The organism is Bradyrhizobium sp. AUGA SZCCT0169 (genome assembly GCF_018130085.1).
Lineage (GTDB): Bacteria > Pseudomonadota > Alphaproteobacteria > Rhizobiales > Xanthobacteraceae > Bradyrhizobium.
Window position 1 is genome coordinate 1 of sequence record NZ_JAFCMC010000019.1, and the last position, 114,182, is coordinate 114,182.

Here is a 114,182-nt window from a genome sequence, read left to right on the forward strand (position 1 = left end):
CATTGCGCAGGGAAGGCCGGGTGTTCACCGCTGCCCTGTATGCTCGTGTGCACTTTGTTTTGTGCAAACCGCACACGGGACCGCGGGTGCAGCGCGCACCCGGTCCTCCCTGCGCCCTCTTGATGAGAGGGCAAGGAATTTCTGGCAGAGCTCGGGCGCATCGCGTCGCGGGAATGCGAAGCCACGTTTGGATGATGGTCGCACAACAAACACCGCCGTCGTCCCGGCCTTGAGCCGGGACCCATACGCCGCGGCCCATCGGTGAGAACGCAAGTGTCAAATACCTTCTGCAACAATGAGCATCACGCGGTATGGGTCCCGGCTCAAGGCCGGGACGACGAGCAGAGAGCGTGAGCGCTATGGTGGACTGGCGCCTCTACCCGAAGTGCATGGCCCCAGACCCGCGGCGTGAATTGACTTTGCGGCTAGACCGGCGGCAAATGTGTTCAACGAACAAATCCGAGGAAAACACCATGGTTGACGCGCTGATCATCGACGCCTGCAGGACGCCGCGAGGCATTGGCAAGGCCGGCAAGGGCGCGCTCGCGGGCATTCATCCCCAGCAACTCGGCGCCACCGTGCTGCGGGCGTTGGCCGATCGCACCGGGATTAACACCGCTGACGTCGACGACATCATCTGGGGCACCAGTTCCCAGCGCGGAGCGCAGAGCGGCGACCTCGGTCGGATGTCGGCGCTGGATGCCGGCTATGACGTGCGCGCCAGCGGCGTGACGCTGGACCGGTTCTGTGGTTCCGGCATCACCAGCGTCAACATGGCGGCCAACGCCATCATGGCGGGCTCCGAGGATCTCGTGATCGCCGGCGGCACCGAGATGATGTCCATGGAGGGCCGCCGCGGCGAGGGGCCGTTCATGATGGACAATGGCAATCTTCGACTGCGCGCCCGGCACCCGCAGTCGCATCAGGGCGTCTGCGCCGATGCGGTGGCGACGCTGGAGGGTATTTCGCGTCAGGACGTCGATGAACTTGGTCTGGAGAGCCAGAAGCGGGCGGCCGCCGCCATTAAGGGCGGTCATTTCGACAGGAGCCTCGTGCCGGTTTTCCGCGAGGACGGCACCCTTGCGCTGGATCACGAGGAATATCCGCGCCCGCAGACCACGCTCGAAGGCCTTGCGGGACTGAAGCCCGCCTTTACCGCGGTGGCGGATTATCCGCTCGACGACAAGGGCACGACCTATCGTAACCTCATTCTGGACATGTACCCCGATCTCGACATCAACTTCATGCACCACGCCGGCAATTCCTCCGGCGTCGTCGACGGCTCGGCGGCAATTCTGCTGGCTTCACCGAATTATGCCAAGGCGCATGGCTTGAAGCCGCGGGCGCGCGTGGTCGCGATGGCGAACATGGGAGACTCTCCGACCTTGATGTTGAATGCGCCGGTGCCGGCGGCGCGCAAGGTATTGGCCAAGGCAGGTCTCACGCTCGATGATATCGATCTGTTCGAAATCAACGAGGCGTTCGCCGTCGTCGCCGAAAAATTCATCCGCGATCTCAAGCTCGACCGCGACAAGGTCAACGTCAATGGTGGCTCAATCGCGCTCGGTCACCCCATCGGCGCGACCGGTTCGATCCTGATCGGCACCGTTCTCGACGAACTCGAGCGGCGCGACCTCAGGCGCGGCCTGGTGACGATGTGCGCTGCCGGTGGCATGGCGCCTGCGATCATTATCGAGCGGGTCTAAAGCGTTTTCGAGCGAAGTGGATACCGGTTCGCGTGAAGAAAACGCGTCAATAATAAACTAAGCGGCAGGAAAATGCAGCTCGAACGCGACGTCCTTGTCTGATGGCAACAGCCGGATCGATCCGCCGTGACTTGCCATCACGGCTTGGACGATCGCTAACCCCATTCCGGTGCCACCGGTGTCGCGGCGGGTGGTGAAGAACGCGTCGAAGATCTTCTCCTGGTTGGCTTCCGATATCGGATCGCCGTCGTTGCTCACCGTCATCTTGACCGTGGCGCCTTCATCGACCGCCGCCAGCCGCACAATCCCAGCGTTGTGACGAATGGCGTTGTCGGTCAGATGCGAAAGGACGATGAGTGCCTTCTCACTGGACATGCCGATCGAACGTTCGAGACAGCCGGTGGCGTCGATCGCACGGGTGGGAAAACGGCTCTTCAGCCCACTGATGACCTGGCTCAATTCGGCGTGCTCGTTCTGCGGCACGGTCTCCGCGCGCGCCAGTTCGCGCAGCCGCTGCGTCATCGCTTCCAGGCGCTCGGTGTCGCCCAGAATATTCGATACGAAATTCTTCTGCTCCATCCGAGTGAGATTGTCGGTCTCGCTCTGCAGCGAATCCAGCAAGAGTTCTGCGGCGCCCTTGATCGAGGTCAGCGGCGACTTCAGTTCGTGGGTGAGATGCGACGAGAAGGTCGCGATGTAATCCGACCGCCTGGACAATTGCTCGGCCATGTCGAGAAAGCTGTGCGACAGCTGGGCAAACTCGCGGGTGCCGTAATGCGCCAGCGGCCGAAAGGCGTCGCGGTCGCCGCGACTGATACGGGCGGCGCGCTCGACCAGTTCGCGCATCGGACGGGTGATGGTGCGGGAAAACACCAGGCCGATGATCACGGTGGCGAAGATGACGGCGAAGCCGGCAAGAATGAACTTGCCGCGCTCCTGATAGAGATGGTCGAAGATGTTGCTGGGCGTCCTCGACAAGTAGATCACACCGGCGACGCGGTTGTTGACGACCACGGGCATGGCCGAAAATACGTGAACGCCGACGCCGCGGCTGAACGAGTAGATTGGCGGCGGGGGCTTGTCGGGGACCCTGATCCGCAACGCGGCGCGATACTGTCCCTGCAACGCCGTCGCCACCTCTTCGATATGCGCCAGCGACTGGCCGACTTCGTTGCGGCCGGCGATCACGACGCCGCGGGGATCGAGAATCCGGAAACCCGCCAGCGTGACCTTCTGCGTTTCCAGGATGATCGGCATCAGCCGGGCCCCGATCTCGACGTAAGCCTGAGATGCGGGAGCACCGGCCGGCAGCGCGTCGGGCCGTCGCCGCAGCAGGTCGGCGCCGGCGGCAAGGTCGAGTGCCGGCCGGATTGGCGTCATCTTGTCGTCCGCAACGGGGCGCGCTTCGGGCGGGAGTTCAGCGCCCAGGACGGCCCCGGCATTGAGGCGGGCTTCCACCTCCCGCGCATAGACCGCGGCCAACACCCGGCTTTGGGCAATCAGCTCGGCCTGGGTCTGGTGAATAAGCTGGTTGTCATAGAGCCGAAAGAAGAACAGTCCGACCAGAGGCAAGGCGGCCACCGCGGCCAACGCGGCAAAAATGATCATTCCGACCGACGGCCGCCATTTCTCGCCGGCCCGTGATGTCATGCGTGCGGCTCACATCGGCCGAGCTTGAAGCCAACGCCGTGGATGGTCTCGATGACATTGTCGCAATTCACCGCGGCCAGCTTGGCGCGGATATTGCGAATATGGCTGTCGATGGTGCGGTCCGACACCTGGATATTGAGCTGATAGGCGGCATTCATGATCTGCTCGCGGCTGAAGACCACCGATGGCCTGGTCAGAAAAGCCCTGAGGATTCCGAATTCGATGGCGGTCAGGCGAAGCGGTGTACCGGCGAACGCCGCAACATGCTGTTCCGGATCAACCAGCAGCCCGCCCTGGGAAAGCGCCGCCGTTGCCTTGGTGTCCGACCCACGCTGCGAGGTGCGGCGCAGGATGACATTCACCCGCGCGACGAGTTCGCGTGGGCTGAAAGGCTTGGTGACGTAATCGTCGCCGCCGATCTCAAGACCCAGCACACGGTCGATCTCTTCGTCGCGTGCCGAAAGAAACAGAATTGGAACGTCCGATGACTTACGGATCTCCCGGCAGACATCCAATCCATCGAATTCCGGCATGCCGATATCGAGAATCATGAGGTCCGGCCTGTCGGCGGCGAAGCGGGTCAAAGCTTCCTTGCCGTCCCGCGCCTCGAACACGGTCATCCCGGCCTTCCGGAGCGCGACCCGGATGACTTCGCGAATATGCAGGTCGTCATCGACGATGAGGATACGGTGTGTCAAACGTCTCTCCGGACAAAGGTCGTCGTCAACTTGCGGTCGAACTCTTCTGGGCGTCCAGAGTACGCTGGAGCCGCCAGCTCCGAAAACCCCAGGCGCGCCAGGAAGCCAAATCGTTGCGATGCTGTTCTACAAGGTAGTTGCGGCGGAAAACAAGGTTTGGATCGAAGCTGCGGAGGGCAATCGCCCTGTCGATGGCGGGCAAGGCCTGAGGGCCGAGGTGAAACAGATAGTTGATGTCGACCGTGAGACCCTTGCCCGAGACCTCGCGGCTATGATCGACATTGTAATTAGCGATGATGGCAGGGAAATTGACCAGCGAACAGACATAGAGCGTTGCGGTCAAAGTGATGAGGTTCGCGCGGATCAGCCAATCGTTCGAACGATTGAGCCTGATGCGGGCAACGATGAGCAACAGTCCGAACGCGACAAGCAGCATCCAGATGAAGGCAGCCACACGCCACCAAGTCAGCAGGTAAGTCTGCACATAGAGATCGAGCCGGAGGATGGATGACGCAACCAGCAGGACGTTCTGTGTGACCCAGAGATAGACCAGCGGGCGGATCACCTTCGACTGCTCGGCCGGGCCGCCGGGTCTCATCGCGATGAGTACGAATCCCGCAGCCAGCAACGCCGTGAGAATCAGCGGATAGGCGCCCCGATGCGCATAGGCCGCATAGCTGATATCGGCCGGCAGCGTCGCGTTGCCCCAGAGAAAGAACACGTCCAGAGCGGTTTGAACTGCAAACAGCAAGTTGAACAGGATCAGCGAACGCAGGATGGTCGCCAAACCGAAGAAGTCGACGTCATGAACCGGCTTCTCCTGCTCCTCGGTTGCTGCCACGGTCAGATCGGCCGGCACCTCGGACTTGCGGCGCCACCGGACGTGGATAAAGGGCCAAACGAGCGACAAAGCAGCCGCCCAAAAAAATAGCCGTCCCAGGCTGATATAGGAGGTGGCGCTGCCGGGGTTCAGCAAGCTGATCCATTTCTCAAGCAGCGGATTGGCCGATACGAACAGCAATACGAAAACGCCCCCGAGAACCACCGGAATGAGCCACACGGTGAAACCCGCCGTCAGCGCCGGGAGATTGAACGCGCTGATGGCGTCGCGGATCAATCTGAATGGACCGACCAGATAAAGGTCGCAGAGCGCGGCGGCTTGCTCGCCGACACCGGTCAATTTGCGATTCGTCGCCAGCGAGAGGCCAATGCCAATCGCCAGGACAATGAAGAAGAGCGAAGCGGCATTGAATTCTTCGACGGCCGGGATGAGGCTGGCGAGCACAAGGAGGCCCGCAAGCAGAGCCTGCGCCTTGTTCAACCTGTTGAAATTGGCGAGCAGCGCGCCGCCGGTTAGCGCAATGGCGAAGATAACAGCGGATATTCCGGTTCGCTGACCGTAGAACAACCAGTCGGCCAACGCCGCGAGAGCCAGAGCAACGGCCGGCTTGATTGGGAAAGTATTTTCGCGAACAGAGCCTGCATGGGGTGCCGGCGTGGAGAATTCAGCCATCGTTGCGCTGCCTGTCTGGAGGGAAAAACTGCAGACCAGCGCCGTCGAGGGAGGCTCACAGAGCCAACAACCATCATTGGCTAGACGTGGGGGAATCGACATTCGAGGGTCGTCACCGGTTTGCAAGACGAGCTATGCGCGGCCGTTGTGCAAATGCCGGGAAGGCCGTCTGCAAGACTTCAGGATTCTTATGCAGTTTCCGTGCAGCCACGCTTATGCGCTCGCGCAGCAATAACAAGTTTGATACGGCGATGGTCTCGCCTTTAACACGCACACAGCATCGTCCTTCATGCAAATCATCAAAAGTATCGGCGTCGGCCTGGTCTGGTTCGCGGGGCTGGCTTTCATTTTCGTCGCGGCGAACAAGAACGATCCTTATCTGATTGCGCTGCGAGGTACGGGTAACATCGTTCTTGCCGTGGTGAGCATTGGCGTTCTCGCCTGCCTGATCCGCAGCGGTTACTGGCGCGGGCGTGGGATCGCGGGAAAACTGCTGGTCCTGCTGTGGTGCCTGCCGCCGCTGTCAATGCTGTGCGCGCAAGCTTCTTTCGAGTTGCGCAAACGAAACGTTCTGCAGACCGACGTCGCGCAGGCGCGTAGCCTCGGCCAGCATTTCATGGTGGGGTATTCATCATTCCCTGAGGTGGCTGCTTTGGCTGAGAAAGGCCTGATCGCCGGCATCTACATCACCAAGCACAATGTACGAAGAGCACCGGAGACGCTGAAATCCGAAATCTCGGCGCTTCAGGAAAAACGACGTGCCGCCGGTCTGCCGCCATTGATTGTCGCCGCCGACCAGGAAGGCGGCATCGTCTCGCATCTGTCGCCGCCCTTGACCAAATTGCCTGCGCTCTCGACGCTGGCGGGCCTTCCGCCGGATATTCGCGCCGAGAAAGCGAAGGCGTTCGGGCGAACTCATGGACAGGAACTGGCGGCGCTTGGCGTCAACCTCAATTTGGCGCCGGTGCTGGATTTGCGGCCCGACGCGAAGCGTAACCGGTTCGATTTCAACACGCTGATCGGCCAGCGCGCGATTTCAGACGACCCGGCCATCGTGGCCGACATCGCCAGGTCCTATGTGCATGGGCTTGAGGCCTTTGGCGTCGGCGCGACCGTGAAGCACTTTCCGGGACTGGGTCGGGTTCGCGCCGATACCCATCACTTCAGTGCCAGTCTCGACACACCTCTGGCGGAACTTGAAGCGTCCGACTGGCGGCCGTTTCGGGATGTGCTGGCGGACTCCAGGGCGCAGTTAATGATCGGGCATGTGACGCTGACCGCTGTTGATCCCGACCGCGCGGCGTCGCATTCCCGGCTTGTGGTTGACGGCATCGTTCGCAAGATGTGGAATTATCAGGGCGTCATTATGACTGACGATCTGGTGATGGGCGCGATCTATCAGAACAATGTCTGCACAGCGGTGGTGGAAGCGCTCAATGCCGGCGTCGATCTGCTGCTGGTCGCCTTCGACGGTACGCAGTTTTATCGGATCTTTGCCTGCGCCAAGGAGGCATCTTCCAAAGGAAAACTCGATTCGGTAACGCTGCGCGACAGCGAGGCACGGCTGAAGCGCACGTTCCCGCTGGATTGAGGGTATCACCCCGTTGGTCAATATCGCGAGCCAAATGCAGGTTTGTAGTCCTGCCGCCTGGACCACGACGCGTAATAGGCAACGCCCGCCATGATCGCGATTCCGGCGATGCTGACCAGGAAATGCATGGCGAGCGAATTCGGTCCCGTGATCAGGAAGAAATGCCCTGCAAAGGAAAGGAAGACACCGGCACAGAAGACAGGCAACCATTCTTCCCCGCACTTCACGATCGGCCGCAGGGCTGGCCGTTGAAATCCATGCCAGTCTCTCGGGACCGCGAGCGAGAAGAGGAATGCAAGAGTGAGGAAATGAAGTACCCTGTAAGGGGCCAGATTTTCCTTTTCATTTGGAAGGAAGAAATTGAGCACGGCGTCAGGGACGATTCCAGCCAACTGCGGCACGTTTCCCGTTGCTGTCACGATCAACGCGAACAAGAGATAGAGCAAAGCCAGTATGCGGAGAATCGAAAGATCCTGGAACGAACGAATCGCCCGCATCTGCCTCGCGCTGCCCAACGCGAACCATGCGCCGAGCACGAACAGCAACTGCCAGGAGAACGGATTGAAATACCAGTGCCCGTCTGGAAATGAGGATAGATTCCAGTCGAATTTGCGGGCGGCGAGGTAAAGGACGATCGACCCGGCTGCCGTCACGTTCGGCCGGCGCAACATTCCGAACAGTACGAACGGAAAGAACACCATCAAAACGATGAAGAGCTGCAGCACATCGAGGTTGAGCGGCTTGGCCTGGAGCAGCAGGCCGTAAATCAATGTCCGGATCGTGTGGCCGAGGATTCCGGCGACATTGAATTCGTGGATGATTTCGGGCGCCGCCGATTTCCTGGCGACGTATCCGATCAAGTCGATATAGATCACGAACAGGACGACATAGGCGGCGTATAACTGCCATACGCGCCTGAAAATGCGGGTAGCGGTGACCAGGAAACCGCGCTCCAGCATCATTTTTCCATAGAGGATCGCGGCGGTATAGCCGCCGACAAACACGAACAGGTCGGTTGCGCCGCTGAATCCGAAATTCCGCAGGGTCAACACGCTGACCGCGTTATGCGGAATGTGATCCAGAAATATGAACCAGGCAGCGATACCAAGCAGCAGACTGAGCCGGGGATCGCCGTCGCGTGCGGCAATCTCGACCTTCATTGACGGAAACATGGAGCGTAAGAACTTTGCAAGCCGGAGAAAATCGAATCGGTTATGTAGCGCAATTGCGTGCGCCGGCCGAGTAGACTTTGCGTGAAGAATATTTAAGGAAGCCGGCGGCGATCAAAGCCCGTTAATGATCACATTATTTTGACGACGGAATAGGGGCGCGCGAGTTCAGACGGTTTCATGTTTTCGCAGGTCGCGTTGGTGGTCGAATTGGTCGGCCTGCAGATCGACGCTTGCCGCGGCAATATCGGGAAGCGCGGCTTCGTTCAGAATGTCGGCGGTGATGTCCTCGACGGAGGAATCGACGATTTCATGGACGAAGCTGATGTTCCTGTATTCACCCGACGCAATCCGCGAGATGACCTCGCGCCGGGTAATTTCAGGATCGACAATGGCTTCACGGCCGCGACGGCCGTAATCGATCATCACGACGAAATACTGCATGCTTGGCAATCTGTCAGTCACCCTGGAACGGATGACTACAGTATTTCTGAAAAACGGAAAAGTCAAGCAAAAGTTCGGAAAAGCAGCAACCAAGGCGAATTTGGCCCTGTTCCCGAAGGCCGGTCGGCCGAATCACCTGACGGCCTTAACCTTCCGAATCGCTCCCTTTCTCCGGCATCCCGTCCGCTATTTTGCCTTCCCGGCCTTGCGTGTCTTCGCAGCTGCCTTATTGCGCAGGCGTTCGATCTGGCCCCGCGGCAGGGTGACGCAGATCTCGCCGATCCATTCGAGTTTCACGCCCGTGATCGGCTTGGCGTTGAAGCTCTTGAGATTGACCAGAGGTGAGGACTTTCCTCGCTCGATCGTCTTCAAATAGCGCTCGCCGGTCTTCAGGCGCACGACAGCCTCTTCGCCGTAGAAGCTCGACAGCGGATGGCGCTGCTCGCGGAAAACCACGATAACGTCGCCATTTTCGTACTTTGGCAGCATGGAATCGCCTGCAACTTCAAAGGCGATGGTCTCTTCGGCCATCGGGAAGGGCAGTTCGACCTCGCCGAGGCCTTCCGGCGGCACCTGTTCGTGTTCCGGCTCGATCGTTGCGCCGGCGCCGACCCGGCCCATGATCGGCACCGAATTCAGCCCGAGATACTCCGTGATCGGACCGATCTCGGATGCCTTGATCAGCCGTATCCCGGACAGGATTTCCGAGACTGCGCCCGCACGAACCCCCATGGCCTCCGCCAAGCCCCCCTTGCTCTTGCCTGTCCTCTCAAGTGCCCGTTCGATCATTTTGACGTCCAGCATGGTTCTTCCTTTCCCGAATTTCGGAAACACTAGCAGTTACGATAACCAGAAATCAAGCTTGACTTTTCGTTCGGAATATCGGAAATAGATGGAGGCGTCGGGGCGGCGTTCAAAGAAACAGGAAATTCGGTAATGGAACCAACAGACTGGGCGCCCGAGCACTCGGGCGCGCTGCGGGAGCTGTTTGCCCTGCATTTGTCCTTTGCCCGGATCGCGGCAGCTATCAACAGGAAATTCAACACAGCTTACTCGCGCAATGCGGTGCTGAGCCGTGCCAAGCGGATGGGGCTCGCCTGGAACCATCGGACCGAATCGTCCCCATGCGGGCAGCCGCGGTTAGACCGGCCGGGCGAAATTCACCTGGTAAAGTCGACATCGCCCAGGTTTCCATGGCCGGTGCCACCGTTTAGAGGGACGAAGCCGGTCGAACTGCGTTGTGTCGGGATCGATCCGCGTCATCTTTCCCTGATCGAACTGGAACGCGGCGATTGCCGCTACCCTTACGGCGGGGACGAAGAGGGCGAAGCCATCACCTTCTGCGGTCATCCACGCCGGCCTGGCTCGAGTTACTGCACACCGCATTTTCATTTGAGCCGCGGCCCCGGCACGCCATCGGAACGCACGGCGTGCACTGTCTTGCTCAAGCTGGTTGAGACGGCATGAACAGCAACGCCAGGTTCTTCCGGGCGCAATCCAAATCCCACCGTCCCTGTAAGGAGATCATCCGATATGCCGAGAGCCAAACGGAACAAACCGTATAACCCTGCACAGGTACATGACCGGAAATCCCGGGATTTGCCACGCAACGCCGAGGTCGCGACCGTCGAGGTCGACAATCCCCTGGCGCTGGAGCCGGGTGAGAAGATCGTTACCCTGCGCTCCATCCGCAACGATCCGCTTGCCCGTCTGCATTCGCATCGCCAGATCGACGAGGCGCAGTACCAGGGCGGGCGGGCCTTTCAGAGCGATTGGGAGAGAGCCGAACGCGGCCCGCGCGCCGTCGATCCGACCAGGGAGTACGTGGATGGTGGGCAGATGCGGGAGCCGATCACGGAGGGGCAGCGCAAGGCCGTGCTGCGGCTCAATCGCGCCGAGCGCGAGCTGGGGGCCGATGGTTCGGCGCTGGTGCATGACGTCCTGGTTCACGGCTTGACCATGGAGCAGGTCGGGCAGAGGCGGGGATTGCGGACGCAGCGCTGGAAAGACTATTTCGCACGCCGATTCTGCGAATGCCTCGACCGGCTGGCGCTGATCTATGGGTTCGCGACAGCCAATCCGGCAAAAACGCCCCCGCGATGAAGGTTATTCCAGCCCAGCGCGGCGGAAACCTTCCAAATAATGCTCCCGATCCGCCTCGAGCTTCCAGGGCAGCTGCGTCGCGATCCAGGCCAGCGAGATGTTGGGCTGGGTCCGCCGCAGCTCCTCGAGCGCAGCTTTGGCGACGTCGATCTTCCCGGCCATGCCGGCGGCCACCGTCAGCACGCGGTAGGCGCCGCTGAGATCGCCGCGCTGGCGGGTCGCTTCGCGCGCGAGCGAAATCGCCTCGCCATAGTTCCTGCCGACGAACTGGGCGTAGGCGGCGACGCCGTAATAGATCGCGGACGAGGGATCCCGCGGGCTCTGGCGGATGGCGCGTTGCGCGGCTGCATGGGAGTCCTGCCATCGCCCGCAATAGGACAGCGCCAATGCGTAGTATCCTTGTGCCAGCGAGAAGTTCGGGTTGAGCTGCAGCGCCAGCTCAAATTCGGCCAGCGCGTGGTCGAGGCGACGTGTGGAGAAATAGACGCTGGCGAGCGCGGTATGCGCCCACGCATCCTCGCTGTCGGCAGCGATGGCTGCGAGCGCGGCGCGCTCGGCGATGGGTGCGACGGTCGTGATGTCCGCCCAGCCCAGATGCACGCCGAACATGTGGTTGGTGGCGATCAAGGCCAGCGCCTGGCCGTAATTCGGATCGATCGCAATCGCCTGTTCCAGGAGCGTCTGAGCGGCGGCGCTGTCCGTGCGCGTCACGCGCCAATGATGCGACAGCGCCCGCATAACAAGGTCCCACGCATCCACGCTGTTTGGTGGTTTGCGCCGGCTGCGGAAGTTTTCGGCGGCATAGATCTGCGGCTCGATCGCCGCGACGATGGCGTCGGTGATCTCGTCCTGCACGGCGAATACGTCGACCAGATCGCGGTCGTAATGCTCTGCCCAGACGTGGCTGCCGGTCGCAGTGTCGTTCAGCTGCGCGGTGATGCGCACGCGATCGCCGCTCTTGCGCACGCTGCCTTCAAGGACGTAGCGCACCCCCAGTTCGGCAGCGACCTGCTTCAGGTGCACCGCCTTGCCCTTGTAGGAAAACGACGAGTTGCGGGCGATGACGAAGAACCAGCGCAATTTCGACAACGCGGTGATGATGTCTTCGCTGATCCCGTCAGAGAAGTATTCCTGTTCCTGGTCGCCGCTCATGTTGTCGAACGGCAATACGGCAATCGCCGGTCGATCCGGTAACGGCAATGGCGCGGGGGCCGGTTCGGCAGCCATTTTCGCTGGCTCGGTGGTCGGATGAACGCCATTCACATGCTCGTTCACGGCTCCAACGAAGCGAAGACCCTTTCGCGCAATTGTCCGGATCAGCCGTTGCTCCTTGCCGCAGTCGCCGATGGCATTTCGGGCGGCGTTGATGCGGCTGTCGAGCGTTGAGTCCGACACGGTCCGACCGCCCCAAACCAGCGCGATGAGATCGTTCCGGCTGACGACGTGATCGCGATGCTTCAACAGATGAACCAGCAGGTCGAACACTTGCGGCTGCATCGCAACCAGCTCGCCGTCGCGGCGCAACTCGCGAAGATTGGTGTCCAGAGCGTACTTGTCGAAGTCAAATTTCACGTGCGTTGTCGCATCCATTCTCAACAAACGATCAAGTCCATCTCATGGAGAGATCAAGCGTCAGGCAAAGTCTTGTCGGCGTGTTTCAGCCATTCTGCAAAAACCGAAGTCGCGATCCCATTGCTCTCCACGGAGTTCATGTCATGTCCGAAGCCCGAGCCATTGGCTCAGTCATGCCGACAAATCGAATGCTCAAGTTCACTGCATTTCTGTTCGGCGCTGTGGCCTATTTCACATTTCTCTTCACGATTTTGTATGCGGTCGGGTTCGTATCGGACCTGGTCGTGCCGAAGGCCATCGATACCGGCGCGAATTCGCCCGTTTTTGAAGCAATCACCGTCAATCTCGCCTTGCTGTCGCTGATTGCCATTCAACACGGCGTGATGGCGCATAAGGGCCTTAAACCATGGTGGACGCAGTTTATCCCGAAACCGTTCGAGCACAGCACCTATGTGCTGTTCGCCAGCCTGACGCTCCTACTGCTGTTCTGGCAATGGCGGCCGATTCCGGCCGTCGTCTGGCAGACCGAAGAGCCCGAAATGGCCGCAACGATGGCCATATTGTCATTTGTCGGCTGGGTGATCGTGTTCACCAGCACGGTCGTGAGCAATCATTTGTTCGGACTGCATCAGGTCACCAACCGCCTGACCGGTCGGCAGGTGCCGCCACCGACCCTCCCGACGCCGCTGCTCTACAATATCGCGCGGCATCCGATCTATCTCGGCTTCATCATCGCGTTCTGGGCGGCCCCCACCATGAGCGTCGGACATCTGTTGTTCGCGGCGGTGACCACGGCCTACATCTTCATCGGGATATTGCTCGATGAGCGACCTCGTCGACGTGCTTGACGAGGACTATCTTCATTACAAACAGCGGGTATCGATGCTGTTCCAGTGGCGCAAATTGATCCGATTGGACCCTTCAATTGTCTGTAAGGAGACAGAGGCTATGAAGCATACGGGAAATTGTTTCTGTGGTGCGGTCGAAGTGCAGGTGACGGGTTCGCCGGAGGGCATGGGGTACTGCCATTGCAGCTCGTGCCGGTCGTGGTCCGGCGGGCCGGTGAATGCCTTTACGCTGTGGAAGCCGGAAGCGGTGGAGATCACTTCGGGCAAGCAGCACGTCGCGACATTCGAGAAGACACCGATGAGCCAACGCAAATACTGCGCGAAGTGTGGCGGGCATCTGATGACGAACCATCCTACGCTAGGGCTCGTCGACGTCTTCGCCGCGACGCTCCCGACGCTCCGCTTTACGCCGGGCGTGCATATCAATTATGCCGAGACCGTGCTGCCGATGCGTGATGGCTTACCCAAGCTGAAGGACTTTCCCGCCGAGTTGGGTGGTTCCGGTCAAGCCGTTCCCGAATGAGAGAATGAGCTTTCCATAACGGGAACGACGTGGCGAACCGGGTTCGCCGTGCAATCGCCTTGAAGCGTCGCCGCTCGATCCCTGGGTAGACCCGGATCGGGCGGCGTTCGCTTTTGGAGAGAGCTATGTGAGAGGCAGGTCCCGCCCTGCAAATTCGGGGTTTGGCGTTACCTATGGGCTTCCGGTAAAAGGCCTTGAAGCGCCTTTCGCGGCGATGGCTATCCGTTCCGCAAGGCAAAATAAAACGAGGAAATGCCCGACATGACTGCCAGACCGCAATTGCCGGAGCGCACGCCGCGCGCCAAGGGCGAACCGACCGCCCTCGATGGTCTGCTGGTCGTCGATTTCACCCGTGTTGTTGCAGGGCCCGCCTGTACGCAAACGCTGGCCGACTTTGGCGCCGAGGTGATCAAGATCGAAAATCCGGATGGCGGCGACGATACGCGTCATTATGAACATGCGGAAATCGGCGGCGAGAGTGCGGCCTTCCTCAGTCTCAACCGCAACAAGCGCGGAATTGCGCTCGATTTCACCAATCCGGCGGCGCTGGAGGTCGCGCGCGAACTGATCGCGAAAGCGGACGTCGTGGTGGAGAATTTCTCTGGCGGCGTGATGAAGAAGTTCGGCCTCGACTATGCATCCGTCGTTTCGACCAATCCGCGACTGATCTATTGCTCGATCTCGGCCTATGGCCGCAAGGGAGAGCTCGCCCTGCGCCCCGGGTTCGATCCGATCACACAGGCCGAAAGCGGTTTTATGTCGCTGAATGGCTTTCCGGATGCTCAGCCGGTACGAACCGGCCCGCCGATCGTGGACATGGCGACGGGAATGTCGGCGTGCAACGCGATTTTGCTGGCTCTGATCGCGCGCGACCGGCTCGGCCGTGGCCAGCAGGTTGAGGTGGCGTTGATCGACACCGCGGTAGCGATGACCGGCTTTTATGGCATGGCGTACCTGATCAGCGGCGAGAACCCTGGTCGTTTCGGTAATTCACCGAACGGCTCACCGACGGTCGGCGTGTATCAGGCCGCCGACGGGCCGCTCTATATGGCCTGTGCCAACGACCGGCTGTACCGCCGCCTTGTGACCGAAGTGCTGGAACGGCCCGACCTCGTAACCGACCCTGAGTTCGCCCATCGGAAAAACCGAACGGCCAACAAGGAAAAGCTGCGCGCCATCATTGCCGGCGTTTTTGCCAGCGACCGGCTCGAGAACTGGATGGCGAAGATGAAAAAGGCGAACATACCGGTCGGCTACCTGCGCACCGTGGAGGAGGGCTTCAACGCGCCGGAAGTGCGCGACCGCGATCGCCTCAGCCACATCCCGCATCCGACCGCTGGTTCAGTGCCCAACATCGAAACGCCGCTCAATATGAGCCTCACGCCGACGATCGATCCCGTCGCTGCGCCGCTGCTCGGCGAGCACACCAAGGAAGTGCTGCGCAAGACGCTGGGATACGATGACCGCCGTATCGCTGATTTGGCCGAGGCGGGGGCTTTCGGAAAGACCGGTAACACCGGCTGATCGGCCGGCTTTCGTTTCCAATCGTGTCTCCGGTGCGGGGGCTGATCCATTCGGACCGGTCCCGGCACCGCACATTTTCCGCCGACGCTCTCGACGCGCTGAATCGGGCCGTTTCGGCCGTTCAGTTCGGCTTGCTGCGCAGGTTGTTTTTTGGCATAGTTGCAACCTGTTCAGGCTCCGCGCGATCGATTTCCAGGCGAGCCATGCGAAGTATCAGGGTCGCCGTCGTCAGGCCGAGCCGTTCGGCTTCTTGCGCAGCAGTATCTACTTTCTGGGCCAAGCCCTCACGTTTACCTGGATATGCCATTCCTGTTCCTCTTCTAAGGTGCGAGATGAAAAATCCCACTTATGTTGCAGAGCTGCAGAAGAAACTCGGAGCTCCATCGAGCGAAACGATCGAAAGCCTGCGACTGTTGAAGGCTTTCGTGAAACTTCCGTCCGGTCAGCGTTCCGAAATCATCGAGCTGGTCGAACGGGTGGCGGCGGACCCCTTGTCTAACGATCCCTCATTGTCGTGACCCCCATTGCATGCGCGCCTTGCTTCAATTATTCGCCGCCGGTGGACGGGTCGCGATCGCGTAGACGGCGCCGCCCTCCAGCGCTTCGGATTGGTGGAGCGTGCCGGCGGGCAGGTGGATGGTATCGCCGGCGCCGACGATGCGCTCGCCGCCATCCCACGTGAAATTCAGCCGGCCGCTAATGATCACGAGGATTTCATCTACCGGATGGGTGTGAAAGCGATGCACCTTGCCCGCGGCGTCATGCTGCAATTCGATGCTGCCTTGCTCGGGGAGCAGGTTCAGGATGACGGGATCGATAGCGAACTCGGTTTTCTGACTTGCAATGATTTGGGTCATGCCGCTTGCTCCTTGTCTTCGATTTGAGACGGTTTGCTCTGCGCGAGCTTGGCGAAGGGACAGCCTCCTCCGGATTCGTTATCGTCATGCAGGAAGTATTGCTGGTACTCGCGCCCGTCGGCCGCACCGTAACGGCCGAGATGCGGTGAAGGGCTTGCATTGTCGTAGGGAATGAGCCGCTTGCGTACTTCGGCAAACGCGGCGTTGGTGGCCTTTTCGCTACCGAGGATCTTCTCGAACACCCATCGTGGCTGGAAGGTGAGCATGAAGGCGCTCGACCGGCGACTTTGCCGCATCACGTGTGCCGGCGTCGTGCACACCACGAAAATTGGCTCTCCGGCGAATGAGAACTCCCACATTGGATGATCGATCTGTTCGGGGATCTCCGCCGGCCATGGACTCTTGTCGAGCCGCGCCAACTGGTCGAGCGTCAGCCACATCTTGCGGTAATAGGCGTCAAGCGTCTGCACCGGGCGAGGTCGGGTGAATACGATCAACGAAGTGTTGGGACCGTACGATCTGGACTCGGAGACGTATTGTGCGAGTTGGACCCCTAGGATCTCGACGTCGTAGGGATCGAGGAACAGATAGCGCAACTGGTTCTGCCGATGGCCGGTCACGCCGAAAACACACGGAAAAGGTCTCGCCTCGCTGCTCATCTGGGCTTCGAATTCGGAGAACATGACGCTTTGCCAACTGCTCACCGCATACTTCGAAGCGACTTCCTCTTTTCTCAAAAATAAACGCTCCATAACGCCCCCTCTACGTTCAATACGTCTAGCGAACTATCAATTTGGTCCTCATCAATAACGGCCCGGCGATACCCGGCAGCGACATGAGCAGCAGAATTCCGATAAGCATGCTGTAACCGGCGTCGCCGATCGCGGCAGCGCCTTGCATGCCGCCGCTGGCGGCAAGCGGACTGGCGGCAATCATGGCGAACCCGATGACGGGCTGTGCCGCGCCGGCGAAAATTCCCGCGGCCGTCGTGTTCACGGACGCGCCGACGCCGATCAGGTCGGAGGTGTATAGTTTCTTGGTGCATTTCAGCACCAGGGGTACCGTCCCGCCGGCGACAAGTCCGAGCGTCGTAAACACGAAGGTAACGTAGATCAGGCCGAACGCCTGTGCGATCGGCGGCAGCAGCATTGCAATCAGCACCATCCGCAGCACGCAGATGCGGATCAGTGCGGTGTCGAGCGCGGCTGCTGCGCGGTCAGCCATGTGACCGAGAAAGATCGAGCCGACCGCGTTGCCGATCATGAAGGCGAGCAGGGGAGTAGCGGCCGCCGTCGGCGAGATATTGAAGAAGTGCGCCACCATCGGAATGCCCCAGACGCCCGACAATGTCGTTACGACGGCGAAGTGGGAGGCAAAAGTCATGGCGCAGCCCCAGTTGGCGAGTTGAGTCAGAGATTGTCCGGCGGCCACAACGACGCCCTTCAACGTCTTGTTGCTGCGCGACACCGGATCAGGCTTCAGCACGACCTTGGCGAAGGCAAGGTTGGCCAATCCGACGGCGGCGATGAACAGGAAACACGCGCGCCAGCCGAAGCCGGATACCGCGGCCGCAAGCGGCGTCGTCGCGATGACCCCGCCGACGTAGCCGGATACTTGCGAGATGCCTGACATCACGCCGAACCGCTCGTCGCTGAAGCTCTGCGCCACGAGCTTCAACAGCGCCGTGAATACCAGCGCGTCGCCACAAGCGATGACGAGGCGCGCCGCAAAAACGTCGAGCATATTCGGCGCCAGCGCAAACGCAGCGCTCCCGAGCGAGGATGCCACCATACTGAACAGCACCACGCGCTTGACGCCGTAACGGTCGACCAGAAGACCCGCCGGAATCTGCATCAAGGTGTAGCCCCAGAAGTAGCTGGAGGCGAGCATCGCGACGCCGGCGGCGTCGGTGCTGAAGTCGTGCATGAGGTTCAGGCTGACCGATTGCGGCGACACGCGCTGCAGGAACGCGATGGCGTAGGCGATGGCCACCGCTGCCCAGGCCAGATAGGCGCGATCGGTGAACCGCGAGACCGGTGCGATGATGGCCTGTTGTCCGGGCATCGACATCATACCCTCGCGTATCCGACCGAGAACAGGGCATCGGCCGTATCGGGAATCACACGGGACATCGCGGCGTCGACCAGCGACGCCACGCCATGATAGTCCTGCCGGTGGTGCTTAATGTGGCCGTAGGCGCCCCGCATGATCATGCCGGGCAGTTCCAGCAGCTTGCCGGGGTACAGCGAGGAGCACATCTCAATGCAGGCCGCTTGCAATGCGGGGTCCTGCGTGTCCCCAAGCAGCGAGGGGGCAACCTTCTCGCAGATCTTGGCATTGGCGGCCCATACGATGGGATTTCGCGTCCGCCATCCATAGAGCACGCTGTCACCCTTCTCGGCGGCGCCTGAGCGCCTCAGAACTTCCGAGGTGAAAAAGCCGTAGAGCCCGAGGCCCTGATGGGCGGGGAGCACTTCGGTTCCACTGCGATAGATTGCAAGTCCACTGGAGATACTCAGCACGCGATAGACTGAAAACGCGGCCAGTCCTGAGCTGCTAAAAACCAGAATGAGGCTGAACTTGCTGTCGAACGGGGAGGCGTCCGCCGTCCAATGCGGCTCGCTGGCTTTCCAGTTGACGGCGATGATGCCGTTCATCGCGTCCATCAGCGGTTGGCGGTCGGAGGCTGCAACGCTTGATGCATCCGGGAAGCTGTAGACCGCGTAGTCTGTCCAGGGCGATTTGATCGCCTGATACCGGCTGCCCAGATTTCGCGTCATCGCCGAACTCCAGTTACGCCCCTGAGCTATACAGGCGAGCCTCGAATGGCTTAAAGGACAATATGCCCTCGAAATCTGCCAAACCCCGACGCCCCGCACCGCGTGAAACGCCATCCACGCGGCGTATCGCGATCGTCGCCTTTCCGGGCGTGACCCTGCTGGATATCTCCGGTCCGGCCCAGGTGTTCGCGGAGTTGGCGGCGATCGAGTTGCCTGGTCCGGGCTATTCCCTGTCCTATCTGTCAGCCTCGGGCGGGTTGGTGCCGACAGACGTCGGGATGATGGTGGATACCGCCGCGATCGACAGCGTCCGGCCGCATCAGGTCGATACGCTGGTGATCCCGGGCGGCCCCGGTATTTGGGATATCCGCGACGACGCCCGGCTGATGCAGTGGATTTCGCAGGCGCTGCCCAAGGCACGCCGGGTGGCATCGGTGTGTCTCGGGGCGTTCGCGCTGGCCTGGACCGGCGCGCTGGACGGAAAGCGCGCCGCAACCCATTGGCGCTATTGCCCGAGGCTGCAGGACAGCTTCCCCAACATCCGCGTCGAGCCGAACGCGATCTTCGTCAAGGACGGGCGGGTCTGGTCATCGGCTGGCGTCAGCGCCGGCATCGATCTGGCGCTCGCCATGATCGAGGAGGATTTCGGCCACACCACCGCGCTCGACGTTGCGCGAAGGCTGGTGGTGTTTCTCAAGCGGCCCGGCGGCCAGAGCCAATTCTCTACCGTGCTCGCGGCGCAGGCTTCCGACGTCGAAGGGCGGTTCAGCGCGTTGCACGCCTGGATCATCGAGAATATCGCAAGCGATCTCAGGGTCGAAACACTCGCCGCGAAGGCCGGCATGACGCCTCGGACTTTTGCTCGCACCTATGCCAGCCGCACCGGAATGACGCCGGCGAGCGGTGTCGAAGCGCTGCGGGTGGAAACCGCACGTCTGTTGCTGGAAAGCAGGCAGGTCGGAGGCGTGATCGAGGTCGCCAAACGCGCCGGCTTCGGCGATGACGAACGCATGCGCCGCGCGTTCCTGCGCCACCTCGGCGTATCGCCCACCGAATACAGGAGCCGTTTTTCGGGCGGTTGAGCGGCACCGCCGGGGCCCAGCGGCCACGAAGTTCCCCTGTGTTAGTCCCCAAAATGCGCCAAGCTCTGACGTTTTTGGCCACAATCCAAATCGACCGTGACGACATGAAAACGCTGGCCATCATTTCGATTCTTGCGCTGCTCACGGTTTCCGGCGCGGCCTATACCGACCAGCTTTTCACGGGCGATCAGCCGACGCGATGGGCGGATTGAACGCGCGTCACAAGCACCTTGGGGACGACCAGCATGCTTTCAATTGATCAATTCTTGCGATTCATCAGCGTGCCGGCCGTGATGGCGGCATTCCTGATTGCCTCCCAGGTCTCGGGCGCGGGAATTTTCCATTCCAAGCCGATGTACCTCGCCAGCGAATAGCAGCCTCCCGTTCCAGCACCGGATTAAGCCGTTCAAAGCGGTAGCTTTTCCCATTTGTCTGCGGCTAATGTGCCGCCAAAACGGGAGAGAAACAGCATGAATGATGGGACACCCATCCGGCCGGCGAGGAACGTCGAACTCGGTGCCAGCGGCGAAGAATTCCAGAATCTCCACGAATTCGTGCGCAAAGCCCGGGCCCGGCTGAACCAGAACGCCTGGGACTATATCGTCGGGGCCTCAGAGACCGAGACGACCATGCGCCGCAACCGCATGGCCCTCGATGAGATCGCATTCCGGCCGCGGGTCCTGCGCAATGTCGCCCAGGTCGACGCGTCGACCGAAGTATTTGGCCGCAAGTTACGCCTGCCGGTGATGATCGCGCCCGTCGGTGCGCTGGAGATTTTCGATCCCGATTCAGGTGCTGCGGTGGCGCGGGGAGCCGGGACGTTCGGCGCTGCCCATATGCTCAGTTCGGTCTCCGAGCCCGGGCTTGAGGCTACGGCAAAAGCAGCGCCCGATGCGCTGCGCATCTTTCAGCTTTACGTTCGCGGCGACGATGCCTTTGTCGAAGATACCGTCAGCCGCACGATCGAAAACGGCTATGCCGCGTTTTGCCTGACGGTCGACACCGCCCATTACAGCCGGCGCGAACGCGATATCGCCAAGCGCTATGTCCGCGAAAGCCGGATTCGCGCTACGGGCGGCGACTTCCAGAAGGGGCTGGAATGGCGGACCGTCAAGCTGATCAAGGACAAGTATAAAATTCCGCTCGTGCTGAAGGGTATAGCGACCGCGGAAGATGCCGCCATCGCGCTCGATCATGGGGTGGACTGGATCTATGTGTCGAACCATGGCGGACGCCAGCTCGACCATGGCCGCGGCTCGATGCATGTGCTGCCCGAGATCGTCGACGCCGTTGCCGGCCGCGCCAAGATCATGGTCGACGGCTCGTTCTGCCGCGGCACCGACATCGTGAAGGCGATCGCCTTGGGTGCCGATCTCGTCGGCATCGGCCGCCTGCAATGCTGGGCGCTCGCCGCCGCGGGAGAGTCCGGCATCGTTCGGATGCTGGAATTGCTGGAGGATGAAGTGATCCGGTGTCTCGGATTGCTCGGCGTCACCAGCCTTGCAGAGCTCGACAAATCCTATCTGCATGCGGCGATGCCGACCAACCTGCCGAGCGTGTTCAGCGCATTTCCGCTGCTGGATGTTGAACCCTATCGGTACTGAGCACGGTGCATTGTCAGGTGCGCACAAGAAGCTGCCGCGATGCAGACAAAATCTGATCGAAATGTGCCGATAGTCGAAAGGAGTGATGGACAATCCTTTCGCTGAATTCAGCCTCGAAAAAGCTATCGGCCTTCGTTGGACGCTGCGGGACATTCAGGCCCGTCGGCTGAAAATGTCGCCTGTCAGCGACGAGGATATGCACGTTCTGACCGAACTCGGCCTGATTGAGTTGCGAGACGAGGGGCCGGTGGTGACGGAGGCAGGGGCCGCTTTGCTGTAATCCGCTCTAGCGGGCCTTCAGGAAGCTCTCGCCGGAGTCGCACGGTGTGCATCGGTAAGTCAGTACATCATAATTTTGATCGCGTGGCTCGATCGTGGCCAGCCTCATTTGCGCGCCGCATTTGATGCAGGGCATCTCTATGCTGGTTTGAAAGCGCGTGCAGGTTGGTGTCGGCCGGAATGTTTGCAGCATTTGTTCCCCATGTCCCCGAGAGCGACGCAACGCCACAAACCGTCGAACTCGAGCCCCCGAATCACTATGCCACACTGTTGACATGATTGGAATCGGGTACGCTAGCCCGTATCGCTACGGGTCGGGGTAGGAAATAACTCCTTTGCGGAGGCGCATGGATAGCGCCCCCGAAAGGGCGGCGCCGGCCAATACGGCGCAGACGCCGCCCTGAACTATGCTAACCTCCCGGAGACGACATTGGAGAGGCGATCATGATTGAACCGAAACTCGAAGTTCCGGCCGAGCTGCGCGATCTGGCCGAAAAAACCATCGATCAGGCAGAAAAGGCGTTCGGCATGTTCTTCGATGCCGCCGGCAAGTCGATGACGTCGATGCCGGGGCCAGGGACGGAGATTTCGAAGCAGGCGCTATCGTTCACCGAACAGAACATGAAGGCAGCATTCGAGCACGCCCGAAAGCTGGTTCATGCGACCGACCTCCAGGAAGCGATGCGGATTCAGTCCGAATTCCTGCGAAGCCAGTTCACCAATGCTGGCGAGCATATGAGGCAGATCAGCGGTGGTGTCATGTCGGCCGCCAAGGACGCGACCAAAGGCAAGTTCTGAACGGCATCCGCTACCGCCGGCGCGCTATCGCGACTCCGAACAGGAACGCAACGAACAGACTCGCGAGGGGCGCTTCCCGGGTAATTGCGCTGACGGTGGATAGCGGCTTGCCGGGTTGCCGTGCCGTTGCGATCGCCTCGGCTAGACGATCGACCGCGGCCTGAAGCGCCGCAGACACATCCGTGATCGTGCGCGATACATCGGTCGCGGTGTCAATCGCGCGTTCGGCCATGTTGGGCTGCAACGGTGGAGGTGTCTCGATGCTCACTTGTCGACACTCACTTTAAACTTTGAAATCTGTTCAGCATGCTGGAAATGCGCGAGTAAACGATTTGTTCCGCCACGGTTCCGCAACAGAGCGGTCTGAGGCGGAACAATCGTCCGCCCCGGGGTTTGATTCTGACACAGCAATCAATCCGGAATTCTGAAATGGCGAACAATCATTCGAAGGAAAACCATACGACACGCCACGGCGGCGCACCTTTGGCGGTCGCGATTGCAGTCGCGTGTGTTGGCGGGTTCAGCATGTTGATCGCTGATTACGGCCCAAGGAATAAGCCCAAGGTGCAAACGGCCGCGGAGGCTCATTACAGCACCACAGGCGACGCCGCCCGGGCGGCCGGCGCAACGGTGATGCCGACCGAACCCAAACCGCAACTGGAGCCCGATGCGCCGGGGCCGAAGCCCGTGCAGCCGGCAAACCCCGTACGGTCCGGGGATAACTAGTCGGCAGGTTGATCCTCGCCGTGCGAAACCCTGAGGGCAGCGTCAATTCTCATGTGAACACGACGCTCGGCCATATGAATCAGCCGCGTCCTCGTCTTGCCGGCCACGGTCTGCCCGCCAATCTGAAATCGCCATTGCCAGACATCCGGCTCGCTGGTGGCCGTGACGCTGTATTCCACGTCCTTGTAAATCACGATCTGCCCCGTGCTGGGTCAATATCCTGAGGGACAATTCTTTGCCGCTGCAATCAATCCGGGAGATTACGGAAAATGGCCCGTGAACTGCATGCTTCCTATGCAGAATGGCGTGAAACACGAATGGCTCGATGCTGCCTTGCAGGGGCTGCGGCCCGTTCGCTCCAGAGGTACCGATAGCCGATCCCGTTGACGAACAGTCGTTCGGGCAGCTCTTGATGCGGCGATCCTGATGTCGCGTTTGACACGTCGGGCAAATCAGGGGCAGAAAATCATCATCGCGAAATCGGGCTCGTGACCGGCGCGTCAGCGTACGCTGACGAACGCGCCCCATACGGCAGCAAGCCCCGCTCCCACCAGGACGAGAAGCGGGTTGGCACAAAACGAACTGCCGTACTGACACATCGTGACGCCGAGCGAGCCGATCTCGTTATGGCTTGCCGCATAGAACAGGCCCGACAGGATCGCGAGCACGGTAGCGACGAAATACATCAACGGCCTCCTGCGATCTGATCGAGCGTTGGCTGGTGCCCTGCGCCCAATGCTCCCATTTGAATGTCGATGCACCGGATCAATTTTGCACTTGACGCGTCGGGCAAATCAGCGGCACACCGTCATCATCGCCGATATCGTAAAGCTCGCGCCGGTAAATCGGCGGCGGGCTTTTTCGTTTGCAGCGATGCTATCCGCGGGGAAGTTTCAAATTATCCAACCTGTTGCATCGCATTTTCGGTAATTTGTTGACGGTCCAAAAAACAATTGACACGTCGGGCAAATCACCGGCTGAATATCATCATCGCGAAAATCATGCAGAGCCCGGGCGGAGAAATCCGCCGCGGGCTTTTTTGTTGAAATTTTCCAATCGGACGGCGGCCGCTTGTCACGACGCCCCAACTCCCAACGCCCGTCGCCTGAGGCGTCGCGGGCGCGCCGTCGTCCGAACCATTGAGATCATCATCAGCCAGCACGCGCGAACGTGCCGGCGTGCGGCGTGGTGTAGAAGCCACGGCCGCAAGCGGCCCCTGTAGCAGGGATACGGTTCGCGCCCGAAATGATTGCACCCCAGCGATCATGCCGCACATTTTATTTCAGCGATAAGCCGATGACCGCGTATCGCTCGCGCTGATCGGCCTGATTGGAATCGCCGTGTGGGTCCCTTCATGAGCGCCGATGTCATCCAGTTCGTCCTGCACCTCAGGAGCGATCACGAGCAGACGGATTTTCCGACAGTCAAGAGGCTGGACTGGTCGTGTCGGACAAGCAGCCTGCACAGAATATCCTGAAATTTTCAGCGGAAGCTAATGAGAAAGCGCGCGAAAAGAACCGGGATAACCCCTAGCTCCTCTGTCGAGTGACTTTTACTCGATCACTGTCTGGTGCGTTGGGGGCCTGTCATGGCATTCGAATCTCGAACGCTTATCCCGCTAACTGTCGATCAAATTATAGTCAGAACGATCGTCTTGCTGGCCCTTTATGGAACGGTTCTCGTGTTCGGGTTCCTTCTATATTCTTCTTATCGCGACAGCAATGTCAGCAGGATCTCGGTTTCGAAGTTGTCGGATCTCGACGAGGAATTCGAGGTCGGCGTTTCGAGTCTTCGGGTGAAGAATCCAAAATTCCTCAAGGTGTGTTTCACCGGGGATTACGTTCATGCCCTGAAGGATGCGCAGCAGTGGTTTGCCGCCAAGGACACCGAATTCAAAGCCGCGCTTCGGGCCGCCGGCGGGCCGGCGGATGTGTTCAACGACGATGATCATTCATCCATCGTCCTGCTCACGCATGATTCTGCGCTCATCCTGCAACTGAGCTGGCGAGCGGGTTTGTCCGTCGCCAATTTCGGATGTGCAAGCGTCGATGGTGCGGATATCGAACTGAAGCGCTACGAGACCAATTCCAGCGTAAGCCTATTTCTTCCAGGTGCAACACCGAAGTCGCCGCGAGGACCGGGGCAACCGCGCGCCACATTGTGTACACAAAAACTGGAGCGATTTGTCGAGTCAATCGATGAATTGCTTGCGCAAACCATTCAGCAACGGTTCATTTGGGCTGCGATCAGGAGATACCTGCCTCGAACGGGGTGTCGCGCTGACGAAGTCATCTCGATCGCAAGGACGTCAAGATTCTTTACGCCGCTTTCCGAAAACTCGACGGCATACGGTATCACTTTTCAGAATTCCGACTGGACGATCTACTTCGAGCTAGACAAAAATACGGGGGAAACTACTTCGCCCTGGATTAGCTCGCGTCACCCTCCGTTTTCTTGACTAGAGATTCATTAACAGCGCAGCTGGAGAAATTGCGATCATGGCAGATCGAATCTATGTCACGTATACCCCGACCGGAGCTCCGGGAAGCTTTCACACGGCGATCCACTATGAGCGCACGAATCTATCCGGCGAGTTAATCAAGCACGTTGTTGTTGAAGCAACGCCGGAATTTGGAGAACTGGGTGGACTGGAAAAGGCGAGCAACGCCATTCGAGAGATATTTCGGACGGGAAGCGCCCCGTCAAGTTTCGGTAGAATGAATGCGATGGTTCGCGACCGGAGCGTGTGACAGAAAGAGAAGAGCGACGATCCAAGCGCTCCTTATGAAATAATTGCTGAGGGCGATGATCTCAGCGGTCATCTCGCACGAATGCAACTCTTTGCGCATGGCGTCAACCGCGCGGGGATCGCTTACCGTGGCCAGCGTCAGAACAGCAATTCGTTTGCTGCCTCCGCCTTGCGAGCTGGTGAGCTCCCACCCGCAACAGGTGTGGCGCGTGATCCGTTGGGTCCTGCGGGTGAACTTCTGGATTTCTTTACTCCAGGGTTGAACGAGCCGTTCGAAGCTCCGATTGGTCCTCGCTCAGCGCCTGTTGATGTTTCGGAGGGCAAGGGCAATATCTTAGGGGGCCGTCCTATTAGCTACCTCGAACGGATGATTGCTGATGAGCCGCCGAGCGACCGCTTCGGAAATTGGACCTCTTCGCCTGCCGGCATTACGCCGCGCAATCCGAACCTGCCCCTGCCGCAGGCTGACCCCGGCAAGCCACCCGGAATATTCAACGACAAGCCGATGCCGTTGTGGATGACACTACCGCCGATCCGGGGATCGACAGACTTTTCCGAAGCGCCTGGCATCGGCACCAAGCCGATACGGTATGTCAGCCGACGGGATGGCAATCCGCCGCCAGCGTCCGTATCCGACACCGGCGCTCCGGCCGCGCAGTTCGTTCTTCCCGATCAACTGAACGCGTCTAGCAGCCGCACCGACTGGGCCGCGCCTCTGGCGGGCCTCGGTCCGCCGCATCCGATGCGAGCGGCGCCGCCCCCGCAACGCCGAAACGCCTTCGTCAGCGGAAACGATGCCTTGTCCCGCGCAGCCAGTGGCGGCAGCTCTTCGTCCAGGCTGGGGCAATCGCAGGATCCAACGGCCTCCACGTTGCTAGAGCACATTCAACATCTGAACGAGCTGAGCGCCAACGAACCGCAGGCTCCCATATTCGAGCGTGGCGCGCCGGGAGCATCCCTCGCTCCCTCAGTCAGTCCAAGCCCGATGGGCGGCCTTGCAGGTCGGATCGCAGCGCTTTCGGGCATCGATCCTGATAATCCGGATCAGCCGCCGCCCGGCGGGCTGCTCGCGCTTTTGCTTGCCGCCCAGCAGCGATAATCTCGAAGACCAGAATTCCGTCGGCTCGCGCGTTGTTGTCAGGCGAGGCCTATCGCATCGACGCTCCCTGATTTTCTGCAATTGATTGACGGCTTGAAAAACATTTGACACGTCGGGCAAATCACCGGCACATCATCATCATCGCGAAAATCGTGCACAGCCCGGGCGGAGAAATCCGCCGCGGGCTTTTTGTTTGAAAATTTTCCAATCGGACGGCGGCCGCTTGTCACGACGCCCCAACTCCCAACGCCCGTCGCCTGAGGCGTCGCGGGCGCGCCGCCGTTCGAACCTTTGAGATCATTTAGCCGGCACGCGCGAACGTGCCGGCGTGCGGCGTGGCCAAGGTCACGACCGCAAGCGGCCCCTGTATCAGGGATACGGTTCGCGCCCGAAATGATTGCACGCCAGCGATCATGCCGCGCATTTTATTTCCTTAAGAGAAGCCGATGACCGCATATCTGATATCGCTCGCGCTGATCGGCCTGATTGCAATCGCGGTATGGGAGGATCCCTCATGAGTGCCGTAATCATCCAGTTCATCCCTCGCCCCAGGCATGATCATGAACAGACCGATTTCCCGACAATCGCGTTCCGCTCCGCGGTGCACGAGCCTGCGGCGGACCCGACCGATCTTACGCCGTGCGAATACGTCACGGCGGATCATGACGAGAAGCGGTGAGAAGACCCTTGGCAGACATCCGCTCACTGGCACGGAGCCACACCAAGACGGCCATCAACGTCCTGGTCAAAATCATGCAAAGCAAGGATGCGACGCCTGCGGCGCGCGTCTCGGCGGCCAACGCCGTCCTCGATCGCGGCTGGGGCAAAGCCATGCAACCATCGGAGAGCGGTAATGACGGTTCGAAAAAGCCTCCCGAACGGATCGAGCGGCTCATCGTCAACCCTGACGATCCCCACGGCGAAAGTATTTGAGCCGTTGCTTCGGCCCAGCAGGTACCGCGCAGCCTTTGGCGGCAGGGGTTCCGGAAAATCGCATTTTTTTGGCGAGCTTCTGGTCGAGACCTGCCAGGCCGAGCGCGGCACGCTCGCGGTTTGCATTCGTGAGGCGCAACGGACGTTGGCGCAGTCGAGCAAGCGGTTGATCGAGAGCAAGATCGCCGCGCTCGGCGTCGGCAGCGGTTTCAAGCTCTACAGCGACAAGATCGAAACGCCCGGAGACGGCATCATCATCTTTCGGGGGATGCAGGATCACACTGCGGATTCCATCAAATCGCTTGAGGGGTTTCGCGTTGCCTGGATCGACGAGGCTCAGAATCTGAGCGCGCGCAGCCTGTCGCTGCTGCGACCGACGATCCGCGCCGAACGCTCGGAATTGTGGGCGAGCTGGAACCCGCGCCGGAAGTCTGATGCGATCGACGATTTCCTGCGGACGCGCAAGCCGCCGGGTGCGTGCGTGATCAAGGCGAGCTGGCGTGACAATCCCTGGTTTCCCTCCGTGCTGGAGGAGGAGCGGCAACTCGATTTGTCGCTCTATCCGGATCGCTATGACCACATCGAGGCCGTCATCGACGCGCGGGTGAAGGTGGTCGCCAGCGAAAGCCCCGGCGTTCCGCCTGGCGTCATCCGCAACTTGCTGACCGCACGTGCGCCGGCGTGTCCCTGCACGCAATACCTGGAGCTGAGCGCAAAGAGATAACCCGGCAAGCCGCCGGAAGAGACGAAAAGGGAATTCAGGAAATGACACTCTACAAATGGTCGAAAACCGCGGCCAACAACGCAACGGCAGACAGTTTGGTCAACTGGCAGGAGGGCCAGGCGCCCTCCAGCGTGAACGATTCTGCGCGTCAGATGATGGCTGCTGTTGCGAAATATCGCGACGACGTTTCCGGGGCTATCGTTACGAGCGGTACGTCGACGGCCTATACGGTCTCGAGTTTCGAGACGTTTGACACGCTTGCTAACCTGGGTGGGAGGACCATTGCATTCACGCCGCATGTCACCAACGGCGCGACGGTGACGCTGAGTGTTGATGGGCTTGGCGCGAAACCGTTGCGCTCGGCGCCGGGTGCGGAGTTGCTGGCTGGAACGCTGATCCAAGGCACGCCCTACACGGCGCTCTATAATAACTCGGATGCGGTCTGGTATCTCCAGAACTTCTACGGCAATCCGTATAATGTCCCGCTTGGCGCCGGCATGGACTATTGGGGCACTACAGCGCCGAACAGCGCATTTGTATTTCCTTATGGGCAGGCGATTAGTCGCTCAACCTATTCAACCCTGTTTTCTTTGTTCAGCACTACTTATGGCGTCGGCGACAACCTAACGACCTTCAACATCCCAGACTTGCGCGGTCGTGTTACGGCGAAGAAGGACGATATGGGCGGCTCGTCAGCGAATCGGCTGACCAATGCGAACGACGGTCTTAACGGCGACACGCTGGGAGGCGCTGGAGGCGGGGAAACTCAGGCGCTCGCGACTTCGAACCTTCCGGCCTACACGCCCTCAGGTTCGGTTAGTTCGTCAGGTTCTTTCACCAAGAATAGAGCTGCGATCGGCTACCAGAGCGGCGGGTCGCAGGCATGGATGCAAGTGCCTGATGGCTTTTCAGATAACCTTGGCCCCGCAAGCAATAGCGTCGCGGTTTCCAGCTCATTCACCGGTAACGCCCAAGGAGGAACATCAACGGCCTTTGGCATTGTGCAGCCAACGATCATATGCAATTACATTATTCGCATCATATAGGATGCGAGAGTCTGCATCCATATTCGATACCCGGTTCTGTTGAGATGTACGCCGTCAGGCATTCTTCCTTCTGTTGGGATGGCAACCACAAGAATATCAACAGCGTTGTCGACACAGGCCTTCTTAAGGTTCGTGATAACCGCTTCGTCCTGCGTGCTAGGCATAACTAGTAGTTGCTGAGCGTGCGGTTTCAAGACTCGCAACAGCTTAGAATATTCCTCAACATTGAGCGCGGAGCCAACGTCATTCGCGCCCGTCGATACGACAATTAGCGTTGCTGTTACTCCCTCCAGAAAGCGGGGGGAGATCCAGACTAGTTCTCGGCTGGTGATGCCTCCTATCCCGGCGTTGATGACTTCGTGCCCAGAAACTTCGATCGGTAGCGGAGCCATCTCGGCGATGCTGTCCCCAACAATGATTATTGGGCGAGTCGCCTGACTGAGACTTGTCCGAATAATGGCCTGCCGCACGTCCGTATGGTCATGGAATGTGTGCTGCGTGATTTCGCCGAACCTCTTACGGACTCGCGTCAATTCGGAAAATGACGCGGCAAAAGCGATCGTAGAGACGATTGCAAGGATCCACGGGATTGCGCGCATCCTGACTCTCTACCACCACAACCCCACAGCGAGCAAGTATGACCGATCTAACAGCGCTCAAGGCAGCGAACGCGAAACGCTGGGCAAATGCCAGGTTAACGCGGGCAGGCTCCTTCTCCACGGTTGCGAAGCGTTTGAGTGCTCCAAACGCCAAGGCCCGCTATCAGGCCGTGGCCGCAAAAACCGGCGTTCCGTGGCCCTTTATCGCCGTTGCGCACGAGCGCGAATGCTCACAGGACTGGAGCGGTAGCCTGGCGCAGGGTGATCCCTGGAACAGGGTCTCGGTCCATGTTCCGGCCGGGCGAGGGCCATTCAAGAGCTGGGAAGATGCGGCCATTGACGCCCTCGTCAATTGCGCCCCCCGCGCGGCCAGAAACAAGGATTGGTCGATCGGCGGAACGCTGACGATGCTAGAGCAATACAATGGCCTCGGCTACGCGGCGCGCAGGAGGCCGTCTCCGTATATCTGGAGCGGTACCGACCAATACGTTTCTGGAAAATATGTCCGGGACGGCGTCTATGATCCGAGCACGGTGGATCGCCAATTGGGTTGCGCCGGCCTGTTGATGGCGATGATGGCGCTTGATTCGACGATTGCCTTTCCTGGCACGACGTTCCCGCCCACCAAATCAGTAGAGAAGCAAGTGCCTGTGTCGATCGAACGATCCGCGGGGCCGTCGATCGCCCATCCGTCCCAAGGGTCGATCGGCGCGTTCATTGCCAACATCTTCGCATCAGTTTTCAAAAGGAAATAGCCATGTGGATACTCTTCGACGTCCTCCTGCTCATCGCCGGTTACGTCACCTCGATCTATTCGTGGCCGAAGATAAAGGTCTGGATCAATGGGGTGAGCACCAAGGCCACCAGTCTTCGCCAGAAGGCAGCCCGGCTCGAAGCGAAGCTCCGGAGTCTGTGATGCTGACGAAGCTGCGCGTAGATGGGTTTATCTTTGCCGCTGCATGCGCGCCTGCCGTCGGCCTGGTGTTGGCGATCTGTTCGAAAGAGCCGGCCTGGCTGTTTCTATGTTTCGCTCTCACGCTGTTTCTGTGAGGAATAATGCTGACGAGGATCAAGGCGTTCTGCCTCAACTCCCTGACGATCGCCTGGAGCTATTTCCTGGCCGTCCTTGGATTACTGCTCCAGCTCGTTGACGCAGCGGGCGATTTCCTGGGCGATCCGGCTATCAAGGATGAGGTCTCAGCTGCTGTCGGCGATCCGACATGGGCTGGCAGGGTGCTGCTGGCGATTTCGATCGTAACCTTGGCCGCGCGCCTGCGGTCACTAAGGAAGCAATCTTGATGTGGATGACTATTATCAGTTTTTTGGGCGGTCCGGTGATCAAGGGCTTGATCGATGCCTACAATGCGCACCTGAAGGCGCAATCGGCTGACGCCGCGACGGCGGCCAATTTGGCCGGGAAAGAGATCGCCGCTCAGGTCTCCGAAACCAACGCCATCATGCAGTATCGCATTGCCGAAATCGGGCACTGGTACGAGCCCGATAAGCTCATGGGGTACTGTGTCGCTGCATATTTCTGCAAACTGTTGGTGTGGGATAAGGTCCTGGGACTTGGCACGACCGATCCCCTCGCAGGGTTTGCAGCGGTTACATCGAACCTCGTCGTATCGTTCTATTTCGCCAAGCGTGGTTTCGAAAACATCGCCCGGATCATCAAGCGATGAGCGGCTTGGAAGGTTCCGAGGTCAGGGCAATCGTGGCTGAAACGCTTGCCGAACAGCAGCGGCTGCATCGCGACGATATCGATGCTGTTGTTCTGAAGTCCGTCGCGACTGTTCTGACCTCGTTCGGAATCGACGAGGAGGATCGAAAGGAACTACGGGCGGATTTTCAGCATCTGCGTCGCTGGCGCAGAAGCGTCGAACAGGCTCAGAGCTATACGTTCAAAGCAGTGATCACCGTGATTGTCACCGGATTTGTCGGTGCGGTCTGGCTCGGCATCAAGGCTACGCTTGGCAAGTGATCGCGGAGATGTGCCATGACCGGAATATCTCGGCCTATGTTGTGTAGCCACGGTCATCGATGTGACGTCCAGATACATTGCGGACGGTTTGCTGAATGCGATCCGTCGACAACTCAAATTTCAGCTTCAGGTAGGCCGATGTACCGGATTGGTGAGGTCGACGGGCACGACGATGAGACAGCTGATACGCTCTTGGAACTTCATCGGCTGACATTCTTGGATTGTGCTCCTGTTCCCAAGTTCGAACATGGACATTGGTGGCTCGCTCGTTGCGAGACGGAGCCAGTTGCCTTTGCGGGGGTCGTTCCCTCAACCCATATTTCCAATGCCGGCTATTTCTGCCGGGTTGGCGTGCTGAGAAAGCATTGGGGGCGCCGGCTCCAACTGCGTTTGATGCGTGCCGTGGAGGGCCGTGCGCGGCTCAACGGATGGTGCTCGGTCATTTCCGACACGACTGACAATCTGCCGTCCGCCAATAATTTCATTCGCGCCGGCTACCGGCTGTTTCAGCCGCCAGTCCCATGGGCTTGGCCAAATACGCTTTATTGGCGCAAGCTCATTGGATAGCCAGCGTCCAGCATTCTTTCGAAGTACTCCTCGCCCCGGTGGCCCGACGGCCGCCGGGCTCTTTTTCGTTTTTAGCACGATGCATAGGTTGCAGCAGCCCCATTTGGCGGAAGAGCCGTATTCCGCGCGCCTTGATCATTGGCGGTGAGGCGGTAGACTGGCCAGGCTCAACCGCTTCCAGTTCGCAACGACGGGTTGGGCAAGGAAACGCCAATGCCAGGGGACGGCCGCAGGCCAGATGCAAGTTCGCTCGCGGGACCGGGTACGGGCAGCTATGCCGCGATCGTCGCGCGCGCCAGAGCGTTGATCCCGAAGCTGCGGGAGCGTGCTGCCAGGACCGAAGAACTGCGGCGCCTGCCACCGGAGACCGAGCGAGATTTACACGATGCCGGCCTGTTCCGGATTGTGCAGCCCAAGCGCGTCGGCGGCTCCGAACTCGACTATGTTGCACTGGTCGATTGCGCCGATGCGCTGGGGCAGGCGGATGCTTCCGTAGCCTGGAATTTTGCCAACCTTGCAAGCCATCACTGGATGCTGGGCATGTTTGACCGCCATGCGCAGGACGCCGTCTGGAACAAGGACGCCGATGCATTGATCGCCTCGTCATTCATCTTTCCAGCCGGCCGCGCCAGAAAGGTCGCTGGCGGTTATGTGCTGAACGGCCACTGGCCGTTTTCCTCAGGCGTCGAATCCTGCGATTGGAACATGCTCGCCAGCGTGGTTTCATCCGACGATGACGCCGACGGCATCGAATACCGGATATTCCTGCTCAACAAGAGCGACTACAAGATCAACGATACCTGGAACGCGACCGGTCTGTGCGGGACCGGATCGAACGATGTTAGCGTCACGGACGCCTTCGTCGCGGAGCAGATGACGGTCGCCGTCAGCGATCTTACCGGCGGGCCAACCCCGGGGAGTGCGATCAATCCAAACGCCCTTTATGCGCTGCCGGTTTTCTCGTTGTTCCCTTATGTATTATCAGGCGTCGGTTTGGGTAATGCACAGGCCTGTTTGAATGATTATGTCGAATTCGCACGTCATCGCGCCTCGACCTATAATCGTGCCAAGCTTAGCGATATGCAGACGACCCAGATCAAGATCGCGGAAGCCTCCGCCAAGATCGACGCGGCGCGGCTGGTCATGCGCACGAACTGCATCGATGCGATGGCGGATGCTCGACGTGGTCACGTTCCGGACATAGCAGACAAGACACGATTGAGGCGTGACGGCGCGTTTTCGGTCAACCTTTGCACTGACGCCGTGTCGCTGCTGTTTGCTGCAAGCGGCGCGCGCAGTCTGTTTACGTCAGGTGCGTTGCAGCGGCAGTTTCGCGATGCCCACGCGGTGAATTCGCACCTCGCGTTCAATTTCGATGCGGCGGGAACCAATTATGGACGTGTAGCGCTTGGCCTGCCGTCCGAAAACCTGACGCTCTGAGGCGAGGTGGATGTCCGACGCACCCAAACATCCAGCCGATCCCGCTAACGAGTTCGCCAGCGACAACTCGGCGATCGATCCCCGGGATTTTCGAAATGCGCTCGGTACGTTCGCTACCGGCGTCACTATTGTTACAGCGATGGCGGCTGACGGAAAGCCATATGGCGTGACCTGTAACTCCTTTGCCTCAGTTTCGCTGAATCCGCCGCTGGTCCTGTGGAGCCTCGGCATGTTCTCGCAGGGCTTGACCATCTTCCAGAACGCCAGCCATTTCGCAGTCAATGTTCTCGGTGCTTCTCAGCAGACATTGGCCTCGCAATTCGCAAAATCCTCCGCCGACAAGTTCGCCGGCGTGAGCTGGACGCCAGGACTCGGCAACGCGCCGGTGCTTGCTGACAGCGTCGCAAGTTTTCAGTGCCGTGCCGCCAATCGATATTACGGCGGTGACCACATCATCTTCCTGGGAGCCGTCGAAGCCTATACTTATAATGGGCAGGAGCCCCTGTTGTTTGCACGCGGCGGATTCGGCCGCTTCCTTGCCGGCGATGACGGCAAATCCTGATGATCAGGAAAGATAAGCCCAAACGTGCTGGCACCAAGCAAAGGCGCCTCTCGCCCGACGATCGTCGCCGGGAAATTCTTGCGAAGGCGACCGAATTTTTCTCGGAAGAAGGATTTGGTGGTGGAACGCGGGCACTGGCGCGGCGGCTTGGCGTAACGCAGCCACTGCTCTATCGTTATTTTCCAAGCAAGGATGACTTGATCAAGGAGGTCTATCGCACGGTCTATCTCGATCCGCTCGAAACCGGTTGGGAGAAACTGCTGACCGACCGCTCACGGCCGCTTCGCGACCGGCTGCTGGAATTCTATCGCGCCTATACCGACGCGATCTTCACCCGGAAATGGCTTCGCATCTATCTCTACTCGGGCTTGAAAGGCCTCGACATCAATCGCTGGTATGTCGGCATGGTCAAGGACAAGATCCTGACCCGGATCATCCGGGAGTGCCGTCATGAGGCCGGGCTTATCGTGCAAAACAAGCCGAGTGCGACCGAACTTGAACTGGCTTGGGTCTTCCACGGTGGAATCTTCTATTACGGCGTCCGCAAATACATCTACGAATCGCCGGTGCTCGAAGACAAGGATCGCATCATCAGCGATGCGCTGGATGTCTTTCTGGCCGGCTTCGAGCGGGTTAATGAATCCTCGCCGGACGTCCGCCGCGCACCAATCAGGGTGGCAGGATAAGCCAGCCGTCATTTTCCAGCTGTTTCCGCGCGATACCAGTCGCCGATCTCGCTTGCGGTCATCAGTGCCACGCCGTCATGGCTGATGACGTAGTCCAGCAGCGCTTCCAGATATTTGATGCGATGCGGGACCCCCGTAATATAGGGATGGATCGAGATCGCCATGATCCGCGCGTTCGATTCGCCTTCGAGATAGAGCCGGTCGAACTGATCCATGCCACGCTTCAGGAATTGCTCGGAGGGCTGATGTTGCAGTGCATGGACGACGATGTCGTTGGTTTCGACCGAATAGGGAATAGTCGTTATGGTGCCGTGGGGCGTGGCGATATCCTGCGGCAGATCGTCGATTACCCAATCCGCCAGATATTCGATGCCGTTGAGGCGCAGAAGATCGAGAGTTTCCTCGGTCTCGGTGAGGCCCGGGCTCTCCCATGATCGCGGTGATTTGCCGGTAAATCTTGCGATTGTTTCGACGGAGCGCTTGATCGCATCGGCTTGATTGTCGAGCTTGTGCATTGGCCCCTGCTGGAATCCGTGGCCCATAAACTCGAAGCCGGCTTCGAGCGCGGCGGACGCAACGCGCGGATAGGAATTGCAGACATTGGCATTCAGGGCCAGCGTTACCGGCATCTTGCGGTCGGTCAGCGCCTTGAACTGTCGCCAGAAGCCGGCCCGCATGCCGTACTCATGCCAGGACCAGTTCGGCACGTCAGGCAGCAGCGGTTGTCCCATCGGCGGACTCAGCACCGTCCGCGGCATCGCGTTCTCGATCCGCCATTCCTCGACGTTGAGAATCACCCACACTGCGAGCTTCTTGCCGCCGGGAAGCGTCAACTTCGGTCGGTCGATCTGGGCCTGATAGGGGATACGATCACTGAGAGCCACGGCAGATTCCTTGACTGAATTGACCTATTCGGACGCCTTGCCGGACATGTCCGTATTGATGCGCGGCATGACCTTTTCGGCCATCAGGATCATCGACTGACGTCCAAGCTCGCGATCCTTCCAGTCCTTGCCGGCATAAAGCAGCGTACCAAAGGGCCCGGTCTCCTCCTGAAAAGCCAGCAGTTGGTCGGCCACGCTATCGGGTGTGCCGTGAATGATGAGCTTGTCGCAGATCGACTCGAGCGTCACTTCCTCGTCGGGCTGATCGCGGCGTGTTTTGAACAGTTCGATACGGCCGCCACGCTTCAACTTGGTGAATAGCGAGCGATAATAATAGACATATGGACCGTTCGGATCCGTGGCATAGGCTTTTGCCGTGGCGGCATCCTTGGCGACAAATATGCTTTTGGCGACCCGCCAGTTCGCCGTCTCCGCGGGGCGGCCGACGCGTTCGCAGCCTTCAACGTATTTCGGCCAATGGCTTTTGACCCAAGCCGGCATCAGAAAGTTCGCCGAAATCGGATCCCAGCCACGTGCGGCGGCTTCGGTCACACCTTTCGAGAACGGCGCCACTGCCGTCACCACTATCGGCGGATGCGGTCGTTGTAGCGGGCGCGCGATGAAGCCCTGACCAATGTCCTCAATCACGGTTTTCTGTACCGATACATTCCAGTACTTGCCCTGGAGGTTATACGGTGGCTCGCTTGCCCAGATATCAAGGACCTGATTGATCGCCTCCAGGAACATCGCGTTGCGATCTGCGCCGAGATTGCCGAAGACTTCGGCGTCGGACAGTAGCCCACCGGGGCTAATACCGAAGATCAGGCGGCCGTCGAGCATGTGATCGAGCATCGCGATCGAGGCTGCGAGCGCTGCCGGATGGGTGTTCGGCATGTTGATGGTGCCGGTACCAAGCTTGATTTGCTTGGTCGCCGCGGCAAGCCAGGCGATGAATGCGATGCAGGAAGTGATGTTCTCGGCCTTATCGGTGACGTGCTCGCCGACATAAGCTTCGCTGTACCCGAGTTCGTCGGCCAACAGGAAGGCTTCGCGATCCTCCTTGAGAGACAGCCGCCAATCCTTGTCGACAGGATGGATGGGCATCGTGAAGAACCCAAGCTTCATGGTCTGCTCCTCCCCAAGGGCAGGCGTTTCGTTTGGTGGGAAACCTGCTTCGACCGCAACATGATAACAAGTCCCAATATTGCAGCCACCGAAATAATCACTCGATAAACAAACTTGACCTTTGAAAATTGTCGCCGTCTAATCCAAAGAAAATGACGATATGCTGCCCGGGGGAGGTTGCGTCGAAATGAAAGCCTCGGCTTTCGCTTACGCCCGCGCTACCAGCGTTGTGAATGCGCTGGAGTTGCTGGCTGCGTATGGCGACAAGGCCAAGGTGTTATCCGGCGGCCAAAGCCTGATGCCGGCAATGAATCTGCGCCTGATCTCCCCCGAATTCATTGTCGATATCGGTGAATTGGCTGAGCTTCGCGGGATAGTTGTGAAAGGCGACGTCTTAACGGTTCGTGCGCTCACGCGTCACGTGGACGTCCTGGGATCTCCCGAAATCGCGACCCATGCTCCTCTGTTGAGGGACGCTACCTCTCATGTCGCGCATCCGGCGATCCGCAACCGCGGCACGCTCGGCGGCAGCCTTGCGCACGCGGATCCGGCTTCCGAATTGCCGGCTTGCATGGTGGCACTGGGCGCGACCGTCATTGTTTGCGGGCCACAGGGCGAGCGGCGAATCCCTGCTCAAGAATTCTTCACCGGCATCTATGAGACTGCACTTTCGCCACAGGAATTGCTGGTTGCCGTCGAACTGCCTGTCGCGCAGAAAGATTCCGCGCACTTCTTCCATGAATTTGCCCGCCGTCAAGGTGACTATGCCATTGTCGGCTTGGCCGCGCAGGCGATTATTCAAGGTGACCAGTTCGCTGATCTCCGCCTTGGCTTTTTCGCCGTTGGCGATCGGCCGTCGCTCGCCAAGGCCGCCGAGAATCTCGTGAACGTCGCAGTCACATCGGAGGTATTGGCCAGTGCCTCCGCGGCGCTCAGCGAAGAGCTTGATCCGCAGGAGGATCAGCAGGCAACCCCTGCTATGCGGCGGCATCTGGCGAAGGTCTTGCTCTCTCGTTGTGTGGCCACGCTGCTTTCCCGCCCCGATCTGCGTGAGGGAGCACGTGCGTGACCCCTGTGCCCATTTCACTCGAGGTTAATGGCGAGCGCGTCGAGGCCCATGTGCTGCCCCGACTGAACCTGGCGGATTTCCTGCGTGAGCATCTGAAGTTGACCGGCACGCATGTCGGGTGTGAGCACGGGGTTTGTGGTGCCTGCACGGTGCGCTTCAATGGCGAGATCGCGCGCTCCTGCCTGATACTGGCGGTGCAGGCCCAAGAAGGATCGGTCGAAACGATCGAGGGGTTATCCGACAGCGGTGAAATCGCGGATTTGCAGGCTGCGTTCCGCGATCGCAACTCCCTGCAATGCGGCTTCTGCACACCGGCAATGTTGATGGTGGCGCAGGATCTGCTGAAGCAGACTCCTGTGCCAGATCGCGAAGAGATTCGTGAGCACCTTTCCGGTAATTATTGCCGTTGCACCGGCTATCAAGCGATTGTCGATGCGATTGAGACGACAGCGCGGTTGCGCGCGGAACGCGCGCCATGACGCGTGCACCTGAGAATCGCGACGCGTTTTCGGTGCTCGACCGGCCGAACTCCTATATCGGCAAGACCGTGCCGCGGCCGAACCTCGACCGGCTGATGCAGGGACGCGGGCAATATGTCAGCGACATCGAACTGCCGCGCATGGCGCATGTTGTGTTCCTGCGGTCGCCGCACGCGCATGCAAGAATCACCGGTATCGACGGAGCAGCGGCAAAACGCATGCCGGGTGTAATTGCCGTCGTCACGGGCCAGGAAATTGCTGCGGTCATCACACCGTGGGTTGGGGTGCTTTCGCACTTGAAGGGTCTCAAATCCGCGCCGCAAAGCGCGATCGCGGTTGATCGGGTGTGCTGGCAGGGCGAAGCCGTCGCTGCAATCATCGCAACTAGCCGCGCCGCTGCCGAGGATGCGGCAGAACATGTCGCCGTCGCGTATGAGGAACTCGACGCTGTGACGGACATGCAAACTGCGCTCGACCCCACAACGTCTGTGATCCATCCCGCGCTCGGCGACAATCTGGCCTTCGAGCGTAATCATGATGCAGGCACCGTCGACGCGGCCTTTGCTGCCTCCGACGAGGTGGTGGAAGCAGAATTCATTTTTGGGCGGCACACCGGCGTGACGCTGGAGCCGCGTTCGGTAGTTGCTGACTGGAACGCAGCCGAAGCGCGGCTGACGATCTATCAGGGAACGCAGGCCCCGCATATGGTGCAGAATATTGCGGCGCTGCATCTCGGTCTTCAGGAGTCCCAGGTCCGCGTGGTCTGCAAGGACGTTGGCGGCTCCTTCGGTATCAAGGTCCACATCTATGCCGACGAAATGGCGACTTACGCACTGTCGAAACTGCTGCGGCGGCCGGTCAAATTCGTTGCCGACCGGGTCGAGAGTTTTAACACCGACATCCATGCGCGCGACCATCGCTGCAAGGGAAAGATCGGAGTTAAACGCGATGGTACCATCACCGCGTTCGAGATCGACGATCTTACGGGTATCGGGCCGTATTCAATGTATCCGCGAACCAGCGCCATCGAGGCCAATCAGGTCGTCAACCTGGTCGGTGGGCCCTATGCGACCAAGAACTACCGCGCCCGTGCCCGCGTCGTCTTCCAGAACAAGAACGTCATGTGTCAATATCGCGCGGTTGGGCATCCGATCGCCTGCTCGGTGACCGAGGGTCTGGTCGATCTGGCGGCGATGAAGATCGGCATGGATCCCGTCGAAATTCGCCGCCGCAACCTGATTGCCGACGACGCTTACCCCTGTGCTTCGCCTTCAGGTTTGCGTTTCGAGCAACTGTCGCATCATGCCGCGTTGGCGAAACTCATCAAGATGATGGACTATGACGCGCTGCGCGCGGAACAGGCGACGTTGCGAGCCAGAAACATTCATCGCGGTATCGGCATCGCCAGCTTCATCGAAGTCACCAATCCCAGCGCGGCATTCTACGGCGTCGGTGGGGCCAAGATATCGTCGCAGGATGGCGTTGCGCTGCGGCTCGATGCCCAGGGAGCCGTGGTCTGCCAAACCAGCATCACCGAGCAGGGGCAGGGATCGGAATCGCTCACCGCCCAGATCGTCGGAAGCGTGCTCGGTGTCTCGATGGATCGCGTTCGCGTCATCCTCGGCGATACCGACAACACGCCTTATGGAGGTGGCACCTGGGCCTCGCGCGGCGCCGGCATCGGCGGTGAGGCGGCACTTCAGGCCACCAAAGTCCTGCGCAGAAACATCCTTGATGTCGCTGCCGCTATCCTACAATCCACACCCGGCGAACTCGACATCATCAATAACAGCGTTGTGAACGTCAGCGATGGCGCGCCGCGCATTGAACTGAGTGAATTGGCAAGGATCGTTTATTTTCGCCCCGATACGCTGCCGCCGGGCATTCAGGCGGAGCTGATGGCGACACGGCATTTTGTTCCGCGCGAATATCCCTTCGCCTTTACCAATGGTGTTCAGGCCTCGTGGCTGGAGGTCGATACCGACACCGGCTTTGTCAAACTGTTGAAGCACTGGGTGGTCGAGGACTGCGGCACGATCATCAATCCGCAGCTGGTCGACGAACAGATCAGGGGCGGGGTGGTGCAGGGCCTCGGCGCCGCGCTGTTCGAAAAATGCGTTTATGATGAACGTGGCCAGCTCACCAACGCCAACATGGCCGATTATCTGGTGCCTATGTCCGGCGAAATGCCGGATATTGATGTCGGCCACGTGGTCTCGCCGACGCTGGAGTCGGAATTAGGCGCGAAAGGCGCCGGCGAGGCCGGAACGGCGGGAGCGGCGGCTGCGGTGACCAATGCCGTGAATGACGCGCTCAGGCCTTTTAGGACGATCGTTACGGAAATTCCGCTGACGCCCCAAATTATCCTGACCGCACTGGGCCGAATCTGACGAACGACGAGCTAAACCAGTGTTCACTCGGCTGCTGCGCTCGCGATCGAGCTCGCTTTCGGATTGGTAACGACCACCTTGATAGCATTGTCAACACGCTCACGCGCGTATCTTAGCGCAGTCGGCAGATCGGCCAGCGGAAATGTGTGCGTGTGGATTTTCGTCGCATCGAAGCGTTGTTCTGCCATCAGCGCCATAGCGCGGCGGGTCGCGCTGCGGCCTTCGCCGCGAATGCCATAGGCATAGATGTTGTTCTTTACGAGATGCGCGATATCCATCGTGACGGGATCATGCGGAAACGCCGCAAGGCAGATTTTTCCGCCACGATTGGTCATGTGAATAGCTTGATTGATTGTCGTCTCATTCCCGGCGCATTCCACCACATAGTCGGCGCCAATACCGCCGGTTAGTTGTTTGACGATCTCGACTGCGTCTTCGTCGTTGATATTGATCACGCGGTCTGCGCCGAGCTCCTTGCCGATCGCCAGCCGCCTGTTGCGCGTTCCCGTCAGGATCACCGGGCTGGCGCCGAGCGCTTTGGCAACCGCCACCGCGAGCAGTCCAATCGGGCCCGGTCCGATCACCACGACGCTCTCACCGGCGACCAACCCTCCCAACTCGGTCAAGCCATACATCGACGTGCCGGCGGTGACGACCAGCGTTGCCTCCGCATCGCTCATGGTGTCGGGCACCCGCGCCAGCGTATTGATGTGGTTGACGGCATATTCCGCAAAACCGCCATCGGTAGTGAATCCATTGGCACGGTGACCCTTCTCGGGCTTCCCGTAATTCAGGCACGAGGTGTACATGCCTTGGCGGCATCGTTTGCACTGGCCGCAACCAGCGTGGATCTCCACGCTAACACGCTCCCCAATTTCGAACTCGTCGACGTCAGGCCCGAGAGCTGCGACGGTGCCCATATATTCGTGGCCTGGCGTAAAATCCTTATTGAAGGGCAGGCCGCCCTGAATGCTCGCCGGCGAGCCTGTATGAATGATCTCAAGGTCGGTCGCGCAGATCGCAACCGCATCGATCCGGACCAGGACCTCAGCCCGTGCGGGAACGGGCACCGGTTTCTCCCGCAAAGCGAGTTGATCGGGGTCGCCGAGAACCCAGGCTTTCATGCGATCAGGGATGAGCAGTTTGGGCGAAGTTCTGACGCCAGTGGGCTGATACATGCAGCGGATCCTCTCACGCCCGAGCCTATCGGAAATCGCAGTTGGACGAAATTGCCGGATGCCGGAAGCGACGGGGCATCGTTTGCTGCATAGCAAAACGGTTTGTCGCAAATCCTTCATCCGCGGCCTGTACTTGGTCCCCGGTTGGTGCTGAAATCCTTTCACGGCCTCACTAAATCGGAGTTTTCCATGAAGAGCGTCCGCCTTGTTCTTGCCTTGCTGGCGCTATCGCTGATCGCGCCTGGGCAATCCGCCAAAGCGGCCGACGTCATCTGCTACAATTGTCCCCCGGAATGGGCGGACTGGGCCTCGATGCTCAAGGCGATCAAGGCCGACCTCAATTACGATATTCCGCACGACAACAAGAACTCCGGTCAGGCGCTGGCGCAGATACTGGCCGAGAAGAGCAACCCCGTCGGCGATATCGGCTATTTCGGCGTTACCTTCGGCATGAAGGCCAAGGCGCAGGATGCCCTCGAACCTTATAAGCCCGCCAACTGGGATCAGGTCCCAGCCGGTCTGAAGGATGCCGATGGCTTCTGGACCACGATTCATTCGGGCACGCTTGGCCTGTTCGTGAACAAGGATGCGCTTGGCGGCAAGCCGGTGCCGGCCTGCTGGAAGGACCTCCTGAAGCCCGCCTATAAGGGTATGGTCGGCTATCTCGACCCGTCTTCAGCCGCGGTCGGGTATGTCGGTGCAGTCGCGATCAACCTGGCGCTTGGAGGCTCGGCGGCCAATTTTGATCCCGCAATCAGCTTCTTCAAGGAGTTGAAGAAGAATGACCCGATCGTCCCCAAGCAGACTTCCTACGCCCGTGTGGTTTCGGGCGAGATGCCGATCCTGCTGGATTACGATTTCAACGCCTATCGCGCGAAGTACTCGGAGAAAGGCAATTTCGAATTTGTGATCCCTTGCGAAGGTTCTGTGGTTTTTCCTTACGTCGTTGGCCTCGTCAAGAACGCGGCGCACAAGGACAAGGCCAAAAAGGTTCTCGACTATCTTCTGTCCGACAAGGGGCAGGCGATCTGGACCAACGCCTATCTGCGTCCCGCGCGGCCGATCGATCTGCCAGAGGCCGTGAAGAAGAAGTTCCTGCCCGACAGCGACTACACTCGCGCGAAAAATGTCGACTGGGGTCAGATGGAAAACATGCAAAAAGGCTTCGTCGACCGCTATCTCGCCGAGGTTCGCTGAGGCAATATGGCGTCCGGTTAGAGCGTTTTCGAGCGAAGTGGGTACCGGTTCGCGTGAAGAAAACGCGTCGATAAAGTAGAGCTTCGGTTCTGATTCGTCAGAACTGAAGCTCCGGGGCGCCTTCTGCTGATGTCGCATAGATCCTTTGTCTGGTTGTGCCTGCTGCCGCTTGCGGTGGTGACGGCGGCGTTTTTTCTGCTCCCGATGGCGCGGCTGGTCGTGACCGGGGCGGAAGGTCCGCAAGGCGTCGCGGGCTATCTGGCGATCCTGACCGAGCCGCGTTACCGCGCGACCTTGATCAATACGGTCGTGCTGGCGGCTGCGACCACCATTGTGACGCTGATCGTGGCGACGATTGCTGGAATGTTCTTGCAGAGGCATCGCTTCCCCGGCCGCGCCGTACTGATTGCGATGCTGACCTTTCCGCTGGCGTTTCCCGGTGTGGTTATCGGCTTCCTGATCATCCTGCTCGCCGGGCGCCAGGGGCTGATCGGTGATCTTTCCAACCGCATGCTTGGCGAAAAGCTGGTCTTTGCCTATTCGATCTACGGGCTGTTCCTCGGTTATCTCTATTTCTCGATCCCGCGCGTCATCCTCACCATCATGGCCGCGGTGCAGAAGCTCGATGTTGGTTTGGAAGAGGCAGCCCGTTCGTTGGGGGCCAGTCCATGGGCGGTGCAGCGCGATGTGGTGTTGCCGGCGCTGGCACCGGCCTTCGTCGCTTCCGGTGCGATTGCCTTTGCGACGGCGATGGGCGCGTTCGGTACCGCGTTTACGTTGGCGACCAACATCGATGTGCTGCCGATGCTGATCTATACCGAGTTCACGCTGGCCGCGAATTTTTCGACTTCGGCCGCGCTGTCGGTCGGGCTCGGCATCATCACCTGGTTCATCCTGGCGCTCGCCCGCTCCTTCAGCGGAAGCGCAGTTGCGGCGGCTGGATGAACCATGCGTGATCGTCTGATCTTCACCGGCCAGCTGATTTTTACATTAATCGTCGCCGCATTCCTGGTGGTGCCCGCAATCCTGTCGATTTCCGCCGGCGTTACCGTGAACTATTTTCGCGGTATCGAGTCCGGCGTAACCCTGCAATGGGTTGTCCAGGTCTGGCAGCTCTATGCCGGCACTATCCTGCTGTCATTCGTGATCGCCTTTGCAACCCTCGCGGTGACGCTGATCATAGGTGTTCCTGCAGCATACGCCTTGCACGTGCGGGGAGGGCGGCTGTCGCGCATCGTCGAGGAGGTCATCACGCTGCCGCTGGCGATACCAGGCCTGGCAATTGCCCTGGCATTGCTGCTCACCTACCAAGGCTTCAGCGACTTCCGCCGTTCTTGGCTCTTTATCCTGGTGGGGCATGTTATTTTCACCATGCCCTTTATGGTGCGATCAGTGATGGCGGTGTTTGCAACGGTCGATATCAAGACGCTCGACGAAGGTGCGGCGTCGCTCGGCGCATCACCGTGGCGGCGCTTCCGCGACGTGATCGTGCCGAATGCCGTGCCGGGGATACTTGCCGGCAGCCTGATGGTGGTGACGCTTTCGCTTGGCGAATTCAACCTGACCTGGATGCTTCATACACCCCTGACCAAGACGCTGCCCATCGGGCTTGCGGACAGCTACGCCTCGATGCGGCTCGAGGTCGCGTCGGCCTATACGTTGATATTCTTCGTAATGATCATCCCGCTGTTGGTGGCCATGCAATTCTTTGCCGAGAAGGAACAGAAGAGATGAACGCGTCAGCAGGACATGGCGCGTCGGTGCGTATTGAGGCTTGCGGCAAGACGTTTATCGATGGTACGCGCGCGCTGGAGCCCGCGACGCTCGATATTGCGCGTGGTGAGACGCTGGTGTTGCTTGGTCCGTCCGGATGCGGAAAGACCACGATGCTGCGCATCATCGCGGGACTCGAATTGCCTGATGCCGGCGGTAAGGTACTGTTCGACTACAAGGATATGACGTCGGTGCCGATCGAACGGCGCAACGTCGGCATGGTGTTCCAGTCCTACGCGCTGTTTCCTAACATGAGCGTAGCTGACAATATCGGCTACGGCCTGAAAATCCGCGGTGTGCCGGCCAAGGAGCGTGCGGCGCGCGTCGCCGAACTGGTCGCGCTGACCAACATTTCCGGGCTAGAGAATCGCCGCATCGATCAGCTGTCCGGGGGACAGCGCCAACGCGTGGCGCTGGCGCGAGCAGTTGCAATCCGACCGGGCATCCTGCTGCTTGACGAGCCCCTGACGGCGCTCGACGCGGCGTTGCGCGACCGGCTGCGCGGTGAGCTCAACCGCCTGCTGCGCGCGCTTGGCATCACCACAATTTATGTAACGCACGACCAGGCCGAAGCGATGGAACTCGGCGATCGCGTTGTCGTCATGCAGAAGGGGACGATCGCCCAGATCGGTACGCCGCGCGAGATCTACTTCACGCCGCAAAGCCGTTTCGTGGCCGAATTCATCGGTGCCGCGAACATCATTGAGGCGCCGATCGAGAACGGTCATCTTGTTTTGCCGGGCGGGCGGCAGGGGATTGGGGGCGGTGCAAGTATGCCGGCGGCGGTCGCCATGATTCGTCCCGAAACGATCCGCGTAGTGGAGACGGGGCGTGCTCCGCTTTCCGGCGTCATCGACAGCGTCAGCTTTATTGGCGACCGGCAACGACTGGTGATAAGCGGTGTATCCAACAGGCTATTTACTGTTGATGCGCCGAATACGGTACAAGCCAAGGCCGGCGAACGGGTCGGGCTGTTGATTTCGCCGGAAGCCGTTCGTTTGCTGCCGTCCGAAAGTTGAGAACGCCAATGTCGCCAAAACCGGTTCGTATCGCCCAAATTTCCGATCTGCATATCAAGCCGCCAGGCTCGCTCGCCTATGGCCGGGTCGATACTGCCAGGGCCCTGGAGCGTTGCGTCGCGGCGTTGAACGAATTTCAGCCGGCACCTGATTTTGTGGTGATATCGGGTGATCTGGCAGATTCGCCGACGGCTGAGGAATATCAGCACCTCAAGCGGCTACTGACGCCATTGAAACTCCCATTCGCCGGCATTCCCGGCAATCACGACTCGCGTCAGTTGATGCGCGATGCGTTTCCCTCCGCTCCATATGCCTTGGCGTCCGGGGCGCTCAATCAGAGGATTGAGATCGGGGGGCTGGATCTGCTGCTGCTGGACTCAAGCGTACACCAAAAGCCGCATGGCGAACTCGAAGAGCCCACGCTGCGCTGGCTTGACGCGGCACTGGCGGCTTCACCCGATCGGCCAGCGCTGCTGTTTCTGCATCATCCGCCGTTCAAGGCCGGTATTTGGCACATGGATCGCCAGAATCTCCTCAACTCGAGCGAACTCGCCCTCATCGTTCGGCGTCATCCGCGTGTGCAACTCATCGCGACCGGTCATATTCACCGTGCGGCCTTGACGATGTTTGCGGGCGTGCCGACCACGATCTGTCCGGCGCCGAACCACGCGGTCGATCTTGACCTTGCTGAGCTCCGCGGGCCCTCGTTCAAGGTGGAGCCGCCGGCCTTTCACCTCCACAGCTGGTTTCCGGGCGAGGACTTCGGCAGCATCGTCACTCATCAGGTGCCGATTGGGGCGTTTGATGGTCCGCACCCGTTTTTCGGGCCAGATGGGAAACTGCTTTAGGAGGCTCTTAAGCCTACCCTTCGGCGGCGTTTCTCAAAATTATCGTTCCGCCATCGACAGCTTCCCTCGTGCCGGGCCATCCTTCTTGCCTCGCATGTCGATTGATGCACCGGCTCATTCTTCATTTCGTTGCCGACCAGATTGCCAAGCTGGATGTGGAGGAGCAATCATTCTCCGGAAGATGTGGCCCATATCCAGATGCTGACCGCCTGCGGAGAATCATGAAGCGCCTGCTCCATTCGTTGATTTCGGCGCTCGCACTGCTCCTGAGCTCCCATGCAATCGCACAGACATCCTATCCGGACCGGCCCATCAAGATGATTGTGCCGCTGGCTGCAGCGAGTGCCGTCGACGTTGCGGCGCGGATCGTGACGCAGAAAATGGCCGACAATATGGGCCAGCAATTCGTGATCCTGAATCAGCCTGGCGCTTCAGGGATGATCGGGGCGGAGCAGGTCGCGCGGGCTGAACCGGACGGCTACACGATCGGCGGCTTCAACGACAGCGTCATGACTATGGTGCCCAACCTGCAGTCCAAGATGCGCTGGGACATATTGAAGGATTTCGAACCGGTATCGCTGGTTGCAACCGTGGAGTGGGGGCTGGTCACCAGCAATCGGGCCAGCTTCAAGAGCGCGGCGGATCTGATCGCAGCCGCGAAAGCAACGCCTGGCAAGATCGATTATGGCTCGGGTGGCCCGGGAAGCCCGCAGCATTTGGCCATGGCGATGTTTGCTTCCGCGGCCGGCATATCGCTGACTCACGTGCCCTATAAGGGCGCAACGCAAGCTGCCACCGATGTCGCCGCAGGTCAGATTCCAGTCGGCTTCCAGGGGATCGGCACGGTTGCTGCCCTGGTGCGCGGCGGCCAGCTCAAACTGATCGGAGTGACTACCGAGAAAAGATTGGCGCAATTCCCCGACGTGCCGACCGTCTCTGAATCCGGCTTGCCAGGATTCTTCTTCAATTCTTGGTTTGCGATTCTTGCGCCTGCCGGCACGCCGAAGGCGATCATCGCTCGGTTGAACGCCGAGGCGCTGAAGGCGGTCGGTGATCCCGAGGTACGCCGCAAGCTGGAGGAGCTGGGATTTGCGGTGCGCGACAGTTCGTCTGAAGAGTTGCGTGTCATGACGCGTGATCAGCTTGCCAAATACGCGCGCGTGATCAAGGAAATGGGAATCGCGAACGAATAAGCCGCCGGAGCGAAGCGATCGGAGCAGCGTAGCGCCGGCGAGGTCCGTTAGAGGCCGAAACTGGTGCCTCAATGGCGTCCGGCTATTTCCGCGTGACGGGATAGCTCAATGGCCGTACTATCCGATCGCCCGTTCCAGGGTTATCGGAGCGTTAATGCCTGGGTTGCCTTTGTGTTTTGGCCGCCAAATCGACGCAGTAGGATGCTTTCCGGTTGAAAAGCCAACCGGCGTTGATTACGGAAGAGCTACATCCCGAACAGTTTCTGGAGTTTGACTGGCGTGCCTCAACAAAGGACGGGTGAAGCTCAGGGATTTTCGAGCAGCAAACTGTCAGTTTTGCGCAAGCATCCCTATTTTGTCGACCTCGAGCCCGAAGCCTTCGATCAACTCTGCCGTTACGCCAAACACGTCACGCTGAAGCGGGGAGCGACGATCTTCGCCAAGGGAGATCCCGGCAACAGCCTGTTTGCCGTTATCTCCGGCACGGTGAAGATCAGTATTTCGTCGCCCGATGGCCGCAATGCAATCCTGAACCTGATCGGGGCGGGGGAGATTTTTGGCGAAATCGCGCTGCTTGACGGCTCTGTCCGCTCGGCAGACGCGACTGCGAACACCGCCTGCGAGCTCTTCACGATCGACCGGCGCGAGTTCATTCCTTTCGTGCGCAGCCAGCCGGGGCTTGCGATGAAGTTCATCGAACTGTTGTGCACGCGGATTCGCTGGACCAGCGATCAGGTCGAACAGGTCATCCTGCAAAATTTGCCGGGTCGGTTGGCCAGCGCGCTGCTTCGCTTAACCGAGAAACACAAGCTTGAACCGCAGGGCCGAACCATTGCGATTACCCAGCAGGAAATCAGCGAGATGGTCGGTATGACGCGAGAAAGCATCAATAAGCAGTTGCGGGCGTGGGCGGCGCGCGACTGGGTGCGGCTCGAGCACGGCGCGATCGTTGTACTGAAGGCCGAGCCGCTGCAGGCTTTGGCCGAAGCCGGATCTGGCGACGAAGGCGAATAGCGGCGTGCAGCCGGCCAATTCTTCGGCGCGTTTCGCGATATTGTTTTTACAGGTCGAACACGGCCACAGCGCGGATCGGGGAGGCGGTGCCCCCGCGCCACTTCATCGGCAGGCCGATGAAGGTGAACCGGCCTTTACCGAGCAGCGATTCCAGATTGCACAAGCTCTCGATGTGGGTGATGTCGAGGTCGAGACAGGCCTTGTGAACGAGCGCGTTCACGTCGCCTTCGGGACCGGGCCGCATCGAGTCGATGCCAAAATGCACGACGCCCTGCTGTGCCAGCCATTCGGTCGCGGCGACGTTCACACCAGAATTATCGTTCGAATATTCCTTGCGGGGGAACGTGCGTTCGTGATGGCCGGTGCAGAGCAGCACGGTGCCACCCCTCGGTACCGGCACGCCGGCCTTTGTCACGGCGGCCTCGAGATCGGCAGGAGTGATCTCCACGCGCGGCCCGATGTGGCGCAGATCGAGACAGATACCCGGCACGATGCATTTCTCCAGCGGATACTGATCGATCGGTATGCCGCTCTTGCCGAAATGCCGGGGTGCATCGATGTGGGTGCCGGCGTGATCGACCATTGAGATAAACATCGATGCAAGTCCGTGCACGTTGTCGGACTCGGCAAGGGATTCTTCGTGCGTTTTCCAGACGCCGTGGATGACAGGTGGGTGGCCCGGATAGCTCGGCGTGCGGTGATAGAGTTCTCGGCTGAGGTCGACGATCTTCACGTTAGGATACCCTTCGGAGAAGCTGTTAAGTCGTGCCTCTGATGAAGCCTGCGCGCTCGCGTTGTTCTTGTTGCCCTGCGCCGATCAACAAGCCGATCAATTCCTGCGCCTGGGGAGCGTGGGCGGCCCTGGTAGCGATGCCAGCTGTGTACATCGTCGCGAGTTCGCAGCCGGGTGGCAGAGTTCCGGACAGGCTGACGCCCTTGGTGCTGATGATCTCGGTCGATTGCGTGCAGCCGATCGGACGTCGCGCATCGGAAGCCGCCATTTCGCGCATGGCGGTCGCGCCGTTCGGGAAAATCTTGAGCCGTGCGGCGACTTCGTCGGTGATGTCGAGTTGCACCAGAACCTTCGCGACGTGAATGCCGGCGGTCGAGGCTACCGTGTCCGGCACGTAGATCGCATCCGATGCAAGCAAGCATTCGCGTAAGCCTACGGTATCCTTGACCGTAACCCGAGGATCGCCAGCGCGAACGGCGAGGGCGGTCTCTACCAAGCCGACATTTGCGATCGACGAGGCGACCACCAGCTTCTCCTCGGCAAGCTTGGCGACGATCGCTGCGGTCAAAATGACGATGTCGGCCGGTATGCCCTTGCGCAATTTGTCGGCCATGGCGCCAACCGCGCCAAACTCGCCCACGATATCGAAGCCGGTCTGCGCCTTGAATGTCGAAGCCAGGCTGCCGACCAGTCCCTGTGCTGCGCCGCCGCTCAGGATGTTCAGGTTGCTCACGGGGCCTGCTCCATGGCAGCGATGATACTTTCGCGCGTGATTGGAAGATGGCGCACGCGCACGCCGAGCGCGTCAAACACAGCGTTGGCAATGGCCGCCGAGACCGGGCCATGGGCAGCTTCGCCGGCGCCGACCGGATCCATCTCAGACCGCTGGATCAGTTCGACTTCAACCTCCGGCACTTCGCTGAAGCGAAGGATCGGATATTCCGTCCAATTGGTGCTGGTGATGCGCTCGCGGTCGAAGCGGACGCGTTCCTTCAACACCCAGCTGGTGGCCTGGATCGCACCGCCTTCGATCTGGTTGATGACGCCGTCGGGATTGATGGCTTCGCCGACATCGACCGCCAGAGTGAGCTTCCGGACGCGGATATCCTCGGCGCTTTCGATCTCGGCGACCGCGGCACAATAGGCGCCGGTGTTCTTGTAGCGGGCAAAGGCGATGCCGTAGCCAATGCCGGGTTGCTTCTCCGGCTTCCACCGGGCGCGCCTTGCAGCAGCGCCGATCACGTCCTTGGCCCGCTCGTCCCCCAAATGACGTAGTCGGAACGCGACCGAATCTTCGCCGCGCTCGGCGGCGATCTCATCGAGGAAGGATTCGATTGCGAATACATTGCCCTGCGCGCCCAGCGTCCGCAGCGCGGAGGTGCGGATCGGCATCGTCGTCAGGCGATGGCTTTCGATCTGCCATGATGGGAAGTCATAGAGCGGTACGGCATTGCGATCGCCGCCACCGCCATTGGCCTGCGGTGGATTGGTCGAGATCATCCGCGGAAACGGGTTCTCCAGCTCGAATCCCGCCAGCAGCGCCGGTTGCGCCGCGCGCCCCGGCCGTGCCACATGGCCGTTGCTCCAGATGGAATGGCGCCAGTCGATGATCTCGCCCGCTGCGTCGAGATCGGCCTCAATCTCGATCGCCATGGCCGCGCCAAGCGGCGCATCCGACATCTCGGCTTCGCGCGACCATTGCACTCGAACCGGCCGGCCGCCGGTGGCTTTGGCGAGCAACACAGCGTCGAGCGCAACGTCGTCGGCCGCATTGTGTCCGTAGCAGCCGGCGCCTTCCAGATGCTCCACTATGATACTCTCGGCCGGCAATTTGAGAACCAGCGCCAGATCGGTGCGCAGGAGATAGACGCCCTGGCTGTGGGTCCAGACGTGGACGCGGTCGCCATTCCACTGTGCCATGGCGCAGGAGGGCGCGATCGAGGCGTGAGCGATATAGGGGCGGGTATATCGCCGTTGAAGGGTCCGCTTCTTGGCACCGGGCGACGATGCTGTTCGCTTATCGATGATCGTTGTTTCCGAGGGTTCGGCCTTCAGGAATGCAGCTAAATCGCTTTCATCGGGCAGGGGCTCACCGTCGGTCCAGACCGCCCCTTTGCGTAAGGCTTGCAGCGCTGCCTCCGCGCCATGCTCGGTTTCGCAGACGACGCCCGCGAAACTGCCATCGCGCACCACCGCGACGAAGCCGGCCATCGCGCGGACGCTGTCGTCTTTTAGCCCGGTGAGTTTCACGCGCGCGTTCTGCGGCCGCAACACGCGGCCGTGCAGCATTTCCGGCAGTGCCCAATCGTGAATGAAGCGCGGTCGCGCGAATACCTTGTCGGGGATGTCGATCCGCTGCACCGAGTTTCCGGCGAGGGCGCGGCGTGTGGGCGGCTTCGGTCTCACATCGGGCGTCGCGTCGCGATCGAGCGAGACTTCTTCCGCAAGCTCCCAATAGCTCGTCGTGAGATTGCCCGGCCCGGAAATGGTGCCGTCCTCGACACCGAGCGAGGCGATGTCGACACCCAACCGTTCCGATGCCAGTTGAAGAAAGATCTGGCGTACCTCGGCGCAGGCATGCCGCATCGCGCGTCCCGATTGTTGCACGGAGAGGCTGCCTGAAGTCACGCCCTCGTTGGGGCTGACAGCGGTCGACGCGCGGATCATCTGCACGCGGGAAATATCGATGTCGAGTTCGTCGGCGGCGATCTGGGCCAGCGCCGTTACGATACCTTGCCCGATCTCCACCTTGCCCGGCGAGACCGTCACCTGTCCCTGCGGCGAAAATTTCAACCAGGATGACAGGTTCGGGTTTGCCGCGAGATTCACCGGCAATTTGGGCGAGGACGGGCTCGGCGCTGGCTGGTTCATTCCGCCGCCATCTCGTCGGCTGCGCGCAGCACCGCCCGCACCATGCGATTATGCGAGCCGCAACGGCAAAGGTTACCGTCGAGCGCCTCCTTCACCTCGCGGCTGGTGGGCGCGGGATTTCGTTTCAGCAGCGCGGCCGCGCTGATGAGAATTCCGGAGACGCAATAACCGCATTGCAGCGCCTGCTCGGCGATAAAGGCCCGTTGCAGCGGATGCGGTCGCTCAGCCGTTCCCAAGCCCTCGATGGTCGTGATGTCCTTGTCCGCCACCGACCACAGCGGCGTATCGCAGGCCGCCACGGCGTGGTCGCCGAGCATGACGTTGCAGGCGCCGCATTCACCCGCGCCGCAGCCGAAATGCGATCCGGTCATGCCGAGCTGCCCGCGCAAAATGTCCAGCAGCGACCGATCGGGATCAGCGTCGACATCCGTCTCGACGCCATTAAGGCGAAATCGAACGCTTGGCATCGGGCGAACACCCTGGCTGGCGGTTGTTATTGCGGCTTGTCGAATTTCTTGACGACCTCAGCCCACTTCACAATATCGCCGCGCAGGAATTTGTCGAACTCTTCCGGCGTCATCGCCATGGGAACCGCGCCCTGCTGGGTCCAGAGCTTGACGATATCCGGCCGTTTCACCGCGGCGTTCACGGCGATATTGATCTTGTCGATGACCGCCTTTGGCGTTCCTGCCGGCGCCATCAATCCCAGCCAGATGGTCGCCTCATAGCCGGCAACGCCGGCCTCGATCGTCGTCGGCACGTTGGGCAGCACCGTGGAGCGCGTCTTGCCGGTGGTCGCCAGCGCGCGTACTTGATTCTCCGCGACATTGGGCGCCATCGTCGGAACGGCGTCGATCATCATCTGCACCTGGCCGCCAATCACGCCGCTACGCGCCTCGCCGCTGTTGCGGTAGGGCACATGCACGAGATCAACGCCGGCCATGGTTTTGAACAGCTCGCCGGCCATGTGATACGGCGTGCCCTGGCCGGACGACGCATAATTCAGCTTGCCGGATTGCGATTTGGCTAGCGCGATGAATTCCTGCAGCGTCTTCGCCTGGACCGTAGGGTGAACCACGACTACGAGGTCAGAGTAGTTGACCGGTGCAATCGGCGCGAGATCACGCATCAGCTCATATTTGCGCTGCGGCACCAGGGACTCATTGGCGGTCTGGGTGTTCGACATCATCAGCAACGTGTAACCATCAGGCGGTGACTTGGCCGCCTCGACCGTGCCGATGACGCCGCCGGCGCCGGTACGATTTTCGATCACGAAGGGCTGGCCGAAGCTTTCCTGCAGGATACTGCCGATCTGGCGGGCGGTGACGTCGGCAGGGCCACCGGCGCCGAACGGGACGATCACCCGGACTGGCCTTGAGGGATAGTCCTGCGCCAGGCCTGTTGTCCCAAGAACGGTCTGTGCCGCGAAAAGCGTTGCCGCCAGGGCAAGCGCCAATCTCAAGCGGATCATTTCAACCTCCCGAACCCAGCCTTGTTCTGCTTGGCCTGTTGCCGGCCCAATCTGGCTTCAGGGAAGTCTAGCGATCCGCGCGGTGACCGCCAGTACCTTCAGATGCGACATTCGTCGCGCTGCTGGTTTGTTTGAACCCATTGATCCCCAGCCCCTTTCGGAAGTGCCTCGTCCTATTTGACGTTCCTATTTGACGTTTTGCATCAATCAAGCCGCAACCATCTGCATCATCGACGCAACGCTGGCGTGGCCAACGCAAATAGAATCATTGAGAGTGGGAAACTGATTGCTGATCCAGAACACCCCGTCGCGAGGAGCGTGACATGAAGTTCTTCCCCTGCATGGCTGTTGCTGCCCTACTGCTCGCCAGCAGTAGCGCCGTCACCAATGCCCAGACCCTTCCGGCCTATATGGCGCCGATCTCGGGTAAATCGGCTGCAACCGTCTCGGATATCGCGACCAGGGATATGCTGGCGCTCAACACCGGCATGTTCGAGCTTTATGGCAATGCAGCAAAGATCTTCCAAAAGAACATCCTGGACAAGCATCCGGTGATTCTCGCCCTGTTCTCGGGCGCCGGCGGTCGGATGATCCTGTACCGGCCGGGGATGGCGCCAATGGATGCGCCGCAGGTGCCGATCGTCTATCAACTGCTGAAATCGGTCGGCCACAGCACGATGGCGCTGGCCCAGGTCGTCGGCCCCTATGTCGACAACCCCGATGACAAATCCTGGCGCGGGGCGATGCTGGCCTATCGCAGCCGCATGCAATCGGCGCTCGATGGCCTCGACGCCACACCGATGGAACCCGGTTGGCGCGACAACAATCGGACCATCCTGCAGAACAACCTCGCGTTCATGGACGAGTGCGTCGCCAAGGGCGTCGTGCCGTTCGCCGCGCTCGAAGCCTTCGGCAAGAAGCAGGCGCCGTATCTGGCGAAGAACGTGGCTTGGGCGGCGCAGACACAAGTCGGGCACTGGATGACGGTGCTGGCGGACTGGAAGAAGCAACTCGGCGCCGACTGGGACAAGACCTATGCCGCGAGCAACACAATCTATGTGGCTCGCCAGAACAACGTTCTGTTCAGCATCCTGGCGCAATTCTTCGGTCCTGACGCGATCAACAGCCGCTTGCTGCTGATCGAGACGGTTTCGTTCACGACGACGCCGGCGGACATGCTGGAATCCTTGACCCGCATCATTGCGGATCGCTCGGTCGGTTCGCTGTTCTTTGGCAACTATCATCTGATGGACTACGAGCTGATGGGGGGCGACGCGCGTGTCGCGATCGTTGCGGAAACCGGCAAGCGCGGCATGACGCCGTTCCTGCCGCCCGTCGTTCCGTTCGGCTCCAAGCAATGGCCGACATTGGTGACAACCGGGCCGGGTCCCGCGTCGATCGCCGATCTGAAGTAGTTCCGATAGTGTTGACCGACAGGTAGGAACATGCGGCCTTCGCGGCGCGAATTTGTGAAATGGGTGTCGGCGAGCGGCATCGCGCTCAGCCTGTCACGTCTGGGGTCGGCGGAAGCGGCCGGGTTGCCCCCTCGTGCCTCACTCCCGGGACGCGAGGGCTGGAACCCGGCGGCCAATGGTGCTGGCCGCATCGACGGCGTCGCCAAAGTCACCGGCGCGAAACTCTACGCGTCTGATTTCCGCGCGTCCGATCTGCCGGGCTGGCCGCAAAGCACCTCGCACGCGATCCTGGTTCGCGCGCCAGACGCCACGCATGTCTATGTCGGAATGGATCTCGCGCGGCTGAGCGGCGCGCTCAAGCCGTCGGTGGTCGTGACCGCTGATGACCTCGACAGGATCGGCACGCGCGTTCCGGCATTCTACACCGGCGACCTGTTCTGTCCGGTCGGCAAGACGCCGATCTATCTGGGACAACCGGTCGCGCTTTTGATCTTCGAGACGTTTGACGCCTTCGACCGGGCGCGGCTGGCGTTGCGAGACGGGACCTTCGTCAAGTTCGGCGAAGAGACCGGCCCGGTCGCGATACCAAGCTACGGTGCCTATCGGTTCACGCGGGTGGCCGGCCCAACGCCCGATGCGCCCGATGTCTATTCGCCGATCCAGGCGGGCTGGGTCAGCCCGGGACGCTCCCAGATCTCGCCACTCCCGGTGTGGTCGCCGCTCGCAAAGGACACGCCGGCGCCGTACTCCAAGGCCGCGGTCCATGGCGAACAAATTCGAAGCGAACTCGCAGCGAAAAATTCCAATCTGCTGATGCTGGATCGCGAGTTCGAAACCCAATCCGTCGATCCGATGTTTCTCGAGCCGGAAGCCGGCATCGCCTGGTACAACAACAAAAGCGAAAGCCTGGAACTCGTCCTTGGCGTGCAGTCTCCCTACGAGGCAGCTGAAGCGATTGAGCATATGCTCGGCAAGGCGAGCGCGCCGTTCAAGCCGGCGCGCATCAATGCCCAGTTCACCTATGTCGGTGGTGGCTTCGGCGGCCGCGACCACACCCCGTTCGTCCTCTATGTGGCGCTGGCGGCGATGTTCTTTCCCGGCCGTCCAGTCCGGCTCGCACAGGATCGCTATCAACAGTTTCAGGGCGGCATCAAACGCCATCCCTTCAAGATGCGATCCCGGATCGGGGTCGACCGGAGCACCGGCAAGATCACGGCCTTCGCCGCCGACCATGTGCTCGATGGCGGTGGCCTTGCGAACTTTTCTGTCAACGTGGCAACCGTTGCCGCGACTGCAGCGATCGGCATCTACGACATTCCCAAAGTCGATGTGACCACGGTTGTGGTGCATTCCCGTGGCGTCACGGCCGGGTCGATGCGCGGTTACGGCACGCTGCAGAGTATGACCGCGCTGGAAGTGCTGATCGACGAAGTCGCAGCTGCCTTGCCGCTCGATCCGATTGAATTCCGGCGCCGCAACGCGCTCAAGCCCGACGGCCGGACCATGTGCGGCAATCGCTACAGCGTCTCGGTCCGCACCACGGAAATGCTCGACAAGCTCGAGAAGCATCCGATCTGGCAGCAGCGCGCGCAGCAGAAGGCGGCAGCGCGGCCTGGCACCCTCGTTGGCACCGGGCTCGCCTGTGTGACCAAGGACTACGGCGCCGGCGCCGACTGTTCGCTGGGGCGTGTCGAACTCTCGCCCGAAGGCCGGATTACGATCTATTGCGACCATGTCGAGATGGGCAATGGTATTGGCACGGCGCTGGCTAACCGGGTCGCGATCCATCTCGGCATAGTCGCCGACGAAGTTTCGGTGGCACGCGTCGATAGCTATGATGTCCTCGGGCTGGTCACGTCGGGCGATCCCTACACGATGGATCAGAAGACGCAGGATCGGGCAGAGAAAGACCCGCGCTGGGTGCCCGCGATCAGTACGGCGACCAGCGCCTCGGTCGGCGCGCATGTTGGAACCCATTCGGCGGCCGAGGCGGCGCGTGTCATCTTCCGCTTCGGCCTGTGGCCGGCGGCGCTTGAATTGTGGAACATCGCTCCGACCGACCCGCGCGCCAAGGATTGGGCGAAGGCGCAATGGAAAGACGGGCAGCTTGTTATGTCCGGTCTTGCCGCGCTGCCCTTGCCGGCACTGGCCGCGAAGGCGCATGCACGCAATCTGGTTACTGGCGCCATGGCGCACAGCTTCTCCCGCTGGGAGTGGTCGCGTGCGCGCTTTCCGTTTAACGGCGAACAATATCGCGCCGAGATCGATGCGCTGGCGGTACGGAAGGGTAACGGCAAGTTCGCCCGGATCGATCGGGTTAGCGTCAGATTCCCGCCAGCCGTCAACAACCAGAGCGGCAATACCTATACCTCGATGTGCGGAACGCTGGTCCGCGTCGAGATTGAGCGCGCGACTGGTGTGCTGCGTATCGCCAAGGCCTACAACGTATTTGAATGCGGCCGCGCGTTGGTGCCCGAAGTGGTGCTGGGCCAGGCGCAAGGCGGCTTTGCGATGGGCGTTGGTTACGCGTTGCTGGAGAACCTGCCACCCTACGAGGGTGGTCCCGGCAACGGCCAGTGGAATCTCGGGCAGTATCTTGTGGCGCGCGGATCGGATTTGCCGCTGCATGACCTCGAAACCGAGATATTGCCGCCGCTGACGCCGGACGAGCCGCCGAAGGGCATGGCGGAAGTCGTGATGGTTCCGGTGGTGCCGGCGATCCTGAACGCCATCTTCGACGCCACCGGCCGCCGTTTCCAATCCCTGCCGGTGACCGCCGGCCTGCTCAAGGGAGTGCTCGCGTGACCAAATTGAGCATCACCATCAATGGCCGCGCGCACGGCCCAACAGATGTTCGCGACGATCTTTCGATGAACGATTTCCTGCGCGAGTATCTCGGGATGACCGGCACCAAGTTCGGCTGCGGCGCTGCGCAGTGCCTGAGCTGCGCCGTCATCATCGACAACCTCGATGGAACGAGTTTTACCAGCCCGACCTGCGTCGTTTCGGCAGTGAGTTTCGACGGCAAGGCTATTCGTACCGTCGAGGGACATGCGAAGAATGGCGAGCTTACGACGCTGCAGAAGGCGTTTGTCGAACACTTCGCGTTCCAGTGCGGCTATTGCACCGCCGGTTTCCTGAACGAGGGACAGGTGCTGCTGGAGCGTCTGGCGAAGGCGCCGGTCGCGCGCGCGGAACTCGAAAAAACCATTGCGGAAGCACTCGACGGACACATCTGCCGCTGCACCGGCTATGTCAAATATCATGAGGCTGTACGTGACGTGATCCTCGCGGATTCCAAGCGCTATCTTGTGGCGACCCAATGACCGGACGCGAGGACCAGGCGACATGAAATCGACACTGCGGTTTCAGCTTTTCGTCTCTATCGCCACCGTAGCGACGAACATGCTTGCGGGCTACGCGGTTTCCGAAACCGCGCCCCAGCACCTTGCCAGCCCCGAGAGCTTCGCATCCATTGCCGATACGAACGCGCGATCGGCGGCGATGTTCACTGAACTCGGCAAAGTGCTCACCCATCCGCGCTGCACCAATTGCCATCCGGCCACTGACCGTCCGCGGCAAGGCGATGAGAGCCGCCTGCATCAGCCACCAGTCGCGCGCGGCATCGATGGCCACGGCCTTCCGGCGATGCGCTGCTCGATTTGCCATCAGAATGCGAACTTTGAGCCCGGTCGCATGCCGGGTCACCCGGAATGGCACCTCGCGCCGCGCGAAATGGCATGGGAGGGCAAGACGGTTGCCGAGATTTGTACGCAGCTCAAGGATCCCGCGCGCAACGGCGGTCGCAAGCCCGAGGATCTGATCGATCACATCGGCGCAGATACGCTCGTCGGCTGGGCCTGGTCTCCGGGCGTTGGCCGCAGCCCCGCGCCCGGTACGCAAAAACAGGCCGGCGCGCTGGTCGAGGCCTGGGTGAAGTCGGGCGCGGCCTGTCCCGCACAGTGATCGCGGCAGCTACACCCTTGAAAGCGGACTCGTTATGCTCACTTCGAGTTCTTCCGCTGTTGACCCGAAGCTAACCTTCGAAGCTATCTATAAAACACTTCTAAAAAATCGCGACATCGACCGACCGCCGGACCTGCGGACCGAGCGGATGTAAAACTAAGCATCGGTCATGACGCGCCGGGCGCCTCAAAGTTTAAAACCGATTTAACGTTGATCCCGCATGCTCGCCGCAGGCCGAGAGGAGGCGACATGCGCAGGTATCCTTATCAGCGCCTTCTGCAGTTTGACCTGACGCTGCTCGAGCAGCTTCGCTACAGCATGTTGCACCGTCCCCTGTTGGATGCTGCAGAGATGGCTTGATCGCCTGTGGCATTCGAAGCTTATCTGGCGATGGATCGGCGAGCCGCTGCGTGACCGGAAGTATTCGCCATGGGCTGGTTTTTCGGCCGATACGCGCACGCCAATCGTGACAGATCCTAACCAGTTCGAGTGCCACACGCGACATAGCGTTGCTGTGGTCTACTGGAATTGCTCCCGGGGCACGGCGCCGAGCCCCCTTCGGGCGAAAAATGCACTGCTGCCCGAACGCGAGGGATGGTTCAGAGCAGGACTGTGCCTTGGTGGCGGCGCAAGGGCAGCGGCGACAAGATTTGGATCATGGGAGACGTCGACATTCGAGCGGACGATGTCGTGTTTGTCGATCGCGCCTCGCAGGACCTCAGATACGATCCCCCGGCGGTCGAGATCGGCGCTCAGCTCGAACGCGACCTTGCTCTGCACCGGCCGTTCGTCGAGGCGCTGGCGGACGACAAATTCGCGACCGTCGCCCACCACATGCTGGCCCACCTTGAATGGATGCGGACCGGCACCCGCGAGATCGGCCTGTTCGAGGGGCTCCACCATATGTTCGCGTGCCTTCGCAACAAGGGCGAAGATTATCTCGACTTCAAGTTCGGCGACTATCCGGGAGTCGCGCCGACCAAGGCCGAGGCGGCGCAGCATGTCCTGCGAATGAAGGAGATGATGCGGTCGTTGGGCTGGCGCACCTACACGGCGGACGAGCTCCAGGCGAGGGTGCGCGAGGATTTCCGCGCCCGGCTCGAACGTCGCCTCGAAGCATGGCGGCAGCTTGACGCGTACGAAGCGCGGCCGGCCAGCAGCCATGATGTGCTCGCAAAGACCCCGCTCATCTCAGACATGCTGCTGTATGAGGGTGACGATCCGGAGTGGCTCGCTGAGCTACGGGGCGAGGAGCGGCTGGCAGCGTCCGCGCAATTTGTCCAACGACTGAAGAACCTCGCAAACAGCGGCCGCCCGCCGAATTGCGGTTCTCAGGAAAAAATGTCTGCGTTTGGCACTAAACGGCGGTTCTCCAATGTCTGCTTTTCTGCCGCTTCTGGGGCTAAGCGGACATGGCGACTTATGAGTGCTCGGCCTAGCCGGTTGGCTGCTCTTGACGCAAGCCGCACTATTGCGCCGCGCGCCGGGCGTGCATTTGCCAAAATTGGGGGATGATGAAGAAGTGTCACTGATGTGCCCGACGTGTCAATCGTAGCTCTCTGGGGTGTCCGGTGCCGGTTATTCTCTTACTTTGCAAAGGGTTGTTTTCTTTGCATGGGGTTGTTTTCGCGATTTTGTGTTTCGGGCCCCTGCGGTGTGCGCCGATAGCGCATCGAAGGCGCGTGAACGCGCTGGCGGAGGCACCGCGCTCGACGCGAAAGGGGGGCCTCGACGCCTGATGCATGGCTTATTTGCTGTTTTCGCTGGTGTGCCCGCCGATAAAGCTACTCGGCGACGGCGGATTTTAATGTTACCTATCGGCGCATGAACGAGCATGCCAAGGTCGACATCCGCCACTCCACCTGTCCGCATGATTGCCCATCGGCCTGCGCGCTCGATATCGAGGTGATCGACGGCCGCAGCATCGGCCGGGTGCGCGGTTCCAAGCAGCAGACCTACACCGCCGGCGTCGTCTGCGCCAAGGTCGCCCGCTATGCCGAGCGCATCCATCATCCCGACAGGCTGCTGCATCCGATGCGCCGCACGGGACCCAAGGGCTCCGGTCAGTTCGCGCGGATATCATGGGACGAGGCGCTCAACGAAATCGCCGCGCGTTTCGATCAGGCCGAGAAGGAGTTCGGTGCCCAATCGGTGTGGCCGTATTATTACGCCGGCACGATGGGCCTGGTGATGCGTGACGGCATCAACCGCCTTGCCAATGTGAAGAAATATTCCCGGTTCTATTCCACGATTTGCGCGAACGTCGCCCGTATCGGATTTGCCATCGGCACCGGCAAGATCGCCGGCGTCGATCCGCGCGAAATGGGCGTGTCCGACCTTGTCGTGATCTGGGGCACCAATCCCGTGAACACCCAGGTCAACGTGATGACGCATGCGATGCGTGCCCGCAAGGAGCGCGGCGCCAAGATCGCGGCGATCGATGTCTACAACAACGACACCATGAAGCAGGCCGACATCAAGATCCTGCTTAAGCCCGGCACGGACGGCGCGTTCGCCTGCGGCGTCATGCACGTGTTGTTCCGGGAAGGTTACGCCGATCGCGAATATATGGATCGCTACACCGATTGCCCGAATGAACTGGAAGCGCACCTTGCGACCCGTACGCCGGAGTGGGCATCGTCCATCTCGGGCGTGCCGGTCGAGGAGATCGAGGCGTTCGCCCGCCTGGTCGGTCAGACCAAGCGTTCGTTCTTTCGGCTCGGCTATGGCTTTACCCGGAGCCGCAACGGTGCGGCGCAGATGCATGCGGCGTTGTGTATCCCGGCGGTAACCGGCGCCTGGCAACATGAGGGCGGTGGCGCGTTCTTCAACAATTTTGCGATCTGGAAGTTCGATGAATCCATCATCGAGGGCCACGACGCGCTCGACCGTACCACCCGCTGGCTCGACCAGTCGCAGATCGGACGTATCCTGACCGGCGACGCGGAAGCCTTGAAGGGCGGACCGCCGGTCAAGGCGATGCTGATCCAGAACACCAACCCGATGACGGTGGCGCCGGAGCAGGCGCTGGTGCACCAGGGGTTTGCGCGCGACGACCTGTTCATGGTGGTGCATGAGCAGTTCATGACCGAGACGGCTAACATGGCTGACATCGTGCTGCCGGCGACCATGTTCATGGAGCACGATGATCTCTACTACGGTGGCGGCCATCAGCATATTTCGGTCGGCGCCAAGCTGATCGATCCGCCCGGCGAGTGCCGTTCGAACCACGAGGTGTTGCAGGGCCTCGGCAGTCGGCTCAACGCGGTGCATCCCGGGTTTACGATGTCGCCGCGCGAACTGATCGACGCGACGCTGCAGAAGAGCGGCCATGGCGATATCGCGGCTCTGGAGGCGGATCTGTGGCGCGACCTCCAGCCAGATTTCCGCACCTCGCATTACCTCGACGGTTTTGCGCATGCGGACAAGAAGTTTCACTTCAAGGCCGACTGGGCGAACCCTCCTTTCGGCAACGCCGGTTTGGGGCCGTGGGCGCAGATGCCATCGCTGCCGGACCACTGGACCATTATCGAGGAAGCGGATGAGGCCCATCCGTTCCGTCTCGCCACCAGTCCCGCGCGCAGCTTCCTCAACACCAGCTTCAACGAAACGCCATCTTCGATCGCGCGCGAGGGCAAGCCCTCGGTGATGATGCATCCCGACGATGCGGCGGTGCTTGGACTCACCGACGGAGAGGTCGTCACCCTGGGCAATGTCAGGGGCGAGACCAATTTGACGGTAAAGCTGTTCGACGGGGTGCGGCGAGGCGTCCTGATCGCGGAATCCATCCAGCCGAACAAGGCCCATATCGGCGGTCGTGGTATCAACATGCTGACCGGAGCCGAGGCGGTTGCGCCCGTGGGGGGCGCGGCGTTCCATGACAACAAGGTCTGGGTGAAGAAGGCCGCACCCGCGGCCTAAATCCCGCTTGCAGTTTCCTGCCATCCTGCCGCAAATGTTCGCCAATCCATGGCAAACAGGGCGAGCGGAACAATGACCGACAACAGCAGCGTAATACGCGAGAAGCGCGGACAGGCGTTCTGGATTACCATCCACCGGCCGGACAAGCGCAACGCCATCAATGCCGACGTGGTCGCCGGTATTGCGAAGGGCTATCGCGACGCCCATGACGACAAGGAAGTGCGCGTCATCGTGCTGACGGGGGCGGGCGAGAAGGCGTTTTGCGCCGGCGCCGACCTGCAGAACAGCGGCGCCGCCTTCGCGATGGATTTTTCCAGGCCGAATGTCGACTACGCCGATTTGTTGCGATTGTCGCAGAACGCCACCAAGCCCGCGATTGCGCGGGTAGGGGGCGTTTGCATGGCCGGCGGCATGGGCCTGCTGTGCATGACGGATATGGCGGTGGCCGCCGATCACGTGATCTTCGGGCTGCCCGAAGTGAAGGTCGGCGTGTTTCCGATGCAGGTGATGAGCCTGTTGCAATCGATGGCGCCGCCGCGCCTCGTCAATGAGTGGGCACTGACGGGCGAACCGTTCGATGCCAAGACGGCTCAGGCCGCCGGGCTGCTGAATTACGTGGTGCCGTCAGCCGAGCTCGACGCCAAGGTCGAATGGCTGATCAGCCGTATCGTCGACAAATCGCCGACCGCGATCCGGCGCGGCAAATATGCCATGCGCGCCATCGCTTCGATGTCGTTCGACGAAAGCATCGCCTACACCGAAAGCCAGATTGCCTTGCTGGCCATGACGGAAGACGCCAAGGAAGGTCTCAAGGCGTTCGGCGAGAAGCGCAAACCCTCATGGCCGGGGCGGTAAGCTTCTCGGCTATCTGCACGACCGCTGATCGTGGAGTGAGTGTCAGTCAGCGCTATCGCGCTCCGAACGGTACGGAGGCGCGTGCGCGATAGGTCCAGAGGCCGAAACTGCCTCCGATGCCGCTACGCTCACCCCCGATCGCAACCTGTGCTCCGTTGTTGAACTTTGCAGCCAGCCCGCCAATTGCGCGCGCCGACCAGCCATCGAACACATTGATGACAGGAATTGCGGGCACGGCCGCAACCAGCGTCAGATTATCCGAATTGAAATAGTAATCGCTGTAGACTCCTACATAGGGGACCAGTGTGGCTGTCGATATCCAGGCCACGGGATAGGACAGCTTCACGCCGCCACTGGCGCGGCCGATTGCGAAGTTGCGATCACTCAGCAGGGTACCAAGCGTATCTCTGTAGGCATTCTGGTGCTCCCACAATGCATAGATCCGCGCGGAGGGCTCGATCTGCAGGCCCCAACTTTGGTAAGTGCCGGTCAGTCCACTGGAGAGCAGCCAGCGTTGTCCGCCAAATTGACCGGAGGCAGTGCCCGCGCTGCCGTCATAGCCGATGCCGGAATAGGCGAACGCCGCGTCGAAGCGAATGTTTGGCGCAAGCATCCATCCCAGGTACGAACCAACCGTCCAACCATCGCCTTTCAACCGTCCCTGTAGCGCGTCGGATCGATAATCGAAGGTCTCGTAGCCACCGAGCACGCCGATCAGGAAGTTCGGCGTCAGCTTGCGGGTAACGCCTGCCAGCAGGTTGACTTGATCACCTGAGAGCAATGAGGCACCGGTCACCACGCCCAATCCACCGGTCCCCCAACGATCCAGATGGGCGCCGCGGACTTCCGCCCAGCCATACCAATCCCGCTGTTCGACCCGACGCGGTGGTGCCTTGGCATAACCGCCGGCATAGGCCAGCGCGCCGAAGGCATCGTTCTCGCGATCCCGTTGTTCCGGTGCAAAGCTGCGCGCCGTCCCTAACGAGCCGCTGAATGGATCCGCGGCATGCGCGATGGTATCCGGCTTTCCGTCCGGGTCAGCCGCGAAATTGAAGCGAACGCCTGCACCACTGACAGTGGCGGGCGGACCACCGCCGCCAAAACCCTCCGATATGGCGCTGTCGACCGCGCCCGATATCGCCGAACCGGAATTCTGCGCGACCACCTTGGTGGCCATCGCTTGCAACGCCTGCAATTTGGCGCTGTCGGCCGTGCCGCCGACCGCCTGAGTCAAAGCCGCCGACGTACTCGCGGTAAAGCTTCCTGCACCAGCGTAGGCGGCGGTGATGCTGTGGTTTCCCTGCGCAAGGTTCGCGGTCGTGAAAGTTGCGACGCCTCCTGCGAGTGCGCCGTTACCGATCACGGCGCCGCCGTCGAGAAAGTTCACCGTTCCTGTCGGTGTGCCGCCGGTACCACTGACGGTAGCGGTGAAGGTGACGGGTTGGCCGACGGCGGATGGATTGAGCGATGAGGTCACTGTCGTCGTCGTTGCAGCCGCTACGGCCTGGCAGACGACGGCAATGGTTATGTTGGCGGCTGCGGTCTCGCCGACGCCCGATTGTGCGAACACTTCGGTGCCGTTCGCGGTCAGGCTCAGTGTCGTTCCATTGGCAATCGAATTGCCGTTCACTGCCGCGGCGCCCAGCCTCAGGACCAGCGAATTTGGCGTATTGAGAGAAGCAGCATTGCCCGGATTAGTAACGGTCAATGTCAACTTTTCGCCGGCTGAAAAAGCAGCATTGACGGGCGGACTATTGACGGTGCCGCCCGGAGTTTTCGCAAAATTGAGCGTGCCACCGTTTACGGCATCACATCCTGCTGAAGCGAGCGCGGCTGCCGGCGCCAAAAGGCTCGCGCATAACCCGAGCGCCAGCGCCCAAGCGGCATTCGAACTCCCAAGCCGCCGCTCGGAGCGGCGCGCATTCCCCATTCCCAGCACGTCAGCCCCCAAACCCATCGTAGGAAATTGCTAAAATATGAGTTGATGGTATCGGAGTCGGAACCCCGATCAATGCGACCAGGGCAGGTTTTGACAATCGCTTCAGGCATGTTGCGCCTAGGCAACAGATATCGAGCGCGCTTTGAGAAGTCGCTTCCTGGACGCCTCATTCGTTGATGGTGTTCGGCCTGTGACGGCCTGCACTATCCGGCGTTAGCCTTAAGCCCCGCAGCTTCAATACCCGCGACGGCGCAAACCTCGTCATTGTCCGAGGTGTCGCCGCTGACACCGACGGCGCCAAGCAGAACACCGCCGTCCTGGATCAGCACTCCGCCGGGCACCGGAACGAGACGGCCTTGTGCCATGGTGTTTATCGCGCTGACGAAATAGGCCTGCTCCTGCGCGCGCTGGAACAGCGCGCGTGAGCCCATGCCCAGCGCCAATGCGCCATAGGCTTTGCCGTGGGCGATTTCGGCCCGCATCAGGCTGGTGCCGTCCTGCGCCGCGGTGACTTTAACGCAACCGCGGGCATCGAGAATGGTGATGACCAGCGGCTTCAGTTTTTTCTCGACGCCTTTGGCAAGGGCGGCATCAAGAACCTTGCGCGCGATGTCGAGGGTGAGTTCAGCCATGGGTCGGTTCCTTTGCATGAGAGGAGAGAGGTGAATTGGACTTTGCGCGGTCGAGGCTCATCGCCAGAACACGCGCGACGTGAAGGGCTGATCGCCCGCTGCCATCCTTGATCTGATGCCGGCACGAGGTGCCGTCGGCGACGATTAGTGTGGTCTGGTCGGCGCCGCGGACGGCCGGCAGCAGTGAGAGCTCGGCCATTTCCATCGATGCCTGGTAGGTGTCGGCACCATAGCCGAAGGCGCCGGCCATGCCGCAGCAACTGGACTCGATGATCTCGACGTTCAGGTCGGGCACGAGGCGAAGCGCTTTTTCGACCGGCTTGAATGCGCCAAATGATTTCTGATGGCAGTGGCCGTGAACCAGCGCCTTGGCAGGCATCGAACCAAGCGGCAGCCGCAGACGGCCGGCCTCCGCCTCGCGAACCAGGAATTCCTCGAACAGCAGCGCATGCGCGCCGATGCTCTTGGCGTCGTTATCGGAGCGCAAGGAAAGCAGCTCATCGCGCAGCGTCAGGAGACAACTCGGCTCGAGGCCGACGATCGGTACGCCGCGCGCGGCGAACGGCGCGTAGGTTGCGACTAGCCGGTCCAATTCGGCTCGCGCTTGGTCGACCAGACCAGCAGAGAGGAAGGTGCGCCCGCAGCACAGCGGCCTGACGCGATCGGCTGGTTTTGGAATGTGGACGCGGTATCCGCCTTCAACCAGCACGCGTAGCGCGGCATCGAGATTTTCCCGCTCATAGGCACGGTTGAACGTATCGGCGAACAGCACGACTTCGCGGCCACTCTCCGGCCCAAAGGCCTCCGCATCGGCTCGGAATACATCGCGCCGGAATGCGGGCAGGGCGCGTTGCGCGCTGATGCCGGCGAATTTTTCAAACAGCTTGCGCAGCAGCGGACTGCCGTTGCGCCAGTTGGCGAGTGGGGCGAGGCGGGACGCGAGGCCGGCATAGTGGGGCAGATATCCAACCAGCCGGTCGCGCAGCGATAGGCCGTGTGTTGCCGCGCGTGCCGCCAGCACCTCGATCTTCATCTTGGCCATGTCCACGCCGGTCGGGCATTCGTGGCGGCAGGCCTTGCAGGAGACGCAGAGTTTCAGCGTGTCCATCATCTCGTCGGATGCCAGCGCGTTCGGTCCGAGTTGACCGGATATCGCCAGCCGCAGCGTATTGGCGCGGCCGCGGGTGACGTCCTTCTCGTTGCGGGTCGCACGGTAGGACGGACACATCACGCCGCCTTCGAGCTTCCGGCAGGCGCCGTTGTTGTTGCACATCTCGACGGCGCCCTGGAAACCGCCGCCGGCGCCGGGATAGGCCGACCAATCGAGCGCTGTTTTCAGTTCGCCGATACGATAATCCGGCGGATAGCGAAACAGCGAGCGGTCGTCCATTTTGGGCGGATCGACGATCTTGCCGGGATTGAGGACATTGTCCGGGTCGAAGCGCTGCTTGACCTCTCTGAAATCGGCAACGATGCGTGAACCGAACATCGCTTCATGGAATTCGGAGCGGACCAGGCCGTCACCGTGCTCGCCGGAATGCGAGCCCTTGTATTCGCGCACCATCTCGAAGGTCTCTTCGGCGATGGCGCGCATCGCCTTGACATCCTTCTCCAGCTTCAGATTGAGCACGGGACGCACATGCAGGCAGCCTTCGGAGGCATGCGCATACATGGTGCCGCGGGTGCCGTGCCTTTCAAAAATGCCGTTGAGGCGTTCGGTATAGTCGGCAAGATGCGGCAGCGGCACCGCGCAATCCTCGACAAAGGAGACCGGCTTGCCCTCCTGCTTCATCGACATCATCACGTTGAGACCTGCGGCGCGGAACTCGGCGATGCCGGTCTGTAGCGCGGGTTCTGTGATTTCAACCACGCCGCCCCATTTGCGCTGCGGCTTGTCCCAACCGAAGCCGAGATCGGCCATCAGTTCGACGAGCTGTTTCAGGCAGCGCTGGTTTTCAGCCTGATCTTCCTCGGCGAATTCCAGGATGAGCACCGCATCGGGATCTCCCCGCACGGCGGTGCTGATGATCGGCTGGAACATCGCGATCTCGCGGCCCAGCGCGATCATGGTGCGGTCGACCAGTTCCACGGCAATCGGGCGCAGCTTCACCAGATGCTGGGCCGCGTCCATCGCCTCATAGAAGCTGCCGAAATGACAGACGCCCAGCACCTTGTTGCGGATAACAGGCCATAGCTTGAGCTCGACCTGCGTGGTGAAGGCGAGCGTGCCTTCGGAGCCGACCAGCAGGTGCGCCATGTTATTCGCCGCGTTGCGCGGTACTAGCGCATCGAGATTGTACCCGCCGACGCGCCGCTGCACCTTCGGAAATCGTTCGGCGATCTCGGCTGCCTCGCGCGTGCCGAGATCGAGCATGTCGCGGAACAGCGCAAGCCCGCTATCGGATGAATTCACGCCCGCGAGATCGCGCTGCACTTCGCCGAAATGCAGCCGCGTGCCGTCAGCCAGCGCCGCATCCATCGACCGCGTATTGTCGCGCATGGTGCCGTAGCGCAGCGATCGTCCGCCGCAGGAATTGTTGCCGGCCATGCCGCCGATGGTGGCGCGCGACGCCGTCGAGACGTCGATCGGAAACCACAGCCCGTGCTTCTTGAGCTGGCGGTTGAGGTCGTCGAGCACGATGCCGGGTTCGACAACGCAGGTGCGATTTTCGACATCGAGCGAGAGGACACGGTTCAGATGCTTGGAAAAGTCGACGACGATTCCCTCATTGACGGTCTGGCCGCATTGCGAGGTGCCGCCGCCGCGGGGGGTGACGATTCGGCCAGCGTCCCCTGCGATGGCCAGCGTCCGCAACGCCTCGTCCATGGTCCGGGGGACCACCACGCCAAGGGGCATCATCTGGTAGAACGAGGCGTCAGTCGCGTAGCGACCGCGGTTGAACGCGTCGAAGAAGACGTCGCCGGTAATCTCGCGAGCAAGACGCACGGCGAGGGCGCTGTTTTCAGCCGAATTTTGTGACTTTTCGGCCCCTGTTGCCGCCATTGCCTTGGTCTCGTGAGTGAACGTCAGTGTCTTGCCTGCCGGGGTCCGCCTTGGCAAGGCAAAGCCCTGCTTCTTGGGCATTGACGGGCCCCGCCGGGCGGGGGACAAGCCCGCCGAATGGTGATATTCGAGCGGCTCGTGAAGCCAATACTCGTAAGACAAGACCGGGAAGGACGCCCCATGACTGTGCACTCTGGACGGCATTTTCTGCAGATTCCGGGACCGACCAACGTGCCGGACCGGGTTCTGCGCGCCATGGACATGCCAACCATGGATCACCGGGGTCCCGAATTCGCCGAGATCGGCCACGCGGTGCTGGCGGCCATGCAGCGGGTGTTCCGCACCAAACAGCCGGTGATCATCTACCCGTCGTCGGGCACCGGTGCCTGGGAGGCCGCCCTCGTCAACACGCTGCAGCCCGGCGACAAGGTACTGATGGCCGAGACCGGGCAGTTCGCCGTGCTGTGGCGCGGTATTGCCGAGAAGTTCAAGCTCGAAGTGGATTTCCTGCCCGGTGACTGGCGTCATGGCGCCGACCTTGAGCAGATCGAGGCGAAGCTGTCGGCCGACAAGGCGCACAAGATCAAGGCCGTATGCGTGGTTCACAACGAGACCTCGACGGCCTGCGTCACCTATCCGCTCGAAGTCCGCAAGGTTCTCGACCGCGTCAAGCATCCGGCGCTGCTGATGGTCGACACCATTTCCGGTCTCGGCTCACTGGAATATGAGCACGACGCCTGGGGCATCGACGTGTCGGTTGCGGGATCGCAGAAGGGTCTGATGCTGCCGCCGGGTCTCGGTTTCAACGCGGTGTCGGAAAAGGCGCTCGCGGCCGCGAAGGCCAATCCGGCGATGCGTTCCTATTGGGACTGGCAGGAAGTCATCGCAATCAACAAGGCGGGCACCTGGCCCTATACGCCGGCAACCAATCTGCTGTTCGGGCTTCGCGAAGCGATCAAGATGCTCGAAGAAGAAGGACTGGAAAATGTGTTCGCGCGCCACAAGCGCCACAGTGCCGCGACGCGCGCGGCCATCAAGGCTTGGGGCCTGGAAACGCAGTGCCAGGAACAGGGCGCACACTCGCCGGCGCTGACCGGCGTGGTGATGCCGGAAGGCCATGACGCCGACCATTTCCGCAAAGTGGTGTTGGAAAACTTCGACATGTCGCTCGGCACCGGCCTCAACAAGATCAAGGGCAAGGTGTTCCGGATAGGCCATATCGGCCACTTCAACGACCTGATGCTGATGGGCACGCTCTCGGGTGTCGAGATGGGTCTCGATCTCGCCAAGGTGCCGCACCGTGGCGGGGGCGTGCTGGCGGCGATGGAAGTGCTCAAGGGTCGCGATGTCGTTTCCAAGCCAAAGGTCGCCGTCGCCTGAACCGGTCTCGACCCAATAACGAAAAGAACGGAAAGAACTGTGATGAACGCACCGGTCGCTGCAACTGAAGACCTGCTCTATTCCGTCGAGGACGGTATCGCCCGGCTGACGTTCAACCGGCCGCAGGCGCGCAACGCGCTGACCTTTGCAATGTACGAGCAGATGGCGGCGATCTGCGAGAGCGTCAACCAGGACCGCTCGATCAAGGCCATGATCCTGACCGGCACGGGAGAAAAGGCGTTCGCATCGGGTACCGACATTTCGCAGTTCCGTGCCTTCAAGACCGCGGAGGACGCACTCGAATATGAGGAGCGGATCGATCGCGTGCTGGGTACATTAGAGAAGGTCCGGGTGCCGACGATTGCGGCCATCGCTGGTGCCTGCACCGGCGGCGGCGCCGGGATTGCCGCCTGCTGCGATATCCGGATCGGCACCGCAACGACGCGCATCGGCTTTCCCATCGCGCGCACGCTGGGCAACTGCCTGTCGATGTCCAACATCAGCCGGGTTGTTGCGTTGGTCGGGCCGGCGCGGACCAAGGACCTGATTTTTACAGCGCGGCTGATCGAGGCCCCGGAGGCGCTGTCGCTCGGTCTGCTCAACGAAGTGGTGCCTGACGTTCCGACGCTGCAGCGCCGCGCCGATGAAACCGCCAAGCTCGTCGCGAGTCATGCGCCGATCACGATGGAAACCGCCAAGGAAGCGGTGCTCCGTATTCGCCGCACGCTGTCGCGCGAGGAGGGCCGGGATCTGATCCTGCGCGCCTATATGAGCGAGGATTTTCGCGAAGGAATGGATGCGTTCCTCAACAAGCGAACGCCGAACTGGAAGGGCAAATAGGCTTGGTTCGGGTTGGTCACGATCGGGGTTTCGTATCGCCCACGACGTACTTTGCTTTGCTCATGCGAAAGTAATAGGCAGTGTGGGGCGGTTCGACTTGAACTGGCGCAGTTAAATCCGCACAATGGTTCTGTGTATGCTATCGTTTCTATAATTAAGACAAAGACATAGGGAAGAAAAACGTGGGACAGATTCTCAAAGCCACGGCCGCCCTGGCGGCCATGATCGTCAGCGCGCCGGCGTTCGCTGCCTGGGAGCCGACCAAACCGGTTGAAATCGTAGTCGCAGCAGGTGCCGGCGGCGCGTCCGACCAGATGGCTCGCATGATGCAGGCGGCGATCCAGAAGAATAATTTGATGAAGCAGCCGATGGTGGTCTCGCTCAAGGGCGGAGCGTCCGGTGCCGAAGCGTTGATGTACATGAAGTCCAGTGACGGCGACCCCAACAAGGTGCTGATCGCCTACTCGCTAATCTACATGCTGCCATTGTCGGCGAAGATTCCCTTCAATTGGCGCGATCTCACACCGGTGTCGGTGGTCGCGCTCGATCAGTTTGTGTTGTGGGACAATGCCGCCGGACCGAAAACCGTGAAGGAATTCGTTGCCGCCGCCAAGGCTGCGAGTTCGCCGTTCAAGATGGGCGGGACAGGCTCCAAGCGCGAGGATCACGTGCTCACCGTGTTCATGGAGCAGAGGACCGGCGCGAAGTTCTCCTATCTGCCCTACAAATCCGGTGGCGAAGCCGCGACGCAGCTGGTCGGCAACCACACCGAATCCAACGTCAACAACCCGTCCGAAAATCTCGAGGTCTGGCGGGCCGGCCAGGTCCGCGCACTGTGCGTGTTCGACAAGGAGCGGATCGCCTACAAGACCAAGGTCACCGAGACGCAATCCTGGAACGACATCCCGACATGCAAGGAAGAAGGGCTCGACGTGCAGTATCTGATGCTGCGTGCGATGTTCCTGCCGGGCAAGGTCACGCCGGATCAACAGGCGTTCTATGTCGACCTGTTCCAGAAGGTGACACAGACCGCCGAGTACAAGGAATACATGGAAAAGCAGGCGCTGAAGCCGATCTTCCTAACCGGCAAGGACATGGTGAAGTTCCTCGAGGAGGATGACAAGCTCAACACCTCGCTGATGAACGAAGCCGGTTTCGTGGCGAAGTAAGCCGGCCCTAGCGCGTTATTTTCCGGCAGCACCGTATCCAGCGATCCTGCCGAGTACGTTCTTGATCTCTGCTTTGGGAAGCAACCGCGGTGTGCCGATCTGAAGGCAGCCGTGATATTGCCGCGCCAGCGCTTCGACCTCCACCGCAAGCCACATTGCCTTCGACAGCGAAGGTCCGACGGCGATCATGCCGTGATGCTCCAGCAGGCAGGCCAGGCGGTCCTCGAGTGCCCGCACGGCGTGTTCCGACAGCTCCTGTGTGCCGAACGTCGCATAGGGCGCGCAGCGGATGGTGTCGCCGCCGGCGACCGCGATCATGTAATGGATCGGCGGGATTTCCAGACCCATGATCGCGAGGATCGTCGAAAAGGGTGGGTGCGCATGCACCACCGCGTTGACCTCGGGCCGTGCCCTGAGAATGTCGAGGTGAAACCGCCACTCGCTCGACGGTCGCTGCGCGGCGTCGAATGAACCATCCAGATCCATGAACACGATCTGCTCCGGCTGCATCGTTTCATAGGGCACGCTGGTCGGTGTGATCAGCAGGCCGGCGTCATGCCGCAGGCTGATGTTCCCGGACGTGCCTTGATTAATGCCAAGCGCATTCATGCTGCGGCAGGCGTCGATGATTGACTGACGCTTTTTCCGCTCGCTGGTGGCCGACATCCACTTTCTCCTGATCGCTGCGGCGTGGCGCCATCACATCACAAGCCCTGTCAGAGGGCCTTTGCAGTGGGGCGAACAATGGTTGATTATTGCGCCGCAGTATAGTCGAACATCCAAGGGTGCTGGGAACAAGCCGGAGCGGTCGCTCCGGGAAACATTCTGGGAGCAATCATGACGAATGCCGTGCTTGGCATTATCGGCGGATCCGGTATTTACGATCTGCCGGGGTTGGAAAATGTCCGCGACGAGGCAATCGTAAGCCCCTGGGGCGAGGCTTCTGCGCCCGTCAGGCACGGTGTCATCGCCGGGCTGCCGATCGTATTTCTACCTCGGCATGGCAAAGGGCACGTTCTGTCGCCTTCGGACATCAACTACCGCGCCAATATCGACGTCCTGAAACGGGCAGGGGTTACCGACCTGATTTCGCTCTCGGCCTGTGGTTCGTTCCGGGAGGATCTGCCACCCGGCACATTCGTGCTCGTCGATCAGTTCGTGGACCGCACCCACAAGCGCGAAAGTTCATTCTTCGGCAAAGGCTGCGTTGCCCATGTCTCGATGGCTCATCCGGTCTCGCCGCGCCTATTGGTGCATTTGGCGGAGGCCGCCAAGGCCGAGGACATCGTGGCCGTGCAAGGCGGCACCTATGTCTGTATGGAGGGCCCTCAGTTCTCCAGCCTTGCCGAGAGCCTGACCTACAAGACGCAGGGCTGTTCGGTGATCGGGATGACCAACATGCCCGAAGCCAAGCTCGCCCGTGAGGCCGAGATCTGTTACGCCAGCGTGGCGATGGTTACCGATTTCGATTGCTGGCATCCCCAGCACGACGCCGTGACGGTTCAGGATATCATTCGCGTGCTGAACTCGAATGCCGAAAAGGCCAAGGGCCTGGTCGCGCGTCTTGCCAGGGATTTCCCGCGCGAGCACGAACCGTGTCCGATCGGCTCGGATCGGGCCCTCGATACCGCGCTGATCACGGCGCCGGAAGCGCGAGATCCCAAATTGCTTAGCAAGCTCGACGCGGTGGCCGGCAGGGTGCTGCGCTCATGAAAGTCGATGGCCAGCATTTTCGCAGCATCTGGCTCGAGCCCGATGGATGGTCGATCGGGGCGATCGACCAGCGGCGGCTGCCGCATGATTTCGTCGTCGCGCGGATGACGAGTGCGGCGGACGCCGGCGAAGCCATCCGTTCCATGCTGGTGCGCGGCGCGCCGCTGATCGGCGCAACCGCCGCTTATGGCATGGCGCTGGCTATGCGCGCCGATGCCTCCGATGCCGCGCTTGACCTTGCCTACAAGATGCTGATCGCGACCCGGCCGACGGCCATCAACCTGAAATGGGCGCTCGATGAAATGCACGGGATGCTGCGGCCCTTGCCGCCGTCAGGACGTGTCGCGGCAGCCTACAAGCGTGCCACTGAAATCGCGGAGGAGGACGTCGCGATCAATCAGGGCATAGGACAGCACGGTTTGGCGCTGATCGAAGCGATTGCCGCGACCAAGCCGGGAGAGACGGTCAACATTCTGACGCACTGCAACGCTGGATGGCTGGCGACGGTCGATTTCGGTACCGCGACGGCTCCGATCTACCTCGCGCATGATCGTGGCCTGAAGGTCCATGTTTGGGTCGACGAAACCCGGCCCCGCAATCAAGGCGCTTCCCTCACGGCGTGGGAACTTGGCCACCATGGTGTCCCGCATACGGTGATCGCCGACAACACCGGTGGCCACCTGATGCAACACCGGATGGTCGATCTGGCCATCGTCGGAACCGACCGGGTGGCCGCCAATGGCGATGTCTGCAACAAGATCGGAACCTACTTGAAGGCGCTCGCCGCGCACGACAACGGCGTGCCGTTCTATGTTGCGCTGCCGTCGCCGACCATCGACTTTAGTATCGACGACGGAATAAAGCAGATTCCGATCGAACAGCGCGCTTCCGATGAAGTCGCGACCATGACCGGCCGCACCACCGATGGGCGTATCGAAACGGTGCGGGTGGTGCCTGCGGGATCGCCGGTCGCCAATTATGCCTTCGACGTCACGCCGGCACGGCTGGTAACCGGGTTGATCACCGAGCGTGGTGTGCTGAGGCCTGAACGTGCTGCACTTGCGAGCACGTTTCCTGATCGGTTCCGATAGCGGTTTGTGGAAGCCGGTTCGCGTAGAGGAAACGCGTCAAGCCAGAGCATTCGCTGAAGTTACATTGACGCGGGCAACGCCAGCACTGTATCCCGTATGCCACGTCAGTTAGCCGGGATAGATCACATCCAATGTCCAATACCGACATCGAAATCGTCGTCGACGATCCGACCGCGCCGGAGATCAATTCACCTGTCGTGACGAGCGTCCGCATCGTCGACGTCGTGGTGTCATTGCTCCTTCTGGCGCTGGCGCTGACGCTCGGGTGGGACAATTGGCGCACCGGCGCCGCCTGGGACTCCACCGGCCCGCAGGCCGGTTATTTTCCGTTCTATCTTTCGGTGATCCTCGGTGGTGCCAGCCTTTATGGTCTTGTCACCGCTTTCCTGTCGCGCAAGGAAGCCGCCGAGACTTTCGTCACGCGGGCCCAGCTTCGCCGCGTCATGGCCGTGTTCGTGCCGACGCTGCTGTTCTGTCTGGCCATGCAATTTCTCGGACTCTATGTCGCGAGCTTCCTGCTGATCTCCACCTTCATGCGCGTGGTCGGCAAGATCGCCTTGTGGAAATCGCTGCTGACCGCCTTCGTGTTCACCGCTGTGATGTTTGTGACCTTCGACATCGCGTTTGACGTCATCATGCCAAAGGGCCCGCTCGAAGCGGCCCTCGGCCGATAGTAGATCGCAGGTAGTTTGATGGAAGCCTTCGGTCTACTCATGCACGGCTTTGCCGTCCTGCTGACATGGAAGACGCTCGTCCTGATGATGGTCGGGCTGGTGCTCGGCATTTTTGTCGGCGTGCTGCCCGGACTTGGCGGGCCGAACGGTGTGGCGATCCTGCTGCCTTTGACCTTCACGATGGATCCGACCTCGGCCATCGTGATGCTGTCCTGCATTTATTGGGGTGCGCTGTTCGGCGGCGCCATCACGTCGATCCTGTTCAACATTCCCGGCGAGGCCTGGTCGGTCGCGACCACCTTCGATGGTTATCCAATGGCGCAGCAGGGCAGGGCTGCGGAGGCGCTGACTGCGGCGTTTACTTCCTCGTTCATCGGTTCGCTGGTGGCGGTGCTGTTGATCACGTTTCTGGCGCCGATGATCTCGTCCTTTGCGCTGAAGTTCGGCCCGCCTGAATTCTTCGCGGTCTATCTGCTCACCTTCTGCTCCTTTGTGGGGCTTGGCCGCGAGGCCAAGCACAAGACTGTCATTTCGATGTCGCTCGGTCTGCTGCTCGCCGGCGTTGGAATGGACACGGTGTCCGGCCAGTTGCGCATGACCTTTGGTTCGACTGACCTCTTGCGCGGCATTAATTTTCTGGTCGCGGTGATTGGCCTGTTCGGCATCAGCGAGATCCTGCTGACGATGGAAGAGCGCCTCGCGTTGCGCGGACACGCCGCCGGGATCAGTCTGCGCGTCGTGTTGTCGGTCTGGAGAGACCTGCCGAAATATTGGGTGACGCTGTTTCGTTCGTCGTTCATCGGCTGCTGGCTCGGCATTACGCCGGGTGGCGCGATTGCAGCCTCGTTCATGGGCTACAATCTTGCCAAGCGTTTTTCCAAGGAGCCGGACGGTTTCGGCAAGGGCCGCATCGAAGGTGTGTTTGCGCCGGAAACGGCAGCGCATGCCTCGGGCACCGCAGCACTGCTGCCGATGCTGGCGCTCGGTATTCCCGGCTCCGGCACTGCGGCCATCCTGCTCGGCGGCTTGATGGTGTGGGGCCTCAACCCCGGGCCTTTGTTGTTCGTCGAACACAAGGACTTCGTCTGGGGCCTGATTGCCTCGATGTATCTCGGCAACGTGGTCGGTCTTGTGCTGGTGCTGACGACGGTGCCGATCTTTGCCTCGATCCTGCGGGTGCCGTTCGCAGCGGTCGCGCCGATGATTGTGGTGTCCTGCGCGATCGGTGCCTATGCCATCCAGAATGCGATGTTCGACATCTGGCTGATGCTTGGCTTCGGCGTCGTCGGCTACGTGTTCAAGAAGATCGGAATTCCGCTCGCACCGTTCACGTTGGCGCTGGTACTTGGTAACCGCGCCGAGGATGCGTTCCGCCTGTCGATGATCGGATCCGGCGGCGACATGAAGGTGTTCTGGTCGAACGGCTTGGTTGGCTCGATTACAACACTGGCGATCGTTCTCCTGTTCTGGCCTGTCCTCGACAAGGTATTTGGGAGCGTCACCCGGCTGATGAGAACGGCAAAAAGCCCCGCTTAGTCATAATCTTTGGGGCGGATTCAGCGTTTGTTCACCGTGCCCTGCGCCGGTTCCTCAATGGAACTCGATTATGTCGGCTTGTTGCTGACGGGTAACAGGCTACGGGCACATCTCGCTGTATGGTGGGTTCCAAGTTCAATTTCAGATTTTGGGAATCCCGATGAATCGCATTCTGATTGCAAGCGCCGCGATTGTTTCGCTGCTCACGACAAGCGCATTCGCTGCCGACCTGGCCCCGCGGCCGTACACCAAGGCTCCCGTGATCGTCGATCCCGGCTACAACTGGACTGGGTTCTATCTCGGTCTCAATGGCGGCTACAGCTGGGGCAGGGCGCGTAACACGTTCGAACCGGGTGCACCGCTTGGGATCACCACGTTTGGGCAGAATGTCGATGGCGGTCTCGGTGGCGCGCAGATCGGTTATAATTGGCAGCTGGATCGCACCTGGGTGGTCGGACTTGAAGCTGACATCCAGGGCACGGGGGAACGCGGAGGATCGCGTGATCAACTCGGATCGATCCGAGTCGGCAACATAGGTGCAACCTTGTTCGCCGACACCACCACGAGCTTGCCTTGGTTTGCAACCTTCAGGGCCCGTGGCGGCGTCCTCGTTGACCCGAGTTTGTTGCTGTACGCGACAGGCGGTCTGGCGGTTGGTGAGGTCAAGGCGGCGACGACGCCTACCGGGGTCTTCCAGCTGTTCGACGGCAACAGCAACGTCACCATCGGCGCACCGTTCACGGTCACCGGGGCCACGGTGTCCGGCAGTGAGACGCGTGTGGGTTGGACAGTCGGAGCCGGTCTTGAGAAGAAATTGGCCAGGAACTGGTCGGCGAAGCTCGAATATCTCTATATGGACTTCGGCTCGAAGACCTACTTCGGCGGAACGGCAAACCAGACCACAGTCAAGTTCCATGACCATGTTGCCCGCGTCGGCATCAACTACCAGTTCACGGCCGCTCCCGTCGTCGCCAAGTACTGAGCGACAGAACGCCAGGAATTACAAAAGCCCCGATTTTCCGGGGCTTTTTCGTGTGGTGAGTTCCAGGCGTTCTGATGCCGCTCAGACCACCTTGCGTTGCCTGAGATCGGCGATCTCTTCCTTGCCGAAACCGAATTCGGTAAGCACTTCTTCGGTCTGTTCACCGAACTCCGGCGGACGTGCCGCCATGCTGCTTGGCGTCCGCGACAAAGTTATCGGCTGGCCGACCAGTTGGATGTGCCTGTTTTCGTCGTTGGGCACGTGCTGCGCGATGCCGAGATGCTTGACCTGGTCGTCATCGAACATCTGGTCAATCGAGTAGATTGGGCCACAGGGCACGCCGGCGGCGTTGAGTTCGCTGACCCAAGTCTCGGTGGATTTCTTCTCGGTGAGCTTCCCAATGGCGGCATTAAGCGCGTCGCGGTTCTTCGAGCGGGCGGGAGAGGTGGCGTAGTCGGGGTTGGTGAGGAGTTCAGGTGCGCCGATCGCCTGCGCGCAGCGCTCCCAGATCCGCCCGCCGGTGGTGGCGATATTGATATAGCCGTCGGACGTCTTGAAGACGCCGGTCGGAATGCTCGTCGGATGGTTGTTGCCGGCCTGTTTGGCCACGTCCTTTTCCATCAGCCAGCGTGCGGCCTGGAAATCCAGCATGAATATCTGAGCCTGCAGCAGCGAGGTCTGCACCCACTGGCCTTCGCCGGAGACATCGCGTTCGAGCAGCGCCGTGAGGATGCCAAGGGCACAGAATAGCCCGGCAGTGAGGTCGGCCACGGGAATGCCGACCCGCATCGGGCCCTCGCCGGGGGCGCCGGTAACCGACATCAGCCCGCCCATGCCCTGGGCGATCTGATCGAAGCCCGGCCGCTTGTGATAGGGGCCATCCTGCCCGAACCCGGAGATGCTGCCATAGACGATCCGCGGGTTGATCTTGCGCAGGCTCTCGTAATCGATGCCGAGCTTGGCTTTGACATCGGGCCGGAAGTTCTCGACCACGACGTCCGCCTTCTCGGCAAGGCGCTTGAACACCTCGAGGCCCTTCGGATCCTTCAGGTTGAGCGTCATGGCCCGCTTGTTGCGGTGCAAATTCTGGAAGTCCGAGCCCTGGCGTGGACCACCCGGCTGTTCGCCGGCCGCATCCTCCAGCAGCGCGTCGATCTTGATGACGTTGGCGCCCCAGTCGGCGAGCTGCCGTACGCAGGTCGGCCCCGAACGGACGCGGGTCAGGTCGAGCACGGTGAAACGGGAAAGGGCCTGCGAGGCGCGCGGGGAGGGCATCAAGGGGTCTCCAGCCAACAATTAGTCCAGCTCAAATTATCGGGGAAATCCATGGGCTTGTCATGCCATCATCGCGGATGGCATCGACGCCGGGATGCATGGCATGCCGCTGCTGGCGCATGATGGGTTGCGTTGCGTCCGGGGCACGAGACAAAATGGTCCGTCGTGACGCCCCACCCAACCTCATCCCACTCTAGCGCGATAGTAGCCGCAAATCGGCTCGCGCTTTCGCTGCCAGGGGATCGTCGGGGTGCCTTGCGATGAAGAGTTCCAGCGACTGAACCGTGTTCAGCCGCCGTGCCATCTGATATTCTTCCTCTACCGCTCGCTTGGGATCACGTGCGAGCGGCATGGTGTTTTCGGCAGCCGCTTCAGGCTTTCCATCCGAAGCGATCGCTTTGGTCATGGAGAAATGACCTTTCTGGGACAAACTGCTCAAATCCGGCAGAATTGTTGCCGTCAATAAAGATATCGTAAACGCTAAAGAGGTTGTTAGCCCCGCTGGCGAGGCTTTTTTGCGCAGCACTCTGGGCATCGTTGATCCCGCGGTCCGATCGGCGGTTCCGATCATCGGAACCTGACCCGATAGTTTTGGCATCGCATTGTAACGTAATCGAAACCTGAAGCACTCAAAGTCACCAAACGAATGTCTAATTGTCTGGAATGAACCCTCACGCACCAGACGAAGCAGGATATCCCGGAGATTCATTTGGCAACGGCAGTAGGGATTACCCGAACCAATAACCCGGAAATTGACGGCCTGCTGGGCGGCACAAAGTGGTCCGGCACGATCTCCTATAGCTTTCCAGATTCACCGAGCGACTACTCCGCCGGCTATTACGGCAATGGCGAGCCGAACACGTCCGGCTTCTCGTCGGCGCCGGCTGCGATGCAGCAAGCAATCAACTACGCGATTGGGTTGATCGCCAGCTATACCAACGCCAGCTTTTCGTACGCGGGAACGAACGGATCGGACATCGCGATCGCGCAATCCCCTGCTGCTAATCCGACTTCCTACGCCTATTACCCTGCCAACGTACCGGCCGGCGGCGATATCTGGTTCGGAAACGCGTATAATTATTCTCTGGCCGCGCTCGGCAACTACTATTTCGCCACAGCCTTGCATGAACTCGGCCACGCCCTTGGCCTCAAGCACAGCCAGGAAACCGGAGGTGTCGCCAACGTCGCGGTGCCGGCCGCCCATGACCATTCCGAATATACCGTCATGAGCTATCGCAGCTATGCCGGTGCGCCGCTCACGGGATACACCGCCGAATACTACGGGTATTCGCAGACCTATATGGCCAACGATATTCTGGCCCTGCAAGCGCTTTACGGCGCGAACTTCTCCACCCGCAGTGAAAACACGGTCTACACCTGGAGCCCGACGACTGGACAGACGTTCATCAACGGCGTTGCGCAGTTGGCGCCCGGGAACGGCGCCGGCGGTTCGGCGAACCGTGTCTTCGAGACGATCTGGGACGGCAACGGTGTCGATACCTATGACCTGTCGAATTACGCGACGGCCGTAACGGTCAATCTCAATCCTGGTGCATCCTCGATCACGTCGAACACGCAGCTCGCGTATCTCGGAAACGGGCATTATGCGGCCGGAAATATCTACAACGCCTATTTGTTCAACGGCGATGCGCGATCTTATATCGACAATGCCATTGGTGGTTCGGGAAATGACGCCATCACCGGCAATGTGATCGCCAATACGTTGAATGGCGGCGGCGGCAACGATACGCTGATCGGCGGAGCGGGCAACGATACCATCGTGGGCGGTTCCGGCACTGACGTTGCTGTATTCTCAGCTGCCCGCAGCAACTACCTGATTGCCTATAACTCAGCCACGCAGACGTTCACGGTTGTCGACCAGCGTTCCTCCGGTCAATTCGATGGCGCGGATAGCCTTTCCGGCGTGGAGAACTTTCAGTTTTCAGACGGAACGTTTGCGAGCACGACATTCCTGGGCCCTCCAACGGTTATTGAGGCGCTTGGGGCAACCAGTCTGGTCCAGATTTCCTCTTTCTACTTTCTTCAGAGCAACAGCAGCGGGGTCGGACCTGAGCTGTATTGTTACGGAGCGCCGGTCACCGCCGGTCAGTTCGGCGCCTGGACGCCGATCGGAACAGAGCAGACGGCGAGCGGCTATCAGGTTGTCCTGAAAAACGGGACGGCTGACAGCTACATCGTCTGGAGTGTCGACAGCAACGGCAACTACCTCACCAACACCGCGCCTGCATCGGGGACGAGCTCCGGCATTGTTTCGCTGGAAATGAGCTTCCAGCAGGATCTCAACGGCGACGGCACGATCGGTGTTCCCATCGCGTCCGGGACAGCCATCGAGTCCTTCGGATCCACCAAGCTGGTTCAGGTCGGCAGCAACTATTATCTCGCCAGCGTCAGCAGCAATTCCGGCCCCGAGCTGTATTGTTATGGAGCGCCGGTTGTCGTGGGCCAGTTCGGGGCCTGGACACCGATCGGGACTGAGCAGGCGGCCAGCGGCTATCAGGTTGTCTTGAAAAATGGGACGGCTGACAGCTACATCGTCTGGAGTGTCGACCGCAACGGCAACTACATCACCAACACCGCGCCTGCATCGGGGACGAGCTCCGGCATTGTTTCGCTGGAAATGAGCTTCCAGCAGGATCTCAACGGCGACGGCACGCTGGGCATTCCCATCGTGTCCGGAACAGCCATCGAATCCTTCGGATCGACCAAGCTGGTTCAGGTCGGCAGCAATTATTATCTCGCCAGCGTGAGCAGCAACACCGGCCCCGAGCTGAAATGCGACGGCTCGCCGGTAGTCGTAGGCCAGTTCGGGGCCTGGACACCGATCGGAACAGAGCAGACGGCCAGCGGCTATCAGGTTGTCTTGAAAAACGGGACGACTGACAGCTACATCGTCTGGAGTGTCGACAGCAACGGCAACTACATCACCAACACCGCGCCTGCATCGGGGACGAGCTCAACCATCGAGACGCTTGAAACGAGCTTCCAGCAGGATCTCAACGGCGACGGCGCGCTTGGCATTCCCATCGTATCAGGAACAGCCATCGAATCCTTCGGATCGACCAAGCTGGTTCAGGTCGGCAGCAACTATTATCTCGCCAGTGCCAGTAGCAATTCCGGCCCCGAGCTGAAATGCTACGGGGCACCGGTTGTCGTGGGCCAGTTCGGCGCCTGGACACCGATCGGCACAGAACAGACGGCTAGCGGCTACCAGGTCGTGTTGAAGTACGGGACGGCTGACAGCTACATCGTCTGGAGTGTCGACAGCAACGGCAACTACATCACCAACACCGCGCCTACACCGGGAGCAAGCTCAACCATCAAGTCGCTTGAGGCGAGCTTCCAGCAGGACCTCAGCGGCGACGGTAGCGTAGGAGCTTCTATCGCACCCAGTGCAGATTCATCCCACTATATATCGCAAGTGGCCCCGAATATATCGCAAGTGGCTCCGACTACTACGCCCGGCGCTCATGATGCGTTCCAGTTCCGGGCAGATCTCGGTGAACAGAGTGGAGGAGCTGCTCCGCTCTGGCTGGCTGAATTTTCAGCGTCGGCCAGCCATGCGAACCTCGAGGCGCTTCTTAGGGTTGCGCAGGCAGATTCGTTGCTCCATACGGCGAATGCCAGTCAGGATGCGATGGTCAACGTCTACACCCATGACGACGTAAAGCTCCAGGCGACCGAGCTGCACGCTGGCTTTTTCTTCCAGCATTAGCCAAACCAGCCCAGAACACACCGACCGTTGTTCAGCTTGACGTTCCACTCAGCGCTTGCCATTCCGCCAGGAAATAGGCCGCCCGTCTCCTTGCCCCCTGTTAGGGAGCAGATGGGTTAACCCGGCATTGCCTGGCAAAGAGGGGGCGCCCTGACCAGTGGTATTTCATCTCGATCATCGTACCTGATGCGCCAAAGATGTGCCCGGTACATGCAACCGGACCTAGGCCGGCGGTGAGAGCAAAGGAATGTACGATCGGAAAGGGTAATGACTGCATCGTCCCCGAGGACCCGTACAGAAAATTTGAGTACTTGAAACGCGAAGCCTCTCATGTTGTTATTAACCAAGCCAAGCTTGAGATGAGCTCCCCATCAATGATTAACGGTGCCTTCTTCAGTGCGGCAATTCAGACGTCCGAATAGTCGGGGCGCCACGTTACCCAATCGCGATTCATCAGATGAACCACGGAGTTAAGTTCAAGGTCGATGCAGCAACGTCGAACTTGATGGATGCATTGCGCGGCGTGAGCGCAATGATCGTTGCGTGCGTACACGGATTCCAGGTGTTCATCTTGCCATATTTTGGGGTCGGCTCTCCAAGCCATATCTTGACGAGTCTATTGGCCACTCACGCAGTGACGATGTTTTTCATCGTCAGTGGGTTTATGATATACGTTAGCGCTCTTCGTCACAGAAATGCAGATGGGTCATTTCAATCGGCAGGATTTGCCGAAGCGCGAATACTCAGAATTTATCCGCCACTGATTGCGGCAATTTTCATCACTATCCTGGTTTACTTGACGATCCAACTTCTGGACCTGCACGGCCGGGAGAGCTTTCGGCTTGGGGGCGAATTATTCGTTGCCCGAGAACGCGCGACACTCGAATGGTCGGCGCTTCCCAGCACATTCTTTCTGCTCTATGGAGCGGTTCCGGCGGCTCCACCGCCCATTAATATGGACGGGCCGCTCTGGACCTTAAGCTACGAATGGTGGTTCTACATTCTCATATTTTTGTCGGCGCGACTCTGGAACGGATGGTCATTTTCCACCTTGCTACCGCTCGCCGCCGTGGGTCTGATGCTGCTATATGGTCGCAACGCTTTGTTTCTTTGGTTCTTCCTGATCTGGCTCAGCGGCTTCTGGCTCGGGCACATTTATGTCAAGGGCCATCTATTCACCGATAAGTTTTGGTCAAGGGCAGCGGCCCTGGCCTTTAGTGCCTTGACCATGATGTTCGTCCTGGGGCGCGGGCACTTGGCCAGCGATCTGCTAAATCCTTTCGATACACCTTCTGCGCAGAGGATGATGGTGATTGTGGGTGTCTTTCTTACGCTCGTGGTGTCGATCCTAATACGCTGGGTGACCTCTTCAGGTGTACGGATACCCAAGGCAATCAGCGGATGGGCACGATTTTCCTATACGCTTTATGTCATCCACTATCCGCTACTTCTGCTGAGTTTCAGCTTGCTGCACCCTTTGCTCCATAATCATGGCTGGATGATATCCCTGATCGCAGTGACGGCTGTCCTCCCGCCGATTACCTATATCGCTTCAAAGGTAGCCCTTCTCGTAGAGAACAGGAGACTACTGAGCCATTTGGTGCCTCGTACGCATTGTCTGCAGCAAAAGGCTTGATGCTGTCACGAGGCCTCACCGCGCCGTCCACTCCGCACAGATGAACTTGCAGTCGGATCAGCTGCTGGCTCTTGCAAAGGCACGCCAAACTAATTGGACGAAAATTGGAGTAGACGTCACCAGCCACGTCCGTACGTTCAGTAAATATATTTCAAGACTCACATGGGCTGCATTGCGGCCTGTTAGCCACTCCTGTAGATAGACAGGGTGGGGCAAGTCAAACAATAAGCGACCTCCCGGCTCGGTTCTTCGGCCAAGTGGGCAAGTGCGCTTCTTAATCATTCGCGGCACGACACGTTCCCTGGTCGGTAGGTAGGTGGACCAGCTCCTGATCGACCGACCCATGCGCCGGCCTGAAGATGATATGGCATTGAAAAAAAGTCCGACCGATTTGCTGGGGAACTCTGCCTGGAACGCGATCGCGTTTGTCGTGGCCGTGGCGCTGAACCTGGTCATCCTCCCGTTCGTGGTCTTCCGCCTCGGTGTCGCCGCGTTCGGCATCGCAGGTCTCGTTACCGCATGCGTTGCGCCCGCGCTGGCGTTCAGCAACACGCTGGCATTGTCGACGACGCGGGAACTCGCCTTGCGGCTGGAGCCGTCCAGGCGCGACGATGCGCGACGCCTGTTCGCTACGGCAGTGATGCTGGCATTGGCAATGGGCGGCTCGATCGTGATCCTCCTCGCTTTGGCCGGGGCACCGCTTGCGCGCCTTGGATTTCACCTGAGTGGACCGTACGCGGACGATCTGGGGCTTGCATTTGCGCTGGCCGGTGCCGGATGGCTGTGCCAGTGCCTGTCCGCGGTGTTCCTGGCCTTGTTCACGGCGCGCCAGGACTATCGAAGCGTTGCTTCGATCAGCATCATCAGTACCGTGATTGCAACGGGCTCGATGCTGCTGCTCATCCCGCGCTGGCCTCAGGCCTCGACGTTTCTCGGCTGTCAGGCGCTGGGTTTTGCGACGACCATGCTTCTGGCCTTCGGATGGTCCCGGCGCGTCATAGGCGATTGGATGGCGCGCCCGGCGATCGATCGCGGCGCGCTCGGTAATCTGGTCAAGCTGGGTGGCTGGCAACTGGCCGCACAGGGCGGTGCGCTCATAGCGGCACAGGCGGATCGTTATTTGCTCGGAGCTTTACTGCAGCCGCAGTTCGTCGGCTTCTATACAATTGCGCAGCGGCTGGAGGAGGCCGTGTATATCGGCGTCCTGAAGATCGGTGAAATCCTCTTCCCGTTCTTCAGCGCGCTGCAAAAAGAGACTGACGATCGCAAGGCCGACCTCTTGTTCCGCTCTTCCTGGATCCTCAACGTGCTCGCTTCGAGTGCGCTTGGCGGTCTGATTTCCGTCGCAGGGCCGTTGCTTCATATGTGGACCGGCGCCGAAGTGGCTGCCGAGGCGCAGCGTGTGTTGGTGATGCTGTCGATCGCCGGCGTCCTTGGATCGAGCTCGAACGTGTTTGCTTTCTATCTTCTGGCGCAAGGGCGATCGAGTTCGAATGCCTTGATCGCCTTGCTCACGGGCGTGTTCACGCTGGCGACGAGCGCGATCGCCTTGCCCTATTTCGGATGGCAGGCGGCGGGATGGAGCGCCTGCATCGGCATGATCGCCCAAATTATCACCGTCGTGATCCTGCTGCGCCGGCATTTCAGCCTCACCGGCATGTGGTTGCGTCTGATCCACTTCGTGCTGATGCCGATCGGGATCGGCATCGCAGCCGCACTGGCGTTCCGATATGGCTTCCGCAGCGCGCAACTCGACCAGGCGATTGGCTGGTGGTATGTGGGGGGCCTCTATGTGCTGGTCGCCGGTATCATCTTCGTCGTCGCGGTCGCGGCATCGCAGGCCGGCCCCTACGGCGCGGCCTGCTGGCGGGATCTCCGCGTCATCGCCGGTCGTTTTCTGCTCATCAAGGCGGTCTGACGAATGTGCGGAATTGCAGGCATCGTGAACCTCCGCGGCAACGCGGTCGAACCGGCGGAAATCTCGCGACTGACAAACCTGGTCGCGCATCGCGGGCCCTTTGGCGAGGGAAGCTGGTTCAGCACGAAACGCAATCTGGCGTTCGGCCATCGTCGGCTCGCAATCATCGATCCCGGCGACGGGGGCTATCAGCCGATGGTTTCCGGCGACGGCCGCCATGTGATCGTGTTCAACGGCGAAATTTACAATTTTCTCGAACTGCGGCGCGAGCTCGAGGCGCAGGGGACGATTTTCCGCAGCCAGTCCGACACGGAGGTCATCCTGGCCTCCTGGCAAGCGTGGCAGGAAGGCATGCTGACGCGCTTCAACGGAATGTGGGCGCTGGCGATCTTCGACACCAAGACCGAAGAATTGTTTCTGGCGCGCGACCGCTTCGGCATCAAGCCGCTACTATATGCGCTGACATCGGAGCGCTTTGTCTTTGCATCAGAGCAGCGCGCATTGGTGCGAAGCGGTCTGATCAATGCTTCGCTGGACATCGACGTGGCGCGACGGCTCATGCTCGATGCCTTTGGCGTCGAGGGCAGCGAGCGGACGCTTTGCCAGGAGGTGCGCCGGCTGCAGGGCGGTCACTACATGTGGTTGCGCCGAGGGAGGTTGGAAATCCAGCGCTGGTGGCGGACGGTGGATCACCTGCCGGCAATCCCGAACACCGAAGCAGAACGGGTCGAGCGCTTTCGCGAGATTTTCCAGGATGCAGTTGCGCTGCGAATGCGCAGCGACGTTCCGATCGGGACCTGTCTGTCGGGAGGGTTCGATTCGTCGGCTGTGATCTGCACCATGGCGGCGCACGAAAAAGCCGGCATGGGCCCGCGGGACAGCACCTCGTGGCGCCATGCCTTCGTTGCGACATTTCCCGGCGCCTCGAACGACGAGCGGCCGATGGCCGAGGAGGCCGCGGCCTGGGCGGATGTCGTGCCTGCATTCCTCGAGATCGGGAAGGTCGACGCGCTGAACGAACTCGATCGAATTCTCGACGACAATGATGACGTCTATATTGGACTTCCAAGCGCCGCCTGGTTGATCTATCGGGAACTCAGGCGTCACGACGTGACGGTGTCGCTGGACGGCCATGGCGCGGACGAGCTGATGGGAGCCTATCTTCAGGAGGGACAATCGGGCATGTTCCGGATGCGAAACCTGCTCGCAGGACTTAGCTCCGGTTCGACGCTGGCTGGACGAGGCGCCGATCTGTTGCGGACGCTGATGATCAAGCGCCGGGGGCACTATTTCCTGCGCGGCGGTCTGCGCGACGTTCCGGCCCAGCTTCCGCTGGTCGCCGCCGCCGACGTGCTGCCGCGCGACTGGGGTCCATTGAACCGGCGGCTCTACGGGATGTTTCACAGCACTGTGCTGCCTACCATCCTGCGAAACTTCGACCGGCTGTCGATGGCGCACGGCATCGAGGTCCGGATGCCATTCATGGACTGGCGCCTGGTGACGTACACCATGGCGTTGCCGGAGACGTGCAAATTCTCCGATGGCTATTCCAAAGCGATTGCGCGGCGGGCGATGGCCGACCTGATGCCGGAATCCATCCGGATGGGACGCCGGAAGGTGGGGTTCAATTCGCCGATGCCGGAATGGTTGAACGGGCCTCTCGCCGGCTGGACTGCCAGTCTGCTCGATAAGAAGGTGCCGGCGTTCGTCGAACTGGTGAACGAAGCAGGCCTGCGCAGGACGGTCGGCCGCTTAACATCGTCGAAGACATGGGACTGGGAATCGGTCGGCCGGATTTGGCCGTATCTGAATATGAAATGGACGCTGGCAAGGTTTGCGTGAACGATGCGCTTGTTTCAAAACAGCGGGCTATACCCGTCCTATCTCGCGCACCTGAACCAGCTCGCGGCGGAAGCGTCGAGCTTCGAAGAGCGGCGTCGCATTTTCCTGGATGACCGCTTCGGCGCGCTGCATTTTCTAAAGCCGGTGCTCGATCAAGCTCCCGAGGCATTCTTCACGAATGGCGACGACGAAACACTGCAGCGTTACTGGGCGCGGGAGCAAGGACTTCCTGGTAAGCCGACGCTCGAGGTCATATTGCTCGCCCAGATCGAGCATCACCGGACCGAAGTCTTCTACAATCTCGATCCTGTGCGTTATCCCAGCGCGTTCGTCGGCAAACTGCCCGGCTGTGTCAGGAAAACTTTCTGCTGGCGTGCCGCGCCGTCAGGAAACGCCGATCTGACCGCCTACGGCGCGGTGCTCGGAAACTTTCCGTCAATCCTTGAATCATGGCGCCAGAGGGGTTGCCGAGCAGAACTGTTTTTTCCGGCGCTGGACCCGCTGATGGACGAGTATGGTCACGGCGAGCGTACGATCGACGTGCTTTTTGTGGGCGGCTATTCGCGACATCACACCGCGCGCGCCAAGACGCTCGAGCAGGTGGCGAGGTCGGCGGACACGCGCCGGATCGTCTATTGTCTCGACGCTTCGCGGCTGACGAAGCTCTCCGAAAGCGCAATCGGCGCCTGGCTACCGTTGCAAAGACACCGGCGCCCCGACTCCATCGTCAAGATCGCAAAGCCCCCGGTGTTTGGAAGGCAGTTTTACGAACTGATCGGATCGTCCAAGATCGTGCTTAACGGCGCCATAAACATGGCGGGGACGGATAGGGGAAACATGCGCTGCTTCGAGGCCATGGGGTGCGGTGCGCTGCTGGTGTCCGACGCCGGCGGCTATCCGGATGGAATGGAGCCGGGACTGACGATAGAGACGTACGCGTCGCCGCAGGCGGCGACCGAAATCGTTTCAAGATGTCTGCAAGATTGGCCGAAATCAGCCGAAATGGCAGGACGGGGCAGGAGCCGGGTTAGAGAGGCCTACAGCAAGGCCTCGCAGTGGAAGCGGTTCGGCGATCTCGCCGCGCGGGTCTAGTCGTGCTAGAGCGTCTGCATGGCTGAGGGCCGAGCGGATGATCGGGCGTCGATGATGGGTACGGATAATTCGTTGTGGGCTGCAGCATGCCTCGGGTTGATTGGATGAACATCGACTACTTGATCAGGCGGTTGATTGGGCGCGCTACCTGTCGGCTCGAGCATGATGCCGTGCTCGGCTCCCGAGCAAGGATCAAGAACGCTCTTGGTGACTCCGATAAGATCGTTGTCGGCAGACATAGCCGCATCCTTGGAGAGCTCTTTACGTTTGCACACGGCGGTGCAATCAAGATCGGCGAATGGTGCTACGTCGGTGAGGGGAGTCGGATCTGGTCGGCCTCCTCCATCGTCATCGGAAATCGCGTCCTAATCTCGCACAACGCAAATATTTTTGACAGCCTTACCCATCCGCTTCGGGCGGCCGAACGTCACGAACAGATCAGGGAAATCTTCACCCGCGGCCACCCGCGCGAAATCTCGCTCGGCGAAAGCCCGGTGAAGATCTGCGACGATGCCTGGATTGGCGCCGGCGCAATGGTCTTGCGCGGGGTGACAGTGGGCGCGGGCGGCGTAGTGGCTGCCGGGGCGGTCGTCACCAAGGATGTTCCGGCCTTTTCCATCGTGGCGGGAAATCCGGCGGTGCTTATCAAGGAGATTCCGCCCGATGAAAGGTGAGCGGAGATTAACTACCTGGGAAGATGCCGTGGTCTGGCTGCGCAATCAGCCGGACAAGCGCCAGCTCGTGCTCGACGCGTTCTATGATGACCCTCTGATCGATGCGGCCGAGCGCTATTTTGTCAGCGCCGAATGGCAGGCAGTTTCCAATTTTCTGGAGCATCGGACCGGCAAGGCGCTTGACGTCGGCGCCGGGCGCGGAATTGCGAGCTACGCGCTGGCGCGTAGCGGATTTGCGGTCACCGCACTTGAGCCTGATCCCAGTGCCGTGGTCGGGACAGCGGCGATCCGCCGTCTCGCGGCCGAGGCTCGCCTGCCGATCGAGGTGGTCGAGGAATTTTCCGAACGTCTGCCGTTCGCTGACGGCGCATTCAATGTGGTGTTCGCGCGGGCCGTGCTGCACCATATGCGCGATCTCGACAGCGCATGCCGGGAAATGTTCCGCGTACTTCGCCCCGGCGGAATGCTCATCGCCGTCCGCGAACACGTGATCAGCAAGGAAGCCGACCTCGGCAAATTCCTCGATCAGCATCCCCTGCATCACCTTTATGGCGCCGAGCACGCATATCCTCTCGGTCGATATACCGGCGCGTTAGGAGATGCGGGATTTGCGGACATCGAGGTGCTTGCCCCGCTGAGGAGTCCGATCAATCTGTTTCCCCATACAATCGAGACGCTGCGAGCGGCTGTAGTGGAAAGGTTGGCCCGAACGATTCCGGTCAAGCCGTTTTGGAGTGCCGCACTCGCTTACAGAAGCGTTTTCAGGTCCCTGCTTTCCATGGCTGAGCACTTTGACCATCGGCCCGGCCGGCTCTACTCATTCGTGTGTCACAAGGCACCGGCATGAACGTGTGGGTCACCGGCGCCAATGGCTTCATCGGTCGGCATCTCGTTCGGGTACTGGCTGATCGGGGCTATCGCGTTCACGGCATCGGCCACGGCGCAATCGAAGACGCCGAAAAGCGTCGCACTGGCCTTGAGCATTGGCTGAACGGCGAGATCGATGCGGCCAATCTCAACACGCTGGCAAGCCAGTCCGGACTGCCGTCGACCATTTTTCACCTAGCCGGGGGATCGTCGGTAGGGTTATCGATCGCGCAGCCGTTTGAGGACTTTTCGCGTACCGTTGCGGGTACGGCCAGATTGCTGGAGTGGCTGCGCGGTTCCGCCAGGGATTGCCGCTTGATCGTCGCGTCGAGCGCGGCGGTCTATGGCGCAGGTCATGAGGGTGCGATTGCGGTGGATGCGGCGGTGCTTCCGATGTCGCCCTACGGGCAGCACAAGCTGATGATGGAGCAACTGTGCCGGAGCTATGCCGTCACTTTCGGCTTGCGCAGCACGGTGGTGCGGTTGTTCTCGGTCTACGGGCCGTATCTGCGCAAGCAGTTGCCGTGGGACATCTGCTCCCGCCTGCACGCAGGCGAGCGGAACCTGGTTTTGGGAGGGACGGGCGTGGAGGTGCGTGACTGGACCGATGTCCGCGACGTCGTCCGGCTGTTTGCGCAGATCGGAGGCCGACCGCAGCCAGAGACCTTTCACGTGATTAACGCAGGTTCCGGGTTGGGAACGACGGTGGCGAACATTGCCGCAATGTTGGCGAAGAGCTGGGACGGTGGCATCTCCTTGGAATATTCCGGAGCCGTTCGGGCAGGCGATCCGCCAAGCTTGCTGGCTGACGACGCAACGCTGCGCGCGTTGCGCTTTGACTGGAAGATTCCTGTCGAACAGGGGCTTGCGGATTATGTTTCATGGTTCAGGGAACAGGCCCGTTGACTAGGCGTGTGCCGCTGCGCCTTGCGTTCACGCACATCCCCCGCCAGCTTTGGGCTGGCGGCCACAACTACCAGAGTAACTTGTTTGCGTCGCTGAACCAGTTTCGCCCAGGCGAATTTGCTCCGATTCTGTTTGCCGGGAATCGTGACGACGCTGACCTTTCCTCGCTTGCTGAGATATGGGGCGTCGAAGTTGTGCGATCGGCAGCTTTCGAAGGCCGTTTTGGTTTGGCGAGCGCCCTGGCGCTGGGGCTGGATCAGAAAGCCGTGGCGGAGTTCCGGACGCAGCGTGTCGACGCCGTTTTCGAATCGGCGCGTTTCTTTGGCTGGCGTCTCCCCTATCCCGCAGTCGCCTGGTTTCCAGATCTACAACATCGCAGGCTGCCACACCTCTTTTCCGCCGCCGCGCGATGTCGTCGGGAACTCGGTTTCCGTGCTCAGATCGCCTCGGGGCGGACCATTATGCTGAGTAGCGAGAGCGCGCACCGCGACTTCAAGAGATATTACCCCAAGGCGACAAACAGGATCTGCACAGTTCGTTTCGCGACCCACCCGTCGCCGGCGCTCTTGACCACCAATCCAGCCGAAGTCATTGCGCAGTACCAATTGCCCGAGAAATATTTTTACCTGCCAAATCAATTTTACAGGCACAAGAACCATCAGGTGGTGGTCGATGCGCTGACCGTCCTGAAGCAGCGCGGGGTCGACGTCGTCGTGTGCGCTTCGGGCAGCACCGAGGATCAGCGTGAGCGAGGGTATTTCGACCACGTCATGGCGCAGGTTCGAAGCCGTGGGCTCGAGAAGCGCTTCCTTCATTTGGGAATGATCCCGTTGTCGCATGTGTACGCGCTGTTGCGGGCTTCCACTGCGCTTGTAAACCCATCTCGCTTTGAGGGATGGAGCACGACCGTCGAAGAGGCGAAATCGTTCGGCGTTCCAATGATATTATCGGATCTGGACGTGCATCGCGAACAGACCGCCGGCGCGGCGCGCTATTTCGGAACTGACGATCCCGTTACGCTTGCTGATCATTTCATTGGAGCTTCGCAGGATGCCGAAGTTCTGGTAATTCGAAACCTTGTTCCGCATCAGGACGACCGGGTCGCTGCCTTTGCGGCGGATTTCGCGGATACCGTTCTGCAGACGGTCCAGCTCTTCCAGCAGCGACGTCGCGGGCGTGGCTGAACCAAAGCCCTGGCGCGGAGCCCGCGTTGAGCGCCGGGATACGTATGGCCGTTGGATCGCGATCCGGTAGCCGTAGGACTCGCGATCAATCCGCAGCGGCAGGCTTGGGCGCTTCGGATGGCGCCGTCATGGTGCGCGGCATGAAGTACCAGAGCAGGAACAGCAGCGCCGCGCCGTGGCTGATCAAGACCGTGGTGAGCGGGATATTGAGAAAGGCTTGCGGCAAAACCGCGCCAGAGAGCAAAATGAAGCGTGGCGGCAATCCGGCCGATAGACGATTGCCCAGTGCGATCACGAGCCCGCACGCGAATGCGACGACCGGAGCGAATATCGGGCCGACCGAAGCGACGCCCTCGGTTGCGAACAGCGAAGCGTTGAAGTATCCGCCGATTCCAAACGCTTTGTAGATGACGACCGCGAGCTGCTCCTGGTAGGGGCAGGACACGAACGGCTTCAACAGGCGGATCTGGCAAAAATATGTGACGTCATGTCTGGAGAAAAAGTCGTTGTAATAATCCATCGCCATCGAGGGGATGGCGATCATCCGGAAATTGACGAGCCCGAAATAGGTTATCGTCACATTGTAGTGCAGAAGCTCGTATCGATATAGCAGGAACAGGATCAAGCCGACCGTCATCGGCGCCAGCACCGACATTATGACAGCGGTCCTGGCTTCGAGGAGCCTGCACAAGACGATCATCCCGACGAGCAATGCCGGTGTAAACAGGGCGAGCTTGGTTAATGTGACCGGATAGAACAGCAGCAACAGGATCAGGGCCCCACCGGCACGCCAGAAACATTTGCGCTCCACAAGGCAGGCGAATGCGAACGGCAATAGCGCTGTCGTCATTATCGCGGTCAGATAGTTCAAGATCGCGGGAAATTGAAGTGCTTCGCGGTATGTGTAGATATCGCCGACGGTGACGAATCTGAAATTGTAACTCGCCCCGACAACGATCGTCGCGGCGGCCGCCAAAAGGATAAGGCTCAAAAGCCGATCCAATGCATCTGACGACAGTGTCCAGATCTGACGGACCGGTGAACGGACAAGCAGCAAAGGCAACAGAAATACGATCGCGGATGCCGCAGCGGAAAGCCCGGTCAGTCGGTGGTTATAGTCGAATAGCGAAAAGTAATTGATCCACAGGTAGCCGAGAGCCATCGTGTAAAAGAAAAAACCGATAAAATAACCGAAGCTGAATTCGGCAAAAACAAAAAGCAGCGCGACCAGAGCGAACGCCGCGACGATGACGACGGCGCCAGCCAGGTCGGCAGCGCGAAAGAAAATGTGATACTCCGGATAGATCGTCGCGACGAAAACGAGAGATATGCAGCAGACCAAAATGTGAAGGCAAATCAGGATCAGTCTGAGATGCTCTCCACGCAACGGGTGGCGGCCGGCGATATCTTTGCGCTCACTCAAGCTGTTACGCATCGAAGCTCGGTAGCTCAATTGTCCGGGCCGTACAATCAGGAATCGGCGCGCCGGATCGGATGCCAGGGCAGCGGACGCTGCGCTTTCAGCTCACAATTTCAAAAGCTGTCCGGAAATCTGATATAGCCGGCGCACGAACGCTCGCGGGAGCGTCGGCCTTTCGTTCAGGCTGCGATGTGTTTGCCCGGCGCCTTCCGAAGCGGCGGTGAATAGTCCGCAGACGGGTCGGATGGACGCCAGCCGACAGCGATGAACTTGGATGGATTGGCTACCAGAGGGCGGCCGATCCGTTCCCATATCGCGCCTTGGCCAGCCGTCTTGAAAGAAAATTCGATCCACCTTTCGGGGACGGCCATCAGCCAGGTTCGTTTGCCGCGCCTGGCGCGGTAACGCGCGATGAGGTCTGCAACTGTCACGGGGGTTGGATTGGAGACGATGAACGTCTCGTTGCGCGCGCGGCAGTTGGTCAGCGCCGTTTCGACCGCCGAGTTGAAGTTCTGGATCGAAAGCACGGATCGCCGGGCCGTCAGCGCTCCAAAGGGCAACGGGATCGTCAGCCGCGATATCTTGTGGACGGTTGCGAAGTTTCCCTTTTCGCCCTCGCCGTAGATGACGACCGGACGCAGGATCGTAAACGAAACGCCTGCCGCGCGAACCGCGGCCTCGGCCGCAAGCTTCGACCTGCCATAAGCATTGTTCGGCCGCGGCGCGGCATCCTCGGTCAATGCGCGATCTGAAGAGGAACCGGATTGGGCGGCAATGGACGATACGAAGACCAGGTGATCGATGCCGCACTCGGACGCCGCACGCGCGAGCGCGCCGGTCGCCAGATGATTGACCCGGTCATACAGGTCGTCATCGGCAAATTTGTGAGCAATTCCGGCAAGATGGACGACGGCATCGCATTTGCGGAGCAATGGTCGCCAATCGAACGGAACGGAAAGGTCGGGCAGCGGGACCGTGACCACGTTCGGACCTTTGAACACAAAGTTCCGCCGGCATGCGGCGGTCACCTTGAAGCCCCGCGCGGCCAGATAAGGCACGAGATGCCGGCCAACGAACCCGTCGGCACCCGTTACCAGCACATGGGCATGGTCACTCATCCGCGCCTCCCCGCCACGAACTGTCTCCCCCACCGTTCCACAACCTAATGAAACATTCCCGGGCGCCTCATGAAGTGAAAGGCACCCATTCCGGGAAGGCTGCCAGTTTAAGAGTGACTGGGTCAAGTATAGTCACGCGAATCGCCTCTGGGCAACCAAGGTTTACGTCGGTATTCTGTTCTCCGGCTGGAGGTCGCCGGCAGCCCGGCCAGCAATGCCTTGATTTACAGGGCGTTCAATTCATATAGAACTCCGTGCTCTGGCCGGTCCCGATCGAACGATGTGGCCGCCGCCGACGAGGGAGTTATCGTGATCAAATTTGGCTTGCTCGGGTGCGGACGCATATCCAAGCGTCATTCCGAGCTGTTGGGCGGCAATCACATCGACGGAGCCAGCCTGGTCGCGGTCTGCGACCCGATCCGGGCGAGGGCCGACGCCATCGCATCGAAGTTCGGAGTTCCCGCTGATTACGACATTAACGAATTTCTGGCGCGGAAGGACATCGACGCGGTCGCCGTGCTGACGCCGAGCGGAATGCATCCAGAGCATGTCATCGCCTGCGCCAAGGCAGGGAAGCACGTCGTCGTCGAAAAGCCGATGGCGCTGCGGCTGCAGGATGCCGACGACATGATCCGTGCCTGCGACGAGGCCGGCGTCAAGCTGTTCATCGTCAAGCAGAACCGCTTCAACGTTCCCGTGGTCAAGGCGCGCGAGGCGCTGGATGCCGGCCGGTTCGGCCGGCTTATTCTGGGTACCGTGCGCGTGCGCTGGTGCAGGGATCAGCAATATTACGACCAGGACGACTGGCGCGGCACCTGGGCCTATGACGGCGGCGTGCTCACCAACCAGGCCAGCCACCACGTCGATATGCTGGAGTGGTTCTTCGGCGATGTCGTGAGCGTTCACGCCCGCGCGGTCACGGCGCTGGCCAAAATCGAAACCGAAGATACCGCGGTCGCCACGCTGAAATTCCGCAACGGCGCGCTCGGGATCATTGAAGCGACCACTGCCGCGCGTCCGACCGATCTCGAAGGTTCGCTCTCGATCCTCGGCGAGAAAGGCACGGTGGAAATCGCAGGCTTCGCCGTCAACCAGATCAGGCACTGGCGCTTCGTCGAAGAGCTTGCGTCGGACAAGGATGTAGTCGAGAAATTTTCCGTCAATCCGCCCAACGTCTACGGTTTTGGGCATCAGGCCTATTATCAGCATGTGATCGATTGCCTGATCAATCAGCGGGCGGCGCTGGTCGACGGCCTGGAAGGGCGCAAGAGCCTGGAGCTGATTTCCGCGCTCTATGAATCGATCGAGACCGGCGCGGAGGTCCGGCTGCGGTTCACGCCCCGGCTCAGCCGGCTCGGTGTGGCGTCGTGAACCAGCCGGAGATCCACCACGCAGGCGTGCGCGATGTCCAGTTCGGGGCACGGGTCAGGATTGTCGAGCCCTGCAATCTCTACGGCTGCAAGGTCGGCGACGATTGTTTTGTCGGGCCTTTTACCGAGATTCAAACGGGCGTCAGCATCGGCGCTCGCACCCGCGTGCAGTCGCACGCCTTCATCTGCGAGTTGGTGACGATCGGCGAGGACTGCTTCGTCGGCCATGGCGCGGTGTTCATCAATGACACGTTCTCGACCGGGAGGCCGGCCCGCGGCAACAAGGAGCTGTGGCGCGAGACCGTGATCGGTAACCGGGTGTCGATCGGCTCGAATGCCACGATCATGCCGGTCCGTATCGCCGACGACGTCGTCATCGGCGCAGGGGCGGTCGTGACCAAGGACATTACGGCCGCCGGCATGTATGCGGGCAATCCGGCGCGCCGGCTGGATCAGCGGAAATAGGAAAGGCCAGGGATGCCGGTACCTTTTGCGGATCTGCAGCTTCAGTATCAGACCATCAAGGGCGAGATCGACGGCGCGATCGCGGCTGTCATCCGCGACAATTCGTTCATCCGCGGGCCTTACGTCGATGCCTTCGAGCGGGAGTTCGCCGACGCCGTGGATATCAAGCACTGCCTGTCATGCGCCAACGGCACCGATGCGCTCTATCTCGCCTTCGCCGCGCTGAATGTTCAGCCCGGCGACGAGGTCATCACGACAGCGCATTCCTGGATTAGCACCTCGGCGATGATCACGCATGCCGGCGCCACCGTGGTGTTCTGCGATACCGACGACAGCACTTTTACGATCAATCCGGCGGCGATCGAGGTCGCGATCACCCCGCGCACCGTCGGCATCGTTCCCGTGCATCTGTACGGCCAGCCGGCGGACATGGACGCGATCATGGCGATCGCGAAGAAGCACCAGCTCTGGGTGGTGGAGGATTGCGCGCAGGCGCATCTGGCGCGCTACAAGGGCCGGCAGGTCGGCACCTTCGGCAACGCCGCGACCTATTCATTCTATCCCGGCAAGAACCTGGGCGCGATGGGCGATGCCGGCGCCGTCGTCACCAACGACGATGCGCTGGCCGAACATATGACCATGCTCGCGCGCCATGGCGGCCTCACCAAGCATCAGCATGAGATCGAGGGCATCAACAGCCGGCTCGACGGCATGCAGGCGGCGATCCTCTCCGCCAAGCTGCCGCATTTGCCGGACTGGACTCTTGCGCGTCAGCGGGCTGCCAAGGTCTACGATGCCGGCCTCAACCAGGTCGACGGCGTCGTGGTGCCCGGCGTCGCGGCGGAGCGCAGCCACGTCTATCACCTTTATACGATCCTGCACCCGCGGCGCGACGCGCTGGCGGCGCATCTTGGCTCCAATGGCGTGCAGACCGCGATCAACTACCCCACCGCATTGCCGTTTCTCGCCGCCTATAGCCGATTTGGCCACCGTCCGGAACAATTCCCCAACGCGCATCGCCAGCAGGGCACGATTCTATCGCTGCCGATGTTTGCGGAGATCACGGCGGATCAGCAGCGCGCGGTGATCGACCTGGTACGCGCATTCTGACCGGTCCGGATCTCGGGCGCGGTAAAATGGTAAATACATCAATAAGTTGGTGAAATTGAGAACGGCGTGGCTGCCGGGGAGGCGCTGACAAAATCAGTGCCGGCGGCGTTTTTTGCTCCATTCGATCTGGTTTCCAGCCGCGGTACTGTTTAGAAGCGCCATGCCGCACCGAGGGTGCATGGCTCTGGCAACGGGAACGGGAACTTTGCGAAAAATACTGTTAACGGGCGCGGGCGGATTCATCGGATCGCATCTTGCGGAAGAACTGGTCCGCCGGAATTTCGAGGTGCGCGCCTTCGTGCATTACAATGCGCTCGGCTTGCATGGCTGGCTTGATGCGTCGCCGCCCGAGATCCGCAAGGAACTCGACGTATTTGCCGGCGACATCCGCGATCCCAACGGTATGCGCACGGCGATGAAGGGGTGCGACGCCGTACTGCATCTCGCCGCCCTGATCGCAATTCCCTATTCGTACCACTCGCCCGACACCTACGTCGAGACCAACATTCGCGGCACGCTCAACGTACTGCAGGCGGCGCGGGACTTTGACGTCTCCCACGTCCTGCACACATCCACCAGCGAAGTATATGGCACGGCGCAGTTCGTCCCGATCACCGAAGACCACATGCTGCAAGGGCAGTCGCCCTATTCGGCGAGCAAGATCGGCGCCGATCAGCTGGCGCTGTCGTTCGAGCGTTCGTTCGGCACGCCGGTGACGGTGGTGCGGCCGTTCAACACCTATGGCCCGCGGCAATCGGCGCGCGCAGTGATTCCGACCATCATCACGCAGATCGCAGCGGGGCAGCGCGCCATCAAGCTCGGCAGCATCCACCCGACGCGCGATTTCAATTTTGTCGCCGATACCGTGGGTGGCTTCCTTGCCGCGCTCGAAACCAAGGCCGGCGTCGGCGAAGTCGTCAACATCGGCAGCGGGTTCGAGATTTCGATCGGCGATACCGCGGGGCTGATCGCCGAGCTTATGGGCGCCGAGATCGAAATCGAGCAGGAGGCCGTCCGGCTTCGGCCGGAACGCAGCGAAGTCGACCGTCTGTGGGCCAGCAACGCCAAGGCGCAAAAGCTCCTGGGATGGTCGCCGCGCATGGCCGGCATCGAGGGACTTCGCAAAGGCCTCGAGCAGACGATATCCTGGTTCACCAAGAACGAAAATCTGTCGCGCTACCGCGCCAACGCCTACAATCTGTGAGCCTGATGAGCCATTCTTCAGCCATTGCCGACCGCCGCGCCGAGCTCAATGTGGGTGCCGTACTTGAAGCGGTCGATACCGTTCTTGGCGCCGCGACCCGCCCGGTGGCGCTGCATGAACCGCGGCTGGGTGCGCGCGAGCGCGAACTTGTGCTCGATTGCATCGACACCAACTGGGTATCGACAGCTGGCAAGTATGTCTCCCAGTTCGAGCAGATGGTTGCCGCCGCCACCGGGGCCCGTCATGCCATCGCCATCGTCAACGGCACCGCGGCACTTCATGCCGCATTGCTGCTCGAGGGCGTGCAGGCGAACGATGAAGTCATCCTGCCGGCGATCACATTCGTCGCGACCGCCAACGCCGTTAGCCATGCCGGAGCCATTCCGCATATCGTCGATTCTAGCTGGGATACGCTGGGCCTCGATCCGGCGGCACTGGACGCGCACCTTGCGGAGATATCGGTTCGCCGCAACGGTGAACTGGTGAACAAGCAGACCGGCCGGCGCCTTCGTGCGATCGTTCCGGTCCACATCTTCGGGCACCCGGTCGACATGCCTGCGCTGCTGGCGGTTGCCGCCAAGTACGGCCTCGTGGTGGTCGAGGACGCGACCGAGTCGCTCGGCTCGACTCGGCAGGGGCAGGCCTGCGGCACCTTCGGCCATTCCGCCGTGCTCTCCTTTAACGGCAACAAGATCATCACCACCGGCGGCGGCGGCATGATCCTGACCGACGACGACGCCCACGCCGCCCGCGCGCGGCACTTCACCACCACGGCCAAGAAATCGCACGCGTGGTCGTTCGACCACGACGAAGTCGCCTACAACTACCGGCTTCCCAACATCAACGCGGCGCTCGGCTGCGGCCAGATGGAGCGGCTGTCGGCGATGGTCGAGGCCAAGCGCGAGCTGGCGGCGCGTTACCTCGAGGTGTTCGGCGGCTTTGCCCATGCAGGCATCTATCGCGAGCCTGACAGCGCGCGGAGCAATTATTGGCTCAATACGCTGATTCTCGACCGCGAATACGCGGGCGAGCGCGACCGGCTGCTGTCCGCGCTCCATGCCAATGGCGTTCATGCCCGGCCGCTGTGGACGCCCATGCATCTGCTGCCGATGTACCGCAACTGCCCGCGTTCGCGGTTGCCGGTGGCGGAGGACATGTATACGCGCTGCGTCAATCTTCCCAGCAGTCCGTTTCTGGCCGCCAGCGAGAAAACCGGCGCGAACAAGAACTGATGCCCCGTCTGATCTTCTTCACCATTCACAGCACGACGCCGTGGTGGAAATATCTGGGCTCGCGAATTGATTTCGCCGACGTCACCGTCCTGAGCGATTTGCGCGGGGAGGGCGACCGGTCGCTGGTCGACGACTTCTATCGCTTCATGGCCAAGGGCGACGCGGCCGCCGCTGCGCTCGCGCGCTTCGGCGACGACGGATGTGCTGATATCATCCTTCGCTGCAGGGTGCTCCGCAGTATCGACCGCGCGCTCGCGCTGCGGATGATCGGTGGCATGACGCAGGCGATCGAGCGCGCCTTGGATGAGCTCGACCCCGATCTGGTCATGACGTTCACCATCGATCGCTACGTCATGGACGTCATGGCGAGAACGGCGCGCGCGCGGGGCATCGACTTTCTGGAAATGACGACGTCGATCATTCCGGACGAAGTCATGTTGATGCGCCGGGGCCGGCCGATCTGGCTGCGCGAGCCTTCGAATGAACAGGTCGAAGCCGCGGTCAACGTGCTGTGCAAGGCGGATTTCGCGCCGGCCTATGTGCGTGACGCCAAGCGATTCTCGACCAGGCAGTTCTGGCGCGTGGTCGGCTACTATGCCGTGCGCGGCGCGTTCTTTAACCTTTGGCGGTTTCTCAAGCGCGATCGGTTTAACATCCATTACCTGGACGCGCTGAAGCGGCTGAAGCACAAGGTCCGGTTCGGGGACGTAGCGGCGCTGAAGCTGCTCGACCGGAATTGGGAGTCCCGGCTCGGCGAGGTGCCGCGTGAGCGGCGTGTCTTCCTGGGGCTGCAGCTCTTTCCCGAAGCTTCGATGGACTACTGGCTGAAATCCCCTGACATGCTTGCGCACGACGATGTGCTGGTGCGGTACTGCGAGGTGCTCGGCGAGGCCGGCTACCGCATTTTCGTGAAGGATCATCCACTCCAGTTCGGTTTTCGTCAGCGCGAACTGTTCGAACGGCTGTCAAAGCTGCCCTTTGTCACGCTGGTTCCATATGATGTGCCGGCCAACCTGCTGATTGAAAAGTGCGGGGTCTCGGTCACGTTCACCGGCACGATCGGCTTTCAGGCCGCGCTGGCGGGACTTTGCTCCGTTGCCACGGATCCATATTATGCGACCGAGGATCACTTCCTGCAGGTTCGCAACGTCGAGGAGATCGGCGGTCTCGTCGACAGACTGAAGCGTTGGCGGTTACCGGACGATATGGTTGCGGCCCGTCGCGAAATCATAAGACATTTGGCGTCGGTCAGTGTCGAGGGCGACTATTTCGGCTGGCGCAAATTCGATCCCAAGAATCATGCCGCATGCGAAGCCGTCGAACCGTTGGCGCGTTCGTTGAATGTATATCTGCCGAAATTTTTGAAATCTCGCAAACCCGCTACATAGGGTCTTGCTCTGCTCGCAATTCACGTTGATCCCCTACGTGAACTCACTGGAATGGCGCGATGCCGGCTCGTCTGCTTGGTTTCCTGAAGCGTCCCGCGGTCGCAGGCACGGCTTCCGCCTTCATCCTGCGGGGGTTGACGCTGGCGAGCCGCTTTCTGCTGTCATTGCTGCTGGCGCGGATGCTGTCGCCCGCCGAGATGGGCGAGTATGGTCTTCTGACCGCCGCCCTGGCCTTCGCGCTGCTAGCGATCGGGCTCGAATTCTATTCGTATACCCTGCGGGAAATGGTGCCGGCGTCGCCGGCGAGGCGAACCCGGATCATTGCCGATCAGATCACGTTGGGCGTGATGGCGCTGCTGGTTGTCGGCGTTCTGGTGCTGGCGGCGATCCTGGCGGGACTGTTTCCGTCGAGGCTCGCGCCGTGGTTTTTGCTCATATTGATCACCGAGCACATTTCGCTTGAAGCAACGCGCATCCTGATCATCACCGAGCGTCCAGTTCGCGCCTATATCGGTGTGTTTCTGCGCGGCGGCATTTGGGTCTATGCGATGGCGGTTCTCATGTTCACGACGCCGTCGACGCGGACGCTTGAAATGGTACTGGTCTGGTGGGCGCTCGGCGGCACTCTTGCGATCGCCTTTTCGGCGGCCTCGCTGTCGGGCCTGCCGTGGCGGGAACTGAGAGGTTACCGTCCCGACTGGAATGCCATTTTCGCGGGCCTGCGTACGGCGCGTCCCTTCATGCTGACGGCGGCCGGCGCGCTTGTCATTTCCTATGTCGATCGTTTCGTCATTGACATGTTTGTCGGGCGCGAGGCGCTGGGCATTTACACGTTCTACTCGACGATCCTGATCGGCCTGCTGTCGCTTGGCGCATCGGTATCACACCAGTTCCTGCCGAAGGTCATTTCCGGATATACGGCCAGCGCAGAAGCCTATCGGGCGGCTCTTCGCTCGTTTTTCTGGTCGTTGCTGGCCCTTGCCCTGGGAACGATCATTATTTCCGGTCTGCTCATGGGGCCAATGCTCAACGTGCTTGGTCTCTCCGTTTATGCGTCCGGCATCTGGGTCTTCTATGCGATGCTGCCGGGAGTTTTCTTGCGCATGATGGCCGACGTTCCTTCGTATGCTCTCTATGCGGCGCGATCCGATAGTTACCTGCTGTTCTGCAATCTCGGCGCGGCATTGATATCGACGCTGCTCAACGTCTTGCTGGTTCCGATCTTCGGTATTTACGGCGCGGCATTGACCGGCGGCATCGCCAGCGCGGCGCTGCTTGCCAGCCTGGCCATTCTGGCGCAACAAAAAATCCGCAACTATCGAACGGAAGCTCCCGCGCTGGCGCTTACTGGACTTCCGACTGATTCGGATATGCTTTATCCATGAGACAAAGCAACCTCTGCAAAATGACGCTTAAGCCTGACCGTGCAGACGGCAGGGCTGCAAACAAGGATCAACTATTGGATGTTCTCGCGCTGCAACTAATCGCGTCTGACTTTCTGATTGCCCGGTTCCGCCAGGAGAGCCACGCATAAGTCGCCGCAAACGACAGAAATATCAGGAAGGAATTGGCAAAGCCGAACGGGCCATTCAGGGGACTGACCAGGATGCCGAGGTAGGCAAACGTCAACATCAGTGCGGCGCTCAAAGAAGACCGCTCCAGGGTCTGCCGATAGCAGAAGCCAGACAGCAATCCCCAGACGAACACGCAAAAGGCGCCGCCAATCAGCCCAGCATCTCCGATCCACGCACCCCAGGCGCTGGGAAACCATCCATAAGCCCCGATAGCGCTCAACTCGGTGCGCATGGTCTGCGGAAGTTTGAGAGAGGGGGCGACTATGTCGCTGATCGGTGAAAGGATGCCGATCTGATAAAGACCGCCGTAGATCGAAAATTCCCGCCAATGTTCGACCATCCGCTGCACGGTGGTTGGCGGGTGGGTGAGATACATATCGATACTCAGCCAATCCATCGCCAGATTTGCCGGAACGGTTCCATTGCGAATAGCGCTGTCAAGCAACGGGGTTGGCTGCATCTCCCAGCGTGACGCTGCTACCGCAAGGAAGGTCGGATATGTGGACATGCGGTTCATATCGCGGCGAGTCTGCCAAACCTGGTTCGTGTAGGCGAGAAATGCGACGGCCACAAACGCAAACTTCCACCATAGCCAGCGATCGGCCGGAACGAGTGTCCTGCCTCGAGCGACGCGCGTTATGGATGCTCCAACAAACAAAAGAATGACCAACAAGATCGGCATCCTGCCGCCGTAGAGCACGGCATAGATCGTCATCGGCAATACAGACGCCTGTCCACAGATGCTAGCAAAAGTGCGCAAACGTTCTCCCGCCAGCATGAATATCGTTATGGCGACGCAAGAAAACGAAAACGTCAAATAACCGAAATACAGCAGCCAGGATCGTCGAATACCGATGTTTTCCATGACCTCGTTGGCTCGTTTATCACGAGCCGCAGACAATCCTTGCGACCAGTCGATATCGCTCAGGTATAACTTATCGAACGTCATGGCGGCGATGCCGATAAAGCCGAGAGCTGCGCACACGACGACGAGATTGTCCAATGAAGGGTCTTGCGTGGCGGACGCGTTGAGACTTTTCCTCCTTCCACCCACCAGCGCACCTGAGCAAAATAATGCTATGCCGCCCAGAATAATCGTCCACGCGACGATGCCCGGCGAGTGAACGTAGGAAATTGGGGACACGTAGAATAGCGTGATTGCTGCAGCCCAAACTGCGCACATCAAGCCCGCTGGATGGGTAAGAAACTTCATTTTGAAGTAATCGTGCCGGAGTCGAGGGATCGCATCGTAGCATAACCGATCGAAGACCAGACTAAAGCATTGGTAGGATTGAACCCGAGCAGAATGTCGATCAGCAGGCTTATGGAAAACAGCGAAAACGTTCTGTCCATGTGCTGCAGCTCACCGAGGCGCGAAAACATTCGACAGAAGACGACGACGAGAATGCCGGTAAAGAGTATCGCGAGCGGCAATCCGCTCGTCATCGCGATGTGAGCCGGCATGACGTCCGCCTGCTCTCGCGTGTACCTTACACGATCGTAGTTATTGGGGGAGACGTAATCCATCTCGAATTTGGATCCAAAGCCGGCGCCGATTAGAAATTCATTCGGTTTCGAGCTAAGCAATTGCCATATCGCCTCAATCTCTACGTTGCGGGCCCCCGTCAATCTTACCAGCGGATCGACGGTGGCCTCTGCCATTTTCGATCCTGAGTCAGCCATTCTCGATTTTGTGTCTGTGTTTATAAACGAGGGCGACGAGGAAAGCCTTGTCCCAACCATACCCATCAGAGGGATTTGTACCGTCGAAAGTATCGAAATAGTTGCGGCCGCGATCATTGGGGTTAGGACGAAAATTGAGATTGTTTGAACGGGGAAACTGAATCCGCCCCTGCGCTTCGCAATGAAGAGCACGGCCAAGGCTGCCGTACAAAAGCAAGCGCCGATGAAAACGGCTCGTTTGTTTCCGACTATGATCAACACCGCAGACGCGATCGTCGAGATCGGATTTCCATTGTGGGCCAGTGGGAGAAGGGCAAGATTTGGCTGGAAACTGTAAGATCCGCTGTGCAATCCCGGAGTCGCCGCGTACAGCATCATCGCGATCGTATAACCTGCAAGAATGGTGATGAAAATGGCGGTAAAGGCCATCTTTGGAATGTCGCGGCGCGCCAGGTCGCGACCGATCAAATAGGAAACAAGCAGGGAGGCGTATTGAAAGCCATGCACAAGATAGGAACGCCAGTCGCTATGATTGAACAGTCCGCTGAATGCGCCGACCAGTAACATGCATCCGACGGTGATCGAGATCGCGTCAACGAGATTTGGAAGGTCCTGGCGAACAGTCCAAAGGTAAGTGGCGCCAACGATCAGAAGTGCCGCGCGCCAAAGCGTAATCAGGCGGACCGCTTTTGTGTGAGAGTGGATATCCAGCGTATAGCCGATCGTGAAGGCCAGAATGAACATAATCATCAGGCCGAAAAACACCCATAAAGGAATATTCTGGATTTTCATCGTTGCTGACCTGTGCTGTGTTCAATCAGCGTTTCTCAACGCACGGAGCCATGCCGCGGTTTCGGCGACGCCTTGCTCCATGTTGTACGGCAGCGGTCCGCAGACCGCCTCGGTAGGCTTGAGGTCGAATTGATATTGCGTCAGCACATTATTGAGCCGGAACGAATTGAACGGAAACTTCCTCAAACCCACGGCGTTCACGGCATCGCCGCACCGGGCGAGTATGCGGGCGATACCGAGCGGCATATGCGGGATCGGGCGTGACTGGAACGCCCGCTGAAACGCATCGCTCCAGGCGAGGAGATCGATCGGCTCGTAGTCCGCCAGATAGAACGTTTTCCCGTGGATGAGGTCAGCGGGGGCCTCGAGCAGCCGCCAATACTGAAACGCGATGTTCTCGATATAGCTGTAGGATTTCCATAGCGGGCTATGGCCGACGTGAAAGTAGCGGCTACGCTCGATCATTCGAAGAAAGCGCTGGTAATGCGGGCTCATGCCCGGCCCCCAGACCGTCGTCGGGCGGGCAAGGCACCATTCGCGTCCTGCGCCGTCCTGCTCTCGAACGAACTGCTCGGTGCGGACCTTGCTCTTGCCGTAGAGAGTATCGGCGGTGTAGTCGGTGTCGTTGCGCGGGACGTAGCCGACGCGGCACACGAGCTGTGACGACGTCCAGATCGCCCGCCGAATCGACGAAGTGAGCCGGACGGCGGCGACTACGTTCTGCACGCCCTCGATGTTGGCGGTGTAGCCTGCGAGATTGGTCTTTTCATCGAGATCGATGCGTGCGGCGAGATGGACCAGGGCGTCCGGCGCAAATTCCTGCACGGCTTGATTGAGCCGCGCGGCGTCCAGGATGTCGCACACGTAATCCGTCGTTGCGCCGGGGTCCTTGTCCAGGCCCGCGACTTCGAATCCCGCAGCCAGCAACCGACGCATCAGGGCCTGGCCGATGAAGCCAGAGCTACCGGTCACAAGAACTTTCATGCTGAATTCGCTGCTTTTACAAAAGTTGCGGTCGCTTGACCAGCCTGTCCCGGTGATCTAACAAACCAACCCATTAATTGCAAATTGTGGCACGCGTTTCGGAATGGATCTGACTGAACGCCTCGGGCGTGCGTGTGGAGCTTCATGAAGGCAATCATCTCAGCCGTGTTCCAGGCCGTCAATGGTGTGCTGGAGATCATCGGTCTTCGCTTGTTGCGAACCAATGCGCCGGTTCGGAACTTCGGTCTCTTTTTCAAGCACCTCAAATCGCTCGGGTTCGAGGTGCGCACCGTCATCGATGTCGGTATTGCGTTCGGGACATCGCCAATCTACGACGCATTTCCGCGCGCCAGGTATTTTCTGGTTGAACCGGTTGCCGAGTGCCGTCCCGTTCTGGAAAAGCTGAAGCAGCGGCTCAACGCGGAATATTTTCTGGTCGCCGCCGGCGCGGAGAACGGCGAGGTCACCTTCAACGTCCACGACGACATTTCCGGCTCCAGCCTGTTCTCGCAGGTCGAGGGCAAGGTGCTGGACGGGGAAGCGCGGTCGACGCCGATGCGCCGGCTGGATTCACTGCTGCCGGAAAATCTGGAACATCCGGTGTTTCTCAAAGTCGACACCCAAGGTGCTGAGATTGAAGTGCTCAAGGGACTGGGTAGCCGGATCAGCGAGATCGACCTGTTGATCCTGGAGACCACGATGATGCCGATGCGGCACGGCATTCCCCAATTCGCCGACGTCGTGCGCTTCTGCGACGAGGCGGGGTTTGCGGTCTATGACGTGCTGGAAGGGCACATGCGGGCGCTGGACGGCGCGCTGGCGCAGATCGATCTCGCCTTCGTCCGCAAGGACAGCGCGCTGCGCAGCCAGCCCGCGTATTTCAGTCCCGACCAATTGGCGGACTATATCAGAACGTCGAGCAAGATTCGCGGCGCCAGCAGCTAACCGGCTTTTCGTCTGCCAGTTGGCGGAAGCAACCGCCTCAGATTTCCGCGAGCAGGATGAAGATGCAACGCCGCTCGCCCTTGTTAACCATTCCGCCGCGATGCATGCCATTGCCGTCGAACAGTATGCAGTTGCCGTAGTTCGACGTGGCGCTGAAATGCCCTTCGCGCAGGCGCTGGACGTCGGCTGAATCATCGCGCAGGTCGCCGCCGAAATCCGCCTTCTTTTGAAGGAACGCCGGAAGCGCCATGAACAGTTTGCGCGCTTCGGGCTTGCGGCCGGAGAAGCCGCTGAAGTCATTGGTGCGGCGGACCATACCCTCGAACCAGCCGATCTTGGCGTTCTGGCTGCCGCGGACGTAGCAGAACGGGCCGCCATCGGGACCGATGTCGTGGACATAGATCGCACATTTCAGCATGCCGTAGGTGGCATCGATGTGCAGATAGCTGCCCCAGGGGTCGGCCAGCTGGGTATCGGGGAATACGCGTTTCCAGAACGTATAGCCGTCGTCGTTGATCTGCGCGTTGACGTGCTTCACGCCGACCGGGCGACCGAGATAGGCGCTGGCCGCTTCGATGATGCCGTAGCGGTTGAAGATGTTCTCGACGGTCGCGAACGCCTGCGGATCGGACGAGCGCGTGCACCAGTAGACGTTGTCGTCGAACTTGCGCTTTTCCAGCGGGATGCCGGCGCGGCGTTCGTCGAGCTTGGCAAATCCTGGATTGGTCACGCGGCGAACCTGCTCGATCTCGTCGGGCGAGAGCGTCAGCGGAACGATACCGTCGGACTTGATCTGGTTCAGAAGGGCGGGGTTCGCGGGAGCCGCAGGATGGCGTGCGCCGGTCAGCGTGCCGATCATGCGGCTGGCGCGGATGCGGGTGTACATCGAGATGTAGCGCAACGCCGTTCTGAAATTCAGGCCGCTGAAGCCGGCCTCCTTGGTCAAGAGCGGCATGTTGTCGTAATCGACGATGCGGCGGATGGTGACGAACGCGAACGTGCGCAGGAAAACGTCCAGGGCGTGAATCCGCTCGCGCAGCGTCGCCTTGGGAAACAGGCCACCATAGGCGGGATGGGCGTCGTAATCGATCTTGGGCAGCGACTTGCCGCTATAGGGAGGAATCGGCAGCGCCTGCATCCGGGCTTCGCGCACGCCGGCCGCCACATCGGACATGGAGTCGATCGTCGTCATCTGCAGATTCTCCCGGAATGCGCGGTTTGTTCAGTCGCCCGATCTATACAACCTGCGGCATCGACCAAGCAACCAAGAAGGCCCTTGAGGGACCGGCCGTCGCTAGTCCGGAACCGTAGCTAAGTCGTGAAAATACTTCGGAAAAGCATTGCTGAGGTCGATCTTTCGAAGGATTCCAGCAATCTTCTCGGATGCGCCGCCGCGGCCGTAGGGCGGTTCGCTGGACGTGTCGGGCTGGAACCGGCCGTCGAGAATACTGCGGAGGGATGCGAGTATAGCCGTCTGGTCGGCGGGGCAATCGATGATCGACGCCGCGCGCAGGCGGCCCAACTGACGGTCGCCGATATTGACTGAGGGAACCCCGACCGCAGGCGCCTCCAGGATGCCGCTCGACGAATTGCCCACCACGGCATCGGCCAGCCGCAGCGCCGCCCAGTAGCGCTCGCTGCCGAGCGAGCCAAACAGATGCGCCTGGCCGGGCCGCGCCGCGACGAAGGCCTTGATGGCGTCGTCGATCACCCGGTATCCGGGATCGGCGTTGACGCCGGTGACGATGAAACTGCGATCGTCGATCTGCGCCAGCGCGCCCAGAAGTGATGTGACATTCGCGGCATCGGCATCGGGGCGCGCGGTGGTCGGATGCAGGGTGACGAGCAGGAAGCGTTCGGGACCGCTGATACCGAGTTCCCTGAACAGCGCGGACCGGCTCACGGCAGGCGCGGTAGCCGCCAGATCCAGTCCGGGGGCGCCGACATCGAACACAAAATCCGGATTCTCGCCCATCTGGATGACGCGCCGCCGATACGGCTCGGCGGCGGTAAAATGCACGCAGGCCATTTTGGTAATGGCGTGGCGAATGGCGTCGTCGAACGCGCCGGCCGTGACCTCGCCGCCATGGATATGGGCGATCGGAATATTCAACAGCGTCGCCGCCACCGCGGCAGAGAGGATCTCGTAGCGGTCGCCGAGCACCACCAGCAGATCCGGCGCCAGCCTCGGAAGCGCCTCGGCAAAGCCGGTCACGCCAATCCCGGTGCCGCGCGCCACCGTCTCGGCGCGGTCGTCGCGGAGTTCGAGGTCAATCTTGGCTGCGATCTTAAAACCGTCGGCCTCGACGATGCGCCAGGTCTCGCCGAATTTTGGCGGCAGATGCATGCCGCAGGCGATGACCTGCAGATCGACATCGTCCATCTTCTGCAACCGTGTCAGGACGCCTTTCAGCAATCCGTAGTCGGCCCGAGACCCCGTCACCACGGCTATGCGGCGGGGCGTTCTCGTCATGGCTGTTTTCGCCACGGCGACGCGTCGAGCATTCCATGCTCGATGACGTAGGAGGCGTGGGCGAGGTCGGCCGCGGTTTCGATTTCGATCGAATGCAGGCGGTCCATCAGGATGCCGTAGCTGGCGGCTGGATCGGCATAGATCTTTCCATGCTTGCGCATGGCGTTCCAGCCGATCAAATAGAGCGCGCCGTTCATGGTCACTTCGATCGGCTGGTCCTGCCGCCGCTGCGCGGTTGTTGTGAGCATCTTATCGACGATGGTGCCGATCGAGCCGTCCTTGCCGAGCGGCCCGACGAAGATCGAGGACACTTCCGTTTCGCGCATTCCGACCACGAGGCTGGCGTTGCGCGCCACGAAGAGATCGATCGCCTCTTCAAAATGTTCGGGGCGCGCGAACGGCGACGACGGCTCCAGCAGCATGATGGCGTCGTAGCGGCGCTTTTCATGGGCCTCGATCCAGTCCATTGCGTGCAGCACCACGTCGTTGGAGGAGGCCGTATCGGTCGCAAGCTCGGCTGGACGCTCAAACAGCATCTCGGCGCCGTGCCGGACGGCTTCGGCTCTGATCTCGGCGCTGTCGCTGGAGACGATAAGCCGCGAACAATAGCGCGACTGCAGCGCCGATCTGGCCTTGTAGCCGATCAGGCTGAGACCGCCGATTTCGCGCAGGTTCTTGCCCGGCAATCCCTTCGATCCGCCGCGTCCCACCAGCAGGAACAATATCTCCGGTTTGTCAGCCATTTGCTCTCGATAAATCCGGCCCGCCCGTATCGCAGCTGCGCCTGCTCGCGTTGCTTTTACCAGTGTACTCGACTAAGACAACCGCTTGATTTAGAGGGCGGTTTCAATCGTCCGAACCGGTCAGCGACGAAAAGCGCATGCATCGCCGAACCATGATCATTGCCGAGGCCGGCGTTAACCACAACGGCGATTGTACCCGCGCGCTGGCGCTGGTCCAGGCGGCGGCGCGCGCCGGTGCCGACGTGGTGAAATTTCAGTCGTTTCGCGCCGACAAGCTGGCGACCGCCGATGCGGCCAAGGCCAGCTATCAGCAGGTCACGACCGGCGCTGCGCAATCCCA

Annotated in this window: 111 protein-coding genes and 1 pseudogene (1 of these 112 running past the window's edge); 74 read left to right on the forward strand and 38 right to left on the reverse strand. The window is 60.5% G+C overall.

Annotation, left to right across the window (positions count from 1 at the left end; all coding sequences use genetic code 11):
* The first annotated feature begins 473 nt into the window (after positions 1–473).
* Positions 474–1,706 carry an acetyl-CoA C-acetyltransferase gene (locus JQ609_RS20915; RefSeq protein WP_212274791.1) on the forward strand — a complete coding sequence of 411 codons (1,233 nt, stop codon included), beginning with the start codon at positions 474–476 and terminating at the stop codon, positions 1,704–1,706.
* Positions 1,707–1,763: 57 nt separating this feature from the next.
* Here JQ609_RS20915 and JQ609_RS20920 read toward each other — a convergent pair whose 3' ends face one another.
* From JQ609_RS20920 to JQ609_RS20930, 3 genes are read right to left on the reverse strand one after another with little or no spacing between them, the layout of a single operon-like run.
* Positions 1,764–3,356: an ATP-binding protein gene (locus JQ609_RS20920; protein WP_212274792.1), complete on the reverse strand. Its 1,593-nt coding sequence runs from the start codon at positions 3,354–3,356 to the stop codon at positions 1,764–1,766.
* Positions 3,353–4,054 (reverse strand): response regulator transcription factor, encoded by a 702-nt coding sequence (locus JQ609_RS20925; RefSeq protein ID WP_212274793.1) that lies wholly within the window; start codon positions 4,052–4,054, stop codon positions 3,353–3,355. The genes JQ609_RS20920 and JQ609_RS20925 overlap by 4 nt, the downstream gene beginning before the upstream one ends.
* A 25-nt stretch (positions 4,055–4,079) precedes the next feature.
* The gene (locus JQ609_RS20930; RefSeq protein ID WP_212274794.1) at positions 4,080–5,567 is read right to left on the reverse strand and encodes a DUF4173 domain-containing protein; all 1,488 of its coding nucleotides are present in this window, start codon (positions 5,565–5,567) and stop codon (positions 4,080–4,082) included.
* A 289-nt stretch (positions 5,568–5,856) separates the two neighbouring features.
* Between JQ609_RS20930 and JQ609_RS20935 the strand changes: the two genes are divergently transcribed.
* A complete protein-coding gene (locus JQ609_RS20935; RefSeq protein WP_212274795.1) occupies positions 5,857–7,158 on the forward strand; it encodes a glycoside hydrolase family 3 protein in 1,302 nt (433 codons plus the stop codon).
* A 17-nt stretch (positions 7,159–7,175) separates the two neighbouring features.
* Here the strand turns inward: JQ609_RS20935 and JQ609_RS20940 are convergent, their stop codons facing one another.
* The 3 genes from JQ609_RS20940 to JQ609_RS20950 form a co-directional block, all read right to left on the reverse strand.
* A complete protein-coding gene (locus JQ609_RS20940; RefSeq protein ID WP_212210043.1) occupies positions 7,176–8,330 on the reverse strand; it encodes an OpgC domain-containing protein in 1,155 nt (384 codons plus the stop codon).
* 165 nt (positions 8,331–8,495) lie between these two features.
* On the reverse strand, positions 8,496–8,771 hold the full coding sequence (locus JQ609_RS20945; RefSeq protein WP_212210044.1) for a hypothetical protein: 276 nt from the start codon (positions 8,769–8,771) through the stop codon (positions 8,496–8,498).
* 186 nt (positions 8,772–8,957) lie between these two features.
* Positions 8,958–9,575: an XRE family transcriptional regulator gene (locus JQ609_RS20950; RefSeq protein ID WP_212034764.1), complete on the reverse strand. Its 618-nt coding sequence runs from the start codon at positions 9,573–9,575 to the stop codon at positions 8,958–8,960.
* 132 nt (positions 9,576–9,707) lie between these two features.
* On the opposite strand from JQ609_RS20950, the gene JQ609_RS20955 reads away from it, so the two are divergent.
* The gene (locus JQ609_RS20955) at positions 9,708–10,238 is read left to right on the forward strand and encodes a GcrA family cell cycle regulator (protein WP_212210045.1); all 531 of its coding nucleotides are present in this window, start codon (positions 9,708–9,710) and stop codon (positions 10,236–10,238) included.
* Positions 10,239–10,304: 66 nt separating this feature from the next.
* On the forward strand, positions 10,305–10,874 hold the full coding sequence (locus JQ609_RS20960; RefSeq protein WP_212274796.1) for a DUF6456 domain-containing protein: 570 nt from the start codon (positions 10,305–10,307) through the stop codon (positions 10,872–10,874).
* 3 nt (positions 10,875–10,877) lie between these two features.
* On the opposite strand, the gene JQ609_RS20965 is transcribed toward JQ609_RS20960, so the two are convergent.
* The gene (locus JQ609_RS20965) at positions 10,878–12,446 is read right to left on the reverse strand and encodes a winged helix-turn-helix domain-containing tetratricopeptide repeat protein (RefSeq protein WP_212274797.1); all 1,569 of its coding nucleotides are present in this window, start codon (positions 12,444–12,446) and stop codon (positions 10,878–10,880) included.
* A 44-nt stretch (positions 12,447–12,490) separates the two neighbouring features.
* Here JQ609_RS20965 and mddA point away from each other — a divergent pair, with 44 nt between their 5' ends.
* The 3 genes from mddA to JQ609_RS20980 all read left to right on the forward strand — a co-directional run bounded on the left by mddA (position 12,491) and on the right by JQ609_RS20980 (position 15,341).
* Positions 12,491–13,294, forward strand: a complete 804-nt coding sequence (mddA, locus tag JQ609_RS20970) for a methanethiol S-methyltransferase (protein ID WP_249128245.1) — start codon at positions 12,491–12,493, stop codon at positions 13,292–13,294.
* Between the two features lie 100 nt (positions 13,295–13,394).
* The gene (locus JQ609_RS20975; protein ID WP_212210048.1) at positions 13,395–13,817 is read left to right on the forward strand and encodes a GFA family protein; all 423 of its coding nucleotides are present in this window, start codon (positions 13,395–13,397) and stop codon (positions 13,815–13,817) included.
* A 261-nt stretch (positions 13,818–14,078) separates the two neighbouring features.
* Positions 14,079–15,341: a CaiB/BaiF CoA-transferase family protein gene (locus tag JQ609_RS20980; protein WP_212274798.1), complete on the forward strand. Its 1,263-nt coding sequence runs from the start codon at positions 14,079–14,081 to the stop codon at positions 15,339–15,341.
* A 121-nt stretch (positions 15,342–15,462) separates the two neighbouring features.
* On the opposite strand, the gene JQ609_RS20985 is transcribed toward JQ609_RS20980, so the two are convergent.
* Positions 15,463–15,648 carry a hypothetical protein gene (locus tag JQ609_RS20985; RefSeq protein ID WP_212210050.1) on the reverse strand — a complete coding sequence of 62 codons (186 nt, stop codon included), beginning with the start codon at positions 15,646–15,648 and terminating at the stop codon, positions 15,463–15,465.
* Positions 15,649–15,673: 25 nt separating this feature from the next.
* On the opposite strand from JQ609_RS20985, the gene JQ609_RS20990 reads away from it, so the two are divergent.
* Positions 15,674–15,859 (forward strand): hypothetical protein, encoded by a 186-nt coding sequence (locus tag JQ609_RS20990; RefSeq protein WP_212210051.1) that lies wholly within the window; start codon positions 15,674–15,676, stop codon positions 15,857–15,859.
* A 24-nt stretch (positions 15,860–15,883) separates the two neighbouring features.
* Here JQ609_RS20990 and JQ609_RS20995 read toward each other — a convergent pair whose 3' ends face one another.
* Genes JQ609_RS20995 through JQ609_RS21010 form a run of 4 tightly spaced genes read right to left on the reverse strand, consistent with a single transcriptional unit; the run spans position 15,884 to position 18,978 of the window.
* Positions 15,884–16,198 (reverse strand): cupin domain-containing protein, encoded by a 315-nt coding sequence (locus tag JQ609_RS20995; protein WP_212210052.1) that lies wholly within the window; start codon positions 16,196–16,198, stop codon positions 15,884–15,886.
* Positions 16,195–16,950, reverse strand: coding sequence for a YqcI/YcgG family protein (locus tag JQ609_RS21000; protein ID WP_212274799.1), 756 nt, complete (start codon positions 16,948–16,950; stop codon positions 16,195–16,197). Before JQ609_RS21000 ends, JQ609_RS20995 begins: the two co-directional genes overlap by 4 nt.
* Positions 16,951–16,975: 25 nt before the next feature.
* A complete protein-coding gene (locus JQ609_RS21005; RefSeq protein ID WP_249128247.1) occupies positions 16,976–18,271 on the reverse strand; it encodes an MFS transporter in 1,296 nt (431 codons plus the stop codon).
* Positions 18,268–18,978, reverse strand: coding sequence for a hypothetical protein (locus tag JQ609_RS21010; RefSeq protein ID WP_212274800.1), 711 nt, complete (start codon positions 18,976–18,978; stop codon positions 18,268–18,270). The genes JQ609_RS21005 and JQ609_RS21010 overlap by 4 nt, the downstream gene beginning before the upstream one ends.
* Before the next feature lie 62 nt (positions 18,979–19,040).
* Here JQ609_RS21010 and JQ609_RS21015 point away from each other — a divergent pair, with 62 nt between their 5' ends.
* From JQ609_RS21015 to JQ609_RS21030, 5 genes are all read left to right on the forward strand, one after another.
* Complete coding sequence (locus JQ609_RS21015; RefSeq protein WP_212210055.1) at positions 19,041–20,060, forward strand: GlxA family transcriptional regulator; 1,020 nt, start codon at positions 19,041–19,043, stop codon at positions 20,058–20,060.
* Positions 20,061–20,305: 245 nt separating this feature from the next.
* Positions 20,306–20,434, forward strand: coding sequence for a hypothetical protein (locus tag JQ609_RS35615; protein ID WP_283813406.1), 129 nt, complete (start codon positions 20,306–20,308; stop codon positions 20,432–20,434).
* Positions 20,435–20,530: 96 nt separating this feature from the next.
* Positions 20,531–21,664 (forward strand): alpha-hydroxy acid oxidase, encoded by a 1,134-nt coding sequence (locus JQ609_RS21020; protein WP_212210057.1) that lies wholly within the window; start codon positions 20,531–20,533, stop codon positions 21,662–21,664.
* Positions 21,665–21,749: 85 nt separating this feature from the next.
* Positions 21,750–21,944 carry a hypothetical protein gene (locus tag JQ609_RS21025; protein ID WP_212274801.1) on the forward strand — a complete coding sequence of 65 codons (195 nt, stop codon included), beginning with the start codon at positions 21,750–21,752 and terminating at the stop codon, positions 21,942–21,944.
* A gap of 443 nt (positions 21,945–22,387) precedes the next feature.
* Positions 22,388–22,741 carry a phasin gene (locus JQ609_RS21030; RefSeq protein WP_192738658.1) on the forward strand — a complete coding sequence of 118 codons (354 nt, stop codon included), beginning with the start codon at positions 22,388–22,390 and terminating at the stop codon, positions 22,739–22,741.
* 10 nt (positions 22,742–22,751) lie between these two features.
* Here JQ609_RS21030 and JQ609_RS21035 read toward each other — a convergent pair whose 3' ends face one another.
* Positions 22,752–22,973 carry a hypothetical protein gene (locus JQ609_RS21035; RefSeq protein WP_249119032.1) on the reverse strand — a complete coding sequence of 74 codons (222 nt, stop codon included), beginning with the start codon at positions 22,971–22,973 and terminating at the stop codon, positions 22,752–22,754.
* Between the two features lie 197 nt (positions 22,974–23,170).
* Between JQ609_RS21035 and JQ609_RS21040 the strand changes: the two genes are divergently transcribed.
* Positions 23,171–23,467: a hypothetical protein gene (locus tag JQ609_RS21040; protein ID WP_212274802.1), complete on the forward strand. Its 297-nt coding sequence runs from the start codon at positions 23,171–23,173 to the stop codon at positions 23,465–23,467.
* Here JQ609_RS21040 and JQ609_RS21045 read toward each other — a convergent pair.
* Together JQ609_RS21045 and JQ609_RS21050 are read right to left on the reverse strand one after the other, a co-directional pair.
* Entirely contained in the window at positions 23,464–23,661 is a 198-nt protein-coding gene (locus JQ609_RS21045; protein WP_212274803.1) for a hypothetical protein, read from the reverse strand. The genes JQ609_RS21040 and JQ609_RS21045 overlap by 4 nt on opposite strands.
* Positions 23,662–23,967: 306 nt before the next feature.
* Positions 23,968–24,153, reverse strand: coding sequence for a hypothetical protein (locus JQ609_RS21050; RefSeq protein WP_192738654.1), 186 nt, complete (start codon positions 24,151–24,153; stop codon positions 23,968–23,970).
* A 902-nt stretch (positions 24,154–25,055) separates the two neighbouring features.
* Between JQ609_RS21050 and JQ609_RS21055 the strand changes: the two genes are divergently transcribed.
* From JQ609_RS21055 to JQ609_RS21085, 7 genes and pseudogenes are all read left to right on the forward strand, one after another.
* Positions 25,056–25,925 (forward strand): hypothetical protein, encoded by an 870-nt coding sequence (locus JQ609_RS21055; RefSeq protein ID WP_212274804.1) that lies wholly within the window; start codon positions 25,056–25,058, stop codon positions 25,923–25,925.
* A gap of 40 nt (positions 25,926–25,965) precedes the next feature.
* A complete protein-coding gene (locus JQ609_RS21060) occupies positions 25,966–26,217 on the forward strand; it encodes a hypothetical protein (RefSeq protein WP_212274805.1) in 252 nt (83 codons plus the stop codon).
* 81 nt (positions 26,218–26,298) lie between these two features.
* Entirely contained in the window at positions 26,299–27,315 is a 1,017-nt protein-coding gene (locus tag JQ609_RS21065; protein ID WP_212274806.1) for a hypothetical protein, read from the forward strand.
* 514 nt (positions 27,316–27,829) lie between these two features.
* Positions 27,830–27,994, forward strand: a complete 165-nt coding sequence (locus JQ609_RS21070) for a hypothetical protein (protein ID WP_212274807.1) — start codon at positions 27,830–27,832, stop codon at positions 27,992–27,994.
* An 8-nt stretch (positions 27,995–28,002) separates the two neighbouring features.
* On the forward strand, positions 28,003–28,248 hold the full coding sequence (locus JQ609_RS21075) for a hypothetical protein (protein ID WP_249119031.1): 246 nt from the start codon (positions 28,003–28,005) through the stop codon (positions 28,246–28,248).
* Positions 28,169–28,831, forward strand: a pseudogene (locus JQ609_RS21080) (phage terminase large subunit); the annotation flags it as partial. The gene JQ609_RS21075 and the pseudogene JQ609_RS21080, both read left to right, overlap by 80 nt.
* Positions 28,832–29,013: 182 nt before the next feature.
* A complete protein-coding gene (locus JQ609_RS21085) occupies positions 29,014–30,018 on the forward strand; it encodes a tail fiber protein (RefSeq protein WP_212274809.1) in 1,005 nt (334 codons plus the stop codon).
* On the opposite strand, the gene JQ609_RS21090 is transcribed toward JQ609_RS21085, so the two are convergent.
* Positions 29,997–30,617, reverse strand: a complete 621-nt coding sequence (locus tag JQ609_RS21090; protein ID WP_212274810.1) for an SGNH/GDSL hydrolase family protein — start codon at positions 30,615–30,617, stop codon at positions 29,997–29,999. The genes JQ609_RS21085 and JQ609_RS21090 overlap by 22 nt on opposite strands.
* A 38-nt stretch (positions 30,618–30,655) precedes the next feature.
* Here JQ609_RS21090 and JQ609_RS21095 point away from each other — a divergent pair, with 38 nt between their 5' ends.
* The 10 genes from JQ609_RS21095 (at position 30,656) to JQ609_RS21135 (ending at position 35,853) form a co-directional block, all read left to right on the forward strand.
* The gene (locus tag JQ609_RS21095; RefSeq protein WP_212274811.1) at positions 30,656–31,372 is read left to right on the forward strand and encodes a hypothetical protein; all 717 of its coding nucleotides are present in this window, start codon (positions 30,656–30,658) and stop codon (positions 31,370–31,372) included.
* Positions 31,373–31,374: 2 nt separating this feature from the next.
* Positions 31,375–31,533, forward strand: coding sequence for a hypothetical protein (locus JQ609_RS21100; RefSeq protein ID WP_212274812.1), 159 nt, complete (start codon positions 31,375–31,377; stop codon positions 31,531–31,533).
* A complete protein-coding gene (locus JQ609_RS35620) occupies positions 31,533–31,667 on the forward strand; it encodes a hypothetical protein (RefSeq protein ID WP_283813874.1) in 135 nt (44 codons plus the stop codon). Before JQ609_RS21100 ends, JQ609_RS35620 begins: the two co-directional genes overlap by 1 nt.
* A 6-nt stretch (positions 31,668–31,673) precedes the next feature.
* Complete coding sequence (locus JQ609_RS21105; RefSeq protein ID WP_212274813.1) at positions 31,674–31,916, forward strand: hypothetical protein; 243 nt, start codon at positions 31,674–31,676, stop codon at positions 31,914–31,916.
* Positions 31,916–32,299, forward strand: a complete 384-nt coding sequence (locus tag JQ609_RS21110; protein ID WP_212274876.1) for a hypothetical protein — start codon at positions 31,916–31,918, stop codon at positions 32,297–32,299. Before JQ609_RS21105 ends, JQ609_RS21110 begins: the two co-directional genes overlap by 1 nt.
* On the forward strand, positions 32,296–32,598 hold the full coding sequence (locus tag JQ609_RS21115; protein ID WP_212274814.1) for a hypothetical protein: 303 nt from the start codon (positions 32,296–32,298) through the stop codon (positions 32,596–32,598). The genes JQ609_RS21110 and JQ609_RS21115 overlap by 4 nt, the downstream gene beginning before the upstream one ends.
* A 138-nt stretch (positions 32,599–32,736) precedes the next feature.
* A complete protein-coding gene (locus JQ609_RS21120; RefSeq protein ID WP_212274815.1) occupies positions 32,737–33,165 on the forward strand; it encodes a GNAT family N-acetyltransferase in 429 nt (142 codons plus the stop codon).
* Positions 33,166–33,378: 213 nt separating this feature from the next.
* Positions 33,379–34,605: an acyl-CoA dehydrogenase family protein gene (locus JQ609_RS21125; protein WP_212210067.1), complete on the forward strand. Its 1,227-nt coding sequence runs from the start codon at positions 33,379–33,381 to the stop codon at positions 34,603–34,605.
* 10 nt (positions 34,606–34,615) lie between these two features.
* Positions 34,616–35,167, forward strand: a complete 552-nt coding sequence (locus JQ609_RS21130) for a flavin reductase family protein (RefSeq protein ID WP_212210068.1) — start codon at positions 34,616–34,618, stop codon at positions 35,165–35,167.
* The gene (locus tag JQ609_RS21135; RefSeq protein WP_212274816.1) at positions 35,167–35,853 is read left to right on the forward strand and encodes a TetR/AcrR family transcriptional regulator; all 687 of its coding nucleotides are present in this window, start codon (positions 35,167–35,169) and stop codon (positions 35,851–35,853) included. The genes JQ609_RS21130 and JQ609_RS21135 overlap by 1 nt, the downstream gene beginning before the upstream one ends.
* Before the next feature lie 8 nt (positions 35,854–35,861).
* On the opposite strand, the gene JQ609_RS21140 is transcribed toward JQ609_RS21135, so the two are convergent.
* Both JQ609_RS21140 and JQ609_RS21145 read right to left on the reverse strand, forming a co-directional pair.
* Positions 35,862–36,737, reverse strand: coding sequence for a polysaccharide deacetylase family protein (locus JQ609_RS21140; RefSeq protein ID WP_212274817.1), 876 nt, complete (start codon positions 36,735–36,737; stop codon positions 35,862–35,864).
* A 24-nt stretch (positions 36,738–36,761) separates the two neighbouring features.
* A complete protein-coding gene (locus tag JQ609_RS21145) occupies positions 36,762–37,862 on the reverse strand; it encodes an LLM class flavin-dependent oxidoreductase (RefSeq protein ID WP_212274818.1) in 1,101 nt (366 codons plus the stop codon).
* Between the two features lie 187 nt (positions 37,863–38,049).
* On the opposite strand from JQ609_RS21145, the gene JQ609_RS21150 reads away from it, so the two are divergent.
* From JQ609_RS21150 to JQ609_RS21160, 3 genes are read left to right on the forward strand one after another with little or no spacing between them, the layout of a single operon-like run.
* Positions 38,050–38,931: a xanthine dehydrogenase family protein subunit M gene (locus tag JQ609_RS21150; protein WP_212274819.1), complete on the forward strand. Its 882-nt coding sequence runs from the start codon at positions 38,050–38,052 to the stop codon at positions 38,929–38,931.
* Positions 38,928–39,410 (forward strand): (2Fe-2S)-binding protein, encoded by a 483-nt coding sequence (locus JQ609_RS21155; protein ID WP_409363417.1) that lies wholly within the window; start codon positions 38,928–38,930, stop codon positions 39,408–39,410. Before JQ609_RS21150 ends, JQ609_RS21155 begins: the two co-directional genes overlap by 4 nt.
* Entirely contained in the window at positions 39,407–41,800 is a 2,394-nt protein-coding gene (locus JQ609_RS21160; protein ID WP_212210072.1) for a xanthine dehydrogenase family protein molybdopterin-binding subunit, read from the forward strand. The genes JQ609_RS21155 and JQ609_RS21160 overlap by 4 nt, the downstream gene beginning before the upstream one ends.
* 23 nt (positions 41,801–41,823) lie before the next feature.
* Here the strand turns inward: JQ609_RS21160 and JQ609_RS21165 are convergent, their stop codons facing one another.
* Positions 41,824–43,098 (reverse strand): zinc-binding dehydrogenase, encoded by a 1,275-nt coding sequence (locus JQ609_RS21165; protein ID WP_249128248.1) that lies wholly within the window; start codon positions 43,096–43,098, stop codon positions 41,824–41,826.
* Between the two features lie 69 nt (positions 43,099–43,167).
* Between JQ609_RS21165 and JQ609_RS21170 the strand changes: the two genes are divergently transcribed.
* From JQ609_RS21170 to JQ609_RS21200, 7 genes are all read left to right on the forward strand, one after another.
* On the forward strand, positions 43,168–44,175 hold the full coding sequence (locus JQ609_RS21170; RefSeq protein ID WP_212274820.1) for an ABC transporter substrate-binding protein: 1,008 nt from the start codon (positions 43,168–43,170) through the stop codon (positions 44,173–44,175).
* Between the two features lie 129 nt (positions 44,176–44,304).
* Entirely contained in the window at positions 44,305–45,120 is an 816-nt protein-coding gene (locus JQ609_RS21175; protein ID WP_212210075.1) for an ABC transporter permease, read from the forward strand.
* 3 nt (positions 45,121–45,123) lie between these two features.
* Entirely contained in the window at positions 45,124–45,909 is a 786-nt protein-coding gene (locus JQ609_RS21180; RefSeq protein WP_212210076.1) for an ABC transporter permease, read from the forward strand.
* Positions 45,906–46,967, forward strand: a complete 1,062-nt coding sequence (locus JQ609_RS21185) for an ABC transporter ATP-binding protein (protein WP_212210077.1) — start codon at positions 45,906–45,908, stop codon at positions 46,965–46,967. Before JQ609_RS21180 ends, JQ609_RS21185 begins: the two co-directional genes overlap by 4 nt.
* Positions 46,968–46,975: 8 nt before the next feature.
* Positions 46,976–47,815, forward strand: coding sequence for a phosphodiesterase (locus tag JQ609_RS21190; RefSeq protein WP_212210078.1), 840 nt, complete (start codon positions 46,976–46,978; stop codon positions 47,813–47,815).
* A gap of 221 nt (positions 47,816–48,036) precedes the next feature.
* Positions 48,037–49,008 (forward strand): tripartite tricarboxylate transporter substrate binding protein, encoded by a 972-nt coding sequence (locus JQ609_RS21195; RefSeq protein ID WP_212274821.1) that lies wholly within the window; start codon positions 48,037–48,039, stop codon positions 49,006–49,008.
* Positions 49,009–49,287: 279 nt separating this feature from the next.
* Positions 49,288–50,022: a Crp/Fnr family transcriptional regulator gene (locus JQ609_RS21200; RefSeq protein WP_212210139.1), complete on the forward strand. Its 735-nt coding sequence runs from the start codon at positions 49,288–49,290 to the stop codon at positions 50,020–50,022.
* A 46-nt stretch (positions 50,023–50,068) separates the two neighbouring features.
* Here the strand turns inward: JQ609_RS21200 and JQ609_RS21205 are convergent, their stop codons facing one another.
* From JQ609_RS21205 to JQ609_RS21225, 5 genes are read right to left on the reverse strand one after another with little or no spacing between them, the layout of a single operon-like run.
* Positions 50,069–50,755, reverse strand: coding sequence for a cyclase family protein (locus JQ609_RS21205; protein WP_212274822.1), 687 nt, complete (start codon positions 50,753–50,755; stop codon positions 50,069–50,071).
* Positions 50,756–50,780: 25 nt separating this feature from the next.
* The gene (locus JQ609_RS21210; protein WP_212210081.1) at positions 50,781–51,488 is read right to left on the reverse strand and encodes a substrate-binding domain-containing protein; all 708 of its coding nucleotides are present in this window, start codon (positions 51,486–51,488) and stop codon (positions 50,781–50,783) included.
* Positions 51,485–53,626, reverse strand: coding sequence for a molybdopterin cofactor-binding domain-containing protein (locus tag JQ609_RS21215; protein ID WP_212274823.1), 2,142 nt, complete (start codon positions 53,624–53,626; stop codon positions 51,485–51,487). Before JQ609_RS21215 ends, JQ609_RS21210 begins: the two co-directional genes overlap by 4 nt.
* Positions 53,623–54,093 (reverse strand): (2Fe-2S)-binding protein, encoded by a 471-nt coding sequence (locus JQ609_RS21220; protein WP_212210083.1) that lies wholly within the window; start codon positions 54,091–54,093, stop codon positions 53,623–53,625. The genes JQ609_RS21215 and JQ609_RS21220 overlap by 4 nt, the downstream gene beginning before the upstream one ends.
* Positions 54,094–54,119: 26 nt before the next feature.
* The gene (locus tag JQ609_RS21225) at positions 54,120–55,097 is read right to left on the reverse strand and encodes a tripartite tricarboxylate transporter substrate binding protein (RefSeq protein WP_212210084.1); all 978 of its coding nucleotides are present in this window, start codon (positions 55,095–55,097) and stop codon (positions 54,120–54,122) included.
* A 323-nt stretch (positions 55,098–55,420) separates the two neighbouring features.
* On the opposite strand from JQ609_RS21225, the gene JQ609_RS21230 reads away from it, so the two are divergent.
* The 7 genes from JQ609_RS21230 (at position 55,421) to JQ609_RS21260 (ending at position 65,254) form a co-directional block, all read left to right on the forward strand.
* A complete protein-coding gene (locus JQ609_RS21230; RefSeq protein WP_212274824.1) occupies positions 55,421–56,512 on the forward strand; it encodes a hypothetical protein in 1,092 nt (363 codons plus the stop codon).
* A 30-nt stretch (positions 56,513–56,542) separates the two neighbouring features.
* Entirely contained in the window at positions 56,543–59,317 is a 2,775-nt protein-coding gene (locus JQ609_RS21235) for a xanthine dehydrogenase family protein molybdopterin-binding subunit (RefSeq protein ID WP_212274825.1), read from the forward strand.
* On the forward strand, positions 59,314–59,838 hold the full coding sequence (locus tag JQ609_RS21240; RefSeq protein ID WP_212210087.1) for a (2Fe-2S)-binding protein: 525 nt from the start codon (positions 59,314–59,316) through the stop codon (positions 59,836–59,838). The genes JQ609_RS21235 and JQ609_RS21240 overlap by 4 nt, the downstream gene beginning before the upstream one ends.
* Before the next feature lie 22 nt (positions 59,839–59,860).
* Positions 59,861–60,478: an Isoquinoline 1-oxidoreductase subunit gene (locus JQ609_RS21245; protein WP_212274826.1), complete on the forward strand. Its 618-nt coding sequence runs from the start codon at positions 59,861–59,863 to the stop codon at positions 60,476–60,478.
* A gap of 657 nt (positions 60,479–61,135) precedes the next feature.
* Complete coding sequence (locus tag JQ609_RS21250; RefSeq protein WP_212274827.1) at positions 61,136–61,993, forward strand: hypothetical protein; 858 nt, start codon at positions 61,136–61,138, stop codon at positions 61,991–61,993.
* A 309-nt stretch (positions 61,994–62,302) separates the two neighbouring features.
* Positions 62,303–64,399 carry a molybdopterin oxidoreductase family protein gene (locus JQ609_RS21255; RefSeq protein WP_212274828.1) on the forward strand — a complete coding sequence of 699 codons (2,097 nt, stop codon included), beginning with the start codon at positions 62,303–62,305 and terminating at the stop codon, positions 64,397–64,399.
* A 72-nt stretch (positions 64,400–64,471) separates the two neighbouring features.
* Entirely contained in the window at positions 64,472–65,254 is a 783-nt protein-coding gene (locus JQ609_RS21260; protein ID WP_212274829.1) for an enoyl-CoA hydratase/isomerase family protein, read from the forward strand.
* A gap of 52 nt (positions 65,255–65,306) precedes the next feature.
* On the opposite strand, the gene JQ609_RS21265 is transcribed toward JQ609_RS21260, so the two are convergent.
* The 3 genes from JQ609_RS21265 to JQ609_RS21275 form a co-directional block, all read right to left on the reverse strand.
* A complete protein-coding gene (locus tag JQ609_RS21265) occupies positions 65,307–67,184 on the reverse strand; it encodes an Ig-like domain repeat protein (RefSeq protein ID WP_249128249.1) in 1,878 nt (625 codons plus the stop codon).
* A gap of 212 nt (positions 67,185–67,396) precedes the next feature.
* Entirely contained in the window at positions 67,397–67,825 is a 429-nt protein-coding gene (locus JQ609_RS21270; protein ID WP_212274831.1) for a heme-binding protein, read from the reverse strand.
* On the reverse strand, positions 67,818–70,829 hold the full coding sequence (locus JQ609_RS21275) for an FAD-binding and (Fe-S)-binding domain-containing protein (RefSeq protein WP_212274878.1): 3,012 nt from the start codon (positions 70,827–70,829) through the stop codon (positions 67,818–67,820). The genes JQ609_RS21270 and JQ609_RS21275 overlap by 8 nt, the downstream gene beginning before the upstream one ends.
* Positions 70,830–71,009: 180 nt before the next feature.
* Between JQ609_RS21275 and JQ609_RS21280 the strand changes: the two genes are divergently transcribed.
* The 3 genes from JQ609_RS21280 (at position 71,010) to JQ609_RS21290 (ending at position 74,218) form a co-directional block, all read left to right on the forward strand.
* Positions 71,010–72,209, forward strand: a complete 1,200-nt coding sequence (locus JQ609_RS21280) for an alanine--glyoxylate aminotransferase family protein (RefSeq protein WP_212210095.1) — start codon at positions 71,010–71,012, stop codon at positions 72,207–72,209.
* 42 nt (positions 72,210–72,251) lie between these two features.
* Positions 72,252–73,049 (forward strand): enoyl-CoA hydratase/isomerase family protein, encoded by a 798-nt coding sequence (locus tag JQ609_RS21285; RefSeq protein WP_212274832.1) that lies wholly within the window; start codon positions 72,252–72,254, stop codon positions 73,047–73,049.
* 221 nt (positions 73,050–73,270) lie between these two features.
* Positions 73,271–74,218, forward strand: coding sequence for a tripartite tricarboxylate transporter substrate binding protein (locus JQ609_RS21290; RefSeq protein ID WP_192737919.1), 948 nt, complete (start codon positions 73,271–73,273; stop codon positions 74,216–74,218).
* A 15-nt stretch (positions 74,219–74,233) separates the two neighbouring features.
* Here the strand turns inward: JQ609_RS21290 and JQ609_RS21295 are convergent, their stop codons facing one another.
* Positions 74,234–74,884 (reverse strand): class II aldolase/adducin family protein, encoded by a 651-nt coding sequence (locus JQ609_RS21295; protein ID WP_212274833.1) that lies wholly within the window; start codon positions 74,882–74,884, stop codon positions 74,234–74,236.
* Between the two features lie 171 nt (positions 74,885–75,055).
* Between JQ609_RS21295 and JQ609_RS21300 the strand changes: the two genes are divergently transcribed.
* From JQ609_RS21300 to JQ609_RS21320, 5 genes are all read left to right on the forward strand, one after another.
* Positions 75,056–75,931 carry an S-methyl-5'-thioadenosine phosphorylase gene (locus tag JQ609_RS21300; protein ID WP_212274834.1) on the forward strand — a complete coding sequence of 292 codons (876 nt, stop codon included), beginning with the start codon at positions 75,056–75,058 and terminating at the stop codon, positions 75,929–75,931.
* The gene (gene mtnA, locus JQ609_RS21305) at positions 75,928–77,022 is read left to right on the forward strand and encodes an S-methyl-5-thioribose-1-phosphate isomerase (RefSeq protein WP_212274835.1); all 1,095 of its coding nucleotides are present in this window, start codon (positions 75,928–75,930) and stop codon (positions 77,020–77,022) included. Before JQ609_RS21300 ends, mtnA begins: the two co-directional genes overlap by 4 nt.
* Before the next feature lie 131 nt (positions 77,023–77,153).
* Positions 77,154–77,696, forward strand: coding sequence for a tripartite tricarboxylate transporter TctB family protein (locus tag JQ609_RS21310; RefSeq protein ID WP_212274836.1), 543 nt, complete (start codon positions 77,154–77,156; stop codon positions 77,694–77,696).
* A gap of 18 nt (positions 77,697–77,714) precedes the next feature.
* Positions 77,715–79,232, forward strand: a complete 1,518-nt coding sequence (locus JQ609_RS21315; RefSeq protein ID WP_212274837.1) for a tripartite tricarboxylate transporter permease — start codon at positions 77,715–77,717, stop codon at positions 79,230–79,232.
* A gap of 160 nt (positions 79,233–79,392) precedes the next feature.
* Positions 79,393–80,214, forward strand: a complete 822-nt coding sequence (locus tag JQ609_RS21320; protein ID WP_212274838.1) for an outer membrane protein — start codon at positions 79,393–79,395, stop codon at positions 80,212–80,214.
* An 81-nt stretch (positions 80,215–80,295) separates the two neighbouring features.
* Here the strand turns inward: JQ609_RS21320 and JQ609_RS21325 are convergent, their stop codons facing one another.
* Both JQ609_RS21325 and JQ609_RS21330 read right to left on the reverse strand, forming a co-directional pair.
* On the reverse strand, positions 80,296–81,489 hold the full coding sequence (locus JQ609_RS21325) for a CaiB/BaiF CoA-transferase family protein (protein WP_212274839.1): 1,194 nt from the start codon (positions 81,487–81,489) through the stop codon (positions 80,296–80,298).
* Between the two features lie 193 nt (positions 81,490–81,682).
* Entirely contained in the window at positions 81,683–82,024 is a 342-nt protein-coding gene (locus JQ609_RS21330) for a hypothetical protein (RefSeq protein WP_212274840.1), read from the reverse strand.
* 174 nt (positions 82,025–82,198) lie between these two features.
* On the opposite strand from JQ609_RS21330, the gene JQ609_RS35625 reads away from it, so the two are divergent.
* From JQ609_RS35625 to JQ609_RS21375, 9 genes are all read left to right on the forward strand, one after another.
* Positions 82,199–85,222: a M10 family metallopeptidase C-terminal domain-containing protein gene (locus JQ609_RS35625; protein WP_283813875.1), complete on the forward strand. Its 3,024-nt coding sequence runs from the start codon at positions 82,199–82,201 to the stop codon at positions 85,220–85,222.
* Between the two features lie 457 nt (positions 85,223–85,679).
* Entirely contained in the window at positions 85,680–86,858 is a 1,179-nt protein-coding gene (locus tag JQ609_RS21340) for an acyltransferase (RefSeq protein WP_212274841.1), read from the forward strand.
* 364 nt (positions 86,859–87,222) lie between these two features.
* Complete coding sequence (locus JQ609_RS21345; protein ID WP_212274842.1) at positions 87,223–88,776, forward strand: lipopolysaccharide biosynthesis protein; 1,554 nt, start codon at positions 87,223–87,225, stop codon at positions 88,774–88,776.
* 3 nt (positions 88,777–88,779) lie between these two features.
* A complete protein-coding gene (asnB, locus tag JQ609_RS21350; RefSeq protein WP_212274843.1) occupies positions 88,780–90,618 on the forward strand; it encodes an asparagine synthase (glutamine-hydrolyzing) in 1,839 nt (612 codons plus the stop codon).
* Positions 90,619–90,621: 3 nt separating this feature from the next.
* Positions 90,622–91,710, forward strand: a complete 1,089-nt coding sequence (locus tag JQ609_RS21355) for a glycosyltransferase (protein ID WP_212274844.1) — start codon at positions 90,622–90,624, stop codon at positions 91,708–91,710.
* Positions 91,711–91,814: 104 nt separating this feature from the next.
* Positions 91,815–92,384 carry an acyltransferase gene (locus tag JQ609_RS21360; RefSeq protein ID WP_249128250.1) on the forward strand — a complete coding sequence of 190 codons (570 nt, stop codon included), beginning with the start codon at positions 91,815–91,817 and terminating at the stop codon, positions 92,382–92,384.
* 28 nt (positions 92,385–92,412) lie between these two features.
* Positions 92,413–93,231 (forward strand): methyltransferase domain-containing protein, encoded by an 819-nt coding sequence (locus JQ609_RS21365; protein WP_312014881.1) that lies wholly within the window; start codon positions 92,413–92,415, stop codon positions 93,229–93,231.
* Positions 93,228–94,157: an NAD(P)-dependent oxidoreductase gene (locus JQ609_RS21370; RefSeq protein ID WP_212274847.1), complete on the forward strand. Its 930-nt coding sequence runs from the start codon at positions 93,228–93,230 to the stop codon at positions 94,155–94,157. The genes JQ609_RS21365 and JQ609_RS21370 overlap by 4 nt, the downstream gene beginning before the upstream one ends.
* Positions 94,133–95,341, forward strand: coding sequence for a glycosyltransferase family 1 protein (locus tag JQ609_RS21375; protein ID WP_249128253.1), 1,209 nt, complete (start codon positions 94,133–94,135; stop codon positions 95,339–95,341). The genes JQ609_RS21370 and JQ609_RS21375 overlap by 25 nt, the downstream gene beginning before the upstream one ends.
* Before the next feature lie 85 nt (positions 95,342–95,426).
* Here JQ609_RS21375 and JQ609_RS21380 read toward each other — a convergent pair whose 3' ends face one another.
* Positions 95,427–96,776: a hypothetical protein gene (locus JQ609_RS21380; protein WP_212274848.1), complete on the reverse strand. Its 1,350-nt coding sequence runs from the start codon at positions 96,774–96,776 to the stop codon at positions 95,427–95,429.
* A gap of 164 nt (positions 96,777–96,940) precedes the next feature.
* A complete protein-coding gene (locus JQ609_RS21385; protein ID WP_212274849.1) occupies positions 96,941–98,005 on the reverse strand; it encodes an NAD-dependent epimerase/dehydratase family protein in 1,065 nt (354 codons plus the stop codon).
* A 183-nt stretch (positions 98,006–98,188) separates the two neighbouring features.
* Between JQ609_RS21385 and JQ609_RS21390 the strand changes: the two genes are divergently transcribed.
* From JQ609_RS21390 to JQ609_RS21420, 7 genes are all read left to right on the forward strand, one after another.
* A complete protein-coding gene (locus tag JQ609_RS21390; RefSeq protein WP_212274850.1) occupies positions 98,189–99,250 on the forward strand; it encodes a Gfo/Idh/MocA family protein in 1,062 nt (353 codons plus the stop codon).
* Complete coding sequence (locus JQ609_RS21395) at positions 99,247–99,714, forward strand: acyltransferase (RefSeq protein ID WP_212274851.1); 468 nt, start codon at positions 99,247–99,249, stop codon at positions 99,712–99,714. The genes JQ609_RS21390 and JQ609_RS21395 overlap by 4 nt, the downstream gene beginning before the upstream one ends.
* A gap of 12 nt (positions 99,715–99,726) precedes the next feature.
* Complete coding sequence (locus JQ609_RS21400) at positions 99,727–100,824, forward strand: DegT/DnrJ/EryC1/StrS aminotransferase family protein (protein WP_212274852.1); 1,098 nt, start codon at positions 99,727–99,729, stop codon at positions 100,822–100,824.
* A gap of 205 nt (positions 100,825–101,029) precedes the next feature.
* Positions 101,030–102,028, forward strand: coding sequence for an NAD-dependent 4,6-dehydratase LegB (locus JQ609_RS21405; RefSeq protein WP_212274853.1), 999 nt, complete (start codon positions 101,030–101,032; stop codon positions 102,026–102,028).
* A 5-nt stretch (positions 102,029–102,033) separates the two neighbouring features.
* Positions 102,034–103,260: a LegC family aminotransferase gene (locus JQ609_RS21410; RefSeq protein WP_212274854.1), complete on the forward strand. Its 1,227-nt coding sequence runs from the start codon at positions 102,034–102,036 to the stop codon at positions 103,258–103,260.
* Positions 103,260–104,648, forward strand: a complete 1,389-nt coding sequence (locus tag JQ609_RS21415) for a hypothetical protein (protein WP_212274855.1) — start codon at positions 103,260–103,262, stop codon at positions 104,646–104,648. The genes JQ609_RS21410 and JQ609_RS21415 overlap by 1 nt, the downstream gene beginning before the upstream one ends.
* Before the next feature lie 179 nt (positions 104,649–104,827).
* Positions 104,828–106,033: a hypothetical protein gene (locus JQ609_RS21420; protein WP_212274856.1), complete on the forward strand. Its 1,206-nt coding sequence runs from the start codon at positions 104,828–104,830 to the stop codon at positions 106,031–106,033.
* Positions 106,034–106,100: 67 nt separating this feature from the next.
* Here the strand turns inward: JQ609_RS21420 and JQ609_RS21425 are convergent, their stop codons facing one another.
* From JQ609_RS21425 to JQ609_RS21435, 3 genes are read right to left on the reverse strand one after another with little or no spacing between them, the layout of a single operon-like run.
* Entirely contained in the window at positions 106,101–107,435 is a 1,335-nt protein-coding gene (locus JQ609_RS21425) for an O-antigen polymerase (RefSeq protein WP_212274857.1), read from the reverse strand.
* Positions 107,432–108,697, reverse strand: a complete 1,266-nt coding sequence (locus JQ609_RS21430) for a hypothetical protein (RefSeq protein WP_212274858.1) — start codon at positions 108,695–108,697, stop codon at positions 107,432–107,434. The genes JQ609_RS21425 and JQ609_RS21430 overlap by 4 nt, the downstream gene beginning before the upstream one ends.
* A 21-nt stretch (positions 108,698–108,718) precedes the next feature.
* Entirely contained in the window at positions 108,719–109,681 is a 963-nt protein-coding gene (locus tag JQ609_RS21435) for an NAD(P)-dependent oxidoreductase (protein WP_212274859.1), read from the reverse strand.
* Positions 109,682–109,825: 144 nt separating this feature from the next.
* Between JQ609_RS21435 and JQ609_RS21440 the strand changes: the two genes are divergently transcribed.
* On the forward strand, positions 109,826–110,626 hold the full coding sequence (locus JQ609_RS21440; RefSeq protein ID WP_212274860.1) for an FkbM family methyltransferase: 801 nt from the start codon (positions 109,826–109,828) through the stop codon (positions 110,624–110,626).
* A 37-nt stretch (positions 110,627–110,663) separates the two neighbouring features.
* Here the strand turns inward: JQ609_RS21440 and JQ609_RS21445 are convergent, their stop codons facing one another.
* From JQ609_RS21445 to JQ609_RS21455, 3 genes are all read right to left on the reverse strand, one after another.
* A complete protein-coding gene (locus JQ609_RS21445) occupies positions 110,664–111,818 on the reverse strand; it encodes a hypothetical protein (RefSeq protein WP_212274861.1) in 1,155 nt (384 codons plus the stop codon).
* A gap of 102 nt (positions 111,819–111,920) precedes the next feature.
* Positions 111,921–113,099, reverse strand: coding sequence for a UDP-N-acetylglucosamine 2-epimerase (neuC, locus tag JQ609_RS21450; protein WP_212274862.1), 1,179 nt, complete (start codon positions 113,097–113,099; stop codon positions 111,921–111,923).
* Complete coding sequence (locus tag JQ609_RS21455; RefSeq protein WP_212274863.1) at positions 113,096–113,842, reverse strand: acylneuraminate cytidylyltransferase family protein; 747 nt, start codon at positions 113,840–113,842, stop codon at positions 113,096–113,098. Before JQ609_RS21455 ends, neuC begins: the two co-directional genes overlap by 4 nt.
* A 137-nt stretch (positions 113,843–113,979) precedes the next feature.
* Here JQ609_RS21455 and neuB point away from each other — a divergent pair, with 137 nt between their 5' ends.
* Positions 113,980–114,182, forward strand: the beginning of a protein-coding gene (gene neuB / locus JQ609_RS21460; protein ID WP_212274864.1) for an N-acetylneuraminate synthase. The gene runs 880 nt beyond the window's last position; the window shows 203 of its 1,083 coding nt (coding positions 1–203); its start codon is at positions 113,980–113,982; its stop codon lies beyond the right edge, outside the window.

Coding starts and splice junctions, on each gene's coding strand:
- JQ609_RS20915 (WP_212274791.1), top strand. CDS start 474: ATGGTTGACGCGCTGATCATCGACGCCTGCAGGACGCCGCGAGGCATT.
- JQ609_RS20920 (WP_212274792.1), bottom strand. CDS start 3,356: ATGACATCACGGGCCGGCGAGAAATGGCGGCCGTCGGTCGGAATGATC.
- JQ609_RS20930 (WP_212274794.1), bottom strand. CDS start 5,567: ATGGCTGAATTCTCCACGCCGGCACCCCATGCAGGCTCTGTTCGCGAA.
- JQ609_RS20935 (WP_212274795.1), top strand. CDS start 5,857: ATGCAAATCATCAAAAGTATCGGCGTCGGCCTGGTCTGGTTCGCGGGG.
- JQ609_RS20940 (WP_212210043.1), bottom strand. CDS start 8,330: ATGTTTCCGTCAATGAAGGTCGAGATTGCCGCACGCGACGGCGATCCC.
- JQ609_RS20945 (WP_212210044.1), bottom strand. CDS start 8,771: ATGCAGTATTTCGTCGTGATGATCGATTACGGCCGTCGCGGCCGTGAA.
- JQ609_RS20950 (WP_212034764.1), bottom strand. CDS start 9,575: ATGCTGGACGTCAAAATGATCGAACGGGCACTTGAGAGGACAGGCAAG.
- JQ609_RS20955 (WP_212210045.1), top strand. CDS start 9,708: ATGGAACCAACAGACTGGGCGCCCGAGCACTCGGGCGCGCTGCGGGAG.
- JQ609_RS20960 (WP_212274796.1), top strand. CDS start 10,305: ATGCCGAGAGCCAAACGGAACAAACCGTATAACCCTGCACAGGTACAT.
- mddA (WP_249128245.1), top strand. CDS start 12,491: ATGGAGAGATCAAGCGTCAGGCAAAGTCTTGTCGGCGTGTTTCAGCCA.
- JQ609_RS20975 (WP_212210048.1), top strand. CDS start 13,395: ATGAAGCATACGGGAAATTGTTTCTGTGGTGCGGTCGAAGTGCAGGTG.
- JQ609_RS20980 (WP_212274798.1), top strand. CDS start 14,079: ATGACTGCCAGACCGCAATTGCCGGAGCGCACGCCGCGCGCCAAGGGC.
- JQ609_RS20985 (WP_212210050.1), bottom strand. CDS start 15,648: ATGGCATATCCAGGTAAACGTGAGGGCTTGGCCCAGAAAGTAGATACT.
- JQ609_RS20990 (WP_212210051.1), top strand. CDS start 15,674: ATGAAAAATCCCACTTATGTTGCAGAGCTGCAGAAGAAACTCGGAGCT.
- JQ609_RS20995 (WP_212210052.1), bottom strand. CDS start 16,198: ATGACCCAAATCATTGCAAGTCAGAAAACCGAGTTCGCTATCGATCCC.
- JQ609_RS21000 (WP_212274799.1), bottom strand. CDS start 16,950: ATGGAGCGTTTATTTTTGAGAAAAGAGGAAGTCGCTTCGAAGTATGCG.
- JQ609_RS21005 (WP_249128247.1), bottom strand. CDS start 18,271: ATGATGTCGATGCCCGGACAACAGGCCATCATCGCACCGGTCTCGCGG.
- JQ609_RS21010 (WP_212274800.1), bottom strand. CDS start 18,978: ATGACGCGAAATCTGGGCAGCCGGTATCAGGCGATCAAATCGCCCTGG.
- JQ609_RS21015 (WP_212210055.1), top strand. CDS start 19,041: ATGCCCTCGAAATCTGCCAAACCCCGACGCCCCGCACCGCGTGAAACG.
- JQ609_RS35615 (WP_283813406.1), top strand. CDS start 20,306: ATGCTTTCAATTGATCAATTCTTGCGATTCATCAGCGTGCCGGCCGTG.
- JQ609_RS21020 (WP_212210057.1), top strand. CDS start 20,531: ATGAATGATGGGACACCCATCCGGCCGGCGAGGAACGTCGAACTCGGT.
- JQ609_RS21025 (WP_212274801.1), top strand. CDS start 21,750: ATGGACAATCCTTTCGCTGAATTCAGCCTCGAAAAAGCTATCGGCCTT.
- JQ609_RS21030 (WP_192738658.1), top strand. CDS start 22,388: ATGATTGAACCGAAACTCGAAGTTCCGGCCGAGCTGCGCGATCTGGCC.
- JQ609_RS21035 (WP_249119032.1), bottom strand. CDS start 22,973: ATGGCCGAACGCGCGATTGACACCGCGACCGATGTATCGCGCACGATC.
- JQ609_RS21040 (WP_212274802.1), top strand. CDS start 23,171: ATGGCGAACAATCATTCGAAGGAAAACCATACGACACGCCACGGCGGC.
- JQ609_RS21050 (WP_192738654.1), bottom strand. CDS start 24,153: ATGTATTTCGTCGCTACCGTGCTCGCGATCCTGTCGGGCCTGTTCTAT.
- JQ609_RS21055 (WP_212274804.1), top strand. CDS start 25,056: ATGGCATTCGAATCTCGAACGCTTATCCCGCTAACTGTCGATCAAATT.
- JQ609_RS21060 (WP_212274805.1), top strand. CDS start 25,966: ATGGCAGATCGAATCTATGTCACGTATACCCCGACCGGAGCTCCGGGA.
- JQ609_RS21065 (WP_212274806.1), top strand. CDS start 26,299: ATGCAACTCTTTGCGCATGGCGTCAACCGCGCGGGGATCGCTTACCGT.
- JQ609_RS21070 (WP_212274807.1), top strand. CDS start 27,830: ATGAGTGCCGTAATCATCCAGTTCATCCCTCGCCCCAGGCATGATCAT.
- JQ609_RS21085 (WP_212274809.1), top strand. CDS start 29,014: ATGACACTCTACAAATGGTCGAAAACCGCGGCCAACAACGCAACGGCA.
- JQ609_RS21090 (WP_212274810.1), bottom strand. CDS start 30,617: ATGCGCGCAATCCCGTGGATCCTTGCAATCGTCTCTACGATCGCTTTT.
- JQ609_RS21095 (WP_212274811.1), top strand. CDS start 30,656: ATGACCGATCTAACAGCGCTCAAGGCAGCGAACGCGAAACGCTGGGCA.
- JQ609_RS21100 (WP_212274812.1), top strand. CDS start 31,375: ATGTGGATACTCTTCGACGTCCTCCTGCTCATCGCCGGTTACGTCACC.
- JQ609_RS35620 (WP_283813874.1), top strand. CDS start 31,533: ATGCTGACGAAGCTGCGCGTAGATGGGTTTATCTTTGCCGCTGCATGC.
- JQ609_RS21105 (WP_212274813.1), top strand. CDS start 31,674: ATGCTGACGAGGATCAAGGCGTTCTGCCTCAACTCCCTGACGATCGCC.
- JQ609_RS21110 (WP_212274876.1), top strand. CDS start 31,916: ATGTGGATGACTATTATCAGTTTTTTGGGCGGTCCGGTGATCAAGGGC.
- JQ609_RS21115 (WP_212274814.1), top strand. CDS start 32,296: ATGAGCGGCTTGGAAGGTTCCGAGGTCAGGGCAATCGTGGCTGAAACG.
- JQ609_RS21120 (WP_212274815.1), top strand. CDS start 32,737: ATGTACCGGATTGGTGAGGTCGACGGGCACGACGATGAGACAGCTGAT.
- JQ609_RS21125 (WP_212210067.1), top strand. CDS start 33,379: ATGCCAGGGGACGGCCGCAGGCCAGATGCAAGTTCGCTCGCGGGACCG.
- JQ609_RS21130 (WP_212210068.1), top strand. CDS start 34,616: ATGTCCGACGCACCCAAACATCCAGCCGATCCCGCTAACGAGTTCGCC.
- JQ609_RS21135 (WP_212274816.1), top strand. CDS start 35,167: ATGATCAGGAAAGATAAGCCCAAACGTGCTGGCACCAAGCAAAGGCGC.
- JQ609_RS21145 (WP_212274818.1), bottom strand. CDS start 37,862: ATGAAGCTTGGGTTCTTCACGATGCCCATCCATCCTGTCGACAAGGAT.
- JQ609_RS21150 (WP_212274819.1), top strand. CDS start 38,050: ATGAAAGCCTCGGCTTTCGCTTACGCCCGCGCTACCAGCGTTGTGAAT.
- JQ609_RS21160 (WP_212210072.1), top strand. CDS start 39,407: ATGACGCGTGCACCTGAGAATCGCGACGCGTTTTCGGTGCTCGACCGG.
- JQ609_RS21165 (WP_249128248.1), bottom strand. CDS start 43,098: ATGAAGGATTTGCGACAAACCGTTTTGCTATGCAGCAAACGATGCCCC.
- JQ609_RS21170 (WP_212274820.1), top strand. CDS start 43,168: ATGAAGAGCGTCCGCCTTGTTCTTGCCTTGCTGGCGCTATCGCTGATC.
- JQ609_RS21175 (WP_212210075.1), top strand. CDS start 44,305: ATGTCGCATAGATCCTTTGTCTGGTTGTGCCTGCTGCCGCTTGCGGTG.
- JQ609_RS21180 (WP_212210076.1), top strand. CDS start 45,124: ATGCGTGATCGTCTGATCTTCACCGGCCAGCTGATTTTTACATTAATC.
- JQ609_RS21185 (WP_212210077.1), top strand. CDS start 45,906: ATGAACGCGTCAGCAGGACATGGCGCGTCGGTGCGTATTGAGGCTTGC.
- JQ609_RS21190 (WP_212210078.1), top strand. CDS start 46,976: ATGTCGCCAAAACCGGTTCGTATCGCCCAAATTTCCGATCTGCATATC.
- JQ609_RS21195 (WP_212274821.1), top strand. CDS start 48,037: ATGAAGCGCCTGCTCCATTCGTTGATTTCGGCGCTCGCACTGCTCCTG.
- JQ609_RS21215 (WP_212274823.1), bottom strand. CDS start 53,626: ATGAACCAGCCAGCGCCGAGCCCGTCCTCGCCCAAATTGCCGGTGAAT.
- JQ609_RS21220 (WP_212210083.1), bottom strand. CDS start 54,093: ATGCCAAGCGTTCGATTTCGCCTTAATGGCGTCGAGACGGATGTCGAC.
- JQ609_RS21225 (WP_212210084.1), bottom strand. CDS start 55,097: ATGATCCGCTTGAGATTGGCGCTTGCCCTGGCGGCAACGCTTTTCGCG.
- JQ609_RS21230 (WP_212274824.1), top strand. CDS start 55,421: ATGAAGTTCTTCCCCTGCATGGCTGTTGCTGCCCTACTGCTCGCCAGC.
- JQ609_RS21235 (WP_212274825.1), top strand. CDS start 56,543: ATGCGGCCTTCGCGGCGCGAATTTGTGAAATGGGTGTCGGCGAGCGGC.
- JQ609_RS21245 (WP_212274826.1), top strand. CDS start 59,861: ATGAAATCGACACTGCGGTTTCAGCTTTTCGTCTCTATCGCCACCGTA.
- JQ609_RS21250 (WP_212274827.1), top strand. CDS start 61,136: ATGGGAGACGTCGACATTCGAGCGGACGATGTCGTGTTTGTCGATCGC.
- JQ609_RS21255 (WP_212274828.1), top strand. CDS start 62,303: ATGAACGAGCATGCCAAGGTCGACATCCGCCACTCCACCTGTCCGCAT.
- JQ609_RS21260 (WP_212274829.1), top strand. CDS start 64,472: ATGACCGACAACAGCAGCGTAATACGCGAGAAGCGCGGACAGGCGTTC.
- JQ609_RS21265 (WP_249128249.1), bottom strand. CDS start 67,184: ATGGGGAATGCGCGCCGCTCCGAGCGGCGGCTTGGGAGTTCGAATGCC.
- JQ609_RS21270 (WP_212274831.1), bottom strand. CDS start 67,825: ATGGCTGAACTCACCCTCGACATCGCGCGCAAGGTTCTTGATGCCGCC.
- JQ609_RS21275 (WP_212274878.1), bottom strand. CDS start 70,829: ATGGCGGCAACAGGGGCCGAAAAGTCACAAAATTCGGCTGAAAACAGC.
- JQ609_RS21280 (WP_212210095.1), top strand. CDS start 71,010: ATGACTGTGCACTCTGGACGGCATTTTCTGCAGATTCCGGGACCGACC.
- JQ609_RS21285 (WP_212274832.1), top strand. CDS start 72,252: ATGAACGCACCGGTCGCTGCAACTGAAGACCTGCTCTATTCCGTCGAG.
- JQ609_RS21290 (WP_192737919.1), top strand. CDS start 73,271: ATGATCGTCAGCGCGCCGGCGTTCGCTGCCTGGGAGCCGACCAAACCG.
- JQ609_RS21295 (WP_212274833.1), bottom strand. CDS start 74,884: ATGTCGGCCACCAGCGAGCGGAAAAAGCGTCAGTCAATCATCGACGCC.
- JQ609_RS21300 (WP_212274834.1), top strand. CDS start 75,056: ATGACGAATGCCGTGCTTGGCATTATCGGCGGATCCGGTATTTACGAT.
- mtnA (WP_212274835.1), top strand. CDS start 75,928: ATGAAAGTCGATGGCCAGCATTTTCGCAGCATCTGGCTCGAGCCCGAT.
- JQ609_RS21310 (WP_212274836.1), top strand. CDS start 77,154: ATGTCCAATACCGACATCGAAATCGTCGTCGACGATCCGACCGCGCCG.
- JQ609_RS21315 (WP_212274837.1), top strand. CDS start 77,715: ATGGAAGCCTTCGGTCTACTCATGCACGGCTTTGCCGTCCTGCTGACA.
- JQ609_RS21320 (WP_212274838.1), top strand. CDS start 79,393: ATGAATCGCATTCTGATTGCAAGCGCCGCGATTGTTTCGCTGCTCACG.
- JQ609_RS21325 (WP_212274839.1), bottom strand. CDS start 81,489: ATGCCCTCCCCGCGCGCCTCGCAGGCCCTTTCCCGTTTCACCGTGCTC.
- JQ609_RS21330 (WP_212274840.1), bottom strand. CDS start 82,024: ATGCCCAGAGTGCTGCGCAAAAAAGCCTCGCCAGCGGGGCTAACAACC.
- JQ609_RS21340 (WP_212274841.1), top strand. CDS start 85,680: ATGAACCACGGAGTTAAGTTCAAGGTCGATGCAGCAACGTCGAACTTG.
- JQ609_RS21345 (WP_212274842.1), top strand. CDS start 87,223: ATGGCATTGAAAAAAAGTCCGACCGATTTGCTGGGGAACTCTGCCTGG.
- asnB (WP_212274843.1), top strand. CDS start 88,780: ATGTGCGGAATTGCAGGCATCGTGAACCTCCGCGGCAACGCGGTCGAA.
- JQ609_RS21355 (WP_212274844.1), top strand. CDS start 90,622: ATGCGCTTGTTTCAAAACAGCGGGCTATACCCGTCCTATCTCGCGCAC.
- JQ609_RS21360 (WP_249128250.1), top strand. CDS start 91,815: ATGAACATCGACTACTTGATCAGGCGGTTGATTGGGCGCGCTACCTGT.
- JQ609_RS21370 (WP_212274847.1), top strand. CDS start 93,228: ATGAACGTGTGGGTCACCGGCGCCAATGGCTTCATCGGTCGGCATCTC.
- JQ609_RS21375 (WP_249128253.1), top strand. CDS start 94,133: ATGGTTCAGGGAACAGGCCCGTTGACTAGGCGTGTGCCGCTGCGCCTT.
- JQ609_RS21380 (WP_212274848.1), bottom strand. CDS start 96,776: ATGCGTAACAGCTTGAGTGAGCGCAAAGATATCGCCGGCCGCCACCCG.
- JQ609_RS21400 (WP_212274852.1), top strand. CDS start 99,727: ATGCCGGTACCTTTTGCGGATCTGCAGCTTCAGTATCAGACCATCAAG.
- JQ609_RS21410 (WP_212274854.1), top strand. CDS start 102,034: ATGAGCCATTCTTCAGCCATTGCCGACCGCCGCGCCGAGCTCAATGTG.
- JQ609_RS21415 (WP_212274855.1), top strand. CDS start 103,260: ATGCCCCGTCTGATCTTCTTCACCATTCACAGCACGACGCCGTGGTGG.
- JQ609_RS21420 (WP_212274856.1), top strand. CDS start 104,828: ATGCTGTCGCCCGCCGAGATGGGCGAGTATGGTCTTCTGACCGCCGCC.
- JQ609_RS21425 (WP_212274857.1), bottom strand. CDS start 107,435: ATGAAGTTTCTTACCCATCCAGCGGGCTTGATGTGCGCAGTTTGGGCT.
- JQ609_RS21430 (WP_212274858.1), bottom strand. CDS start 108,697: ATGAAAATCCAGAATATTCCTTTATGGGTGTTTTTCGGCCTGATGATT.
- JQ609_RS21435 (WP_212274859.1), bottom strand. CDS start 109,681: ATGAAAGTTCTTGTGACCGGTAGCTCTGGCTTCATCGGCCAGGCCCTG.
- JQ609_RS21440 (WP_212274860.1), top strand. CDS start 109,826: ATGAAGGCAATCATCTCAGCCGTGTTCCAGGCCGTCAATGGTGTGCTG.
- JQ609_RS21445 (WP_212274861.1), bottom strand. CDS start 111,818: ATGACGACGATCGACTCCATGTCCGATGTGGCGGCCGGCGTGCGCGAA.
- neuC (WP_212274862.1), bottom strand. CDS start 113,099: ATGACGAGAACGCCCCGCCGCATAGCCGTGGTGACGGGGTCTCGGGCC.
- JQ609_RS21455 (WP_212274863.1), bottom strand. CDS start 113,842: ATGGCTGACAAACCGGAGATATTGTTCCTGCTGGTGGGACGCGGCGGA.